The organism is Geoglobus acetivorans, assembly GCF_039641995.1.
GTDB classification, from domain to species: Archaea; Halobacteriota; Archaeoglobi; order Archaeoglobales; family Archaeoglobaceae; genus Geoglobus; species Geoglobus acetivorans.
The window spans coordinates 717,353-828,277 of record NZ_CP087714.1 but is presented as its reverse complement, the minus strand read 5'-3'; the positions used below and the strand labels follow the sequence as shown (position 1 = coordinate 828,277).

123 protein-coding genes, 2 tRNA genes and 1 CRISPR repeat array (1 of these 126 running past the window's edge) are annotated in these 110,925 nt (G+C 47.2%); of the genes, 58 read left to right on the top strand and 67 right to left on the bottom strand.

Features of this window, described 5'->3' with window-relative positions:
• Positions 1–382: 382 nt before the first annotated feature.
• Positions 383–1,217: direct repeats of the CRISPR family, unit length 30 nt; unit sequence GTTGAAATCAGACCTTTAAGGGATTGAAAG.
• 92 nt (positions 1,218–1,309) lie between these two features.
• From LPQ35_RS04885 to LPQ35_RS04850, 8 genes are all read left to right on the top strand, one after another.
• The gene (locus tag LPQ35_RS04885; RefSeq protein ID WP_346297699.1) at positions 1,310–1,444 is read left to right on the top strand and encodes a hypothetical protein; all 135 of its coding nucleotides are present in this window, start codon (positions 1,310–1,312) and stop codon (positions 1,442–1,444) included.
• A gap of 191 nt (positions 1,445–1,635) precedes the next feature.
• Entirely contained in the window at positions 1,636–1,935 is a 300-nt protein-coding gene (locus LPQ35_RS04880) for a DUF167 family protein (RefSeq protein WP_193807572.1), read from the top strand.
• The gene (locus LPQ35_RS04875) at positions 1,913–2,299 is read left to right on the top strand and encodes a toprim domain-containing protein (RefSeq protein ID WP_193807571.1); all 387 of its coding nucleotides are present in this window, start codon (positions 1,913–1,915) and stop codon (positions 2,297–2,299) included. The genes LPQ35_RS04880 and LPQ35_RS04875 overlap by 23 nt, the downstream gene beginning before the upstream one ends.
• Before the next feature lie 36 nt (positions 2,300–2,335).
• Positions 2,336–2,962: an RNA 2'-phosphotransferase gene (locus tag LPQ35_RS04870; protein ID WP_193807570.1), complete on the top strand. Its 627-nt coding sequence runs from the start codon at positions 2,336–2,338 to the stop codon at positions 2,960–2,962.
• Complete coding sequence (locus LPQ35_RS04865; RefSeq protein WP_193807569.1) at positions 2,947–3,882, top strand: thiamine-phosphate kinase; 936 nt, start codon at positions 2,947–2,949, stop codon at positions 3,880–3,882. Before LPQ35_RS04870 ends, LPQ35_RS04865 begins: the two co-directional genes overlap by 16 nt.
• A gap of 124 nt (positions 3,883–4,006) precedes the next feature.
• A complete protein-coding gene (locus LPQ35_RS04860; protein ID WP_346297698.1) occupies positions 4,007–4,534 on the top strand; it encodes a hypothetical protein in 528 nt (175 codons plus the stop codon).
• A gap of 188 nt (positions 4,535–4,722) precedes the next feature.
• Entirely contained in the window at positions 4,723–5,121 is a 399-nt protein-coding gene (locus LPQ35_RS04855; protein WP_193807897.1) for a rhodanese-like domain-containing protein, read from the top strand.
• Positions 5,091–5,585: a thioredoxin family protein gene (locus tag LPQ35_RS04850; RefSeq protein ID WP_193807898.1), complete on the top strand. Its 495-nt coding sequence runs from the start codon at positions 5,091–5,093 to the stop codon at positions 5,583–5,585. Before LPQ35_RS04855 ends, LPQ35_RS04850 begins: the two co-directional genes overlap by 31 nt.
• Positions 5,586–5,618: 33 nt before the next feature.
• Here the strand turns inward: LPQ35_RS04850 and LPQ35_RS04845 are convergent, their stop codons facing one another.
• Together LPQ35_RS04845 and LPQ35_RS04840 are read right to left on the bottom strand one after the other, a co-directional pair.
• Positions 5,619–6,152, bottom strand: a complete 534-nt coding sequence (locus LPQ35_RS04845) for a hypothetical protein (protein ID WP_193807899.1) — start codon at positions 6,150–6,152, stop codon at positions 5,619–5,621.
• Positions 6,149–6,595 (bottom strand): hypothetical protein, encoded by a 447-nt coding sequence (locus LPQ35_RS04840; RefSeq protein WP_193807900.1) that lies wholly within the window; start codon positions 6,593–6,595, stop codon positions 6,149–6,151. Before LPQ35_RS04840 ends, LPQ35_RS04845 begins: the two co-directional genes overlap by 4 nt.
• A 417-nt stretch (positions 6,596–7,012) precedes the next feature.
• Here LPQ35_RS04840 and proS point away from each other — a divergent pair, with 417 nt between their 5' ends.
• Both proS and LPQ35_RS04830 read left to right on the top strand, forming a co-directional pair.
• Positions 7,013–8,440: a proline--tRNA ligase gene (gene proS / locus LPQ35_RS04835; protein WP_193807901.1), complete on the top strand. Its 1,428-nt coding sequence runs from the start codon at positions 7,013–7,015 to the stop codon at positions 8,438–8,440.
• 458 nt (positions 8,441–8,898) lie between these two features.
• On the top strand, positions 8,899–9,702 hold the full coding sequence (locus LPQ35_RS04830) for an MBL fold metallo-hydrolase (protein ID WP_193807902.1): 804 nt from the start codon (positions 8,899–8,901) through the stop codon (positions 9,700–9,702).
• Here the strand turns inward: LPQ35_RS04830 and LPQ35_RS04825 are convergent.
• Positions 9,697–10,545 (bottom strand): flippase-like domain-containing protein, encoded by an 849-nt coding sequence (locus LPQ35_RS04825; protein WP_193807903.1) that lies wholly within the window; start codon positions 10,543–10,545, stop codon positions 9,697–9,699. The genes LPQ35_RS04830 and LPQ35_RS04825 overlap by 6 nt on opposite strands.
• A 54-nt stretch (positions 10,546–10,599) precedes the next feature.
• Here LPQ35_RS04825 and LPQ35_RS04820 point away from each other — a divergent pair, with 54 nt between their 5' ends.
• Both LPQ35_RS04820 and LPQ35_RS04815 read left to right on the top strand, forming a co-directional pair.
• Complete coding sequence (locus LPQ35_RS04820) at positions 10,600–11,283, top strand: glycosyltransferase (RefSeq protein WP_193807904.1); 684 nt, start codon at positions 10,600–10,602, stop codon at positions 11,281–11,283.
• Positions 11,280–11,990 carry a DUF2103 domain-containing protein gene (locus LPQ35_RS04815; RefSeq protein ID WP_193807905.1) on the top strand — a complete coding sequence of 237 codons (711 nt, stop codon included), beginning with the start codon at positions 11,280–11,282 and terminating at the stop codon, positions 11,988–11,990. Before LPQ35_RS04820 ends, LPQ35_RS04815 begins: the two co-directional genes overlap by 4 nt.
• On the opposite strand, the gene LPQ35_RS04810 is transcribed toward LPQ35_RS04815, so the two are convergent.
• Genes LPQ35_RS04810 through LPQ35_RS04785 form a run of 6 tightly spaced genes read right to left on the bottom strand, consistent with a single transcriptional unit; the run spans position 11,976 to position 18,273 of the window.
• Positions 11,976–12,683 (bottom strand): molybdenum cofactor biosynthesis protein MoaE, encoded by a 708-nt coding sequence (locus LPQ35_RS04810; protein WP_193807906.1) that lies wholly within the window; start codon positions 12,681–12,683, stop codon positions 11,976–11,978. The genes LPQ35_RS04815 and LPQ35_RS04810 overlap by 15 nt on opposite strands.
• Positions 12,684–12,687: 4 nt before the next feature.
• Positions 12,688–13,170, bottom strand: coding sequence for a YfcE family phosphodiesterase (locus LPQ35_RS04805; RefSeq protein WP_193807907.1), 483 nt, complete (start codon positions 13,168–13,170; stop codon positions 12,688–12,690).
• The gene (locus tag LPQ35_RS04800; protein ID WP_193807908.1) at positions 13,170–13,997 is read right to left on the bottom strand and encodes a mechanosensitive ion channel domain-containing protein; all 828 of its coding nucleotides are present in this window, start codon (positions 13,995–13,997) and stop codon (positions 13,170–13,172) included. Before LPQ35_RS04800 ends, LPQ35_RS04805 begins: the two co-directional genes overlap by 1 nt.
• Positions 13,994–14,713, bottom strand: coding sequence for a DUF432 domain-containing protein (locus LPQ35_RS04795; protein ID WP_193807909.1), 720 nt, complete (start codon positions 14,711–14,713; stop codon positions 13,994–13,996). The genes LPQ35_RS04800 and LPQ35_RS04795 overlap by 4 nt, the downstream gene beginning before the upstream one ends.
• A gap of 4 nt (positions 14,714–14,717) precedes the next feature.
• Positions 14,718–16,706: a type II secretion system F family protein gene (locus tag LPQ35_RS04790; protein WP_193807910.1), complete on the bottom strand. Its 1,989-nt coding sequence runs from the start codon at positions 16,704–16,706 to the stop codon at positions 14,718–14,720.
• Positions 16,672–18,273: an ATPase, T2SS/T4P/T4SS family gene (locus LPQ35_RS04785; protein WP_193807911.1), complete on the bottom strand. Its 1,602-nt coding sequence runs from the start codon at positions 18,271–18,273 to the stop codon at positions 16,672–16,674. Before LPQ35_RS04785 ends, LPQ35_RS04790 begins: the two co-directional genes overlap by 35 nt.
• Before the next feature lie 106 nt (positions 18,274–18,379).
• On the opposite strand from LPQ35_RS04785, the gene LPQ35_RS04780 reads away from it, so the two are divergent.
• Positions 18,380–19,852 carry a 2-isopropylmalate synthase gene (locus LPQ35_RS04780; RefSeq protein WP_193807912.1) on the top strand — a complete coding sequence of 491 codons (1,473 nt, stop codon included), beginning with the start codon at positions 18,380–18,382 and terminating at the stop codon, positions 19,850–19,852.
• Here LPQ35_RS04780 and LPQ35_RS04775 read toward each other — a convergent pair.
• Positions 19,849–20,334, bottom strand: a complete 486-nt coding sequence (locus LPQ35_RS04775; RefSeq protein ID WP_193807913.1) for a DUF2284 domain-containing protein — start codon at positions 20,332–20,334, stop codon at positions 19,849–19,851. The two genes, LPQ35_RS04780 and LPQ35_RS04775, sit on opposite strands and share 4 nt — an antisense overlap.
• A gap of 73 nt (positions 20,335–20,407) precedes the next feature.
• Here LPQ35_RS04775 and LPQ35_RS04770 point away from each other — a divergent pair, with 73 nt between their 5' ends.
• The 3 genes from LPQ35_RS04770 to LPQ35_RS04760 are packed head-to-tail and all read left to right on the top strand — an operon-like array spanning position 20,408 to position 21,569.
• Positions 20,408–20,854, top strand: coding sequence for a bifunctional nuclease domain-containing protein (locus LPQ35_RS04770; protein WP_193807914.1), 447 nt, complete (start codon positions 20,408–20,410; stop codon positions 20,852–20,854).
• 36 nt (positions 20,855–20,890) lie between these two features.
• Positions 20,891–21,124: a NifU family protein gene (locus tag LPQ35_RS04765; protein ID WP_048091977.1), complete on the top strand. Its 234-nt coding sequence runs from the start codon at positions 20,891–20,893 to the stop codon at positions 21,122–21,124.
• A 31-nt stretch (positions 21,125–21,155) separates the two neighbouring features.
• Positions 21,156–21,569, top strand: a complete 414-nt coding sequence (locus LPQ35_RS04760) for a hypothetical protein (RefSeq protein WP_203219014.1) — start codon at positions 21,156–21,158, stop codon at positions 21,567–21,569.
• Here the strand turns inward: LPQ35_RS04760 and LPQ35_RS04755 are convergent.
• From LPQ35_RS04755 to LPQ35_RS04730, 6 genes are all read right to left on the bottom strand, one after another.
• A complete protein-coding gene (locus LPQ35_RS04755) occupies positions 21,552–22,523 on the bottom strand; it encodes a flippase-like domain-containing protein (protein ID WP_193807915.1) in 972 nt (323 codons plus the stop codon). The genes LPQ35_RS04760 and LPQ35_RS04755 overlap by 18 nt on opposite strands.
• Positions 22,484–23,449 (bottom strand): glycosyltransferase family 2 protein, encoded by a 966-nt coding sequence (locus LPQ35_RS04750; protein ID WP_346297697.1) that lies wholly within the window; start codon positions 23,447–23,449, stop codon positions 22,484–22,486. Before LPQ35_RS04750 ends, LPQ35_RS04755 begins: the two co-directional genes overlap by 40 nt.
• 98 nt (positions 23,450–23,547) lie before the next feature.
• Positions 23,548–24,564: a glycosyltransferase gene (locus LPQ35_RS04745; protein ID WP_193807917.1), complete on the bottom strand. Its 1,017-nt coding sequence runs from the start codon at positions 24,562–24,564 to the stop codon at positions 23,548–23,550.
• Positions 24,561–25,163, bottom strand: a complete 603-nt coding sequence (locus tag LPQ35_RS04740; RefSeq protein WP_193807918.1) for a 6-hydroxymethylpterin diphosphokinase MptE-like protein — start codon at positions 25,161–25,163, stop codon at positions 24,561–24,563. The genes LPQ35_RS04745 and LPQ35_RS04740 overlap by 4 nt, the downstream gene beginning before the upstream one ends.
• Positions 25,153–28,239 (bottom strand): isoleucine--tRNA ligase, encoded by a 3,087-nt coding sequence (ileS, locus tag LPQ35_RS04735; RefSeq protein WP_193807919.1) that lies wholly within the window; start codon positions 28,237–28,239, stop codon positions 25,153–25,155. Before ileS ends, LPQ35_RS04740 begins: the two co-directional genes overlap by 11 nt.
• Positions 28,240–28,271: 32 nt before the next feature.
• Positions 28,272–29,309, bottom strand: a complete 1,038-nt coding sequence (locus LPQ35_RS04730) for a substrate-binding domain-containing protein (RefSeq protein WP_193807920.1) — start codon at positions 29,307–29,309, stop codon at positions 28,272–28,274.
• An 87-nt stretch (positions 29,310–29,396) separates the two neighbouring features.
• On the opposite strand from LPQ35_RS04730, the gene wtpA reads away from it, so the two are divergent.
• From wtpA to LPQ35_RS04705, 5 genes are read left to right on the top strand one after another with little or no spacing between them, the layout of a single operon-like run.
• Positions 29,397–30,434, top strand: a complete 1,038-nt coding sequence (gene wtpA / locus LPQ35_RS04725; protein ID WP_193807921.1) for a tungstate ABC transporter substrate-binding protein WtpA — start codon at positions 29,397–29,399, stop codon at positions 30,432–30,434.
• Between the two features lie 34 nt (positions 30,435–30,468).
• A complete protein-coding gene (wtpB, locus tag LPQ35_RS04720; RefSeq protein ID WP_193807922.1) occupies positions 30,469–31,212 on the top strand; it encodes a tungstate ABC transporter permease WtpB in 744 nt (247 codons plus the stop codon).
• Positions 31,205–32,239, top strand: a complete 1,035-nt coding sequence (wtpC, locus tag LPQ35_RS04715; RefSeq protein WP_193807923.1) for a tungstate ABC transporter ATP-binding protein WtpC — start codon at positions 31,205–31,207, stop codon at positions 32,237–32,239. Before wtpB ends, wtpC begins: the two co-directional genes overlap by 8 nt.
• Before the next feature lie 47 nt (positions 32,240–32,286).
• Positions 32,287–32,967: a 4Fe-4S double cluster binding domain-containing protein gene (locus LPQ35_RS04710; RefSeq protein ID WP_346297696.1), complete on the top strand. Its 681-nt coding sequence runs from the start codon at positions 32,287–32,289 to the stop codon at positions 32,965–32,967.
• A gap of 31 nt (positions 32,968–32,998) precedes the next feature.
• A complete protein-coding gene (locus LPQ35_RS04705) occupies positions 32,999–33,187 on the top strand; it encodes a DUF2116 family Zn-ribbon domain-containing protein (RefSeq protein WP_048091993.1) in 189 nt (62 codons plus the stop codon).
• Here LPQ35_RS04705 and pheA read toward each other — a convergent pair.
• The 4 genes from pheA to LPQ35_RS04685 are packed head-to-tail and all read right to left on the bottom strand — an operon-like array spanning position 33,132 to position 37,330.
• Positions 33,132–35,039 (bottom strand): prephenate dehydratase, encoded by a 1,908-nt coding sequence (gene pheA, locus LPQ35_RS04700; protein ID WP_193807925.1) that lies wholly within the window; start codon positions 35,037–35,039, stop codon positions 33,132–33,134. The two genes, LPQ35_RS04705 and pheA, sit on opposite strands and share 56 nt — an antisense overlap.
• A 6-nt stretch (positions 35,040–35,045) precedes the next feature.
• Positions 35,046–35,654 carry a type I 3-dehydroquinate dehydratase gene (gene aroD / locus LPQ35_RS04695; RefSeq protein ID WP_193807926.1) on the bottom strand — a complete coding sequence of 203 codons (609 nt, stop codon included), beginning with the start codon at positions 35,652–35,654 and terminating at the stop codon, positions 35,046–35,048.
• Positions 35,644–36,621, bottom strand: a complete 978-nt coding sequence (locus LPQ35_RS04690) for a 3-dehydroquinate synthase II (RefSeq protein WP_193807927.1) — start codon at positions 36,619–36,621, stop codon at positions 35,644–35,646. The genes aroD and LPQ35_RS04690 overlap by 11 nt, the downstream gene beginning before the upstream one ends.
• A complete protein-coding gene (locus LPQ35_RS04685; RefSeq protein WP_203219020.1) occupies positions 36,596–37,330 on the bottom strand; it encodes a 2-amino-3,7-dideoxy-D-threo-hept-6-ulosonate synthase in 735 nt (244 codons plus the stop codon). The genes LPQ35_RS04690 and LPQ35_RS04685 overlap by 26 nt, the downstream gene beginning before the upstream one ends.
• A gap of 399 nt (positions 37,331–37,729) precedes the next feature.
• Between LPQ35_RS04685 and LPQ35_RS04680 the strand changes: the two genes are divergently transcribed.
• Positions 37,730–38,206: a metal-dependent hydrolase gene (locus LPQ35_RS04680; protein WP_193807929.1), complete on the top strand. Its 477-nt coding sequence runs from the start codon at positions 37,730–37,732 to the stop codon at positions 38,204–38,206.
• Here the strand turns inward: LPQ35_RS04680 and hisS are convergent.
• The 8 genes from hisS to LPQ35_RS04640 are packed head-to-tail and all read right to left on the bottom strand — an operon-like array spanning position 38,135 to position 44,064.
• Positions 38,135–39,352, bottom strand: coding sequence for a histidine--tRNA ligase (hisS, locus tag LPQ35_RS04675; protein ID WP_193807930.1), 1,218 nt, complete (start codon positions 39,350–39,352; stop codon positions 38,135–38,137). The genes LPQ35_RS04680 and hisS overlap by 72 nt on opposite strands.
• Positions 39,282–39,956, bottom strand: coding sequence for an RNA ligase partner protein (locus LPQ35_RS04670; protein WP_346297720.1), 675 nt, complete (start codon positions 39,954–39,956; stop codon positions 39,282–39,284). Before LPQ35_RS04670 ends, hisS begins: the two co-directional genes overlap by 71 nt.
• A 44-nt stretch (positions 39,957–40,000) precedes the next feature.
• Positions 40,001–40,663, bottom strand: a complete 663-nt coding sequence (locus LPQ35_RS04665; RefSeq protein WP_193807932.1) for a fibrillarin-like rRNA/tRNA 2'-O-methyltransferase — start codon at positions 40,661–40,663, stop codon at positions 40,001–40,003.
• The gene (locus LPQ35_RS04660) at positions 40,641–41,417 is read right to left on the bottom strand and encodes an NOP5/NOP56 family protein (protein ID WP_193807933.1); all 777 of its coding nucleotides are present in this window, start codon (positions 41,415–41,417) and stop codon (positions 40,641–40,643) included. Before LPQ35_RS04660 ends, LPQ35_RS04665 begins: the two co-directional genes overlap by 23 nt.
• Positions 41,407–42,345 carry a beta-ribofuranosylaminobenzene 5'-phosphate synthase gene (locus LPQ35_RS04655; RefSeq protein ID WP_193807934.1) on the bottom strand — a complete coding sequence of 313 codons (939 nt, stop codon included), beginning with the start codon at positions 42,343–42,345 and terminating at the stop codon, positions 41,407–41,409. The genes LPQ35_RS04660 and LPQ35_RS04655 overlap by 11 nt, the downstream gene beginning before the upstream one ends.
• The gene (locus LPQ35_RS04650; RefSeq protein ID WP_346297695.1) at positions 42,342–42,920 is read right to left on the bottom strand and encodes a hypothetical protein; all 579 of its coding nucleotides are present in this window, start codon (positions 42,918–42,920) and stop codon (positions 42,342–42,344) included. The genes LPQ35_RS04655 and LPQ35_RS04650 overlap by 4 nt, the downstream gene beginning before the upstream one ends.
• A gap of 29 nt (positions 42,921–42,949) precedes the next feature.
• Entirely contained in the window at positions 42,950–43,507 is a 558-nt protein-coding gene (locus tag LPQ35_RS04645) for a CBS domain-containing protein (protein ID WP_193807936.1), read from the bottom strand.
• Between the two features lie 32 nt (positions 43,508–43,539).
• Positions 43,540–44,064, bottom strand: coding sequence for a winged helix-turn-helix transcriptional regulator (locus LPQ35_RS04640; RefSeq protein ID WP_193807937.1), 525 nt, complete (start codon positions 44,062–44,064; stop codon positions 43,540–43,542).
• Positions 44,065–44,180: 116 nt separating this feature from the next.
• Here LPQ35_RS04640 and LPQ35_RS04635 point away from each other — a divergent pair, with 116 nt between their 5' ends.
• Positions 44,181–44,375 (top strand): heavy-metal-associated domain-containing protein, encoded by a 195-nt coding sequence (locus LPQ35_RS04635; RefSeq protein ID WP_193807938.1) that lies wholly within the window; start codon positions 44,181–44,183, stop codon positions 44,373–44,375.
• A gap of 82 nt (positions 44,376–44,457) precedes the next feature.
• Here the strand turns inward: LPQ35_RS04635 and LPQ35_RS04630 are convergent, their stop codons facing one another.
• The 3 genes from LPQ35_RS04630 to LPQ35_RS04620 form a co-directional block, all read right to left on the bottom strand.
• A complete protein-coding gene (locus LPQ35_RS04630; protein ID WP_193807939.1) occupies positions 44,458–44,808 on the bottom strand; it encodes a response regulator in 351 nt (116 codons plus the stop codon).
• 79 nt (positions 44,809–44,887) lie between these two features.
• Positions 44,888–46,333 carry a PAS domain-containing protein gene (locus LPQ35_RS04625; protein WP_193807940.1) on the bottom strand — a complete coding sequence of 482 codons (1,446 nt, stop codon included), beginning with the start codon at positions 46,331–46,333 and terminating at the stop codon, positions 44,888–44,890.
• A 123-nt stretch (positions 46,334–46,456) separates the two neighbouring features.
• Positions 46,457–47,335, bottom strand: coding sequence for a diacylglycerol kinase family protein (locus LPQ35_RS04620; protein ID WP_193807941.1), 879 nt, complete (start codon positions 47,333–47,335; stop codon positions 46,457–46,459).
• Between the two features lie 38 nt (positions 47,336–47,373).
• On the opposite strand from LPQ35_RS04620, the gene LPQ35_RS04615 reads away from it, so the two are divergent.
• The gene (locus LPQ35_RS04615) at positions 47,374–48,162 is read left to right on the top strand and encodes an MEMO1 family protein (protein ID WP_193807942.1); all 789 of its coding nucleotides are present in this window, start codon (positions 47,374–47,376) and stop codon (positions 48,160–48,162) included.
• A 147-nt stretch (positions 48,163–48,309) separates the two neighbouring features.
• On the top strand, positions 48,310–49,857 hold the full coding sequence (locus LPQ35_RS04610) for an AMP-binding protein (protein WP_193807943.1): 1,548 nt from the start codon (positions 48,310–48,312) through the stop codon (positions 49,855–49,857).
• Here the strand turns inward: LPQ35_RS04610 and LPQ35_RS04605 are convergent.
• Entirely contained in the window at positions 49,835–50,299 is a 465-nt protein-coding gene (locus LPQ35_RS04605; protein ID WP_193807944.1) for a MaoC/PaaZ C-terminal domain-containing protein, read from the bottom strand. The two genes, LPQ35_RS04610 and LPQ35_RS04605, sit on opposite strands and share 23 nt — an antisense overlap.
• A gap of 150 nt (positions 50,300–50,449) precedes the next feature.
• On the opposite strand from LPQ35_RS04605, the gene LPQ35_RS04600 reads away from it, so the two are divergent.
• From LPQ35_RS04600 to LPQ35_RS04585, 4 genes are all read left to right on the top strand, one after another.
• Complete coding sequence (locus LPQ35_RS04600) at positions 50,450–51,598, top strand: hypothetical protein (RefSeq protein WP_193807945.1); 1,149 nt, start codon at positions 50,450–50,452, stop codon at positions 51,596–51,598.
• 214 nt (positions 51,599–51,812) lie between these two features.
• Positions 51,813–52,103 carry a nucleotidyltransferase domain-containing protein gene (locus LPQ35_RS04595; protein WP_193807946.1) on the top strand — a complete coding sequence of 97 codons (291 nt, stop codon included), beginning with the start codon at positions 51,813–51,815 and terminating at the stop codon, positions 52,101–52,103.
• Positions 52,096–52,551: a HepT-like ribonuclease domain-containing protein gene (locus LPQ35_RS04590; protein WP_193807947.1), complete on the top strand. Its 456-nt coding sequence runs from the start codon at positions 52,096–52,098 to the stop codon at positions 52,549–52,551. The genes LPQ35_RS04595 and LPQ35_RS04590 overlap by 8 nt, the downstream gene beginning before the upstream one ends.
• A gap of 168 nt (positions 52,552–52,719) precedes the next feature.
• Positions 52,720–52,911 (top strand): hypothetical protein, encoded by a 192-nt coding sequence (locus LPQ35_RS04585; RefSeq protein WP_193807948.1) that lies wholly within the window; start codon positions 52,720–52,722, stop codon positions 52,909–52,911.
• Between the two features lie 233 nt (positions 52,912–53,144).
• Here LPQ35_RS04585 and LPQ35_RS04580 read toward each other — a convergent pair whose 3' ends face one another.
• The 7 genes from LPQ35_RS04580 to LPQ35_RS04550 all read right to left on the bottom strand — a co-directional run bounded on the left by LPQ35_RS04580 (position 53,145) and on the right by LPQ35_RS04550 (position 55,690).
• Positions 53,145–53,747, bottom strand: a complete 603-nt coding sequence (locus tag LPQ35_RS04580; RefSeq protein ID WP_193807949.1) for a hypothetical protein — start codon at positions 53,745–53,747, stop codon at positions 53,145–53,147.
• Positions 53,748–53,884: 137 nt separating this feature from the next.
• Positions 53,885–54,028 carry a DUF2283 domain-containing protein gene (locus LPQ35_RS04575; RefSeq protein WP_193807950.1) on the bottom strand — a complete coding sequence of 48 codons (144 nt, stop codon included), beginning with the start codon at positions 54,026–54,028 and terminating at the stop codon, positions 53,885–53,887.
• Between the two features lie 15 nt (positions 54,029–54,043).
• On the bottom strand, positions 54,044–54,337 hold the full coding sequence (locus LPQ35_RS04570) for a hypothetical protein (RefSeq protein WP_193807951.1): 294 nt from the start codon (positions 54,335–54,337) through the stop codon (positions 54,044–54,046).
• Between the two features lie 230 nt (positions 54,338–54,567).
• Entirely contained in the window at positions 54,568–54,795 is a 228-nt protein-coding gene (locus tag LPQ35_RS04565; RefSeq protein ID WP_193807953.1) for a hypothetical protein, read from the bottom strand.
• Positions 54,792–54,968, bottom strand: coding sequence for a hypothetical protein (locus LPQ35_RS04560; protein ID WP_193807954.1), 177 nt, complete (start codon positions 54,966–54,968; stop codon positions 54,792–54,794). Before LPQ35_RS04560 ends, LPQ35_RS04565 begins: the two co-directional genes overlap by 4 nt.
• Before the next feature lie 295 nt (positions 54,969–55,263).
• Positions 55,264–55,455, bottom strand: a complete 192-nt coding sequence (locus LPQ35_RS04555; protein WP_193807955.1) for a hypothetical protein — start codon at positions 55,453–55,455, stop codon at positions 55,264–55,266.
• 162 nt (positions 55,456–55,617) lie between these two features.
• Positions 55,618–55,690 (bottom strand) — tRNA-Val (locus tag LPQ35_RS04550).
• 133 nt (positions 55,691–55,823) lie between these two features.
• Here LPQ35_RS04550 and LPQ35_RS04545 point away from each other — a divergent pair.
• Together LPQ35_RS04545 and LPQ35_RS04540 are read left to right on the top strand one after the other, a co-directional pair.
• A complete protein-coding gene (locus tag LPQ35_RS04545) occupies positions 55,824–56,144 on the top strand; it encodes a DUF134 domain-containing protein (RefSeq protein WP_193807956.1) in 321 nt (106 codons plus the stop codon).
• Entirely contained in the window at positions 56,134–56,433 is a 300-nt protein-coding gene (locus tag LPQ35_RS04540) for a ribonuclease P (RefSeq protein ID WP_193807957.1), read from the top strand. The genes LPQ35_RS04545 and LPQ35_RS04540 overlap by 11 nt, the downstream gene beginning before the upstream one ends.
• Here the strand turns inward: LPQ35_RS04540 and LPQ35_RS04535 are convergent, their stop codons facing one another.
• The 4 genes from LPQ35_RS04535 to gatE form a co-directional block, all read right to left on the bottom strand.
• Positions 56,434–57,381: an Lrp/AsnC family transcriptional regulator gene (locus LPQ35_RS04535; protein WP_346297694.1), complete on the bottom strand. Its 948-nt coding sequence runs from the start codon at positions 57,379–57,381 to the stop codon at positions 56,434–56,436.
• A gap of 1 nt (position 57,382) precedes the next feature.
• Positions 57,383–58,081: a precorrin-2 dehydrogenase/sirohydrochlorin ferrochelatase family protein gene (locus LPQ35_RS04530; RefSeq protein ID WP_346297719.1), complete on the bottom strand. Its 699-nt coding sequence runs from the start codon at positions 58,079–58,081 to the stop codon at positions 57,383–57,385.
• A gap of 36 nt (positions 58,082–58,117) precedes the next feature.
• On the bottom strand, positions 58,118–58,912 hold the full coding sequence (locus LPQ35_RS04525; protein ID WP_193807959.1) for a 2-amino-3,7-dideoxy-D-threo-hept-6-ulosonate synthase: 795 nt from the start codon (positions 58,910–58,912) through the stop codon (positions 58,118–58,120).
• A gap of 140 nt (positions 58,913–59,052) precedes the next feature.
• Positions 59,053–60,900 (bottom strand): Glu-tRNA(Gln) amidotransferase subunit GatE, encoded by a 1,848-nt coding sequence (gatE, locus tag LPQ35_RS04520; protein WP_193807960.1) that lies wholly within the window; start codon positions 60,898–60,900, stop codon positions 59,053–59,055.
• A 58-nt stretch (positions 60,901–60,958) separates the two neighbouring features.
• On the opposite strand from gatE, the gene LPQ35_RS04515 reads away from it, so the two are divergent.
• Positions 60,959–61,513 (top strand): dienelactone hydrolase family protein, encoded by a 555-nt coding sequence (locus LPQ35_RS04515; protein WP_193807961.1) that lies wholly within the window; start codon positions 60,959–60,961, stop codon positions 61,511–61,513.
• On the opposite strand, the gene LPQ35_RS04510 is transcribed toward LPQ35_RS04515, so the two are convergent.
• Genes LPQ35_RS04510 through LPQ35_RS04500 form a run of 3 tightly spaced genes read right to left on the bottom strand, consistent with a single transcriptional unit; the run spans position 61,497 to position 65,509 of the window.
• Entirely contained in the window at positions 61,497–62,150 is a 654-nt protein-coding gene (locus LPQ35_RS04510; protein WP_193807962.1) for an OB-fold nucleic acid binding domain-containing protein, read from the bottom strand. The genes LPQ35_RS04515 and LPQ35_RS04510 overlap by 17 nt on opposite strands.
• The gene (locus LPQ35_RS04505; RefSeq protein WP_193807963.1) at positions 62,150–64,837 is read right to left on the bottom strand and encodes a DEAD/DEAH box helicase; all 2,688 of its coding nucleotides are present in this window, start codon (positions 64,835–64,837) and stop codon (positions 62,150–62,152) included. The genes LPQ35_RS04510 and LPQ35_RS04505 overlap by 1 nt, the downstream gene beginning before the upstream one ends.
• A 36-nt stretch (positions 64,838–64,873) precedes the next feature.
• Positions 64,874–65,509, bottom strand: coding sequence for a helix-turn-helix domain-containing protein (locus LPQ35_RS04500; RefSeq protein ID WP_193807964.1), 636 nt, complete (start codon positions 65,507–65,509; stop codon positions 64,874–64,876).
• A 120-nt stretch (positions 65,510–65,629) separates the two neighbouring features.
• Between LPQ35_RS04500 and LPQ35_RS04495 the strand changes: the two genes are divergently transcribed.
• Genes LPQ35_RS04495 through LPQ35_RS04485 form a run of 3 tightly spaced genes read left to right on the top strand, consistent with a single transcriptional unit; the run spans position 65,630 to position 68,105 of the window.
• The gene (locus LPQ35_RS04495; protein WP_193807965.1) at positions 65,630–67,129 is read left to right on the top strand and encodes a DUF2193 family protein; all 1,500 of its coding nucleotides are present in this window, start codon (positions 65,630–65,632) and stop codon (positions 67,127–67,129) included.
• Between the two features lie 29 nt (positions 67,130–67,158).
• Positions 67,159–67,368 carry a DUF2180 family protein gene (locus LPQ35_RS04490; RefSeq protein ID WP_048092046.1) on the top strand — a complete coding sequence of 70 codons (210 nt, stop codon included), beginning with the start codon at positions 67,159–67,161 and terminating at the stop codon, positions 67,366–67,368.
• A 2-nt stretch (positions 67,369–67,370) separates the two neighbouring features.
• Positions 67,371–68,105: an MIP family channel protein gene (locus LPQ35_RS04485; RefSeq protein WP_193807966.1), complete on the top strand. Its 735-nt coding sequence runs from the start codon at positions 67,371–67,373 to the stop codon at positions 68,103–68,105.
• Between the two features lie 24 nt (positions 68,106–68,129).
• Here the strand turns inward: LPQ35_RS04485 and LPQ35_RS04480 are convergent, their stop codons facing one another.
• A complete protein-coding gene (locus tag LPQ35_RS04480) occupies positions 68,130–69,923 on the bottom strand; it encodes an ATP-binding protein (RefSeq protein ID WP_193807967.1) in 1,794 nt (597 codons plus the stop codon).
• A gap of 107 nt (positions 69,924–70,030) precedes the next feature.
• Here LPQ35_RS04480 and LPQ35_RS04475 point away from each other — a divergent pair, with 107 nt between their 5' ends.
• Genes LPQ35_RS04475 through LPQ35_RS04460 form a run of 4 tightly spaced genes read left to right on the top strand, consistent with a single transcriptional unit; the run spans position 70,031 to position 73,977 of the window.
• On the top strand, positions 70,031–71,038 hold the full coding sequence (locus LPQ35_RS04475) for an NAD(P)-dependent oxidoreductase (RefSeq protein ID WP_193807968.1): 1,008 nt from the start codon (positions 70,031–70,033) through the stop codon (positions 71,036–71,038).
• A gap of 5 nt (positions 71,039–71,043) precedes the next feature.
• Positions 71,044–72,711: a thiamine pyrophosphate-dependent enzyme gene (locus LPQ35_RS04470; RefSeq protein ID WP_193807969.1), complete on the top strand. Its 1,668-nt coding sequence runs from the start codon at positions 71,044–71,046 to the stop codon at positions 72,709–72,711.
• 20 nt (positions 72,712–72,731) lie between these two features.
• On the top strand, positions 72,732–73,742 hold the full coding sequence (locus tag LPQ35_RS04465) for a M20/M25/M40 family metallo-hydrolase (protein ID WP_193807970.1): 1,011 nt from the start codon (positions 72,732–72,734) through the stop codon (positions 73,740–73,742).
• Between the two features lie 43 nt (positions 73,743–73,785).
• Positions 73,786–73,977 carry a ferritin family protein gene (locus LPQ35_RS04460; RefSeq protein WP_193807971.1) on the top strand — a complete coding sequence of 64 codons (192 nt, stop codon included), beginning with the start codon at positions 73,786–73,788 and terminating at the stop codon, positions 73,975–73,977.
• On the opposite strand, the gene LPQ35_RS04455 is transcribed toward LPQ35_RS04460, so the two are convergent.
• Positions 73,964–74,995, bottom strand: a complete 1,032-nt coding sequence (locus LPQ35_RS04455) for a hypothetical protein (RefSeq protein WP_193807972.1) — start codon at positions 74,993–74,995, stop codon at positions 73,964–73,966. The two genes, LPQ35_RS04460 and LPQ35_RS04455, sit on opposite strands and share 14 nt — an antisense overlap.
• A 141-nt stretch (positions 74,996–75,136) precedes the next feature.
• On the opposite strand from LPQ35_RS04455, the gene LPQ35_RS04450 reads away from it, so the two are divergent.
• The 5 genes from LPQ35_RS04450 (at position 75,137) to LPQ35_RS04430 (ending at position 78,394) form a co-directional block, all read left to right on the top strand.
• Positions 75,137–76,180 (top strand): rod shape-determining protein, encoded by a 1,044-nt coding sequence (locus LPQ35_RS04450; RefSeq protein WP_193807973.1) that lies wholly within the window; start codon positions 75,137–75,139, stop codon positions 76,178–76,180.
• A 12-nt stretch (positions 76,181–76,192) separates the two neighbouring features.
• Positions 76,193–76,813, top strand: coding sequence for a hypothetical protein (locus LPQ35_RS04445; protein WP_193807974.1), 621 nt, complete (start codon positions 76,193–76,195; stop codon positions 76,811–76,813).
• Positions 76,810–77,613 (top strand): AAA family ATPase, encoded by an 804-nt coding sequence (locus tag LPQ35_RS04440; protein WP_193807975.1) that lies wholly within the window; start codon positions 76,810–76,812, stop codon positions 77,611–77,613. Before LPQ35_RS04445 ends, LPQ35_RS04440 begins: the two co-directional genes overlap by 4 nt.
• A gap of 49 nt (positions 77,614–77,662) precedes the next feature.
• A tRNA-Trp gene (locus tag LPQ35_RS04435) sits at positions 77,663–77,798 on the top strand.
• A gap of 98 nt (positions 77,799–77,896) precedes the next feature.
• Positions 77,897–78,394 carry a hypothetical protein gene (locus LPQ35_RS04430; protein WP_193807976.1) on the top strand — a complete coding sequence of 166 codons (498 nt, stop codon included), beginning with the start codon at positions 77,897–77,899 and terminating at the stop codon, positions 78,392–78,394.
• Between the two features lie 53 nt (positions 78,395–78,447).
• Here the strand turns inward: LPQ35_RS04430 and LPQ35_RS04425 are convergent, their stop codons facing one another.
• Complete coding sequence (locus LPQ35_RS04425) at positions 78,448–79,203, bottom strand: enoyl-CoA hydratase-related protein (protein ID WP_193807977.1); 756 nt, start codon at positions 79,201–79,203, stop codon at positions 78,448–78,450.
• A gap of 164 nt (positions 79,204–79,367) precedes the next feature.
• Between LPQ35_RS04425 and LPQ35_RS04420 the strand changes: the two genes are divergently transcribed.
• Positions 79,368–80,879 carry an FGGY family carbohydrate kinase gene (locus LPQ35_RS04420; protein WP_193807978.1) on the top strand — a complete coding sequence of 504 codons (1,512 nt, stop codon included), beginning with the start codon at positions 79,368–79,370 and terminating at the stop codon, positions 80,877–80,879.
• A 111-nt stretch (positions 80,880–80,990) separates the two neighbouring features.
• Here LPQ35_RS04420 and LPQ35_RS04415 read toward each other — a convergent pair whose 3' ends face one another.
• Positions 80,991–82,913 carry a KamA family radical SAM protein gene (locus tag LPQ35_RS04415; RefSeq protein WP_203219015.1) on the bottom strand — a complete coding sequence of 641 codons (1,923 nt, stop codon included), beginning with the start codon at positions 82,911–82,913 and terminating at the stop codon, positions 80,991–80,993.
• Positions 82,914–83,082: 169 nt separating this feature from the next.
• Between LPQ35_RS04415 and LPQ35_RS04410 the strand changes: the two genes are divergently transcribed.
• On the top strand, positions 83,083–85,029 hold the full coding sequence (locus LPQ35_RS04410) for an IGHMBP2 family helicase (protein ID WP_193807979.1): 1,947 nt from the start codon (positions 83,083–83,085) through the stop codon (positions 85,027–85,029).
• On the opposite strand, the gene LPQ35_RS04405 is transcribed toward LPQ35_RS04410, so the two are convergent.
• Positions 85,015–85,854, bottom strand: coding sequence for an EamA family transporter (locus LPQ35_RS04405; RefSeq protein WP_193807980.1), 840 nt, complete (start codon positions 85,852–85,854; stop codon positions 85,015–85,017). The genes LPQ35_RS04410 and LPQ35_RS04405 overlap by 15 nt on opposite strands.
• Before the next feature lie 62 nt (positions 85,855–85,916).
• On the bottom strand, positions 85,917–86,567 hold the full coding sequence (locus LPQ35_RS04400; protein WP_193807981.1) for a hypothetical protein: 651 nt from the start codon (positions 86,565–86,567) through the stop codon (positions 85,917–85,919).
• Positions 86,568–86,682: 115 nt separating this feature from the next.
• Here LPQ35_RS04400 and LPQ35_RS04395 point away from each other — a divergent pair, with 115 nt between their 5' ends.
• Positions 86,683–89,262 carry an ATP-dependent helicase gene (locus LPQ35_RS04395; protein WP_193807982.1) on the top strand — a complete coding sequence of 860 codons (2,580 nt, stop codon included), beginning with the start codon at positions 86,683–86,685 and terminating at the stop codon, positions 89,260–89,262.
• Here the strand turns inward: LPQ35_RS04395 and hypD are convergent.
• From hypD to hypA, 4 genes are read right to left on the bottom strand one after another with little or no spacing between them, the layout of a single operon-like run.
• Complete coding sequence (hypD, locus tag LPQ35_RS04390) at positions 89,257–90,315, bottom strand: hydrogenase formation protein HypD (RefSeq protein WP_193807983.1); 1,059 nt, start codon at positions 90,313–90,315, stop codon at positions 89,257–89,259. The two genes, LPQ35_RS04395 and hypD, sit on opposite strands and share 6 nt — an antisense overlap.
• On the bottom strand, positions 90,291–90,506 hold the full coding sequence (locus LPQ35_RS04385) for a HypC/HybG/HupF family hydrogenase formation chaperone (protein WP_193807984.1): 216 nt from the start codon (positions 90,504–90,506) through the stop codon (positions 90,291–90,293). The genes hypD and LPQ35_RS04385 overlap by 25 nt, the downstream gene beginning before the upstream one ends.
• Positions 90,484–91,146 carry a hydrogenase nickel incorporation protein HypB gene (gene hypB, locus LPQ35_RS04380; protein ID WP_193807985.1) on the bottom strand — a complete coding sequence of 221 codons (663 nt, stop codon included), beginning with the start codon at positions 91,144–91,146 and terminating at the stop codon, positions 90,484–90,486. The genes LPQ35_RS04385 and hypB overlap by 23 nt, the downstream gene beginning before the upstream one ends.
• Positions 91,146–91,481 (bottom strand): hydrogenase maturation nickel metallochaperone HypA, encoded by a 336-nt coding sequence (hypA, locus tag LPQ35_RS04375; RefSeq protein WP_346297693.1) that lies wholly within the window; start codon positions 91,479–91,481, stop codon positions 91,146–91,148. The genes hypB and hypA overlap by 1 nt, the downstream gene beginning before the upstream one ends.
• Before the next feature lie 49 nt (positions 91,482–91,530).
• Here hypA and hypF point away from each other — a divergent pair, with 49 nt between their 5' ends.
• Genes hypF through LPQ35_RS04350 form a run of 5 tightly spaced genes read left to right on the top strand, consistent with a single transcriptional unit; the run spans position 91,531 to position 97,165 of the window.
• Positions 91,531–93,765 carry a carbamoyltransferase HypF gene (gene hypF / locus LPQ35_RS04370; protein WP_193807986.1) on the top strand — a complete coding sequence of 745 codons (2,235 nt, stop codon included), beginning with the start codon at positions 91,531–91,533 and terminating at the stop codon, positions 93,763–93,765.
• A 2-nt stretch (positions 93,766–93,767) separates the two neighbouring features.
• Positions 93,768–94,799, top strand: coding sequence for a hydrogenase expression/formation protein HypE (gene hypE / locus LPQ35_RS04365; protein ID WP_193807987.1), 1,032 nt, complete (start codon positions 93,768–93,770; stop codon positions 94,797–94,799).
• Positions 94,800–94,836: 37 nt separating this feature from the next.
• A complete protein-coding gene (mvk, locus tag LPQ35_RS04360) occupies positions 94,837–95,727 on the top strand; it encodes a mevalonate kinase (protein WP_193807988.1) in 891 nt (296 codons plus the stop codon).
• Entirely contained in the window at positions 95,681–96,388 is a 708-nt protein-coding gene (locus tag LPQ35_RS04355) for an isopentenyl phosphate kinase (RefSeq protein WP_193807989.1), read from the top strand. Before mvk ends, LPQ35_RS04355 begins: the two co-directional genes overlap by 47 nt.
• A 21-nt stretch (positions 96,389–96,409) precedes the next feature.
• Positions 96,410–97,165, top strand: coding sequence for an SPFH domain-containing protein (locus LPQ35_RS04350; RefSeq protein ID WP_193807990.1), 756 nt, complete (start codon positions 96,410–96,412; stop codon positions 97,163–97,165).
• Between the two features lie 21 nt (positions 97,166–97,186).
• On the opposite strand, the gene LPQ35_RS04345 is transcribed toward LPQ35_RS04350, so the two are convergent.
• From LPQ35_RS04345 to LPQ35_RS04335, 3 genes are read right to left on the bottom strand one after another with little or no spacing between them, the layout of a single operon-like run.
• Entirely contained in the window at positions 97,187–97,570 is a 384-nt protein-coding gene (locus LPQ35_RS04345) for a thioesterase, FlK family (RefSeq protein WP_193807991.1), read from the bottom strand.
• Between the two features lie 8 nt (positions 97,571–97,578).
• Positions 97,579–99,789, bottom strand: a complete 2,211-nt coding sequence (locus LPQ35_RS04340) for a hydrophobe/amphiphile efflux-3 (HAE3) family transporter (protein ID WP_193807992.1) — start codon at positions 99,787–99,789, stop codon at positions 97,579–97,581.
• The gene (locus LPQ35_RS04335; RefSeq protein ID WP_193807993.1) at positions 99,786–101,597 is read right to left on the bottom strand and encodes a PGF-CTERM sorting domain-containing protein; all 1,812 of its coding nucleotides are present in this window, start codon (positions 101,595–101,597) and stop codon (positions 99,786–99,788) included. The genes LPQ35_RS04340 and LPQ35_RS04335 overlap by 4 nt, the downstream gene beginning before the upstream one ends.
• Before the next feature lie 67 nt (positions 101,598–101,664).
• Here LPQ35_RS04335 and LPQ35_RS04330 point away from each other — a divergent pair, with 67 nt between their 5' ends.
• Positions 101,665–102,297 carry a helix-turn-helix domain-containing protein gene (locus LPQ35_RS04330; RefSeq protein WP_193807994.1) on the top strand — a complete coding sequence of 211 codons (633 nt, stop codon included), beginning with the start codon at positions 101,665–101,667 and terminating at the stop codon, positions 102,295–102,297.
• Here LPQ35_RS04330 and LPQ35_RS04325 read toward each other — a convergent pair.
• The 3 genes from LPQ35_RS04325 to thsB all read right to left on the bottom strand — a co-directional run bounded on the left by LPQ35_RS04325 (position 102,294) and on the right by thsB (position 105,664).
• Positions 102,294–102,551, bottom strand: coding sequence for a hypothetical protein (locus LPQ35_RS04325; protein ID WP_193807995.1), 258 nt, complete (start codon positions 102,549–102,551; stop codon positions 102,294–102,296). The genes LPQ35_RS04330 and LPQ35_RS04325 overlap by 4 nt on opposite strands.
• 61 nt (positions 102,552–102,612) lie before the next feature.
• Positions 102,613–103,980, bottom strand: a complete 1,368-nt coding sequence (locus tag LPQ35_RS04320; protein WP_193807996.1) for a DHHA1 domain-containing protein — start codon at positions 103,978–103,980, stop codon at positions 102,613–102,615.
• A gap of 37 nt (positions 103,981–104,017) precedes the next feature.
• Positions 104,018–105,664, bottom strand: coding sequence for a thermosome subunit beta (thsB, locus tag LPQ35_RS04315; protein ID WP_193807997.1), 1,647 nt, complete (start codon positions 105,662–105,664; stop codon positions 104,018–104,020).
• 195 nt (positions 105,665–105,859) lie between these two features.
• On the opposite strand from thsB, the gene LPQ35_RS04310 reads away from it, so the two are divergent.
• Positions 105,860–106,933: an acyl-CoA dehydrogenase family protein gene (locus LPQ35_RS04310; protein ID WP_193807998.1), complete on the top strand. Its 1,074-nt coding sequence runs from the start codon at positions 105,860–105,862 to the stop codon at positions 106,931–106,933.
• 32 nt (positions 106,934–106,965) lie between these two features.
• Here the strand turns inward: LPQ35_RS04310 and LPQ35_RS04305 are convergent, their stop codons facing one another.
• Positions 106,966–107,739, bottom strand: a complete 774-nt coding sequence (locus LPQ35_RS04305; RefSeq protein WP_193807999.1) for a CoA-transferase — start codon at positions 107,737–107,739, stop codon at positions 106,966–106,968.
• Positions 107,740–107,749: 10 nt separating this feature from the next.
• Entirely contained in the window at positions 107,750–108,712 is a 963-nt protein-coding gene (locus LPQ35_RS04300; protein WP_193808000.1) for a CoA transferase subunit A, read from the bottom strand.
• 89 nt (positions 108,713–108,801) lie between these two features.
• Here LPQ35_RS04300 and LPQ35_RS04295 point away from each other — a divergent pair, with 89 nt between their 5' ends.
• From LPQ35_RS04295 to LPQ35_RS04280, 4 genes are all read left to right on the top strand, one after another.
• Entirely contained in the window at positions 108,802–109,026 is a 225-nt protein-coding gene (locus LPQ35_RS04295) for a hypothetical protein (protein WP_193808001.1), read from the top strand.
• Between the two features lie 56 nt (positions 109,027–109,082).
• Positions 109,083–109,262: a DUF7557 family protein gene (locus tag LPQ35_RS04290; RefSeq protein WP_193808002.1), complete on the top strand. Its 180-nt coding sequence runs from the start codon at positions 109,083–109,085 to the stop codon at positions 109,260–109,262.
• Between the two features lie 159 nt (positions 109,263–109,421).
• Positions 109,422–109,634, top strand: a complete 213-nt coding sequence (locus LPQ35_RS04285) for a type II toxin-antitoxin system HicB family antitoxin (protein ID WP_193808003.1) — start codon at positions 109,422–109,424, stop codon at positions 109,632–109,634.
• A gap of 10 nt (positions 109,635–109,644) precedes the next feature.
• Positions 109,645–109,869 (top strand): type II toxin-antitoxin system HicA family toxin, encoded by a 225-nt coding sequence (locus tag LPQ35_RS04280; RefSeq protein WP_193808004.1) that lies wholly within the window; start codon positions 109,645–109,647, stop codon positions 109,867–109,869.
• A gap of 16 nt (positions 109,870–109,885) precedes the next feature.
• Here the strand turns inward: LPQ35_RS04280 and LPQ35_RS04275 are convergent, their stop codons facing one another.
• The 3 genes in view from LPQ35_RS04275 to LPQ35_RS04265 are tightly spaced (at most 5 nt apart) and all read right to left on the bottom strand, a layout consistent with a single transcriptional unit that may run on beyond the window.
• Positions 109,886–110,170 (bottom strand): hypothetical protein, encoded by a 285-nt coding sequence (locus LPQ35_RS04275; protein ID WP_193808005.1) that lies wholly within the window; start codon positions 110,168–110,170, stop codon positions 109,886–109,888.
• 5 nt (positions 110,171–110,175) lie between these two features.
• Positions 110,176–110,313 carry a hypothetical protein gene (locus LPQ35_RS04270; RefSeq protein ID WP_193808006.1) on the bottom strand — a complete coding sequence of 46 codons (138 nt, stop codon included), beginning with the start codon at positions 110,311–110,313 and terminating at the stop codon, positions 110,176–110,178.
• On the bottom strand, positions 110,291–110,925 hold the 3' portion of the coding sequence (locus LPQ35_RS04265) for a metal-dependent hydrolase (protein WP_203219016.1). 127 nt of this gene lie beyond the right edge of the window; 635 of the gene's 762 nt are visible here — the last part of the coding sequence; the start codon falls outside the window, past its right edge — the gene reads right to left on this strand; its stop codon occupies positions 110,291–110,293. The genes LPQ35_RS04270 and LPQ35_RS04265 overlap by 23 nt, the downstream gene beginning before the upstream one ends.

The following is a 110,925-nucleotide window of genomic DNA, read 5'->3' as shown; positions in this document are numbered from 1 at the left end:
GGAGTGGATATGGTGTTTTTATTCCAGACCGTATCTTCCAGTTTCAGGTTACGATGGTTTCCAGATGTTTTTCTTGGAAACAGAGCTTTCTGATAGAGTCGCAAATCTTTTAATCCATCATTTTTATAGTAAAACCTTTTAATTTTCACTTCCTTCTTTCCAGAATTCGGGCCAGATTATTTTTATCTCCCTTCTCTCCCCAGACAGAATTAATCAGTTTCAGAATAGAACCTTCTAAATAACCCGAATTCAAAAACAAACCCCAGAATAAAAGTCGCATAACGTTATAAATAACCTGCATCACTGGGGGTTCGCTGCGGTATTTAAATGAAAGAAGCGAGAAGAAAGCTTTTTAAAGGATTTTAAGGGTATATTAGCGGAGGTTGAAATCAGACCTTTAAGGGATTGAAAGGTATTGCAGCGCCAAATAGCGCTCCAGCAGTGTAGAAGTTGAAATCAGACCTTTAAGGGATTGAAAGGTATTGCAGCGCCAAATAGCGCTCCAGCAGTGTAGAAGTTGAAATCAGACCTTTAAGGGATTGAAAGGTATTGCAGCGCCAAATAGCGCTCCAGCAGTGTAGAAGTTGAAATCAGACCTTTAAGGGATTGAAAGGAATTCAATCCCCTTTCCAGTCCTGTAAGCTATGTCTGCAATGGTTGAAATCAGACCTTTAAGGGATTGAAAGAACGAGGATGAACTCAAAGCTCTTATTGAGAAATGGTGTTGAAATCAGACCTTTAAGGGATTGAAAGAACGAGGATGAACTCAAAGCTCTTATTGAGAAATGGTGTTGAAATCAGACCTTTAAGGGATTGAAAGCATGAAGAAACATCACATGGGAAAGATGAGCAAGGAGAGTTGAAATCAGACCTTTAAGGGATTGAAAGATGTTCTTGTTGTTGTGTTACAGTATGTGGTAAGTTGAAATCAGACCTTTAAGGGATTGAAAGCTTGTAAGGGCTTACGCAAACCTCACTGAAGTAAAACGTTGAAATCAGACCTTTAAGGGATTGAAAGGCGTTGACGGGCAGCGTACAAAGCTCCACTGGGGAAGGTTGAAATCAGACCTTTAAGGGATTGAAAGTACGCATGTAAAGAGCTGAAAGAGGATTTGATTAAGTTGAAATCAGACCTTTAAGGGATTGAAAGTAGTAATCCTTGTGCTTCTTTATACCTATATTAATAGGTTGAAATCAGGCCTTTAAAGGATTGAAAGAAAGTTGTTGTTGCAGATTACCGGGCGCATCTGTTTTTTGCAAGAACTGCTGATGATAGTCGGGAATCCACAGGAAATAATAGGGTTGGAGGTTGTGTGCCCTTCCTGTAATTGGGACGTCTCCAGTGGAAATCATGGGGTGGGGGACACTGAAACGCTCTGTGGACATGAAGTGTGGTAATGCCGGGGACAGATACATTCTCCTCGCGGTTTCGGTAAACGACTGAAAAAGAATTCGGGTACCGTTCCGGGATCTCCATGAGAAATAAAGGGGTTGGGGGCCACCAGTTGCAACCATTGTTTAATCGGTGTTAAATTTTGTCATTCTGGACTCAGGGATGATGAAGGATGTTTTATGGGATTGACATCGAGGCTTTCAGATTCAATGGCAGGGTCGTTGTGGTACTGGCATGACCGGATGAAATTTAAACCTTTCAGGCAAATTCTGAATGTGGAGGGTGTGAGGATAAAGGTTCATGTATCTCCCAGATCAAAGAGGGCGGAAATTGCCGGGTATGATGAATGGAAGAAAGCCCTTCTCGTAAAAGTTCGCTCCCCACCTGAGGGGGGGAAGGCAAACAGGGAAGTAGAGGAACTTCTTTCAGAATTTTTCAATGCACGAGTTGAGATTGTTTCAGGCCACAGGTCGAGGGACAAGCACGCCGTTGTTTACGGTTTAACTGAAAATGAAGTCCATGATAGGATTAAAGGACTTTGAGAAGCTGCTCAGGCTCATTGAAGAGCTGAGAATTGAATCGGAAAGAGGGGCAGTCATCCTTGTGGAGGGCAGAAAAGACACGTTTGCTCTCCGAAAGCTCGGAGTAAAGGGAGAAATCATCGAAACCTCAACGGCATCCAACCATTCCATAGTCGATGCTGTTGGGGAGAGGAAGGTTGTGATTTTCACGGACTGGGATAGTAAGGGAAGGAAACTCAAAACAAGACTTTCAGAGCTGTTTCGAGATGCAAATACCGGGATATGGAAAGGAGTTTCGGCGATAACAGGCAGATACATACACTCTGTTGAGGAGCTTCCAGGCCTCATTGAGAGCCTTTACATATATCACAGAAAAAGGATGTAACGTCACGTATTTATCTTTCCGTGTCAATTTAATTCTGTGGATGCAGGGTACTGTGAGAAATGCGGGTTCTTTGAGTACAGATGTGGCTGTGGGAGGGGAAAGATTCTGATAAGTGGCAGAGACAGAGTAAGAGTTAGCAAATTCTTAAGCGGGCTGCTGAGACACTATCCTGACAGGTTTGGAATAGCGCTGGACAGAAGAGGTTACGCTAAGCTTGAGGACGTGCTGGGTGTTCTAAGAAAGAGGTACGGTATTGGGGAGATGGAACTCAGAGCCATAGTCGAGCTGGATAGGAAGAGGAGGTTTGAGCTTGTTGATGGAAGGATAAGGGCCAGATATGGCCACAGCGTGGATGTTGAAGTGAGGTGGACTGAGGATAAGAGCATCCCCGAAAAGCTGTATCACGCAACCTCACCGGAAAATCTCGGTTCAATTCTGAAATCCGGTCTGCTCCCGATGAGGAGGAGAGAGGTGCACATGACCGCAACTCCTGAGGAGGCTGTTGAGGTTGGAATGAGACACTCGAACGCACCCGTTCTCATAGAAATTGACGCTGGGGAGATGGTGAAGGATGGAATTGACGTGAGGAAAAAGGGCAGAGTTTTCACGGCTGATCGTGTCCCTCCCGATTATTTAAGGGTGGTTGAATGGAAGAAGACATAATAAGAGCAGGATTCAGGGAGATAAAACGAAAATCCGAAGTTTTCGGTGATGATGCCGGGGCATTCGGAATCGGGGATGGATGGCTGGTTGTAACAAATGACATGCTGGTGGAATCGACGGACGTTGTGGCTTCGATGTCTCAGGAGGACATTGGCCTCCGGGTTGTTACAATGAATGCAAGCGACCTTGCTGCGATGGGCGCAAGACCGCTTTACTTTGCTTTCTCTGTGGGGCTGAAGGAAAGCGATGAAAGATCTGCGAGAAAGCTGTTCAGGGGAATTCAGCTGGGTCTGGAGATGTACGGGATGAGCTTAATCTCGGCCGACACGAACCAGTCAGATGAACTGATCATAGACGGAATTGCAGTTGGTATGGCAAAATCACTGATGCTAAGGAAAAATGCCAGACCCGGGGAGCTTGTGTGCGTTACAGGAGACCTTGGAAAACCTCTATCAGCGCTGTTAATTGAGCTGAAGGGAATGGAGGCCGATGAGGGGCTTAGAAAAAAGCTGTATGAGAAATTCCTGAGACCGGTTGCGAGGATAGAGGAGGGCATAACACTGGCAGACTTCTCCAGATGTGCGATTGACATAAGCGATGGGATGGTGAAGGAGCTTAAAGCAATCAGTGAGGCAAGCAGTGCAGGAATTGTTATCCGGGAAGAGGAGCTTCCGATTTCAGATGAAGTTAGAGAGTTCTGCAGGATTAACGGGCTTGATGCATATCTCATAGCAATGAATTCCGGTGAGGAATACGAGCTGATATTCACGATTGATAGGGACAAAATTTCCAGCTTAGAAATCGAGTTTACGGTAATCGGCGAGGTTGTGGAGGAGAAAGGAGTCTGGATTAAAAAAGGCGGGAAAACGGAACGTGCTAAGGATTTTTCGTGGAGGCATTTCTCTAAGGAATTATTTTGACAACCTGAACCATCCCCTCCCCCAGTAAACCGTTCTGAAACATCTCCTCCCCATTCCACACCTCGTTTTCACCCCCAAGACCTATTGCCTCTGAGCACATACTAATGCTCAGAGGTGATGTGAGATGAAGAAGAGTGGTTTGATAGCGGGTGTGGTTGTAGGCCTGATGGCCCTTGCGGTGTATACAGCTTCAGCCCACATGGGTGGGTTTGGATATGGATTTGGCATGCCGGGCATGATGGGACCCATGATGGGTTACGGCTATGGATATCCCATGATGGGCGGGTATGACGGAGATGAGGGATACGTCCCTTACGCCTACGGAAACCAGGGACAGGCTGAGCTGGTCGATGTCAGTGGAAAGGTGTCGACCGTATACCCCATGGGAGTGGTGCTGGACAGTGGAAAGTACGTGACGATGCCATGGTGGTTTGCAGCCAATCTTGGAATAAAGCAGGGAGATGAGGTCAAGGTTAAGGGCCTGGAATACGGGAACTCGATAATTCCTGTGTACATCGAGGTTAATGGTCAGAGCCTTGGAGATGAGAACTCGAACATTCCAGTATGGATGCAGGGAGTTCAGGGCTTCTCACCTGGATACGGCTACGGCTATGGATACGGCTACGCCCACTGCCCCATGATGGGGTGGTAGCATTTCTCAAATTTTTAATGCCTCTTTTCAAAACTTCTGAGCTTTCGGTTTTTCAAAAAATTATTATACACTAAGTGTAAAATAAGATTGATGATTGCGAAAAGTTATGGAAAAACGCCTGACAAAGACTCCGGGCAGTATTGGCCGTGTGTTGTGTGTAGCAGAAAGCTTCTAAAGGAGGTGATGCTGTGAACTCGAAAATTATTACCGCTGCAGTCATACTCGCAGTTGTTGCATATCTGCTCTACACCAGCTACGTTCTGTTTCCGAAAAAAAGGGCATACCAGTCTGTTTCGCCGGAAGAGTTCTACCGCATGATACAGAGCGGAGACGTTTTTGTCATAGACGTGCATGTTCCCAAACAGAAACCCATCCCGGGCACGAACGCATGGATTCCCTACGACAGGATTGAGGAATATTCTAACCTGCTGCCGGAAGACAAGTCCACGAAGATACTGGTATACTGCAGAAGCGGGCACATGAGCAAGATGGCCGCTTCAAAGCTTGCCCAGATGGGCTACGAAAACATCTACGAGCTTGACGGTGGTGTCATCGCATGGCAGGAAGCAGGGTTACCATATTCATAGCATTATTTCTCATTTTATCAGGGCTGCTCGTCATTTTAAAAAATCCGACAGAGGATAGCTCAGATTTACCCGTCAAATTTTATTCCTACAGCGAAGGTCTCAAAATCGCTGAGAGAGAAAACAGGCCTGTTCTCGTCTACATACACTCCGACACCTGCCACGTGTGCAAAGCATTCCTTGAAGACCTGAAGAAGTATGAGGACCTCCAGAATGCCATAAACAAATTCGTGCCGGTGAAGGTTGACTTCAACAGCGAAAGGCTCCTCGCCCTTAAATTTGGAGCGACGGGCACACCAGAATTCTACGTTCTCTATCCCAACGGGAGCATCATGGAGATAAACGGAAGAAAAATGGCATTCATAGGTTATTCCGGCTCACCGGACAACGAAGCAATGAGAAAAACCCTGATATCGTTCCTCGAAGCAGCAATTCAGCAGTGGAACGCCATGAGGTCTGCCTCCTAACCTCCTGCAATTACCATTTTTTGTAAAAATGAATTAAAAGTATCTGTAGGGCTTTGAGACATACCACAGCAAAAGAACGGCTGCTGAAAGAACGAGCAGAGCGTTCCTCATTTTCAGATAATCCACCACCATCAGCTTTGAGAGCAAGGCATCTTCAGAGTAAAGGTTCCATCTCTGGACTATTGAGAGCATCCATGCAACCCCGACAACGCTCGATGCCGCACCTATCAGAAAGAAGAGTTCGGTGTACTGAGACAGGAACAAACCCAGACCCACTCCGGCGAACGGTATGAAGTCAGTTACGTGGTGCAGACAGCATGCAACCATGCTTCCCGCCGTTACAGGAGTGCTTGCAACGGCATTGCAGCTTTTGCCAAATGACCTTATGTGGGTGTAGAGTGCAATCTGGATGCCAAAGCCAGCATCAATCACGGCAATGTACGGCAGGTAATTTCTGAAATTCCAGTAAACCGCCTCAGTCCCACCAGCAAGGTAATTTATGGAAGCGTAGAAAACAAGCAGTAAAATTGAAGAGATAAACCCGTAAACGATCCTCCTGTCGATCATATTCTCCACTCCAGAACCCTTGTGCTGTCCAGCTCGATTACGAGCTTGAAGTTCCTCTCCTTTTTAATCAGTTCCAGCGCGCTTTCGGGGAAAGTGAATACCCCGTATCTGTGATGCCCCCACGAGCTGTCATCCTCCTTCCACTCAGTGGGTCTGTACCTCTCCCCGCCAACCTCGAGAAACGTCTTGTTCAGCATGTCGTAGGTGTAAAGGTCCCCGGAGTGGGTATCAAGTCTGACATATATCGCAGGCTTGCTCATGTCCGGATACATCGGATTGAGAAAGACTGCAGTAATCTGAATGTTTCCGGGACTTATCTTTGTCAGATCCTCCTCACTCAATCCCTCACCAAAGCCTGACGTTCCTGAAGTGTTTTTGAAGGACAGCAGAACCACTGCGACTCCCAGAACGACAATCAACAGAGCTACTTTCCTCAAGTCCATATTTTACATTAGACGTAAAACAGTATAAAAATATTTCTACACCACCATCCGCCACATCAACCGATCTGCCGGCATACTGGAGTGGTGCATCAGCATACAATTTTACGCTGAGTGTAAAATAATTTCGGTACCATGCTGCCCAACCAGATCACCAAGACCTGCCATCCATAATTGAACTCCATGCAATCGTAACTCTTTCTCGCCCAAGGGACAAATAGATTACCGTAAGAGCGTGTACAAACGGATGAATTGAGAATGTACATCATAAAAGGCGTTTTTTAGCAGGCAGGAGATTGTATGCCAACGCCAAAGGTACTGAGGTGGAATTCGGAGCGAGTGGGTTTTTCAGAATTGCCTGAATCGCATTAAACACTCAAATCAAAAAAGTTTTAATAACTCCCTTGGCTGCTGGTAATCATGCTTCCTCCGAAATCAAACTTCTCAGAGTGGTATCACGAGATAATCCAGCATGCCCAGATCATGGACATAAGGTACCCCGTGAAGGGTCTTTACGTGTGGTTTCCCTTCGGGTTCAAACTCAGAAAGCTCGTGTACGGAAAGCTCAGAGAGATAATGGACAGAGAGCATGACGAGGTTTACTTCCCTGCTCTGATCCCGGAAACAGAGCTTGGGAAGGAGGGGCAGCACATAAAGGGTTTCGAGGATGAGGTTTACTGGATTACCCACGGAGGGATGGATGAGCTTGATGTGAAGCTCGCCCTGAGGCCAACAAGCGAGACCGCCATGTATCCGATGTTCAGGCTCTGGATAAGGAGCCATGCGGATCTGCCGCTTAAGGTTTACCAGGTGGTGAACGTTTTCAGGTATGAGACCAAGCACACCAGACCTCTGATCAGGCTCAGGGAGATTACCTCGTTCAAGGAAGCCCACACAGCCCACAGAAATTATGAGGAAGCTGAAGAGAACGTTAAAAAAGCCATCAGCTCATACAAGGAGTTTTACGATTCCCTCGCCATTCCGTATTTCGTGATCAAACGGCCGGAATGGGACAAATTCCCGGGAGCCGATTACACCATTGCCTTCGACACGATTATGCCGGACGGCAGAACCCTGCAGATCGGCACCGTTCATCACCTCGCCGACAACTTTGCAAAAACGTTTGACATAAAGTATGAAACTCCAGAAGGGGACCACGCCTACATACACCAGACCTGCTATGGAATCTCTGAGAGGTGCATTGCCTCGCTCATAAGCATTCATGGCGATGACGTCGGACTCATCCTGCCGTTTGACTTTGCTCCCCACCAGATCGTGGTGATCCCCATCCTCTACAAGGGCAAGGAAGAGCTTGTCATGAATGTTGCGAATCGGGTATATGACAGGTTGAAGAGCATGGGCTTCAGAGTTGTCATGGATGACAGCGACGACAGACCCGGAGCGAAATACTACAGGTGGGAGCTTTTCGGAGTGCCTCTGAGGATAGAGATAGGCCCGAGAGAGGCCGAGAGCAATGAGGCGGTCATATCATTCAGGGACGAGAAGGTCAAGAGGAAGATTTCCATCGAAGAGCTTACAGAAGACAGCATAAAAACCTGGGCAGAGGAGATGCACGAGAGGCTGCGAAGGAAAGCCCTTGACAGCCTTGCAGAAAAAACAAAACTTTTTGAGAGCATCAGCGAAATTAAGGAGTGGATTGGCAAGGGAGTGGCGCTCACGTACCTCTGCTCCAGCACTGAATGCGGAGAAGAGCTTGAAAGCCTTGCAGGAGCGGGAGTTCTCGGAGAAGTGCTCGAATTGCCAGAGGGTGTTGAAGCTGAAAAGGATGGCAGTTGTGTAATCTGTGGAAGACCAGGAAAGCTGAACGCCATCGCTAAAAGTTACTGACCACCTTTTCCAATTTGTTTTTTAGCCCCGTTTTCAGTTCAGAATCTCGCATTCTCAAGCAGTGCATTTCAAAATTGCTGTCGAGCCTGTTTCATGTGTACCTCCCCACAAAGACAAATTCCGGATTATTGTCCCTCCACACCGTGACAGATTTCAATTAAACGTGTCCCCCGAAGCTAACACCATCCCTCACCGCAGGCCCACGCCATCTCAGGATGGCTGACCGTTCGGGGCTGTCCCATGTCGGGGTTGCCCTAAAATCATCGGAGGAGCATTTGCTCCCGCTCATCCAGGGACCATGCGACATGGTGTAACCCCAACGCTTGCAGGGAGCTTCATCGCAAGCCTTGCTTTCTCCACCCCCTCCCCGGTTGGGGCAATAAAAATATAGCACTTAAAGGATAATAAATGTTGCCTTGGCACAATTTTTTTCAATTTTCAATGAATAATCATACACCATGGACGCAGAAGTTATCGAGCTTTCAGATTCCTTAAAGCTCTACAGAATTGGACATTTCAACTACTACGTCTTCAGCGGAGAAAAGAACGTCCTCATAGAGGTTGGATGGAGCTGTGTTGCTGAAAAATTCCTCGAAGTTCTTGAGGAGGACATAGACGCTGTCATACTCACCCACGCCCACTCAGACCACATAACCGGCCTGCCCAGAATTCTCGAACAGTACCCTGACGCCGAGGTTTTTGCGCATGAGAACGTTTCGAGGCTCTTTCAAAGGGAGAAGGTCGTCAACCTCTGGCTCCAGGAAGATGCGTTTGTCTGCGGTCATGAAAGCAAAACTGAAAACGGTTTCAGGGTGGATCGGACAGTAAGCGAGGGAGATTACGTTTACGGGCTTGAGATATACGAGGCCACGGGCCACTCACCGGATTCTATCATAGTCTACCACAGAAAGAGCAACGCCCTCCTCATATCTGACTGCTTCGGATTCGTCACCTCCTCTGGAGTCCATGCTCCGCTGTTTTTCTACAGCTTTGAAGAATACCTGAAATCCATAGACAAGATTGCCTCGTTCAGACCCGAAATTCTGGGTCTGGGACACATACACGTTTTCAGAGGAAGAGAGTGCGATGCCGTAGCGAAAAAAGCCAGAGAAGAGACATTGAAAGCCAGGGAGCTTATAAGGTCAGGTGCAAGCGATGAAGAGCTTTACGAGAGGTTCATAGTCGGAGAACTGAGGCTGTATCCGGGAGAGACCATGCTGAACTCGGTAAAAATACTGAAGAAGAGAGTCCTCGAATCATGAACCTCTTTTTTCCATTACCACAGCCAGTCCCGGCAGATCCGCAGCAACCGTTGAAACCCGGACCAGGATGGAATGAGCAACTCCAGCATTCAGATTGCTGGAGATGGCAGAGACCAGCAGAGCAGAGCCTGATTCGAAAACTCCGAGCCCGGCAGGGGTTAGAGGGACGAACATCAGGAGAGTCGCAAGGGGCTGAATGAGCATGGCCTGAACGAATTTTGCATCAATTCCAGCGGAAAGGAACAGGTAATACCACTGGAGCCCGGTCAGCAACCACCCCGCAAGCGATATCAGAACAATGAATGGCGTATGTCTGGCGGTTTTCCTTGCATGAATTCTTATTTCTCTCAGCCTGCCAATGTCCGGAGGGATGTCAGACCACAGGTAAATTATCGCCGCCACCGTGAGCAGGGCGGGGAGTGCGAGAAGGTAAATCTCCTCAGGCTTCAGAAAATAAACCACTGCAAGTGATGCACCGAATATCTTGACAACCAGCTCCACCGCCTGGGATGACAGGATTACACCCATGAATGCGTCCGCATTCATCCCGTATTTCTGAGCGAAGAGCGGTGCGGAGAAGTACCCAACCCTGCCGGGTGTGAAATCTCCAAGAATCATACCTGCAAAATGTGCCTTCGCAACATCGATGAATTCAGAGTGCTGTCCTGATTTCACCAGAAGGTAGTGAATCCTGAATGAGAGGATGAGATTCAGCAGAATGTAGAAAACAACTCCGTAAAGGAAGTAAACAGGATTTGCACTGAGAAGATACTGGAGCGAATCCCTGAAAAGGAAAACCAGCATGACGACCAGTACCAGCCCCACAGCAAGTCTGAAACGCATTGATGTAGTAAACAGGTTATAAACTTTAAATATTTCGAGTCAGACTTTCGTCAAATGATATCGATAATATTTCCGGCATACAACGAAGCGGCAAGACTGGAAAAAGCGTTTGAAAGCGTAAGAGAATACATGACCGATAATTTTGACGAATTCGAAATAATTATAGCTGAAGACGGCTCCACAGACGGCACGGACAGAATAGCAAGGAGCCTGGAGGAAAAGTACTCTTTCGTCAGGCACCTGCACAGTGAGGAAAGGCTTGGAAGAGGAAAAGCTCTGAACAACGCCATAAAGAACTCCAGATACCAGTTTGTCCTATACATGGACGTTGACCTGTCCACAGATCTCCAACACATAAAAGACGTGTACAATGCCCTCGAAAGCGGTTACGACATTGCCATAGGGTCAAGACTCATGAGGGAAAGCTCCGCCAGCAGACCATTTTCAAGGGACTTTCCCTCGAAAACCTACAACTTCCTCGTGAGAACACTGCTGGGATCAAAAATTCACGACCACCAGTGCGGATTCAAGGGCTTCAGGAAGTCGAGCATCATCAAAATAATAGACAGAATAGAGGACAACCACTGGTTCTGGGATACTGAACTGCTGGTTCTTGCCCAGCGAGAGGGGCTGAAAATAAAGGAGATTCCGGTAAGATGGGAACACGGCGGTGATTCGAAGGTGAGTGTTGCCAGAGACAGCATATACATGCTCAGAAACATACTCAGAATGATATGAAATGCCGGTTCTGCTTTTCAGAGCTTGAAGAAGAGTTTGACTTCTGTCTTGTCTGTGGCAACCGCAACCTGAAGCTCGCAGGACTTTTTGCAGAATCTGGAAGGCTGAACCTGGCATTATTTGGAGACGTGCAGAGAACGCTGACCTTCAGGATTTACGGTGAATGGGAAAGCCTGAGAAACACCTTTGAGGTTATCTGGGAAAAACTGCACAGAAAAAGAGCAGACAAGCTGTATCTGTCAGGAGAAAGCAGAGACATTATCTCTGAAACCGAGAGAATACTCAAACTAAACGCCCTCTACCCCCTATATATTTCTGTTCTTGAACCGATGGAGATGAATGAATTCCTCAGAACTCTGAGCGAGTTTATGATGAGTTCAGGAGAGATGGAAAAAGTGCATTTAAAGCCAGAGAGCAAGATAGGCGGGGCACATTCGACAATCATAGGCGGGCGGGAAGGGAGGGGGCTTGTGATGAGGATAGCAGAATCAGAGTTCGTGAAAAAGATTGTGCCGGGAGTGATAGAGAACAAGGGAACCACCACGGGCAGTGTAAGGTTAAAGCTCACAAGAAGCGACGACAGAGGAAACATAAGGGCACTGCTCATCCACGGAGGGAGTGTCCAGCAGATTCACGTGATTACGACGGCAAGAAACAGAGAAGAGGGAGAAATGCTGATAAAAATGCTCCGCTCACTCCTTCATTAAATCCCTGTCGTGTGCCCAGATCTCTCCGTCGATATAAACCTCCTTCTTCCAGACTGGAAGCTTTGCCTTGAAAAGCTCTACAGCCCTTTTCAGAGGTTCCCACAGATGTTTCCTGTGTTCAGCCATGACTGCAACGTAAACTATATCCTCTCCAGGAACGAGGGTGCCAACCCTGTGGTGGATTCGAACCCCCCTCACACCATCATATTTCAGAATTTCCTGCTCTATCTCTTTCCTGACCCTTTCAAAGAGTTCATCGTACTTCTCGTACTCGAGCCTGACCACTTCCTTGCCCTCTGAAATTCTCCTCACGAAGCCGACGAAAATCCCGATAGCCCCGGAAAACTCCGCTCCAGCACTCTCCTTGAGTTTCCGCATTATGCTCTTTATGGTCTCGCAGTCATCAGCGTATTCAGCTTCATCAGCACTCTCAATCTCCGGAATTTTGATGCCCAGATTCTCGACCTCTTCCTTCAAAAACCCCTTCAGCAAGGCGTAATCATAACCGAGGTCTGCAAGAATCTCAAGCATATCCCTGAGATTTCTCGATTTTACGGTAAAACTCACGCAGTTTTCACCGAAAAGAACTTTTTCTCCCTGTGGATTGCCTTTCTCGATTATTATTACTTTCCCCTTTTTCTCGAGCTCCCCAATGATCTTTTCTGCACTGCCACTGACGATGCACACCTTCATGACATCACCCGATCAGCTCTCTTCTTATTTCTACCTTTCCTTCGTCAATATCGATGACCGCGCAGCTTGGAAGAGAGAGTCTGGGCCTTGTGGGACTCCCGGGACAGAGGACCCTGACCCTGCCAAACTGCTCGGAGTGAAACCGGTGGATGTGGCCGAAAATCACAAGCCCGGCACCAAACTCCATGGCTCTGTAGGCAAGGTCATGAAACTCGTGATCGAAATGCCCTGCATGCGTGAGAAACACCCTGACTCCATCAACCTCAAAGACCTCAAATTGATTCAGTCTCCTCCTAACCTCGGGGTCGTCGCTATTTCCGTGGACTCCGATGAACTCATATTCCGAAGACATTACATCGACGACCTCAATAGTCGTGTAGTCTCCCGCATGGACAATCATATCGGCAGCATCAAATAGACCGATCAGCGAGTCCGGAAGGTCCCGGAAATTCTCAGCATGTGTATCCGAGACTGCAACAACCCGCATCACTCACCTCTCCTGTGTTTCATCTCAGGCTCATTAGCAAACCAGATTACTCTCTGAGGGAACGGAATCTCGATGCCATTCTTCTCCAGCTCCTCCTTGATTCTGCTCAGCAGGGCCATTTTCACATCATACCACACCTGCACGGGGGACCATATTCTCACAACGATGTTCACCGAGCTGTCACCGAGATCGTTCACAAAAATGGCTGGTGCCGGATTTTTGAGTGCGAATGGCTCCTTTTCTATGACTCCCCTTATTATCTCCACAGCCCTGTCAACATCATCCGAATACCTTATCCCTATTACGTACTCGAACCTCCTCGCCACATTTCCAGTGAGGTTCGTTATTTCACTTGTGAAGAGAGTATTGTTGGGTATCCTGACATAAAGCCCGTCATACGTTCGGACGATTGTGGACATTATCCCTATGTCCTCCACATAACCCGATATGCCCGCAACGCTGATCTGATCTCCGATTTTCACCGGTTTCTCCCACAGGATGAAAATGCCGGAGATGAAGTTGGACACCACACTCTGGCTGGCAAAACCGAGAACTATACCGGTAATTCCACCTGCAACAAGAAGTCCTGATGGGTTCAGGCCCAGAAACGGCAGGGCCGTAAGGAACGCAACAAGAACTATGATGTAGTAAACCACCTTTAAAACAAGCTCCCTCTGATTTTTCTCAATCCTGTCGCCAAGTGTTCTCCTCAAATTGGTTGTAAGCACTTTTGCCAGAAAAACACCAAACGAGATTATGAATATGGCAATCAGGAAATTCCCTATGGTTACATCGCCGTATATCTTGACACCGAGCAGGTCTATCATACGCCCCACTCCATGAAAAATCTCTTGGTAACCACAGGCACTTTTCTCGGTGTGAACACCTCCACGCTCTTCCTCATACCATCCCTCATCGTATCCATCAGGAACTTCGTCTCGGCAGAGACTTTCGAGAGTATCTCCATCTCGGCATTTGAGAACACCATCTCGTCGCTGTAGTAAATCTTCATGAGGTAGACGTTGAATACTGCTCGGCTCACCTCCACCCATTCGCCAAAGTTGTTCCGTATGGATATCCTCATGATCCCCTCTTCAAGCGGATTCCTTTCAGGCAGGTTGGTGTACAGCTCACTTTCCCAGTACCTGCACACCACCCCGTTTCTCGGATCCCCGTAAAGACTGTACTTCAGATTGACATTTGAGAAAACATCAATCAGCTCGATATCACCCTTCCCAGTTGTAAAAACTCCAATTTCCACAGGAAAAGTCGTGAAGAAGGTTTTTCTGTGTCCCGGTTCGATTAACAGCGTATTTTTGAAGTTTATCTCAAGGTAATTGGTAACGTTTTTTGGAAGATTTACGGGCTCCACAGGATTCACTGCAATTTTACCCTCCCTCGATGCGAGAACCTTTTCCACCCTACCATCCTTAGATTCCCTGATGTACCTGAACACCTCAGACTCCTTCACAATCCTCAGTGTGTGCCTCCCAAACTTCAGTTCCATTTCCTGCAGGGGATATACCCCGTAACCCACCTTCATCTTCTCAGAACCCCACACCAACAAAGTAAACGAAAACCAGCAGCGCAGAGACCACCATGAAAATCGAGTGTTTTATTCCAGACCTCAGGCTTCCTGACCCCATGACTCCAGCAACAAGTCCGCTGAAAAGCCCGTTAAGGAGGCTTGCGTGGTAGAAGAGAGTTGTGGTTTCAGAGACGTTAAGAGAGGCAAAGTAAACTCCCGAAACCGACTGAGGGACTGTGATGTTCGAGAAGACCTTGATGAAATTCTGGTTGAGTATCACAATCGTGAACAGGAAGACGTAAAAGGTAACGTAGACTATGACCGTATAAACAAACATCTCGTTCGCAACCCTCTTTCTGAATTCAAGAAACATCTCAGCATCCGTTGCTGCGGTGAAAATGGCGGCCTTTACATTGTCCGTGGCTTCAAGAGCCTTCACGAGGATGGATATGACCTTCCCCACGACCGGGCTGCCCACCCTCTCCTCAAACCTCAGAAAGGCTTCAGTGGCGAGCCTTCCCCACTCTATGTCCTTCCGTATGTTGGATATCTCCCTCGTCAGGGCCCCGAGGTCAGACATTGAAAGAACCTTGAGGGCGTTCACGAGTGTTAGACCGCTTTCATTAAGACTGCCCAGCTGCTTCAAAAGGTCCGGCAGTTCATTTTCCATTTTTCTGAGTTTCACAATCCTGATTTCATACAGTATCGTGTATGGTATCGCCACAATCAGAAGCACAGTCACAAGAAGTGTTTCTATTCTCAATTTTCCGTAAACAATTGCTGAAAACAGCAGTGCCGCCGGAATGGTTGCTGCAAAAGTGTAATGGGGATTTCTCAGGATTAGATCGATATTGAAAATCTTTTTCAGATCAGATTTCAGCCTTTTCAGCAACCTTGCCAGTCTACCCTTTGACCGGTATCCTGAAACTCTGTCCACAGAGATTATCTTTGCTCCAATGAAAAGAGGAGTGGACACCCTCTCAACCCAGCCCCCTTCCTCACGCTTCATCATTGAGTTTATGAGCCAGATGAACATGACCGCACCGATGGGAATGTAGCCATACACGATCAGCTTCGAAAAAGACGATTCCGCACCACCCATCATACCCAGAAGTATGAACACGATCAGCGAGAACAGGGGAGCCACAACGAACATGGCCACATACACTTCTCCAAAGATTTCAAGCGTGTTGATGAATATCTCGTAGTACCTTTCCCTTTCCTCAATGAAGTGGGAGGACTTGAACTCGAGAAATTCGCTGACCTTTCCGCCGCCCTCAACAACACCGATCATGTCCTCGAGAAACTCGGAGAGTTTCGAGGATGGTGTGGTGTTGGAAACAAACCTCATTGCGGATATGAGGTCCCTGTGGAAAACACTCACCTCTCTGTATATAATCGAAAACTCCTTTCCCACCTCTCCCGTTATCGACCTTTCCTCGGCAATTGTCTTTATGATTTCGAGCAGCGAAGCCCCACCCTTTGACATCCCCAGCATTATGTTCACAACGTGGGGCAGGGTTGATTCTATCTTGGACCTTCTCTGTACCAGAACAAGTCTCGGATAATACAGAATTGCCAGCCGGGATAGTATGAAAAGAAGTGCTGTCATGGCCGTCAGCACGATAAGTTCGAACACAAAAACGTCCGGTTTCTGAAATGAAATCCTGATGGGTATTTCATGATAGCTGGCGATGTCGACGGGGAGAAAGGACAGGCCACCTGTGTAGCTGGCATAATAGTAACCGAGGACCTTGGCCACCGAGTAGGAAAACACTATGTACAGCGGGAGAAGGACAAGGGGATAAAATGTGGCTATCGCCAGATATCTCGGAACAGTTACGGGCAATCTCGAGGAGACCAGTGTCTTTTCAAGATTGTGGTATCTATCCCGGTCCCTCTCATACCTCTTCCTGAAATACCTGACAAATGGCCTGGGAGCGTAGACTGTAAATTTTTCCCTGAAAGTGTCCTCAGAGTTGGATCGTCTGTCCTGCATCAGTGTCATGGGCCTCTACCTCTCTATATATCATTTCGAACGGCTGGCCGGGGTTGAGATAGTATGCATGGAACATGTGGGTGAGCTTGATGTAGTCCCTGACGTTATTTTTATCGAGGAACTTCAAAAATTCCGCCCTTCTTTTCAGCTCCCCCTGCACCTCATCATAGCTTTCGCCCCTGATCATGGCGATTTTCTCCAGCTTCTTTGAGGGGTTGATGAGGTAATAAGCATCATCGTAAGATGACCAGCGAACAAATTCATTGATGAGGAGTTCCTTCTCATTCGGATCTATTCCAAGGAACTCGTAAATTGCTTTCGCCCTCCTTCTCCTCACGCTTTCCTTCGTCCACTGGGTCTGAACCACCACTATGTCGAGGAACTGTATCAGGCTCCTGGGAACGTTCAGAGGTTCGCTCTCAAGCCTGTAGATCACCTGATAGACATCGCCTGCGTGAAGTGTAGAGTAGGCAGCATGACCCGTTGACATTGCCTGAAACAGTGTCTGCGCCTCTATGCCTCTGATCTCTCCCACAACTATGTATTCAGGCCTCTGCCTCATCGCAGCCTTGAGCAGATCATACATGGAAATGATGTTCTCATCACCTGTCGTAACCTCTCGAGTGACTCCGGCGATCCAGTTTTCATGGTAGAGGACGATTTCTCTTGTGTCTTCTATGGATACCACCTTCACGTCCGGAGGGAGAAACATCAGTATTGCGTTGAGGGTTGTTGTTTTCCCCGCTGCGGTTTCACCAACCACCAGAATGTTCAGCTTGTTCTCTATTGCGAGCCAGAAATACGCCATCTGCTCGTAGGTGTAGGTGCCGAACCTTATGAGGTCTATGGGTGTGAGTGGTTCTTCCGTGAATTTTCTGATCGTGAATGAAGAACCTCTCGGTGTGATTTCTGTGCCATACGTGGCCTGCAGCCTGCTCCCGTCGGGCAGTGTCGCATCGATTATGGGGTTCCCGTAGCTTATGTGCTTGCCGGACATCTGAACGAGGGACTGAACGGTTCTGTCAAGCTCAACATCGCCGAAAATGATGTTCGTGGGTATGTTGCCATATCTCTTGTGATAAACGTAAACGGGTATGTTGTATCCGTCGCAGCTTATATCCTCGATATATGGATCATTTACAAGCGGATCGATCTGCCCGAAGCCAATAAAATCCCTGTAGAGATAGTAAAGGTACTTCAACCTCAGAACCGGGTCGAGTTCAACCGCAAATTCATCGACAACCTCATTGAATGCTGAGAGGAGAATCTTTTCCTTCTGAAACAGGTCAGTAACCACATCCTTCAAAACCAGAATGTTCGTAAGCTCAAAATAAATCCTTTCAAGGAGCTGAAACTCGTCAGGGTTCAGCGTAGGCTCCATCGTGTTGTACTTCAGTTTGTTCGTATCCCTGTCAAGTATAATCTCAGCCGCAACAAAAGGCCTGAAAATCCAGTAACCCTCTCTGATTACCCCCTGAGCCTCCGTTCCCAGGTCCTCGATGATCTCCTCTTCAGACACATACTCCAGAAGATGCTTTTTGAGAAGCGGATAATACCTGGTGCTGAGCGTAAACATACAATCTTTTATTTTCTGTTAACAATATATAAATGTTACATTAACCTCACAGCATAACGCATTTTAGAGATTAATTTTTTATAGCATTTTTAAATGGCTTAAAGAGATGACTGTGAGAATCCTTGACACAACCCTGAGGGATGGGGAACAGACACCGGGCGTTTCACTCAGCGTTGAGCAGAAACTGATGATTGCTGAAGCCCTTGACAAGATGGGCGTTGACATAATTGAAGCTGGCACGGCAATAGCGTCTGAAGGAGAGTTCCAGGCGATAAGGGTCATAAGTGAGGCTGGTTTGAAAGCTGAAATTTGCAGCTTTGGAAGGATTAAATTCGAGGATATTGACGCTGCCGCAGATGCGGGAGCGGATTCAATCTTCATGGTCGCACCCTCATCAGATATCCACATCTCAAGCAAGTTCCCCGGAAAAACGAGAGATGAAATTGTTGAAATGTCCGTGAAGGCCATAGAATACGCGAAGGAGAGAGGTTTGATCGTCGAGTTCGGTGGAGAGGATGCGTCAAGAGCAGATTTTGAGTTTCTGATAAAACTGTACGACAGTGCTGTGGAGGCAAACGCAGATCGTCTGACATTCACAGACACCGTTGGTGTATTCACCCCAGAAAAGGCATTCGAAACCATGCAAAGGCTTAGGGAAAGATACAGCATCCCGGTGGCATTTCACGGCCACGACGATTTTGGACTTGCTACAGCAAACACGGTTTTTGCTGTGAAGGGTGGAGCAGACGAAATACACGTTGCCGTGAACGGTCTTGGGGAGAGAGCCGGTAACGCAGCGCTGGAAGAGGTTGTCATGGCTCTTGAGTTCCTCTACGGTGTTAAAACGAAAATCAACAAGCAGATGATTTATCCCGCATCCCAGCTCATAGAGAAGCTCAGCAGAGTGAAGGTACCTCCAAACAAACCCATTGTTGGAGATAATGCCTTCACACACGAAAGCGGGATACACACTTCTGCACTTCTCAAAAACTCGCAGACATACGAGCCAATATCTCCCGAGATTATCGGAAGAAAGAGACTCATCGTCCTCGGAAAGCATGCCGGCAGAGCAAGTGTTGAGATGATAATGAAAGAACTTGGCTACAAGGCAACTCCGGAGCAGATGAAGGAGATACTTTCGAGAATAAAGGAGGTCGGAGACAGGGGCAAGAGGGTAACGGATGCGGACATCAGAACAATAATAGAAACCGTCCTCCAGATCAGAAAGGAAAGAAAGGTGGAGCTTCTCGATCTGTCCATCGTGAGCGGTGTGAACCTGATGCCCACCGCCAGCATAAAGCTCAAGATTAACGGCAAGGAAGTGATAGAGGCAGGAGTTGGAACGGGTCCGGTAGATGCAGCCATAAACGCAATAAAGAAGGCAATAAAGGACTTTGCAGACATAGAGCTTGTGGGTTATCACGTCGATGCGATTACTGGAGGCACAGATGCGCTTGTTGACGTAATAGTACAGCTGAAAAAAGAGGATAAAGTTGTAACTGCGAGAGGTGCGAGGACCGACATAGTGATGGCGAGCATTGAAGCTTTCATCGAGGGTCTGAACATGCTGATAGACTAATCGAGCAGTATCACCGCAACGCTCCTGCTGTCACCAATCCTGATGCCAAACTGGGAGACTATGATACCCATCGATGAAACGGACGGCCTGACCCTCTCTTTTTTCACACACTCTCCTGTTTTCTCATAGGAACATTCATCACACAGATCACATCCCCCGGGGAAAAGGGCAAAGGCGAGGGGATACCTTTCCAGCAGTCTGGATTCCAGTTCAGGTAAGAGCTCCTGCATTCTTCTTTTGTCCTCCATGTAATCCCTGAAGAAGTAAGTGATAGCCACTGCCTTCCTGTAAGAGCCGATAAATTCTGTGAAGTTTTCAGGCACCTCAGGCGGGCAGGAATATCTCTTGCCGTAATACATGCAACCGAACTTGCACTTCCATCTCGTTCTCGAGTCCGTTTTGATTTTTTCAACCTCTGAGATGCTATCAACCCTGATTCCCTTCCTCTCTGCCATTTCTGCAATAAGCTCAACCAGATCCATGGAGAAGGTTTTATGCGAATTAAAAAAAATAACGCAGGAAGTTTTTAATACTTCAAAAACCGAAATTCCTTAAATGAAAAAAGTTGAAATCGTGGGGGTGTATCTCGCCCCGAGCATATTCGGAGGAACTCCTGTGGTGCTGCTCAAGGAAGATACCGGAAGGATTCTCCAGATATTCATAGGGGCTCCTGAGGCCCTTGCAATCCATTCTGCCATACAGGGCATAACTCCCCCCAGACCCATGACCCATGATCTGACGGCCGAAATACTGGAGAGACTGAACGCCAGAATCGAGAAAGTCGTTATCGACGACCTCATCGAAAACACATTCTATGCAAGGATATTCATAAGGATGGATGAGATGGAGCATGAGATAGATGCAAGGCCGAGCGACAGCATAGCTCTCGCTTTGAGGTTCGACGCAGAGGTGTTTGTGGAGGAAAAGGTATTCGATGAGGCCGGATACATCCAGGATGTGCCTGAAGATTACGTCCCCTTCGAGCAGCTCACCATAGAGTGAGAAAACTTTTTAACATGCCTAAAAGACCATGTTTCTATGAGTCTGAAGGAGAAGGTTGAAGAGGTTATCGAAAAGGAAATTCGTCCGGCACTGATCAGGGATGGAGGCAATATTGCAGTCATCGATGTTGACGAGGAGAGTGGAGAGGTCAAGGTGAAGCTTCTCGGCTCATGCCACGGCTGTCCCATGTCCCAGCTCACACTGACAATGTTCGTCGAACAGCACCTCAGGAGCAGAATACCCGAAGTGAAAAAAGTAACCCCGGTGTAAACTTTTTAATCTCTGCCTTTAATTTTCCCCAATGATAGCATACATTGAACCTCTGAAGGTTCTTATTTACGGCGGAAAGGCTTTGAAAGGCGAAGAGGGCAGTGGGTTCGGTGGTTTCTGCTCCTGCGGTGGAGAAATGCAGCAGATAACCTGGCACAGTGATCAGGACATAAGAATACTGATCGCAGAATGTGAAACCTGCTGGAAAACTGAAGCCATTGTTTTCAGAGACAGACAGTTTGTCGAAAGGTGCGAGGTAAAGGTATTCAAGAGAAACGAGCTGAAAGACCTGCTTTCAGAGCTGCTATCCAGCTCAGAGTATGAAGCACTCATGGCGAAAAGGCTTGGGGAACAGTATAACTATTCTGCGTTCAGCAGAGCCAAAAAGAAGCTCGAAGAAATGGGATTTGATGCTGAGGAACTGCTGTCAGAGCTTATTTTTTAAATAATACACCGTCGATACCAGACCCGCCAGAATGTTGGACACGTAGGTTATTATCCTCCACAGCCCTGCAACCGCCCCTATCCTGCACGATGCAAAGCTCGAGTAGAGGTAGAAAAAGCCGAACTCAGCTATACCGCTGCTCCCGGGCGTCAGAGGGACGAGAGACACAATGACAAGAATCGCCTGGGAAGTCAGAGACAGAATCCAGTGAGGCTCGCACGAGAACGCCATTAAAAGAACAGAGGGAATCAGAAACTCAGACAGCCACACAAGGCCGGTCAGAAGGAAAAGAACAAACGCCATCCGTCTGTTTTTCAGCATCTCTGAAATTGCGTTCCTGAAGCTCCAGATTTCTCTTTCCAGCCTCTCGATTAAATCTCCCCTGAATCTTTTTTCGAGAAAGCCAAGAAGTCTACCTATGCGTTCAGGAGATTTGAAAAGCTCGTAAAGGAATATAAAGAAGAGGATGAGCAGAGCGGTGAATACTATGCCCACCTTCAGCCCAAGCCCCACAGCGAATCCCGAAATAGATATCATCGCAAGAAGAAACACAGAAAAGAAGAGAGCATCAAGGAACCTCTCGACCATTATGCAGGCAGTGGCGGAACCTGCACTCATTCCAGAGTCCACAAGAACCTTGATCCTCACCGGCTCCCCGCCTGCAGAAGAGGGAGTTATCGCTGCCACAAAGTTGCTTGAGAGAACACCTGCAAAGAGGCTGGAGATTTTGGCCTTATGCTCCAGAACCCTCACGATGACCCACAGTCGGATTGTCCAGAAGATCCAGAAAAATGCGTGAAGAATTAGCGCAATAACAATGAAGCTGAGCTTCGCCCCGGCAAAATCCTCCACGCTGACGTTTCCGATTTTCGTGATTGCTGCAATGGAGAGTACGGTTATGGTTACCGCAAGTATCAGCTTTTTAGCTGTTCCATTCTTTTCACTGCCTTCCACTCGACACCCTTGTTCCTCAGGAAGTTAAAAATTGCGGAAATTGATGCTGCCTGAAGCACAAGTGAATAAACAATGAACCCGGAAAAAGTCTCAAATCCATCTTTCCCGTAATACACGAGCAGGGAAGGGAGAGACAGCAGGATGAACGGGATGAACAGAGAGGGGAAGAATGTCAGGGTCAGCGCCGAAATCCAGGACGTGATAAACCCAACATTTCCGGATTTTAGCACGTCTGGAAGGTACTTCCAGAGTTCAAGTCCACCGTAATACCACCTCTTTCTCTGTTCAAAAAAGTCTCTCCAGGTCAGAGGAGATTGCTCGTAAAAAAACCCGTCCACAAGCTCCGCCTTAAGACCGAGACAGTGCATCCTCGTTGAGAAGTCAGCATCCTCCGTCAGTGCATCCTCATTTAACCTGTGTCTGAAAAGGATACTTCCATCAAGAACGCCTATCAGCCCGTTGAACTGCCTGAAACCCGAATGTTTGAGAAGATAGCCGATTAACCGGTATTCAAACTCAACAGCTCTTGTAGTGCTGTTTACGGGATTGGATATCCGCCGCCTGGCAGAGGCGATAAAGATGCCATCCCCAACAGCCTCAGCACACCTTGGAATGACTCCCCTTTCAGGCCGGGAATCCACGTCGAGTATGGCCACAAAATCAGGCTTAAATTTCACCAGATGGTCGAGAGCGTCGTTTATCGCCCCCGCCCTCTTACCCCTCCGGGTATTCCTGGCAAGAACCAGGAAACCGTATTTTCTGAGCATCCTTACCCTGTCATCGCTCTCATCGCCATCGAAAGAGAAAACAATCCTGCACTCCATTTCTCCAAAGTCGAGGTTATTAAGGTATTCGGCACAGTCCCGCAGAGTTTCAGCCGGCTCAAACACCGAAACAGGGATGATTACGGCTATTCTTTTCCTCACATCTGATGCTGAATTTTTCGGAATTTTAGTGTTTCGAATGTTCTCCTGTTTCATAAACAGGTAAAATCGCCTAAATCGCGGGCATGTTCCGCAGAAGACTACACGAGTGACATGTACAGTTTCTCCACCATTCTGGCTATTATGCTCCAGTCGTGCCTCTCCGCAAATTTTCTGCCCCGCTTACCAGCCTTAATGACAGTCCTCTCATCCAGATTTTCGATTATCTCTCTGAGTTCCCTCTCATTGCGAAAAACAAATCCACCATGACCGGCAACATATCTAACCCCAGGAGTGTTGTACGCTATTACTGGAGTGCCGGATGCCATTGCTTCGAGGAGGACTATTCCAAACGCCTCGAGCCTGGTTTTTGATGGCAAAACCAGAGCCTTTGCTCTTCTCATCAACTCTACCAGTTCCGAATAGGCAATCCTTCCAAGGAAGCTTGCATCGACGTTCTTCTTCCTTGCAAGCGATTCGAAATACTGCCTGTCCTCTCCATCTCCCGCAACAACCAGCTTTTCTCCCAAACCTTCAAGAGCATTCAGCAGTGTTCCGAGACCCTTGTACTCCACAAGTCTTCCGGTATAGAGTATGAAGTCCTCCTTCTCCTTCGAGTAAGCAAAGTCGTCCACCCAGATACCGTTCGGGATGACATGCAGCTTTCCAGCATATTCCTTCAGGACAGGCGAGGTCAGGGCATAATCAAGTGTTGTTGCAATTACCGCATCAGCTTTATCAAGAATTTCCCTCGTTATCTTCCAGTTTACACTCTCGCTCAGTGATGCAAAAAATCGGGGCATCGTGTAACCGGAAACCCTCTCCGGGACCTCAACATCGTTGTGGTAGGTCACAACAAAAGGACCCTCATCGACATACATGCGGGCAAAAAAGGGGCTTGGAACGTGGGCATGATACACGTCCGCCTCAACACTCACCTTCTGAATGGGAATGGGTGAATACGGCACAGGGATGCTCCTCAGAACGACCTCTCCCGAGTTTGATGAAATCGTTACTACATCATGCCTGAGCCTCAGCGCCTTTGAGAGGTTTTTCACATGGATTTCAACCCCCCCAATGTGAGGATATGCATAGGGAGTGATCTGAGCGATTTTCAAATCAGACCCTCTTTTTCAAGGATTTTTCTGGCCCAGGAGAGTTTCTTACCCTTGATCCCCCCGGCCCTGAAGTCGAAGCCGTGCAGGGTTATTTTTTTCGCCCCAAACCTTTTTGCGATTATTGCAGCCCTGTCTCCGTCTGTAAATCCCCCAAAGTTATAGATTCTGTCAAATGGAGTATTCTGGGTTGTGCCGACGAAACTCTTCACTCTCGGAACCACCTCTCTGACTCGATCCATGTTATCTCCGTGTGCATGAAGAACGAGCAGCGTACCGTTTTCCTCAAGAGAAACCAGCAGATCAGCAGATTCTTCCATGTCAGTTACGTGAACATCCGGAGTTCTGTCCGACAGCTTCATCCACTTCACAATGGCCTTTCCCGCCGTTATAATTACCTCGCCGTCTGCCTCGCTGTTCACCGCCCCTCCAACAACCACAACATCTCTGCCTTCAATTTTCTCTCTGAGAGCCTCTGCGTCAAGCAACTTGTCCTTCCCAAGCCCGTGCATTAGCCTTGCAGATTTCACATCATCCTCAGCAGAAAAATTAAAGTCAGACAGGATTTGCCTGTACAGTTCAAACCATTCCTCAAGCCTCATATCTCTCAATGCCCATCTTTATCGTTCTTCCATCAATGTCCCACTCTCTGACATAGCCCTCTGCCCTGCCAAAGACCATTTCCCTGGATCTCGTTTCCTCCTTAACGTAATCGATCCATCCCTCAAGCTCGTCCGGGTTCAATTCAATATACGTCCTGATGAACTCATCCACCTCGAGGTCCATCTCCTTCCTCATTTCCTGGATTCTTCTGACCACTTCCCTGGCGAAAGCCTCTCTCTTCAGCTCCTCGTCAATTACGGTGTAGAGATAAACTGTTCCCTTTCCAAACTCGGCCACCTCGTAACCTTCCTGGGATTTGTAGGATACCTCAAGGGCCTCACTCACCTTCAACCGGGTTCCATCAAACTGAATCTCGCCGTTTTCGACAATCTCCCTCAGCTCGTCCTGGGACAGAGTGCTTACATATTTTGCAAATTCACCCACCTTATCCTTAAGTACCGGTCCGAGTTTTCTGAAATTGGGCTTTGCGACGATAATCTTTTCGAATTCCTCCACATGCTCAACTTCCTTGACGTTGCACTGGTTGAGTATTATCTCCCTCAGTGCTTCAACGGCTTTTCTGACACTCTCATCACCCTCAACGACCAGCTTCCTCAGTGGCCACCTGAGTTTGATCCCGGCTTTCTGCCTTGCGTTGTAGCTCGCCTCACTTATGTCCCTTACGATGGCCATCATCTCATCCAGCTCATCGTTTATCCAGTCCTCCTCTGCCTGTGGATACTCTTCGAAGAAAACGGACTCCTCGCCTTTGCCGAACTTCCTGACAAAGTTCTGATAAACGTATTCGGAAATGAAGGGCGCAACAGGAGATACCGCAAGAGTGGTCCTTTTAACGACCCTGAACATCGTTGCATAGGCAGAAATCTTCGCGGGACTGTCCTTTTCTTCCCAGACCCTTCTTCTGACGAGCTGCACGTACCATCTGCTGAAGTCCTCGACAACGAATCTTGAGAACTCCTTGACGAGCTTGTGGAGCTGGTAATTTTCGAGCGCATCCCGAGCAGTTTTCACGAATCTTTCCAGCCTTGAAAGGATCCACCTGTCCTCCACCCTCAGCTCGGTGCTTTCCACATCAACCTCCCTGAAATCGTCAAGCTCCATGTATGTGTGGGCAAACCTCACAGCATTCCAGAAGATGTTCAGCACCCTGAGGTAATTCTCAGCTTCATTCCAGCTGAACTTCAGGTCCTCCCAGAGTGCAGACGACAGGACGTACAATCTGAAGCCGTCAACGCCTATTTTTTCGACAACCTTCTCCGGTTCAACCACGTTGCCCAGACTCTTGCTCATCTTCCTGCCCTTCTCATCGAGGGTGAAACCGTGCATCAGTACCGTCTTGTACGGAGCTTTTTCGAAGGCAATAACGCTTGTGCCAAGCTGTGAATAGAACCAGCCTCTCGTCTGATCGTGTCCTTCCGTTATGAAGTCAGCGGGCCAGAGCTTTTCAAATTCCTCTTTTCTGTATGGATAACTCAGGGTTCCCCAGCTCGCCACACCGCTGTCGAACCAGACGTCAAACACGTCCTCGACCCTTTTCATCGTCCCTCCACATTCGCACTCAAACGTAACTGCATCTATTCTGGGCCTGTGGAGGTCGAGGTCCTCCTTCCAGCCAATCTCGTTTATATCTCCAACAACCTTTTCCTTGCCGCACTCTTCACAGACCCATACAGGAATCGGAATTCCCCAGTATCTCTGCCTGCTTATACACCAGTCCCTTGCGTTGCTGACCCAGTCCCTGAACCTCGCCATTCCCGCCCAGTCCGGGATCCACCTCACACCATCTACTTCCTCAAGCATTCTGTCCCTGACCTCACTGACCTTCAAAAACCACTGTTCGGTGGCTCTGTAAATTATTGGGGTCTTGCACCTCCAGCAGTGTCCATAGCGGTGCGTGATCTTTTCCTCGGCGAGCAGGAGACCTTTATTCTTCAGATCATCGATTATAACTCTGTTGGCCTCTTTCACATTCAACCCGGCGTATTTGCCGGCTTCCTCCCGATAAGCACCCCGATCATCAACGGGATTGAACACCTCAAGCCCCTGCTTCGTGCCAAGCTCGTAATCCTCAAGACCGTGTCCGGGGGCGATGTGGACGCATCCCGTATTTTCAGCTGAGACGAAATCGGCCATGAAGACCTGATGTCTCTTCTCCTTCTGCACAGGCACCTCATCAGCCAGAGGATGTTCGTATTCCAGCCCAACGAGGTCCTCTCCGAGCTTGGTCTCAACAATCTCCCAGAGTTCGTAACCTCCCTTCTGGAGAATGTCCTCTGCAAGCTCCTTTGCCATGATGAGATACTCTATCTTCCCCTCCCTGTAGGCCTTGATGAGGGCGTATTCGAGGGAAGGATGGACGGCAACGGCCATGTTTGCCGGCAGAGTCCAGGGAGTTGTTGTCCAGATGACGATGAATGTGTTATCCTCACCCCTGATGGGGAATTTGACGTATATGGACGGGTCGGTCTCCTCCCAGTACTCCACCTCAGCATCAGCCAAGGCAGTTTCACACCTCGGACACCAGTTCACGACCATCTGCTTTCTCTCGAGGAGACCCTTTTCGTGGGCTTTTTTGACAGTCCACCAGGCAGAATTGATGTACTCGGCTTTGATTGTCATGTATGGATTTTCCCAGTCCATCCAGACACCCAGCCTTTTGAACTGCTCTGTCATGGCATTTTTGTTCTCTATGGCATATTTCATGCACTTCTCAACGAACTTCTCTATTCCATAGCTCTCAATCTCCTTTTTCTCCCTGATTCCAAGCTCCTGCTCAACCTTAACCTCGATAGGCAAACCGTGCATGTCCCATCCGGGCTTATCGGTAACCCTGTATCCCTGCATCCTCCTGAACCTCAGCACAGTATCCTTTATTACCTTATTCCAGGCAGTTCCAAGGTGAATCCTTCCAGTCGTGTATGGAGGACCATCAACAAAGAAAAACAGCTTTTCTCCTCTCTCCTTAGCCTTCTGATAAATCTTATGTTCATTCCAGAAATCATTCACCCAGTTCTCCACATCCCTGAAGGAGTAAACATTAGTGAAGAGCGTCATGTTGGAATGACTGGTTGCTTGATTAAAATAATTTATTGGTTCTCGCCCTCAGCCAGCTTGTAGCCAGGAAGGAACTCAAGCATACCCACAAACCATCTTGAGTTCAGCAGTTCCTGCAATTTTTTCACCCCGTTTTTGTACAGGCAATCTCTGAGAGCAAAGCATTCGTATCTCTCCCATTTCAGATGATATGCCTGCAATCCGTATTTTTCTGCCACATACCTGAGCAGTATGCCCGCATCCGCATCGCCATTCGCAATCCGGTAAGCCACATCCTCATGAGTTCTGCACTCGTATTCAAGACCCCTAATCGACGCTTCACGAATTCCAAAAGCTCTGGCATACCTTTCAAACAGAGACCGGGCAAGTTCTCTCGTTCCAGAGCCAAGGTTTCTCGCCGCAAACCTGAGTTTACCTTCAAGAATCTTTCTTATGCCATCTTCCAGTCCTTCAACACCTGAATCTCGCCGGAATGCAAAAACGAGTTCTCTCTCAAACCCGCCCAGTCTGACGACCCTGTCATGAAGCCAGAACTTCTTGAGGAAAGGTACGTTGTATTCTCCGCTCTCAGCATCATACAGATGGCAGCACGCCACATCTGCCTCATTCAGGGTCAGCATAGCAAGCGCCATCCCTGACCCCGGTGAAATGCTTTCCACGTTCTCCTCACCGGAAAGCCTGTCAACAACCATCGCAAACAGAGGGTCGTTGCTGTATGCGATGAAAACCGACTCAGAGTTTCTTTCAGCCATGGCGGTTCTTTTTTCAAGGTCCATTTTTGCCTTCATGTAGACTGCAAGCAGCCTGTCACCAAAAGCCGTAAGGTGCGCACCTCCGCCCCTTTTTCCTCCTCTTTTGGTCTCAACCACCTTTCTTCCAGAGATTCTTTCGATTCTTGAGAGTATTTCCCATGCCTTTGAATAGGGAATACCAAGCGAGTGTGAGGCTGACAGAATTGAACCTTTCTCCTTTATGGCCCTCAAAAGCTCAGCCGCACTGCTGTCAGCAACCTTTTTCCCATCATATTCAAGAAAAATCTCAATTCTCGGCGTAACTGTCCCAAAGTCCATGACCTGTTCTATCACCGGATTTTTTAAAACGTTATCGGTTTTTCAATAACGAAATATTTATGTTTAAACTCCATTTACAGATGGGACATGAAAAAACTGGCGATATTGATGCTCTTCATAGTGGCTGCAGGAATATTCGCAGGCTGTTCGGCATCGAATGAAAAACAGGGTGCAGAGAGTACTGAGAAAGCGATCCTCAAAATTTTCCACGCTGGTTCTCTCAGCAACCCCCTGAAGGACCTCGGTGAATCGTTCACGGAATATGCAAAAGCGAAAGGATACAACGTAGAAATCCAGAACGAAGCGAGCGGCAGTGTTATGGCTGTCAGAAAGGTGACAGACCTGGGCAAAAAAGCAGATATTGTTGCAGTAGCGGATTACACGCTGATTCCACAGATGCTTGTCCCGAATTACACGGACTTTTACGTCCTGTTTGCAAAAAATGAGATAGTTATTGCGTATACTGACAAAAGCAAGTACGCCGATGAGATAAATTCCGATAACTGGTATGACATACTGGCAAGAGATGACGTGAGCTTTGGATTCAGCGATCCAAATCAGGATCCGTGCGGATACAGATCAGTCATGGTTACAAAACTCGCAAGCCTGTATTACGGAAAGCCCATCTTCGAGACCCTCATAGAGAGCAACACCAACATCTACGCTGACGGAAACCACATATTCGCACCAAAAGACATTCAGGTCGGAACAGACAGAATAGTCGTGAGACCGAAGGAGAGCGACCTCACAGGAATCATAGAGAGCGGAAGCATAGACTACATCTTCACATACAAGAGTCTGGCAGAACAGCACGGGCTGAAGTACGTGGAACTTCCCGGAAAAATAAGCCTGGGCGATTTCAGTGAAGAAAAGTACTACAAACAGGTAAGCATAACCCTCGGCTCCACGGGCAAAACAATTGAGGCCAAACCGATCGTATATGGCATAACAGTTCTGAAAGATGCTCCGAACAGAGAACTCGCAATAGACTACCTCAAATTCCTTCTGGGCAAAGACGGAAAGGAAATATTCAAGAAGAACTATCAGGATTTTCTGAACCCACCGATTGCTTTTGGAAACGTGCCTGAGGAGATAAAAGGCTCTGTCAAAGTCGTGAGCGAATAATTTTTTATTTTTTAACCAGCTGAACAGTGGTAGCATGAGGGATTACGTAAATTCATTCTTCGCCCTCATAGGAAGCTTCATAGTAATCTACATTGCCCTACCGATCGGTACGCTCATTGGAAAACAGATGCTTAATTTCGGAGCGCTTTTAAAGGCTCTGCAGGATGAAACGGTTCTCGAAGCTCTGAGAAACTCGCTGATGACATCGACCATCACGGCAGTTATCGCACTCCTGCTGGGAGTTCCCCTCGGATACATTCTTGCCAGAAAAGATTTCAGGGGGAAAAGTATCATCCAGGGCGTTGTGGATGTTCCCATCGTCATACCCCACTCCGTCGTTGGAATCATGCTCCTCGTAACCTTTTCCAGCAAAATTCTCGACAGCTATCTCGGAATAGTGATGGTGATGCTGTTCGTCTCGGCCTCATTCACAATAAACTCTGCGAGAGATGGATTCAGGGCCGTTGACGAGAAGCTTGAACATGTGGCGAGAACGCTCGGGGCGAGCAAGCTGAAATCGTTTTTCACCGTCTCGCTCCCAATCGCCATGCCCGCAATACTGAGCGGAGCAATAATGACGTGGGCCAGAGCTATAAGTGAGGTCGGTGCGATACTGATAGTTGCATACTACCCGAAAACTGCCCAGATACTGGTCATGGAGTACTTCAACAATTACGGTCTGAAGGCCTCACAGCCGGTGTCCGTAATTCTGATCATCATCAGTCTCGGTGTCTTCATCTCTCTGAGATGGCTCATAGGGAGGTCAAACAATGCTTGAAGTGAAAAACCTGAGCAAGAGCTGGATGGAATTCGAGCTCAGAGATATATGTCTGAAGGTTGAAAGGCAAGAATATTTCGTGATTCTGGGTCCGAGTGGTGCAGGGAAAACGCTGCTGCTCGAGACCATAGCCGGTATATTCGTTCCAGATCAGGGAAGAATATTTCTCAGCGGAGAGGACATAACTGCACTTCCTCCGGAGAAGAGGGGAATTGCGTACATCCCCCAGAATTACGCCCTTTTCCCTCACCTCAATGTTCATGATAACATAGCCTTCGGACTGAAGCTGAGAAAAACGTCCAGAAATGAAATGGAGCGAAAAATCTCAGAGATATCGGAAGTGCTTGGAATATCTCACCTGCTGAAGAGGAATCCAAAAACTCTGAGCGGCGGAGAACAGCAGAGAGTTGCAATAGCGAGAGCGCTTGTGTTAAGGCCAGAGATACTTTTGCTCGATGAACCATTCTCAAATCTCGACGTGGAAACAAGAAACAGGCTGATTGCGGAAATGAAGGAGTGGAAGAGGGAACTCGAATTCACGGCACTGCACGTAACCCATTCGTTCGAGGAGGCGATCAGCCTCGGAGACAAAATCGGAGTGATGGTTGATGGACGGCTCGAACAGGTAGGTGATGTCAAGGAGGTCTTTTCCAGGCCCAAGAACGAAAGGATTGCCAGATTTCTCGGTTTTGAGAACATAATCGAGGGGCATGCCTCTGGAAAGGCCCTCAAGATAAATGGCACCGAGATTGAGCTGCCATTTGAGGCAGACGGTCGCATAAGGGTTGGGATAAGGCCTGAAGACATAATCATCTCACGCGATGCGATCAGAACGTCTGCCAGAAACGTGCTGAGAGCAAAGGTGAAGAGCATCGAGGAGACCGGTGCCCTGGTTAAGCTCACACTCGATGCGGAGGATGTCGAGCTGAGAGCATACATCACCAGATCGTCACTGCTCGAAATGGGGATAAAGAGAGATGAAGAGATTTATGTCAGTTTTAAGGCAACTGCAATACACATATTCTGAGATTTTTTCATGACAAGTTTTATATTTGTTCAATCAGGTAAACCTCTATGCTGAATCTCGAAGAGATCAAGGAGAAGCTCGCTATTGATGTTATCGGCGTTGCAGATCTCGATCCTCTCAGGAATTACCCCACCTACCCTGAAAACCTCCTTGAAAGGTTCACAAGAGGAATGGTTATAGGTGTGAGGCTGAACGATGCTGTTTTCGATGGGTTGCCTGAAAGCAGATCAATCTACGCAAGACAGTACCAGATTGCCAACGACAGGCTTGACCATGCTGCATTTGAAATCTCAAGAGAGATTGAAAAACACGGCTATAAGGCAATGCCCATTCCGGCCTCAAGGATAATAGAGGGGCTGCACTGGAGGAGCTACATATCCCACAAGGCCATAGCCAGAGCCGCAGGCGTGGGATGGATCGGGAAAAATCTACTGCTGGTTACAAAGGAGCATGGCCCGAGAATAAGAATGGCAAGCATCCTGACAGATATGCCACTTGAAGCCGGAGAACCCGTTAAGAGAAGATGCGGCAGATGCAGAGAGTGCATTGAAAACTGCATAGTCGGAGCGCTCAGAGATTCAGAGTTTGAGGACTATCCTGAAAGGGAGGAGGTCTTCGATGTTGACAGGTGTGCCGGAATACTGAAGGAGTTTGCCTCGGACAGAAACATAGGGGCAATGGTCTGCGGGATATGCATAAAGGTGTGCCCGTGGGGAAAAAGAAGGTAAAGTTTAATAATGACATGGCAGTGGAAAAGATATGCCCGGTATAATACCCCACAGACACTGTATTGTTTGCGGAAAGGCCATTGAGCCAGAAGATGTCTTCTGCGGCAAAGATTGTCAGCAGAAGTACGAAGAGGATAAGAAAAGACAGAGAAACTACATGATATTCATGTTTGCCATGCTGTTTGGAATTCTGTTCCTGATGATGTTCTCCGCTCGCTGAAGACTTCAAGCCTATCTATTTTTCTGAAGATGCCCGCAATCCTGCAAAATGAGGTTTTTTCTTTCAGTTCAGATAGAATGCTATCATCGAGCTTTCTTTCAGCTTCTGCGAAAAACACGTAATCTCCGAGTTTTGTACCTGCAGGCCGGCTCTCGAGTTTTCTCAGATTGATGCCATGCCTGTAAAACACCTCAAGAACTCTGAAGAGAGCTCCGGGTTCATCCTCTACTCCAAAGAAAAGGCTTGTTATGTCTCCATCTCCGTTTTCACCCGATTTTCGAATCAGGTAAAACCTCGTCCTGTTATTATTTGCGGTCTGAATGCCCCTCTTTATCACATGCAGTCTGTAGAGCCTTGCTGCAAGCTCGGAAACTATGGCTGCGGAGCTGTCATCGAGCATCTCCACAGCTTCACTGGTGCTTCTCGTGTACCTGATTTCAGCATGGGGGAGATAGTTGTTGATGAATTCCGAACACTGTGCTATTGCCTGGGGATGCGAGTATATGGTCTTTATCTCCTTGAGAGGCAGATCCCTCCTCGCAGCCAGATTGTGCCTGATATCATGCTCATACTCTCCGAAAACCTGAACGTCGTATTTCAAAAGCGCATCCAAGGTGTTCAGCACAGTGCCATAAGTTGAATTCTCTATAGGCACGATACCGCATTCCACCTCACCGCTCTCAACTGCCCTGAAAATATCATCCACGCTGTTCTTGTAGATTAACGGCAGCCTCGAACCCGTAAGCTTAAGTGCAGCCTCCTCCGAAAAGCTGCCCATTGGCCCGAGGACCGCAACCTTTCTGCCGATGCCGAGAACCCTGTATTCCTCCTCCTTGGTGAGTTCCATGATTTTCTCGAATATCTCGGATACCCGCACAGGATTCAGACCTGTCCTCTTCAGAATCTCCCTCATCTTGACGTCCTCAACGCGGGATATCTCTATCGGTTCGTTCAGCTTAATTTTTTCCATGGCGACCTTTTTACCGGCATTGACCCTTCTCTCAATCAGCTCCAGAATGAGCGAGTCCAGCGCCCTGATGTAACCCCTGAGTTCATCTATTCCCCGTGCATCCACCGTGGCCTTGTACGACTCGAGAATGAGTGTGGAGTCTCTGTAGTTCCTGAACGATTTCCTCAGGCTGTAAACCAGCTCTCTGAACCTGTCCCTGTCGCTGAGAGCTTCATCAAGAATTTTTGCATTCTCAGCTACCTCTCTTCTCAGCTCTTCAGCGTTTTTCTGGATGAGGTAATACATCTCCCAGTTCTGATTGATGATCCTGCTTGCAAGCTTGTGAAGAACGAGAAACACGGGACTGGCAATTTCAAAATCATCATGGAATCTGTTCTTCAGAGAGAGGGCGAAAAGGAACAGAACGAAATGAGCAACACCCTGTATTTCAGCCATCTTTCTGTCATGCTCCTCAACCGACATTTCCGTCAGCACTGCTCCTGACTTCCTGAATTCTTCGAGGATAATTTTTTCCTCGGGAGCTCCGCTTTTCCTCACAACTATTATGTTCGACAGCCCCAGATCACTGCCAGGACCGAACATCGGATGGATGCTCAGATACCTCAGCCCGTATTTTTCCAGAATGTCTATAGCATTTTTCTTAACGCTCGATATATCAACCACAAGCTTTGGAGCGGAAACACTGATAACTATCCTCACCGCCTCTTCAATCCTGTCCATGGGGACGCATAGAAACACGATATCGAAATTTCCAGTCTCCTCAAGACGCACGTCAGCCTTAGATTCATCGACATCATAGCTTCTGACGTAATATCCTCTCGCCTCAAAGAAATCTCTGAAAATCTTACCCATCCCGCCATGGCCAAATACAAGGATCCTCATAGCCCTTCAGATCATTTTCAGTATTTTTCTCGCCGTATAAATGTCGTACTGTCCGGGAGCTACTGCATTGTATAACGAGCAGTAAATTAGCGGAGAACCCATAAGCAGGGATATAATTCTGGTGAATGAATACTTCCTGCCCATGAGAAACGCAACAACGTTGTCGTATTCTGTGAGAAGTTTCATTATTTTAATCACGTCCTCCTTACTCCTGCCCATTGTCGCTATCTTGATTATGTCCCCTCTCCTGCCCTCGACTATGTCCTTAAGGACGTCATAATCTGGCGTCTCTGCAAAGTTGTGATACGACTCCACAATGTTGTTTTTCTCGAACTTCAGGAAAACCTCATCATCAAGCTCGTGTTCAAGGTCCACGTAGCTGGCGTATTTAGAGTACTTTCTGAGAAGCTCGAGTCTGTCCTCTTCCTCACCATCAAACTGACCGCCGTCTTCTTTCCTTCTGATGGTAACTATGTTGTCCTTCTCGGTCTGAATTCTATCGTACTCTGGATAGGACGGAAACAGATCAAGTCTGAACTCAATGATGTCGGCAACCCTCAATGCCTGCGAAGCTTCCGCAAAGTTTCTGACGGTCACAACAAACCTACCCTTCAATTATGCTCTCCTCCACCGCCATGCCAAAATGTCTGGCCTTCTCGCCTATGTACGCAAGCACCCTGTCTCCCACCTTCAGCTCTGCGACACTGACGTGTTTCCCTTCAGGAGTTACCAGCTTTATCGTTTCGGCGTTTTGCAGGATTACCGAGCCTGAAACACCGTCAAATCTCGCCCTGAGAAGAATCATTGGCCTCTTCTCTATTTTGACCCTCCCAACAAAGCTTTTCCTCGTTTTTCCATCAAACCTCACTATTTCGACTTCGTCCCCAGCCCTAAGCTCTGCCAGATACCTCGTCCTTGCCCCAACCCTGATGTAGGCATTCACACTTCCGGCGTTGACCCGAAACGGTCTGGAAGCAACGTATTCGCTTTCCTCACTTTCACTTGCAACAAGAAACATGAACTCCGCCGAGTTTCCAACGAGCATACCTTCTCCGGGTGACATTAGTGTGATGGTGTCCACACAGACCCTGTCCCCCACTCCAAGCTTTCTTATTTCAAAAATCTCCGCCTCAACAAGATTGAGATCTTCAGTCCTTTCCACTATTCCGGCGAACTCCTTCATTAGTTCCCTGATTTTCGGCCTTATGGCGAAACCATCCGCACCCCTCTCAAGAGTTGTGAGAACCACCTCAGCCTCATCAGGTGTCTCCACAATTGGAATTATCTTTCCCTTCCTCCTCATGGCTATCAGGTTTTCAAGGGGGATTATTTTCCAGTTTTCGAATTCAATGAAGATTCTCCTACCTGCTTCAAGCATCTCGGCAATCCGGTTTTGATCATCTGCATCTGAAATCGTTTCAATCGCATATTCTTCGACCTCGATATTTCCGAGCTTTCTGGCAAGCTCAATGAAATCCCTTCTCACAGCCACGCCCGTAAATCCTGTTTCTATGGCATCTATCACGTGATCCCTTACATCCTCCCAGCTAACGCCATCATCGATTAACCATACCTCTTTCATATATCACACCATGAACTATTTCAGAGATTTTCAGCACAAGATTTCTTGGATTTCTGCTTTGAAAAACATTTCTGCCTATTGCAACCCCTCCAGCACCTGCAGATATCGCTTCCTCAATCGTCTTCAGCAGAGAGGTCTCATCGGTCTTGCTTCCACCGGCAATGACTACGGGGGCCTTTGAAAACTTCAGCACATCCTTGAAGGATTCAGCATCACCTGTATAGTTGGTTTTAACGATGTCCGCGCCGATTTCATTTGCAACCCTCACAGCAAGCTTGATTTCATCAGCACCGAACTCGTTTATCCCCACGCCTCTCGGGTAAGCCATCACAAGCAGCGGTATCCCATAATCGTCGCATTTTTCGGAGATGAGTGAGGCTTCCCGTATCTGCTCTATATCTCTCTCACACCCGATGTTTACGTGAACGCTCACCGCATCTGCCCCAAGCTGTATGGCCTTTTCAACGCTCGTGATCACCCTCTTGTCTAAGGGGTCGGGGCTGAGATATGTGGATGCGGAGAGGTGGATAATGAGGGCTGATTCAAGCTCCTCCACCATGCTGGAGTTTTTTGCCATACCCTTGTGAAGAATGAACGCATCTGCTATGCCGTCGAGCATCGCCATAATTCTATCCACATCTTCAAGCCCGTTCTCAGGTTTAGTCATTCCGTGATCCATAGGTATTATTATGGCTCTACCGTTTTTCATTATCCTCTTCAACCTTCGTTTTTTTCCCTGCAATTTTATTCACCTCTTATATTCAAATTGCTTATATATACTGACGCACAGACCATGGCAGCAACCACACCAGAACACCTCCCAGAACCGATCAGTAGCTAAAGCTATACGAGAAAAAGCCAAAGAATCCAGATTCCCAGCCTCTGCAAAAGGACAGCGACATTTCAGAATAAGGTTGGCATATCAGTATTTAAAGATTGCGAACATTGTGAAAGCACCGATCACAACAACCCCAACACGGACGAAAATACCGGATGCCCTCAATCCGGAAGGACTCAGGAGAGCTACAATTGAGGTGGAAATTGAAATCTGAATTCATAGAGGATTTTCTGGCGATAAAATTAAAATCAGCACAAAATTATATCTGTCATGCTCAAAAAAACACACCTGATTGCATCGTTTACACCAGTGTTCATATTCACCGGGAACTTAGAATACGCACTCGTGGCATCGACATTTGGAGTTATCAGCGATCTGGACCTGGCTCTTGGAATGAAACACAGAACAGTCACGCACTCACTACTCTTTGCAATACTGGTTCCACTGCTTTCAGGAATCATTAACCCGGCATACGGAGTTCTTGCCCTTTACGGAATCCTGAGCCACATAATTCTTGACATGCTCACAAAATCCGGAGTCGAGCTTTACTGGCCCCTTAAAAGAAGGGTCAGGATATCCAGATTTTCATACAACAGTGTCGTCCCAAATTACCTGATAATTCTCGCCTGCATACTGGCACTGTATTACTACTCGGCAGAAAAAATAGGAGTGATTTCAGGTCTTCCCATTTTCAAAGAAGCTCTCAAGTTCCCCGACATCAACATCAATCTGTTCTTCCGTCCTTAAATCCTTGATTCTCACAATTCCCTTTTCAAACTCCTCTCCGGCAAAGATTGCGTAATCCGCATTGATTGAATTTGCAAAGCTCAGCTGCTTTCTGACGTTTCGACCCATGACATCAACAACCGCATCAATCCCAGCAGCTCTCAAAAGCTCGGCAACCTTCTGACCCCTGACGAAGTCCCCGAAACTCACAACCACAGCCACTGGCCTTTTCTGCATTTCAGCACTGCATACCTCTACCACCCTGTCAAATCCTATGGCAAACCCAGTTGAAGGCACATCCTCTCCACCAAAAAGTCTTGCGAGTCTGTAAGACCCTCCACCGCATATCTGCTTCTGTGCCCCGAGACCTTCAGCATAAACTTCAAAGACTATCCCCGTGTAGTAGTCCAGACCCCTCGCTATACCGAAATCCAGACTGAATTCAACTCCCAGTTCTGTGAGAATTTCAGAAACTTTTTCAACATGGGAATAGTCAAATTCTGGATAGACTTCTTTAGCCTCCTCTACAGTGCCGCATTCTGAAAGCCGAACCACAGTTTCGAACAGATCTGATTTCCCACACTCATTCAGCAAAACCTTCAGCCCATCGAAATCCTTTTTATCGATCAGCCTCATTGCGGCGTCAGCGCTGTCAAGGTCCTGAAGCACCTTTCTCAGCAACCCCACGTGTCCAACGTGCAGCCTGAAATCTACGCCAAGTTCTTTTAAAATCCTGTATGCCAGATAAATGACCTCAGCATCGCTTTCAGGTTTATCGCTCCCTATCAGCTCAACTCCGAACTGCCAGAATTCCCTGTATCTTCCTCTCTGTGGCCTTTCATACCTGAAGCAGTTTCCGAAATAGTAAAACCTGAGGGGTCTCGGCATAACCGAGCATTCGTTAACGAACATTCTCATAACCGGGGCGGTAAGCTCAGGCCTCAGAGCGAGATCCCTGCCTCCCTTGTCCTTGAATGCGTAAATTTCCTCCACAATACCTTCTCCAGACTTCAGGGTGAAAAGCTCCAGATGTTCAAAGGTCGGAGTCTGAATTTCCCTGTATCCGAAACTCTCGGCCACTTTTCGCATCAGGTTTTCAATATGTCTCCTCTTCTCCATCTCCTGAGGTAAAAAATCCCTTGTCCCCCTCGGTTTTTCGATTTTCATCAAATTCACCCTCCACAAGCCTCAGATATTCCCTCAGCATTCTCGGAAACATTTTCGCCTCAACAAACCTGAGGCCCATTTTTTCAGCCCACTTCTTTATGCCCTCGTCGCTCGAAACGACAGCGGCATCAAGTTCCTTCGCAAGAAGGAGTACATCAAGATCAGGAGAGGAATCCAGAACCCCGTGTCTCGTAACCTCCCTGAACTTGTCCCTGAATCGGGAGATGATGTCGCCAACCTCATCCCTCACCTCGTCTTTCCGCTCATACTTCAATCCAACTGCAGAACTCTCCCAGATATGCTCCTCGGCCACCCTCATGGCCTTGTTTATTTTCTGCCGTACGGTGGTGATGTACTCATGAAAGATTTCGGCAGGTATCTTGACCTCGAACCTGTTGGGAGTCTTTTTGATGAGCCAGGTGTCAAGCTTCACGAACACCTCTTTTTCACAGCCGTATCTCTTCATGAAGCTCACAAGCTCAGAATAAACGGATGGGTACGGGACGTAGCAGCTAATTTCAAGTTTCAGCCTCGCCTTTGCTATTAAATCGAGAATCGTATTTGCGGATACGCATATATTTTCAAAACCTTCTTTCGACCTCATCCCGGTATCCGTGATGGCAGTCGTATCCAGAACAAAGCGCTGCTTCAACCCCTCCACCTCACGTGAATGAATATGTGATCCCTGTGGTACGGCTCAAGGCTCGCATGCTTTATTATCTCAAAATCACCCTCAAGTTTGCGGATAACTTCCCCGTAAATTTCTTTTGGCTCTTTTGTCGAGTCAATGCTCCTTGCCTTCACAAAAATCAAACCCTCAGCATTTTCCGCAGCAAAAAACTCGAAATTCTTTCTGAAAATTTCAACTTGATTCCTTTGAGCTATGTCCTGGTAGATGAAATCAACCTTCTCGACAATTCCGCTGTACCTCTCTGGCCGGGAAGCATCTCCGAGAATTGGGATTATGTTTTTCCTCTCCATCGCAAGCTTCAGAAACTTCTGAAACGGCTTTGCAGAATACTCCACTGCATAGATAATTCCGGAATCGAGTATATCCGAAAGGTGGCTAACAGTCGTTCCGCTTGCAGCTCCGAGGTACAGGAGCCTGGTATTTTCCCCAAGATCAATCACATACCCTTTCATGAAAAGTGCGCCAAGCTTGCTCCGCTGGGGTATCCACTCCCGGTATTCGCCCACTTTCCTTTCCCCGTAGTGCGGAGGATATGCTGACTTCGTGAAAATCCTCTTTCTTCCTTCAATTTCTGCCATGAACACATTATGTGCAATCTCACTTCCTTGAAAGCTGCTCATACTTCTTCCTTACCTCCTCAGAAAGTTTTTCATCAAGCTCACCCTTAAAGTAGTCTATCCTCGCGGCTATGGCAATTTTATTTGCAATGAACCTTGCCATCTTCCCTCTTTTCTTTTTCGGAAGGTTCCTTATGAATGGATGCTGGAATATCACGCCGTGCTTTGGCACTTTGGCTTTCTTCCCCCTCCTTATCCTTGAAAGAGCTTTGAAAAGAGATTTTTCAGCCCCTATAACCTGTATCGTGCTTGCTGGAAATTCTGCCAGCCTTTCAAGGCTTCCTGCCTTCTCAAGAAGTCTTGCCCCAATTTTCTCTCCAACAATTTCGCTCACGTTTGGCGCAATCTTCCTCATAACCTCCTCGATTTCCTTTTCTATCTCTGCTTTAAATTTTTCAAGCTCCCCGATTCTCTGCTCGAAAACCTCCACAACCTCACTTTCCCTTATCTCTTTCAGATCCCTGAGCTTCTCCATGAGGAGATTTATCGAGCTGTTCAGCTCGTCCAGAGTTCTTACGAGAGCGATGACGTATCTATCCTCCCGTCTCAGCTCTTTCTCAACAAGCTCTCTGCACACCTCAATGGCAGTTTTTCTCAGAATCCCGTAATAATCATCTCCGAAAACTTCCCTGCCAGCATCGGCAGGAGAAAACGGCAGAGGCTCAGGATTGTGTGCCGTGATAAATGATTTTTTCAGATTTTCAGACTTTCTGACCTTTCCGTCCTTGTAAATCCCAAACCATAGATTATATTTCAACTTCAGCCCCCCTGTTTCTCGCTTTTGTTTTTACAATTTCAACTCCTATTTCCCTTTCCTTGAAATAACTTTTTGCAGCGTCAATGCCACCTCTGTCTCCCACGAAATAAACCGTCGGTCCAGTTGACGACATTCCTGCCGCTCCATAGTCCCTCAAAACCTCTATGAGGTCAAAAATAAGCGTGCCATACTGGCTGACCTCTGCTCTTTTGAATCCCAGGTACTGAATTGCATGAATTGCGTTGGCGAATTCATCGAGGTCATGTTCAGCCACAGCCGGAAGAAGCTTCATGAGAATTATATGGGCAAGCTCCCTCACGTCATGCAGGGAGACGGGTGTGTTCTTTTCAAACAGATGTCTTTCCCGCATACCTGCAAAGCCCTTTTCGTCAGGGATAATCAGATACACGTCCCAATCGGGAAAATCGTGCCTCGCAATAACGGGAGCCGGCTTTGCCCTGCTGAACGATGACGGAAGAAAACTCTTCTTCTCCTTCATCGTGTGTCCGCCATCGACAATGAAGCCTCCATACTCAAATGCTGCAACACCTATACCGGATGTCCCGCCTCTGCCAGCAAGCTCAGCAATCTCCCTTACGCTAAGCCCGATTCCGTTAATCAGGCAGTATGCCTTCCCAACCGAAAGGGCAAGCTGGGTTCCACTCCCCAGACCGATGTGAGATGGATAGGCTCTCTCAATTACCACCTCAAGCCCGTAGCCGAATTTTTTCTGAAATTTCTCAAGAACGGCCTTGCCCCTTTCAGCAAATTCTGCTTCACCCTCTACCCGAATCTCATCGTTTTTTCGGGCTCTGATAACAAATCCGGGACTTTCCAAGGTCAGACCGACGCCACCATCGACCCTTCCAACAGCTCCGTTGAGGTCTACAAGCGTTATGTGAATCCTTGACGGGGCTTTAATCCTCATTCTTTCACCCTCAGCCGGATTTTCTTGAGGTAATACTGGGAGCGGGTATCTACGATGTACGCATCCGGAGCTATTGTCGGCATGTGGTAGCCCGTAAATATTCTGAGTATCTCTCCAGCCTGGAGAGAACATGTGAGAGCATACGAAATCGGATCAAACTTAACCCTCGGCATCTCCACTTCCCAGAATTTCACCCCATCGGGCAGGAAGGTTGTAATCAGGTTAGGTATGAAGGGCGATCCAAGCTCTTCAGCTATTCTTGCGGCAACATCAATGTGTTTGTGGGCTACAATAACGTCTATTCCCTTCAGCTGTCTTTTAAGCTCGTCGTAGTCGTCAGGATACGGGTAGCTTATCACGCAGGAGTCGCTGCTCATCGGGTGGACTGCGTCATAATCATTCGCCTCAAGAGGATGCACGGTGCAGTCAATCCTCGAATCGTTTGGAGTCACGAAATCGCCGATGTACCTCACACAGCCTACTCCACCCCTCCAGAGAAGCTCCATGAGCATTCTGCTTCCGATTACCGCTACGCTGAACTTCCTGAGGTAGTCAATCTTCTCCTCCTCCGCCATCCCGTGCCAAAAAATTTGCGGAAAGTTCATCATTTCTCCCTCATGGCCTTCATGACATCGTGTTTGGTAACTATCCCCACTATCCTGCCCTCTTCAACCACAAGGAGAGCGGGGTTATTTAAAAGCATTTTTGAGATGCTGTCTAAGGATTCATTTGGTGATATTTCCGGCAGGGGTTCTTCCATCACATCCCTGACACGCATATCTTCACAGCCATCAAGCCCCTTCATCATGATAACTCTGAGAATCGAGCTTTCGGTGATGCATCCGAGATTCGCCCCATCCTTCACTACAGGTAGCTGGGAGATTCCCTTCTCCCGCATAACGTCAATTGTGTCGACAATCAGTTCATCGGGACTTGCGAAAACTATGTCGGTCGTCATAATCTTTCTCGCTGTTATTCCTCTGCCCTCAAGCTCCCCGAGAACCTCAAAAATTTTTTTCACGAGAGACAGTTTTGGATCGAGATCGCCGCTTTCAATCCTGGCTATGAGCGGCTGACTGACGCCCACAAGTTCGGCGAGTTTTTTCTGAGTGATGCCAAGCTTTTTTCGTCTTCGCTTGATCTCCTCAATTTCATAAAACATGATACAACTATGTACCGGGTCCATTTAAATTATTAACTATCGTAATTTGATTCCCTGAACATATCAAGACATGTTGGACAGCAGAACACGTAAACCCGGTTATGTCTCTTGTACATGAGAGGTCTCTCGAAAGCCTCCTTTCCACAGTAATCGCACCTGAAGCTCAGAGGTATTTTCGACAGCTCATTACCTCTGCGCCTCTCAATCACTGGAAAAATCTGCTCGAACTCGTATTTCTCACAGAGCTTTGCAAGTTCATCTGCCTTCTCCACCAGCGCCCTCACAAGGTATTTCCTCTTGCCTATCCTGAAAATCTCTGCAAAGTCCTTCTCATCAGGCACATCGCTTAAAATTGCAAGAAATTCATTGCCCTTGCCAGCACTTATCTCTATTTCGATCGTGTACTTTCTGATTATCCCCTCCTGCTCAAGTTTCTCAATCCTCGATTTTACGGTCTGTCTTGTCATACCCAGAGCCTTTCCAATATCGCTGTAGGATAGCCTTGAGTTCTCCCTGAGCAGTTCAAGTATTTTCAGGTCATATTCGTCAAGCCGCACACATAACACCATGTTTACAAATACTTAAATCTTACCTTACATGCTGTTAGAAGTGAACTATATTACCAGTTAAATCAATTAAGGCAATAGCAAAATCGGAGGTGGTTGAAATTAAGGTGAAACTTGAGCTTTCTGGACTGACCTGCCACGGATGTGTTATGACAGTCAGGAACGTTCTCACAAAGGAGGGCGCCAAAGTACTGTCCATAGACCTGAAGTCTGCTGAGATAGAAGTCGATGGTGATGTCGAGAAATACCTGAAGGCCATTGAAAAATTCGGGTATTCGGCAAAGGTCGTCGCAACAGAGTGAAGCAAAGCGACCCAGACATGTCTTTAAAACTTCAATTCAATATTTTAATTTAGAATTGAAATCAAAATGAAAACGGTAAGAATTATTCAAGATACTCTTCAATTTTTGCTATGAGTTCCGTTTTTCTTATGGGCTTCCCGACCACATCGATGGCACCCACTTTCAGCATATCCTCGCCTTTGGTTGATGCATAAGCTGTGATTGCTATGATCTTTGCATCAGGATCGAAAGCTTTGATCTCCTTGGTTGCGGTTATGCCGTCCATTTCCGGCATGAGTATATCCATAAGAACAATATCAGGCTTCGACTTCTTGTAGGCAGCTACTGCCTCTTTCCCATTTGATGCGGAGATAACCCTACAGTAACCTGACAGCATAATCCCAAGAACCTCTCGAACCATGGGATCGTCGTCGACAATCAGAACTTTTCTCATGATAATGGAAATTGTAATCATTAAATATAAGATTTTCGAAAAGTCAGGAAACAGAAAAAGAAATCAAAGAAAAACTAAACTACACATATTTTTTCAGGAATTTTCTGAGCTTCTCTGACTCAATCCACTCCCTATCAATCTCTTTCAGGATCTTTTTAATCCTATCAACCTGATCAAGTATTTTTGTAGACTCTTCTCCAGTGATTCTCAACTCGGCTATCCCGGATATGACCGTGAGGGCGTTCTTGATTTCATCAGTGAGGACGGCGAAATGACGGATGTTGTCCTCTATCTTCTTATGTGCCATTACTCTGATCTCCTCAAGTTCAAACGCCCGCAGAGCGAAGGATATGTCCGCAGACAGTGTCTCGAGTATTGCCAGTTCCTCCTGACTCAGGCTGCCTGAATGAAATACGGTGAGGGCTCCAGAGACCCCCTCTGCTCTGAGAGGCAGAGAGGTTATCCAGATCTCATCACTCCCAGACAGATTCCTCAGAGTGCAGTTTTCGTCACAAACATCAACCTTCATGCTGACAGATACTCCGTGCCTGATTGCCCTTTCCATCACCCTGCAGTGCATGTCGCCAGCAGCATCCGCAAGGTTTCCAGAAACGACACTCAGTCGATCCTTCCCTACAAGGTCAATGCGAACAAGGAGGTAATTCGGAAAAGAAGACAGTTCACTGCATATTTCCTCAACCAGTTTTTTCCTATCTTTTTCACTATCAACCAGCTTCTCTATTCTGATAAGAGTTCTGAGAAGCATTTCTCTGTGTTTCATCTCTGTAACATCTCTGCCAATTAAAAGGCAGTGTCTTTCACCTGCGAGATCGACGGGGACCATGCTCATAAGATAGTGCCTGTTGCTGCAGCTGAATTCAAATGCGAGTCTCCTTCCCCCCTCGATCACATTTGCGATATAGCCCATCCATTTCTCCGAAACTTCCCCGGGAAGCACATCCTTTACGTTCCTGCCGGCCAGATCAGAGCCGAAGCACTCAGCCATTACAGCGTTGGCATCGACAATTACGCCCTCGCCCGTGAATATACCGACCATGTTGGGGGTGTTATCGAATATCGCACTGTAGATTTCCTCATTTCTTTTCAGCTCGTCTTTAAGAAGTTCATTCAGCTTTGCCTCATGGGGATCCCAGAAAATGCAGAGAAACAGCCTCTTTTCATTCTGATTTTTTGTATGCAGCGGACACACAGCTGTTGCCAGCCAGAGATTTCTGGAAAAATCGCGCAATTCAAATTTAACTGGAACATATCCTTTTCTGATGGATTCGCACAACGGACAGTCCCGGGGGTGAGGTGCACCATCTGAAGTACCGGAACAGTACCTGGAAAGCACGCCCTTCAGCTTTCCACCGAGGTCATTTCTGAGAATCCGGTTCATGTAAATCAGAGAATGGTCCTCATCAACAAGCATCGTGTACAGGGGAAAGTCCTCAAACACCTGACTCAGTGGCTCCATCATGTGTTCAGAACGAAATTCATCTCCTTCGACAGATTCTTCAGCCATCCAGTTCAGCGTGCGCTCCCACAATAAAAAGTTTTCCATGAGAAATAATGGTTGTGAGAATGAGGTCCGGTCGAAAGCAAAAAAGACGGGCTATCAAAAATACAGACAGATGGAGACCAGATTTCAGCCCTGCTTCAGAACCCGTACAAGATTTTTCCTGAATTCAACCGTCACGTTTTCTTTGAAGGCAAAGGGATTGCCATCTGCAGAGATAACTGTCTCCGCATAAAGACTGATCGAGCTGTCAAAGCTCATGGTTTCGGTCCTGACCGGCTCCATGTTCTTCAGAATCTCCTTTGTTATCGAGCCGAGAACGATCGTGTGGCTCAAACAGGCAACGAGACAGTTAAAGCCAGCAAACGCTGAAATTGATGCACCTCCGGAGATTCCCTTTGCCAGATACCTCTGATCAAGCATCGAAACGAAGACATTGCCATACACACCCTCGATAATCCTCTCGCCTTCCGAAACTCTCGCATAGAACTTGTCCGGATTGCCCTTTTTTATCTCCCCCCTCATGTAGCCCAGAGCATCGAGCTCAACAATTTCGCCATCTACAGTTCCAAGAATCGTGGGACCGGCAACAACATCGTTGAAAGCAACCCTCCCATATTCAGGGATGTAAAGCCCGTCCACATCAACAGCAGTGAGAGTTCTGAAGTCCGGATTGCACATTAATGGCCCTGCATTCGTTGTTCCCATGGGTATGCAGAGCAGCGGTTTTTCGGGAAATGCTGATGCTGCATCGCTCGCCGTGCCATCTCCCCCAAAAACAGCTATGACATCCACAACACTGTCAAGCTCCTTGACAAGCCTGATTGTATCATTCCTGTCGAAACTGCGAGGTATCTCGACGACGTCTGCGCTACCAAGGTAATCCTGCCCAAGATCATCCTGTCCGGTAACCACACCTTCAGGCTCAAGCCTCAATACCACGTTCCGGATAAGTTCCGGATCAGGCCCATCACCCGCCTTTGGGTTCACGACCACGCCGAGTTTCATGACAATATTTATTAGGTTGCATACACATATTTAAAACCATGAGATACCCCAGATTTGCAGGCTCCTTTTACCCATCCAACCCGGAGTCCCTGCTTGCCATGCTCAGCGATTTTACCGACAGGGGTAGAAAGGACGATGACGTTGTTGCGATTGTTTCTCCTCACGCAGGATACATGTATTCAGGAAGAACCGCGGGAAGGGTTCACTCCCTGCTGAGGGATGCCGAAACATACATCATCATAGGCCCAAACCATACCGGGCTGGGGATGCCCGTAGCCGTGTCATCGGACGAATGGGGAACGCCGATTGGGGTTTCAAAACCGGATTCGGAGTTTGTAGATGCTATGCCAAAGGCTACTGTTGTACCTGACGAGATGGCTTTTGCCGAAGAGCATAGTCTTGAAGTCCAGCTTCCTTTTTTGCAGTTCCTCCATTCAGATTTTGAGATAGTCCCAATATGCATGGGTTTGCAGGATGAGGAGAGTGCAAGGGAGGTGGCCAGAGAAATAATCCAGGCTTATGAGGAGACGGGTAAAAAGATTGCCGTTGTTGCTTCCAGCGACATGCACCACTACATACCCGATGAGGAGTGCAGGAGAAGGGACGAGATTATCATCGAGGCCGTGGAGAGCATGGACGTGAGGTCGTTTTACAGAACGATATACGACACGCAGGCAAGTGTGTGCGGGTATGGCCCAATAGCCGTGGCGATGCTTGTTGCGGATTATTTTGATGCAAGTGCCGAGCTCGTGCATTACTCCACAAGTGGAGACGTGGCAGACAAGAGCTTCGTTGTTGGATATGCAGGAATCGTTTTCAGGATCTGAACGTCATAGCTGCTGCATAGCCCGAAAAAAGTGCCATTTTTGTTTGGAAAGAATTGTTCACGAGCACAGTCAATAATTCGCAAAAACAAATCACCCGGCAGATTTCAATACCAAATGATTATATATGACCTTCAGACAAAGTGGGGTATGGTTAAGGAGTTTGATTTTCTCTGGGAATACCTAGAATACTGGGCCGGAGTCGACAGAGATTACACGGCCATAAAATTTGGGGACAAGACAATCAGCTATGGAGAGCTGAAAGATTCCGTTGACGCTCTGGCATCAGCTTTTCTATCTCTCGGGGTTGAAAAGGGGGATCGGATTGCGACAGTCCTTCCCATGAGTCCGGAGTACGTTTACACATTCCTCGCATGCACAAAAATAGGAGCTATATGCGTTCCCATGGATGTGAGATACAGAATAGCTGAACTGAGGCGATTTCTCGGCCATGCAATGCCAAAAGTGGTGGTATCGATCGACATTTTCCAGGACAATAACGTAAGGGCGATTCTTGAAGAGATCAAAAACGAAATTGGAAGTCCAGAGATGTTTTTCCTCAATTCCGAACCATCCTTCTACGAGCTGCTGGAAGAAAAACCTCTGAAAAAGTCGGTGGAACAATCTCCCGATGATGATATTCTGATAATCTTCACGGGAGGCACGACAGGTGTCCCAAAAGCCACGCTGCTGTCCCACAGAAACGTCATTTCGATGGCGGTTGGCGAGCTGAGGAGCATACTTGGATATCTGGGGAGGGAGGAAAGGCTGAATTCACTGATTCACCTCCCACCGAGCCACGTTGGGGGAACTACTGAGCTTCTTGCCGTTGGAATCATCAACGGGTCAAAAATGATTCTGATTGACCACTGGAGACCCGACGTGGTCATTAAGGAGCTTTCAGATGAGAGGATACCGTTTTTCGGTGCAGTTCCAACAATGTTCGCACTGGTGTTTTCCTTCGCAGCCCAGAACAAAATACCTCTGCCTCCGGTTGAGATGCTCGTAACCGCCGGTGAGAAGCTGAATCCCGAAATGCTCAGGCGCATGATGGACTGGTGCGATAAAATAGGCATAGGGTATGGCTCGACAGAGACGTCAGGGTTTGCGACATTTTCCCGACCTGAAGATGACCCGGACAAATTCACGGAGGGATACGTTGGCGTGCCTTTTGAGGGCGTCGAAGTGAAAATCGTGAATGACAGCGGAGAAGAACTGGAAGACGGCGAGATTGGGGAGATCCTTGTTAAGGGGCCAATGGTGAGCAAGGGCTATTTCAACCAGCCGGAAGAAACTGAAAAGGGGTTCGAAGACGGATACTGGGTAAGTGGAGATCTCGGATATATGAAGGGTGGCGAGCTGTACATAGTCGGCAGAAAAAAGGAAGTCATAAGGGTTGGAAGCTACACGGTGCTGCCATCAGAGGTTGAAGAGGTTGCAATGAAAAACCCAAAGGTGGCTATTGCTGCAGCATTTGGAGCTCCGCACGAAGTTTATGGCGAGGTTGTATGGCTTGCAGTTGTTCCAAAGCCGGGTGCTGAGATTGATGCCGAGGAGATTCTCGGAGCGTGTAAAAGAGAGCTTGCCGACTTTAAAGTTCCGAAAAAAATACTGGTAAGAGATTCGATTCCCCTCACACGTCTCGGCAAGGCAGACAGGATAAAATTGAAGGAGATCATTTTACAGGAGATTTCCTGATGAGTGCAGAATATCTGGCGATTAGCACCACCTCATTTTTTTGATTTATCACCTCAAGCCTGTAGGTTACAACCCCTGATTTCTCTCCCGCATCTCTCTTCTCCACAACCTCTGCTCTCGCTCTTATCGTATCTCCGATGAAAACAGGTTCGAGAAATCTCACATCTTCTATTCCGTAAAAAGCCACAACGGAGCTGACATCATACCTGGACAGTAGCACCTGATCAATCATCCCGAGCGCAACTGAGAGAACAAGCATCCCCTGAGCAATCCTCTCTCCAAAAACTGTGTTCCTGGAGAATTCCACATCCGTGTGAAGTGGAAAGAAATCGCCCGTCAGGTATGCAAACATCCAGATGTCAGACTCGACAATCGTTCTCGGAATCGATTCCACAGCATCTCCAACATTGATTGCTTCAAAATAAAGAGGCTCCCGATTCATCGATTTTACTGTTTATTTCCAAAATATTTAAACATTGGTGACTGTGTAAACCGGGTGGGCTGAGGGTCTTGGTGAGCGGGTTTGTGCACTGACTCTTTTTCAGCCATGTTGGCAGTAATGGCTATAAAGAACTCTGGAATATTTCAGTTGATGGGATTCGGATTTTTCAAAAGAAAAAAGATTGAGGAGCTAACACTGGAGGAGGCTGAAATCAGAGTCCTGAACATGATAGGCTCTGCCAAAAAAAGTATTGAAACTTTCATCTCGGAAAAGGAAGCAGAAATGCGTGCAGAAATTGTCAACCTGGTCTCGGCTCTCGAGATGTTTGACGTGGATCCGGTGCACCCGAGGCTGAGGAATCAGGCCCGTAACTTTGTTTCAGCCATGCTGACACTGTGGAAAAACGAGCCAGGGGACAGCTCGGGTGACGTGTTCCTCGAAGCATCGAAAAAGCTTGAAAAAGTGGCATCTATGAAGGTGAAGTATTTCAGAATGCTTTTTGCGGTAAATGCCCCGGAGATCGAACAGATTGACAGCCACCTCAGAAGCATTGCGGGCATCATCTCGGATGTTGAAGAGAAGAGGAAAGAGGCTGGACTCGGAGATCTTGAGGACGCGCTCCGGCTGATCGAAAAGACAAGAATCCTAATTGAAGAAAGAAACAGGGCGAGTCGTGAGCTCTCTGAACTACTGTTGGAAATTGAGTGTGTCAGGGCGGAAGTGGAATCAGAGGATGATAAAGGAGCCGGTGAAATTCTCACAAACCTGAGGGCAGAAATGGAGGCGATAGGACATGAGATGAGGACAATGGAAGACGAGGTGCACAGAAAAATTGCCCGCGTAAAAAAGCCCCTCAGGCTTTACGCCCATGCAATAGGTGTGAAGGTCAACACTGACACCCGCCACCTTCTGCTCAACATGGATGATCTGAAGAACCTCGCCTCGGGTGCACTTTCCGAGGTCAGGAAGGGGAACATAAAGCTGAAGGAGAAAAAGCTGGATACAACCCTCAGATTCCTTGAAGAAATCCTGAATGGGAGTCTCGAGCTTGAAGTTGAAAAAATCCAGGAGCTCAAAAGAAGGCTTAAGGCTCTAGAATCTGAGGTCAGAAAGCTCGAGTCGCAGTGTGAGAGACGCAATCCTGCTGAAAGGCAGAGGGTGCTTGAGAGAAGGATAGCATCGCTTGAAGAAACGATAAGCCTGTTGGATGATGAGGTGGCGAAGTCTGAGGAGAGTCTTGAGAATACATTATCGATGCTGTGGAGCTGTGAAGTCAGATTGCAGATCGGGGACCTGTAAAGCATTCCGTGAGCAGAGGCCGATTCAGAAGTGTAAATTCTGATCTCGGATTTTCATCAGCCCACATCCCACAACCTCTCGAAAAGTCATCCACTCCAGAATTCCGGTTTTGTTGGATGTCTGTGGGAGGAACAGTCTTTTCGATGGGATGGGAAGGGCTGACGGGAAAAATTAAAGAAGTTCTGGATTCATTAGGTTATAGGCTGGGGTGATTATGAAGCTCGAAGAAGTTATTCAAAAAATAAGAGAAAACGAGAGCATTCTGAAAGAGAGGTTCAAAATCAAGAGTATTGGCCTTTTTGGCTCTCTCGCAAGAGAGGAGGAAGTAGTCCACGATGTGGACATAATAGTGGAGTTCAGCGAACCGGTTGGGTGGGAGATTGTGGATCTGAAAGAGTTTCTTGAGGATCTGCTCGGAGTGAGGGTTGACATCCTCACCAAAAAGGCAGCCATGAGCAAACCTCTACTCTGGAAGTCAATTGAAAGGGAGATCGTGTATGTCTAAGAGGAGCCCGGAGCTTTTCATTCAGGATATGCTCGAAGCAATTGAGAAGATAGAAAGGTACACGGAATCCATCGAAGATTCTGAAGATTTCAAGGGAAAGGATATTGTTGCTGATGCTGTTCTCAGGAACCTTGAGAGCACAGGCGAGGCCGCCGGAAATATTCCCGGAGAGATAAGATCGAAATACTCTGAAATACCATGGAATCGTGTTGCCGAACTGAGAACCGGGAAGGTGACGAGGCTCTCGCCCGGAATCGCAAGCAGGCTCATGGAGGAGTTTCTTGGGCTGTTAAAGGACATAAAGGAGATTAGAGGAGAGGAGATCATACCAAATCCCAGCTGCAGGTACTGCATTGCTGAGTGCGAGCACAGCAGCGGGAAGAGTCTGAAGGGCGGGAGTCCGGAAAGGAACCTGATGAAGATGCTTGACAACATAGACGTTGTCTGAAGAAGATCTAATGTACTGGGAGGGAATCGAGAGGATGATAGAAGAGGCTTATGAAGAATATGTTCGACCTGAACTTTCGACAGAGTGACCCTGATAAATATGTGTTATGCAAAAGCTGGGTACAAATACCAGACAATCTCTATATACAACTTTATAGATACTCATACATTGGTGAGAGATATGTGTTACCAAAAAATTGAGGAAATCCTCATAGAACTTGGATTAACTCCGGAGAAGGAATTGATAGAAGAAATCAGCTCATTCCTGAAATTTACCCATGTACCAAAGGACAAGATAAAATATGCAGTAAATGAATATATCAAATGGAGAACGGAAATGCAAGTTAAATGGAGACCTTGAAAACAATCAGTTGAAAAGAGTAATTTAATATATTATTGACAAACCCAATTATTATGAAATTGCTCTGTAAATCGTGTGGCGCAGTATTTTCTGAAAGTGCAGCCGTGGAAAGAGAAACTGAATTTTCATGTCCGTGTGGTTGCGGAAGTAAACTGGTATTAATGTTGTGTCCATTTTGCTTTTCAGATGATCTTGCAGCAGATCACCCAGGGAAGTACTCATGAACTAAGCCCCTATCGATCTACAACTTTTTCAATTTTCCATAATTCCGACGTCTCGGGATTGTCATACCATGTTCCCACTGCAATTCTGAATTTTTCTCTGTGATCAACTATTTTATCCTTTACTAAACTTAAAAAATCCGTATAGTCCCTTTCATTTTCAATATCAGTAACGAGGCATAGGTATACCAGCTCAGTCCCCCAATCTTCAATCATTTTGTAGAGTTTCTTTATGTCGTGTTTGATATGGTTTACAATCTCATTCTTCCACGTGAATTTAATTTCCATCGCGATGACCGGTCTTGGCTCAAAACACCAGAAACTGCAGTTATTGTACTTTTTCGGATTTTTGAACAGATTAAGTACATCTTCGCCAAATTCTACAATACACAGATCAATTTTCCCATTCCATTCTTTTCCTGCGTATTTTTGCATAACATCCTGATGCAATGTACATTTAGCGTTTTCGGGAACTTTGGGACTATATTCTGGTATCACCAGACTGGTATCAACGCATCCCCTCATAGAATTTCTCAGATGATAGAACAAAAGTGTCTGAATTCCAACTTCATCCCACAACAGCGAGTATGGAGTTTTGGTAAATTCATTTTTCATTTTAACAGTTCAGGTAAACTCTATTAGTGTTTCAAACATATTGTATTTCATATTCTCTTTAAGCTCAGAATATATTTATTAACTTTTTGAAAAATTTTGGAGATTATTGTAGAATCCATAGAAGCTTGATCTGCAGGTTAGCAGAAATCGATGTTCACTATCTCACCATCCTTATCAAAAGATACGACAACGTCCTCATTTACCATGTCAGAGTCGACTAGCTTTGAATCTGAAAACTTCAGATACAGGATGTTCGCTTTTCTGTCATATATGACATTCATAACTCCAACCACTTTTCACTCTGACAGCTTTTTTGCCAGCTCTAAAGCCTTTATCTGCTCTTCAGCAGAAACATTCCCACCACCAGCTCTCTCCTCTATGAGTTCGATTGCTTCTCTCAAACTGATGTCAAGAATATCAGCAACCTCTCTGACTGTGAGTTCGCCCTTCTGATAGAGTTCGAGAACGTAATCTGTTATGCCAAGACGGAGTATCTTTTTTATCGCCCCCTCTTCATCAAGCCCTTCCTTCTTCATCAGGTCAAGGACGTTTTTGAGAGACGAGTCACGGATGATAATTACCTCCCCCATTTTTCCACCTCTACAATATTGACTAAATACTCCTCATTCGATATATACTTTCTCAGCCTTTCTATGCATGACAGTGCTTCTTCCTTGGAGAGCTTTCCTCTGTAGAGGAGTAGAACTATCAATGAAGATGGTGTGAGAATGGAATTCCCATTCTGCCAAGCTGTTTGAGGAATTTCCTGTCATCGCTGACAATAGCATCAAAATCTCCCGATTTGAAAAGATTTACTGCTTCAAATTCCTCCTTTTTTCTCTCTTTGAGTTTCATTGACCTGTATTTTTCCGGAGTTCACGTTTCCCTCTATCTCCTCTGCATCTGGAAACCTTCTACCCCTGGGAATTTTCACAGTCTCTTCGTAGACCCTTTTGGGGATGGCAATATCCAGATTGGTTACAATCAGCTCCTTCAATCCTGCCTTTGTTAGCTTGATCAGCGCATCAGAGTCGAAAACGAGTCTCATAATCCACCCCATCCCATAACCTTCTCCACAGCCCTCCTCAAAACCACCCTGTCCATTTCAGGTGGATTTGGCGGGATGCTTCCGACAATTGCTAGAAGATCATCGTCAAAGTCAATATCAGGATACTCTTCTTTCAACTCAGTTCTGATTTCCTCAACCGGTTTCTGAGACATGGCACTGTGGGTAAGGGAATTGCTTTTTAAATGTTTTTGTGCACTTTATCCCTCCATCAGAGCCTTCAGCATCAGCCCTCTATCGCATCTCCTGAGAATGTACCTGATCATCCCCCTGCGCTTCTTTCCTGCCTTTCTCAAGTATCCTCCCGCAGATTAATTCATGATTCTCGCTCTGGATATTCCCGTCTTTGGAGGCAGTTCAGACCGTATTCCATTGCGAAAATAAAGCCGATCCTTAATTTGATTTATTTATCTCACAAAACAGACAATTTTCCAGTTAAACGGACTTAATTCATTTTTCATTCTCAATTCTCTTCAAATCCCTTTCTATCAACCTGATCCAGAGGTCTATTTTGCTCATGCACTCCTTAAAAGACAATTTATCCCTCTCACCAAGGATTATCTCTCTCGATACTGCATCTTCAGGTAATGTCTTGACGAACTCTTTCAGCTCGTGCAGTTTTACATAACTGTCCTCTCGCATATCTTAATCTTATCTCTCGGCTTATAAATATTTTCGGTGATATATATTTTGCACGAAATTAAATAATCTCATGATTTATCATAACAGATCTCCATTGGCCCTTTGGAGGATGGAGAAGCTGCGAAACCAGAATCAAAAGCAGGACTCACCCGAAAATTAGGATGGGTCCGCCCGGATTCGAACCGGGGACCTCCTGCGTGTGAGGCAGGCGTCATAACCACTAGACCACGGACCCTCAAAAATTGGGAAACGGTAGGGTTTATGATTTTTATGGTGGCGAGGCATTCTGGAGGGGACGAGATTTAAAGTCTGTGAGAACCACACAGGTGAAAAAACAGTTAAATACCAATTAATGAATAAATATTCAAATGCCTAGGAGGAAAAGAAAGAGATTCGTTGAGTTCAGCTTTCACGAAAAAGGAGGAGAAGTGGCAATTTATCCGGACGAGGCAGAAGCTGTCAGACTTGTTGATATTATGGGATTCAGCCAGAAGGAGGCGGCTGAGCTTATGGGCATTTCGCAGCCAACGATAAGCAGGTTGCTTGAATCCGCCAGAAAAAAACTGGGCATTGCGATGCTCGAATCCAGAAAGATAAGAATTGTGTTTGATGACAGCTTTATCGAGGTCAGAAGGTGTGGGAAGTGCTTTAAACCGGTTGAGAAATGCAGGTGTGAAAATGGCTGTTAAAAGAAAGAAGGGTCTCGAAAGGAAGATAGCCCGAGAGAGGATAAACTACCTGCTCGATCTTGCAGACAGGGTAAAGCTCGAGGACTACGATCTCTCCAGACGGTATGTTGAGCTTGCAACAAGAATTGCAAGAAAGTACAGAATAAGGCTGAGAAAGAAAAAGCTCAGGTTCTGCAAAAAGTGCCTGTATCCGTACAGAAGCGACAGGGTCAGGGTGAGGGTGAGCAAGGGTGTCGTCAGGGTAACATGCCTGAACTGCGGAAATGTCAGAAGGTTCAAGGTAAAATGATTAATCCTTGAAGCTCTTCAGGCTGTACAGAATCTCAAGCTCCTCAACACCTTCAGCTCTTCTTGCCCGGTCTGCTACCTGCTCTATAATTTCTCTGTTTACAGCATGAATCATAAAGTACACCGGATAGTTCCAGTTCTCTGGTACCTCCCTCTGGACGAGGTGAGTTATTTCGGGAATGTCCCTCAGGAGCTTCTTCGCAACTTTTTCCGGCTCGTCCGTCTTTATCAGATTCATGCCGTTCTCCCTGAAACCCGCATTGTGCCCGTTCAGCACCGCATAGAAATCTCTAACAACCCTCTTCTCGATAAGCTCCGAAACCAGATCGGCAAGCTCAGCCTCTGAATAGCCATACTTCTCTGCAAACTTCCTGAATGGTCTTTCCTCTACGCTGAAGTTTCGCTCCATGTCTCTGAGCATTTTTCCATCAACGCCAAGCTCCTCGACCCTCGGTACATTTGCCCTTTCCTCCACCCTCGTGCTGAATGAAACCCCTCTGAACAGATCGTACTTGACATCCATCTTGTAAACCCGGACACTCGGCAGAACCACGTAATTTTCGACCCCACACCTCTCCATTAATTCTTTAGTCCTCTCAAAAAGCTCCTCTTTTGTGGGAGCCTTGATCGTGAACCAGATGTTGTATACTCCATGCTCTCTCAGAAAGTTATGCTTCACCTTCTTTTCAGCATTTATTATTCTGACAGCTCTATCAACATCCCTGACCTCTGCACCCACAAGAGCGGCGTGGCTTATACCCCGGAAGGCTTTATAGTTGAGCTGGGGACCGATTTTTTTCACGATGCCATTTTTCAGATATTCTTTCAGAGCCTCGACCACATAATCTGCAGGTTTACCAAGGCTGTCGGCCAGATCAACAAACGGAGTTTCGCTGACGGGCATTTCGTACTGTGCCTTCATCAGAAGCTCTCTGTCCAAGAAAACCACCTCAGAATCTTATCTTAACGACACTCTCGTCGATTTCCCTTCTGCCTTCCATATACTCCTTAATGAACCTCACCGCAAAATCCTTTGCCTCCTCGACCTTTCCATCCCTGACAAGTTTTCTGAAATGTTCATCACTGCTCACGGCAAAATACATCTTCATTCTCACGCTAACAGGGACATCGTTCTCCTTCATGTATTTCTTGAGGAAATCCATCGCCTTCAGCAGGTTCAGAATCTCCTCATCCTCCTGAAGCAGTTTCAAAAACTTGTCTCTCACAGCCCTGGCAACCACTCCGCTCTTACCCTCGGTCGTAACCGCAAACCTGATTCCATCCACCTCTCCGTCAAAAGGAACAACCACCTCTGTTTTATCAGCATCATTTGCGAGATTGACAAGAGCTTTGTGCTTTCTCGCAAGCTCAATGACCGTATCATTTATGCCAATGTCTGGAATTGCGACAGTCACCAGATCACACCACATAATGTTCTCCTCAAGAACATCTGCATCCCTTGCATCCCCTGCAACAAGCTCAACCCCCTCAATCCCTCTAAGCTCATCACTGAAGTCGAGGCTCAAAACCCTCACGTTTGCTCCGGCGTTCAGAAACTTCCTGACCCTGCTTGTCCCAACTCCACCTCCACCGATTACCAGGACGTTTTTACCCTCAAACTCAATGTAAAGAGGTATTCTCAAACTCACCACCTGAAAAACAGAGAGAAAGAGGGATTGATAAAATTAACCTTGCAGATGTTTTATTGCCTCTCTCCAGCCCCTATTTTCATGAACGATTATTGAGATGGCTTCAGTCATCCTTCTGGGGTTTTCCGCCTGAAACACGTTTCTGCCTATGGCCACACCTCTTGCCCCAGCATCCATCGCCATATCTATCATCTTCAGTATCTCCTCGGTTGAATTCATTTTTGGACCTCCGGCAACCACTACAGGCGCTGGACAGCCTTCAACCACCCTCCTGAAAGATTCCACACTGCCAGTGAAGTTTGTCTTGATTATATCAGCTCCAAGCTCAGCCCCAACTCTGACCGCAAGGGACACGGTTTTTTCGTCAAACTGGTTTATTCCGTTGCCCCTCGGATACATCATTGCAAGCAGAGGCACACCCCACTCCCTGCAATCCCGGCTTATCCTGCCCAGCTTCATGAGCTGTTCCGCTTCAGTGTTACTCCCGATGTTTATGTGAACGCTCACCGCATCCGCTCCAAGCTTTATCGCCTCCTCTACAGTCGCCACAAGCACCTTTTCGTCGGGGTCAGGGGAGAGCATGGTAGAGGCTGAAAGGTGAAGTATCAGTCCAACGTCCTTGCCGTACCCTCTATGACCTTCAGCCACAATGCCCTTATGCACAACAACTGCATTTGCTCCTCCCTCCGCCACTTCATTTATTGTCTTTCGGAGATCAACAATGCCCTCAATTGGCCCCATGCTCACGCCATGATCCAGAGGGACTATCACCGTATTTCCGCTGTCCCTGCTCATTATTCTCTCAATCCTGATCCTCTTCCCAATCTCCATGTCACCACCTTGTTAGTATGAGACACAGTAGCAATAATTTATAAAAATTTCGGTTTGAGTTCCGGAGAGATGACGAAACCGGAGATAAAAGCCACAATCTGACAGAGAAATCCAGATCAGAAAAAGAAAGATAGCACAATTTATGAGCTATCCAGTGCCTGTTTTATTGCATTTCTGAGCCTCTCCGCGATGATCTTTCCATCGACCTTACCCCTGAATTCCTTCATCACGAGCCCCATAAGAGGTTTGAATGCATGTTCGCCCCTCTCTGCTATAAAATCTCTTTTCTCTTCCACAAGCTTTGCGATGAACCCATCCAGGTCTTCAGCAGGAGAGAGCCTTGCAATAATCTCGTCTTCCCCAAGCTTTTCCTGTGTCAGAATCTTGAGCACCTCCTCAGCTCCCTCCTTCGCAATCTTCCCGTCCCTGATCATGGAAAGTGTGAGTCTGAAGTCGTCCTCACTCAGCCTTTCAACATCATAGCCCTCTCTCCTGAGCTGAGACGGCAGGATGTGCAGAACCCTCGCAACAACCTTTGGCTCAACCTGCCCCGCAAATTCCTCGAAGATTTTCGCATTTGATGGTTCTGCCATAATAACCGCAAGGTCTTCCGGAAGAGCGTAATCCCGGACAAACCTCTTGGCCCTTTCCTCTATAAGCTCTGGAATCTCCACTGACCTCAGTTTTTCATCGATTGAAACTGGTGGCACATCCGTCTCCGGATACATTCTCGCTGATCCAGGAAGAGGACGCATGTATGAAGTTGTTCCATCCTCGTTTGCCCTTCTTGTTTCCTCAGGGACTCCCACAAGACAGTACCTTGCCCGTTCGATGATTCTTTCGAGGGCGCTCCTGACCTTCCCCCTTTCGCCCGAAGCGATGATTACTGCATCGCCATCTCCGGCTCCAACCGCCTCTCTCAGCCTCGCAACCTCCACCTCACTTATGCCATAGGCGGGAAGCTCATCCGTATGAAATATGCCTCCAAGGCCAAAGGTTTTTGCAATGTCTGCAAATTCAGTACCGAGCCTCCTACCAGGCTGTATCTCCATGCCAACAAGTCCAGCAAATCCTGATAGCCTGACTGCCATTATGGACTCTGCTCTCCTCAAAATCTTGGATTTTGTTTCTGCAAAGACCTCTTTAACATCATATATTTCATTAAAGACCTCGGCCCCCCTTTCTCTGAGTTCGTCCCTTATTTTCAGGAGGTTCAGCTGTCTCTGCACCTCATACTCAACGATTTTGTCAAGAATGTCCAGATTCTGAACACCCTTGATCTCAACCCTCGCACCATCCCTGATTGAAATGTTCACATCCTGCCTTATTGTCCCGAGACCTCTTTTAACCTTCCCTGTACTCCGGAGAATCATTCCCAGCCTCCATGCAGCTTTCCTGGCAAGTTCAGGACTGTCAATGTCCGGCTCAGTCCCTATCTCGACGAGAGGTATGCCGAGTCTGTCCAGAGAGTACACGGTTTCACTGCCCCTCTCCTCCACCTTTCTGGCAGCCTCCTCCTCAATGCAGAGTGTTGCTATGCCTATTCTCTTACCGTCAACATCGACATGACCACCGAAGGCGAGAAGGGCCGTTCGCTGGAACCCTGTCGTGTTGCTGCCATCGATCACTATTTTCCTCATGACATGAAGCTCATCAACAAGCTCCATGTTCAGCATCCTTGCAATCTGAATCCCTATCTTTATTGCTTCTCTGTTTATTTCCCTCGGCGGCTCCTCGTCCGCCTCAACAAGACACGTTGTATCGTAAAATTTGTAGACGAACCTCTTTTTCCTCATCACTTCTTCTCTTGCCGCTCGGTCCACATCTCCAAGCTCGCTCCGTTTCGACCTCAAAAACCTGATGAACTCGAAATTCGATTCTTCCACCTCTCTCAGCTCGGTTGGACAGTTGCAGAAGAGCTTGTGTCTCGTGTCAAGCTGCTGGTGAATCTCAATCCCAACCCTGAGACCAATGTCAGCGTAATTCATTGCTGGCAATTTTGTCAGGAGGGTATTAATTTTTAACTGATGGTGTGAATAATGCAACATGGAAATCATTCACGGTGGCATACGGGCAAGTTACAGAGAAGCAGGAAATGACGCTGTCCTTCTCTGTCCTCCGCATCCTCTGATGGGGGGCAACAGATTCGACATCCGTCTGGAAAGAATCTCAGAGGCTCTGAATGAGATGAACATCTCCACGCTGTCGTTTGACTACAAACAGCCGTTCAGAATGGGAGTGGGGGAAATAGAAGATGCAAAAATCATGCTTGACTACCTCAGAGAAAGGCATGACGGTGTTGCAGTCCTGGGCTACTCGTTTGGATCTGTGGTTGCAAGCAATGTTGCCGGGGAAGCAAAAGCCCTTATACTGATCTCGCCCCTGAAAAAAATCAACAGCATATCACTCAAAGACAGCACAGTCCCAAAGCTCATTGTTTATGCTATAAAAGATGAATTTGTACCCTACAGCGAAAGCAGAGAGATAATCGAGATGATGAGCGAACCAAAAAAGATTACCGAGCTTGACACAGATCACTTCTATACGGGAACGATGGATCAGCTCGTGGACTCTGTTGTGGAATTCATGAAAAGCGTCTGACGTCAATGTACGAATTCCTGCCGGCATGAATGTTCTTCTTCCCCCTGAATTCATTCACATAGGCATTGAAGATTATCACCTCATCACCCGGCGACAGAATCTCCGCAAACTCCACCTTGTCGTCCCACAGAACGAGTGGTGTGAACACCTTACCATCAGTTATCACGAAAGAGGCAAGCTTCTTCCCATCCCTTGTCTCCCGGATTCCTTCAATTCCTGCAATACGCCCTTTTACATTCACAGTGCCATTCTCTATTTCGGACACGGTCTTTATCCGGCTCTCGTCAACCTCCACCCTGACAACCTCACCATTTCTGACGTGGTATCCGCTCTCACCCCTTGACGCCTCAACCTCCACATTCATTCCAGGAAAGATGTCATTCAGCGCAACCTCATAGGCCTCATCCCAGAAGTACAGGTTAACATCACCATCCTCGGTCTCCACCACGAGTCTGCAGTATCCTCTATCCCTGTAAATTCTCTTGTCCTTAACAAGACCCCTTATCCTGCCGGTACGGGCATCCGGTACGAACTTCCCGAGACTGTATTCTGCAAGCAACCTCGCAGTATCGTCATCGATAAGCTCTCCGAAATGCTCCTTAATTTCTCTCAGCCTTTCCTCAACATCCATACCCATCAGTCCCAGAATGCTCTTGATTTTATGTAATTCTTTTCCGCCTCAAGCAGAGCTTTAAGAAAGCTTTCCTCATCGGGGTAAAAATTGAGCAAAATTCTGGTTGCAGTCTCAACCCCAATGCCATACGTGTTCAGGGCGTAAACGGCCTTCATGCCGTGTACCATGACAAGATTTGCAATTCTGTAAAGCTCTCCCCTGTCAATTTTGCTCAGGTCTCTCCTCCCGCTCACAACCGCAACCATTCTCGATTTGCATCTGGGACACTGCAGGGAGTCGATCATCCTGACCTTCAGTGTTATCGTATAGCCACAGTTAAGGCAGTGAAAGTGGCAGTTCTCATTCTCTATCCTTTTTCTGAAGGTTTCAATGACAGCACGTATTGGTTTAGACGTGAAGAGAACGTCGAAACTCTGTTTTGATGATGCACTGCCCACGGGGGTTATTGTGTGATATGTTACAACCTCAAAATCATCGAAGTTCGCAAGAATATCATAAATTTTTTCGAAGTCGATTTTCTCAACGAGAATTTCCCTCATCGCCTCCCTGAATATGGGCGTCTCATAGAGCCTCTGAACCAGCTTTTTAACGTTTACCCTGTTCATCTCCACATCCTTGCTGAGATAGCCCGTTTTTCTCGCCACATTTATGATCTTCCAGTGAAACAGCCTGGTGTCTGCAAGGGAAAGCTCGAGAAGCTTCACCAGCTCATCCCTGTTCAGATTGCGCAGATACTCGAGAGCATTCAGAACGTCCTCACAGGTGGCGGGAATGAGCCTTATCCTGTAAGGGTCAATCTCCACCCCAATGTTTCTGCCCTTCCTGTTTGAAATCAGCAAGGCAAGGACTCTTCCAAGCCCTTCGTTCACCTTGTGACCAAAACAGGCGTTGAGGATTGTGGCATCATCACTGCACTCAATCACGAGCCGGCTGTCTGTCGGCAGTTTGAAACCCTTCTCGACGTGTTCCTTTATAATTCCCACAACATATCTCGCACCATCCTCGTTTATCCTGTAGTTCTCCATAAGGTATTTCACAGCGCTTTCCTCGCCCTCTCCCATCAGCAGGTCTCCAATGATTCTTCTGACCCTTCCGACATCCTGGGCTACCTCATACGGAACGGGAATTTCCTCTCCCGTCCACGAAGGCACCTCTGCATCGACGCCCGCTGGCAAAACCCGGACAAACTCGTCAACAGATATTACTCTCCACACCTCACCCTTCATTGCAAAAAGCTCACCTGAAAACGTCTGAAGGAAGGACTCATCAAGAACTCCTATGATCCTCCCGGTGGTGATCTCCTTTACGGGATAGTGTCGCTCGTCAGGGATCATGGATATGTTGTCGTAAAAATACCTCCTCGTTCTCCTCCTCGCCCTCACCACTCCGTCACCATAAAACACAAGTCCCATTCCAGCCAGAAAATTCAGGAACTGGATGAAAAACTCATAATCCAGATTCCTGAATGGATACGCTCTTGTAATGATCCGATACAGCTTCACCTCCTCTATCGTTCCATATTCCAGAGCAATGGCAGAAATCTGATTCGCAAGGGTGTCGAGACTGCTCTCATGCACATCTGTTTTTTCTACCTTCCTTTCCTCCGCCCTTCTCACGATCACGATGGACTCGAGGAGGTCGTCAAACGTATTTGCAATAATGTATCCCTTCGAAACTTTTTCAAGCCTGTGTCCTGCTCTTCCCACTCTCTGAATGAGTCTCTTGACCTCCCTCGGGCTGTTGTACTGAATAACGCAGTCCACATGACCAATATCGATCCCAAGCTCAAGGGAAGAGGTGCATATCAGTGCCCTGACCTCGCCTTCCATGAACTTCCTCTCGTTCTCGATCCTCACGTCCTTTGAAAGCGAACCGTGATGCACCTCAACATCCATCACCTTCTTCAGGTGGAGGGCGAGAGCTTCAGCAGTTTGCCTGGTGTTGACGAAAATAAGTGTGGAGCGATGATTTTCCGAGATCTCTTTTATTTTCATCAGTTCTGCAGAAAAACTGGCATCTGCTTCCGGCAGCTCACCAGCACCACATGCTTCAGCCTTCACAACGCTGAACTCGTAGCGCTTCTGCCCGTAGAATTCAATTACCTCCTCACAGCCGAAGTATTCCGCAATCGTTTCCCTGTCCCCAACCGTGGCCGAAAGAGCAACAGTCTGAAAATCAGAATATTCCCGCAGCCTTTCAAGAGCGACAGATAGCTGAACTCCCCTCTCGCTGTCAGCAAACTCGTGAACCTCATCAAGAACTACAAATTTTACGTTCTTCAGGGCTTTCCTCAAATTTTTTCCGAGAAACAGTAGCTGAAACGTCTCCGGTGTGGTTATGAGAATCTGAGGCGGCTTGAGGGACTGCCTCCGCCTCTCTCCCTCCCCAGTATCACCATGTCTTACGGCTATGCTTATTCCAAGCTCTCTTGCAATCTGTTCAATCCTCCTGAGCATGTCCCTGTTCAGAGCTCTGAGGGGAGTGATGTAAAGTAGGGCCATACCCGGAAGATTTTCCTCATAGATCTTTTCAATGAGGGGTATCACAGCAGCTTCAGTCTTCCCGCTCCCGGTTGGTGCAATAATCAGGCAGTTTTTACCACCAGTTATCTCAGAATAGGACATTCTCTGCAGTTCGTTCAGTTCCCTGATACCGAGCTTTTCAAGTACTTCTTTTAACCTGCTGTTCATCCAGATTAACCGCTTAATGCTCGGAATTTTTAACGTTTACTCAGTCTCCGCAAAATATCTTGAAATTATCTTACAAAGCCCCTCCTGGATGTGCTTGTGCACTGCACTCTTGGATACGTTTAAGGCGGTGGCAATATCCTCAAGTGTTACCTTTCGCTTTCTGTCGAAATATCCCATTTCATACGCTGCCTTCAGCACCGCATACTGTCTTTCAGTAAGAGTCTCACCCTTTTCACCGATTATGCTCCTGACCTCGAGGACTTCCCAGTTGCCGACTTTCCTCAGCTTTTCATAGGCATTCCTGAGAAACTTGAGTTCAGGAGCGTAAACCGTGTACAGTTTTGAACCCCCTTCAACGATGATGGGTGGCTTTATGAAGCAGTATGATTCTTCAAATGCTTTGATGCCGGTTGTATCCCGTATAACTGCAAGGAAGTCCAGGTTCGTCTTGGTCTTTTCAAGAATCTGAAAAAATCTTGTGCTGGGGTGATTTTCTATCGCATTGAAGCACTTGCTCGGATCTCCGTCCATTCTCGTTATCCTTCCGAGAAACAGAGCCTCATCGTCATTCAAAAGAATATATTCAAGAAGTTCAATTGTTGCGTTGCCCATTGACGTGGCAACTGCGAGAGAACAGGTGTGCTGATTCACCCTGATTTTTGCGAGATACATGGTGTATATGTCAACTTAATCATATTTAACAATGAGCGTTGACATTTCCACGCACAAAGGGTAGATTTGTCAACCAGAGTATATATTTATCATTAATGATTATATTATTTCGGTGATTAGATGAAGGAAGTCATTGAAAAGATGGTCGAAGAGGCCATCGCCGCCCAGTGGGCGGATGTGAACGTGATTAAGGAGAAGAGAGGAGGAGAGTTTGTTATAGACGATGTAAAGCCGTATGTAGATGCGGTAAACAACATGAAGGCTGTCGGAAACCAGAGCAAGGCAGTAATAAGACTGCACGTGGACAGCGTGAATGCCCACTTCGAAATTTTGAGAAGTCTGACAAAGACCGTAAGGCCGGAAGACGATCCGTTCGTGGAGCATTATCAGACGCCGGCAATTCTCGAAATCCTGTACGAGGAAGATGAGAGCTTCAGAAAGAGTGTCGATAAGTTTATTGAGGCCATAGGGAAAGCCGAAGCCCTGATAGGGCTGGAGGTCGTCAGGAGATATGGCGGGTTCTACGGCCCAACCTGTGTTGTGGACTTCGCCCTCATACCGGGAAGCACAAGCAACATCGTGAACAGAATTTTAAAAACGGTGGACATACCGAAGGAGCATGCCCAGGCAATCCTTGCCTCGAAGTCGTGGGGCATGAACACCTCCTACGGCTTTGGAGGGGTTTTCACAAACGAGATCGAAAAGGGCGCAACACTGAGCGATGCGATAAAGAAGGAAATTGAGATGATCAAGCTTGTTTACGATCAGCCAATTGAAGCTCAGGCAAGGCTGATGGACGAGCACGGTCATGAGAGCTTCGATGTGAGAAAATACATGAGCGAATACAAGAACAGAATGAGAGGGGCAGTTAAAGAGGCGATGGATGACGGTGTGCATTACGGCAACATTGTAACCGTGCCGGCTTACTGTGTTGGAGATGCCGCCCACCACATTGCCCAGTCAACATTCAACATGTGCAAGGATGATGTCGTCATGGCAGTAATCGAAGCTGTTAGCAACGTCATGGAATCGACTCTCAGGGCAAATCTCGACAGATTCACGAGCGAGTACCAGCCACTGACTCTGGCGACAGGCTCAACAGCAGTCGCAACGGAGTACATCCTGGAGCTTGATGGGTTCAACGCCCCCATGATCGTCGATCTGTTGACGAAGAGGTACCACAACTACGTCCAGCTGTATCCGACGAGAAGCGGTGCTGCTGAGCTGCACAACCACGACTTCATGGACATGATATACAGGGGATGGAAGTACCTCGACAAGGCGAGGAGAGACAGGAACGGTCTTTCAGACAAACTCGTGCCAAAGGTCTCAGGCTTTGAGGTGAATCTCGATCCAATCCACGAGAACGAGGTCCTGATGAATCCGCAGCGCTATGCGTATCCCGGATGTGCCATCAGCGTGAGGTTCTCTGCCCTGATGAGACTGGCTGACTATCCATGCCTGCTCACGAGCGAGCCTGTTACGGCAACAATGATGACCAACATCATTGCGCTGCACAAGGATACCCCGGCATCACCGGCAAGAGTCTGTAAGGACTGTGCCACGGCAGCGCTCGTGGACTCCAGACACGCATATTGCCAGTGGAGAGAAGCAGTTTAACTTTTTCCCCTTTTTTTAGGTGAGCGCTTATGAAATGTTATATTTGTAAAGAGCAGGGGAAAGATACCGAGGCTGTTGCTATCTGCATTGTTTGCGGAATGGGAGTCTGCATGGAGCATCTTGTCAGGAAGGACGTTGAACTCTGGAAAGGAGACTACCCCTTCCCATCAAGAAAGCTGAAAAAGACCGTGCCAAGAATTCTGTGCTCCATCTGCAATGAAGCGTACGAGGAGGGCTGAGGATGACGCTTGTAAAGAAGTGTGTCTCCGAGCTTGTGGGAACCGCTTTGCTCGTTTATTTCGGTGCAGGTTCAGCAGTAATCACACTCATGATCTCCAACAAAGCCCAGACGCCAAACGAATTCAACATAGGGATTGGTGCCCTGGGTGGACTTGGGGACTGGCTCGCCATAGGGATGGCCTTCGCGCTGATAATATCTGCCGTCATATACTCGCTGGGGAGGGTTAGTGGTGCCCACATCAACCCTGCCGTAACCATTGCGCTCTGGGCAACGAAAAGATTTCCGAGCTCTGAAGTTGCACCGTACATCGTTGCGCAGCTGATTGGTGCGAGCCTTGGCAGCATTCTCTTCCTGGCAAGTGTCGGGAGCAACGCAGCCCTTATCGGGGGTATGGGTGCCACCGCACCGTTTCCGGGGATAAGTTATGGCCAGGCCATCATTACAGAGGCCATTGGAACATTCGTGCTGATGATGGTCATAATGGGTGTCGCCGTGGATGAACGTGCCCCACCAGGATTTGCAGGGCTTATAATAGGACTGACAGTCGGAGGAATAATCGTAACAATCGGAAACATAACAGGCTCATCACTGAACCCTGCGAGAACCTTCGGGCCTTACCTCGTGGATTCAATGTATGGCATAAACCTCTGGCAGTACTTCCCGATATACATCATCGGTCCGATACTGGGGGCAGTTGCTGCAGCATTCCTTTACGACTACCTGGCAGGCAAGTGAAAGACCTTTCTTAATTTTTCAGCATTATTTTTTAATTCTGATGACAAATCTTGCCCCCTGCTCTGATCTCTCAATGGTAATTTCACCATCATACCTCGTGAGCATGAGCTTCACAATGTACAGTCCAAACCCGCCTCCAGACGTGCTGAAACCAGGTTCAAAGATTTTATCTGCGATTTCATCAGGTATACCTCTTCCATTGTCGTGATACTCGATTATGCAGTAATCTGGCGTTTCCTCAATCCGTATGTCCACTCTGGAAGCATTTCCATGTTTTATGGAGTTCTGTATGAGGTTGTCAAACACGACCTCTATTCCGCTATCAACATTAACCCTGCAATCGCCCTCCACATTGATTTCAATTTCAGGATAAAGGCGGCCCACCTTCGTCAGCACATCTCTGAGATTAACCTCTCTTTTCTCGCCCTCCCTGAGAACCGCTTCCAGAACCCTCGATACGTCCAGCACCCTTTTCAGCCTTTCAAGTGACGCCTCAAGCTTTGTGAGATAGTCTTTCTCTCCAGTCTCCTCGTACATCTCAAGATATATCAGTGCCGAGGTGAGGTGGTTTGCTATGTCGTGCCTGATTATGGAATTAACAAGCCTGACTCCGTCCCCATACTCCTCAAGCCTTTTGGAATACTTGTACAGGTTTTCTTTCATTTCACCAATGGCCTCCGAAAGCAGCCTCGCTTCCTTGTAATCTCTTCTCGGACCGATTTTCATTTCATACAGTCCCTTGGATATTAGCCTGGATTTCTGAATGAGGTCTTCGATAGGCCTTAAAATGAAGTTCGAGAGAACAAGTCCCAGTATACCAAATATTCCCGCTATACCAATTGCGCTTATCATCGCACCTCTGTAGGACTCGTAGAGAAGCCCGGTAAGAACATCCGACTTCACGGCGCTGATAATGAGATAGTCCCTTCCGTTCTTGAGTCTGGCCCACTTGTAATACCCGTAAAACTCGGTCTCATTGCCGTAAGAGAATTTAACGAAACCCTCTTTATCCTGAAAATCAGCGAGGTTCAGCAGAGGACACACCGGACAGGATTCGTTGAATTCTCTGGACGGATCGACAGTATTCACAATGAACCTCGGCCCGAGAATTTCACCCTCGGCATTTTCATAATGCGGATCGACAATGAAAATATGTTCAGACCCGTTCTTGTAAAGCTCCTTAATAATCGAAAAAGACTTTTCAAAGTTGTAATTTGCAATCAACAGACCACTTACCTGACCATCATAGTAGAGGGGCATTGTGTACCTTATAGCCGGTGTTTTCGTGTGTCTCGCAATGTTTATCGGAGATATGTAGATGTCAGACACGTTGCCGGAAATAGTTTCCTCAAACCACTTTTTATCGCCCTTGTAATCAAAAAAATCCTCCCGCTCGTAAACAGTCCCTGCAACCACATAGCCATCCTTCCAGAAAATCCTCAGCATTTCAATGTCATCACTCGAATTGCCCACCGACAGGAAAAGTTCGATTAATCGACGGTATTTGGAATCGTTACCGAATTCGGAAGGATACGGAGGGTTCAAACTTCCGGACATTTTGGCTCTGGCGAACCTGTCGAAAAAAGAAGAAACCTCCCGGTGTGATGCGACAAACATGAACTCCTTCTTCTGAGCATCTATTTTGCTGTTGAGAAGTTTCTCAATAGAGTTCACCTTGGTCTTCATCTTTTCTTCAATCTGATTGCTGAAATGTGTGGTATATGTATCCAGATTGATGTAAGCAACCGTAATTGCAGCCGAAATTACGGAGGATATGAGAATGGCGGTGATCAAAAATGCGAGAGTAACTTTGTCCATTGAACTCAGATTTTTCAGTGAGCAAATAAATCTTTTTATTTCATGCTTCATGAGGTGACGTTCAATAGAAGAAGGATATTTATACATGCAAATCATCAGCATTAATCATGACACAGGAAGAGTATGTTGTCGTTTCCATGAGTCCGCTGCCGGAGTCTTTTGTGGAGAGCCTATTTGCACCATTTAAAAGCCAGCTGGAAGGAGGCCTGAAAATCATAGGGGTGTTCGGGAAGCCGAGAGACGAGGTGCTCGAAATTCTCGAAAGCGCAGATGTTGTGCTTGGGGACTACAGTTTTCAGATGAAAATTGACGGGGAGATGGTCGAACACATGAAAAAAGTCAGGCTGATTCAGCAGCCGAGCACGGGTTTTGACCACATAGATCTCGAGGCATGCAGAAAGCGTGGGATTCCCGTCGCAAATGCAGGTGGCGCAAACACAGCAAGTGTTGCCGAGTGGTCAGTCATGGCAGCCCTAATGCTTATGAAGAGAATTCTCTACGCTCACGAAACAACGAAAAATGGAGAATGGGCGCAGTGGAAGCTCATGGACATGGGCACGTTTGACCTCTTGGGCAAAACATGGGGGATCATTGGTTTCGGACGGATTGGGAGAGAGACTGCCAGAAGGGCAAGGGCTTTCGGTGCAAGAATCGTATACCACGACAAATTCAGAAACGAGCAGGCCGAGAGCGAGCTTGAGGCCGAGTTCTCAGACCTCGGAAAGCTTTTGAGAATGAGCGACGTCATTTCCATCCACGTTCCCCTGACTCCCGAAACCAGGGAAATGATCGGCCAGAAGGAGCTCAGAATGATGAAACCAACGGCCATTTTCATAAACCCATCGAGAGGCGAGCTTGTGGATGAAGGAGCTCTTGCCAGAGCATTGAAGGAGAAGTGGATCATGGGTGCTGCAATTGACGTGTATTCTAAGGAGCCTCCAGACGAGGACCACCCGCTGCTGAAACTTGCGAGGGAGGCAAAGGCTAACCTGCTCCTGACACCCCACATAGCCGGAGCAAATGCGGATGCGAGGGCGAGAATCATTCAGCACAGCGTTCAGAACATACTGAGGGTGCTTGCCGGTGGTCAGGCTGAATCGGTCGTGAACATGTGATGGTTATGAAAACGGTAGCAGAATATCTCGCAGAGGCGCTGATTGCCGCGGGGGTTGAGAGGGCTTATGGCATCGTTGGGACCTCAGTCCTCGATTTTTATGACGCTCTATCTGCCCATTCCGGTAAACTCGAGGTTATAACGGTAAGGCATGAACAGACAGCAGTCTCTGCAGCTGATGCTGAGTTCAGAAGTTCGGGGAAGCTTTCATGTGCGATAGTACATGCCGGTCCGGGATTTCTCAATTCTGCAATTTCTCTGGGCATAGCAATGAAGGACAGGGTCCCTCTCCTCCTGATTTCCGGAGGTGTAAAGAGGAGGCTCAGAGGAACAGATGCGTGGCTTGAGGTCGAGCAGAAGAGCGTTGCAGATGGTCTGGTTAAGGTTTATGAAGTTGTAAACGACGAAAATGACCTTCCTGAGGTACTCTCAAAGGTTTATGAAAGCATGCTTACCTGGCCGTACGGGCCGGGAGTGATAGAGATTCCAGAAGACCTGTGGGGTGCCGAGCTATCGCTCGTCAAACAGGTTGAACCGCCGCAGCCGCAGGCTCTTGGAGATGTTCAGGAAACAGACAACCTTATTGAAAAAATGAAGAATGCCGAGCAGCCTGCAATTCTTGCATGTGGGGAGCTCGTCAGAAGACCAGACTTCAACCCCGAGAACCTGAAGGTTCTGAGTGAAAGATTCTCAGCATACGTGATAACATCGGGAAACGGCAGGGGAGCAATTCCTGAAGATGATGCGATGTGCGCCGGAAGGGTGGGATTCGGAGGAGGGTCGCTGACAGCTGACAGGATACTGGAAGACTGTGATTTTCTGCTTGTGCTGGGCAACGAGCTTGATGATGTAACGACATACGGCTACACCCTCATACCCAGAGGTGACGTTGTTGTCATCTCGGAGGACCCCTCTGCAGATGTGCGACCCCTGTATTACACCCAAATAAGGGCCGACCCGGCACACGTTCTCAACGAGCTTGCCAAGAAAGCCCGGCATGCTGAAACGGGAGACAGAGAGGAGTGGGTAAAAAGGGTCAGATCCTACACAGATATCTGGAGTTCAACGCTTTCGAGCTTCAGTTCCAAGGAAACGAAGCTTGTAAACCCGGCAAGATTCTTCGATGTTCTCAACGAAAAGCTCGACAGAGACAGGATCGTTGTGGGTGGCCAGGGGACACACGTTATATTCGCCAACAACAATCTGAAGGTTTTCAGCCCCGGCTCATACCTCGCAGCCACGAACCTCGGAGCCATGAGCTATGCCCTGCCCGCAGGAATAGGCGCCAAAAAGGCAAATCCAGAAAGAGATGTCGTGGTTGTTGCTGGTGATGGAGAGATAATGATGACCATTCAGGAGCTTGAGACAGTAAAAAGAGAGAATCTGAACCTGAAAATTGTGATAGTCAACGATAATTCGTACAGGGTGCTTTACATAAAGCAGCTGCTTCAAAAGCAGGGAAGAGTCTTCCAGACCATCCTGGAAAATCCTGACTTTGTCACGCTCTCGGAATCGTTCGGAATTCCGGCGATGAGGATTGACGGCAACGATCAGATCGAAGAGGGAGTAGAGTTTATAATACAGGATGGGGCAAGACTTGTTGAACTGGTCATAGACAGAGATGAGATACCTCCCCTCAACCTGAATGCAACGCTGAAGATGGGTTCAGTCTGACACGCACGAGGTGAGAAAAAATGGAGCTTGTAAAAAAGCTGAAAGAACTGACATCAATACCTGGAATATCCGGATATGAGGGTCAGGTCAAAGAGAAGCTCAGGGATTGGCTCAGACCGTACACAGACGTTAAAGAAGACAGAATAGGAAATCTCATAGTTGAAGCAGGTAGTGGTGATGAAAGAATCGTTTTTATGGCGCATGTTGATGAGATCGGTCTTCTGATAACAGGAATAACACCTGATGGAAAGCTCACGTTCAGAAAGATTGGAGGAATTGACGATCGACTGCTGTACGGACGACACGTTGATGTCATAACCGAAAATGGAAAAATCGATGGTGTAATTGGAGCAGTACCACCCCACCTCAACATAGAGGGCAGAACAGATACTGTCCCCTGGCATCAGCTCACCATCGACATAGGTGCGGAAAACAGGGACGAAGCTGTGGACCTCGGAGTCAAACCACTCGATTTTGCAGTATTCAAAAAGCACTTCTCAATCCTGAATGGCAGATACGTTTCCTGCAGATCCCTTGACGATAGGTTCGGTGCGGTTGTGCTTTTCGAGGTTATCCGGAGAATTTTCACTGAAAACCTCGAACCCGAGCTGGACGGCAAAATTGTCTTCGCATTCACGGTTCAGGAAGAGAACGGACTGAAAGGAGCCAGATTTCTCGCAAACAGCTATTCTCCAGACTATGCCATTGCGATAGACTCTTTCGGCTGCTGCAACCTTCTCACCGGAGATGTCAGACTTGGACAGGGGCCAGTGATACGAGCGGTGGACAACTCAGCAATATACTCACGGAAACTCGCATTGAAGGTCAGGGACATTGCCCTAAAGGCAGACATCCCCGTACAGATAGGTACCACAGGAGGGGGTACGGATTCCTCCGCGTTCGAACATAAAAGCGAGATTCTGACCCTGAGCGCACCGATAAGGTACCTGCACAGCGAGGTTGAGATGATGAACCTTAAAGACATAGAAGCTCTGGTCGATCTCCTGACCCATGTGGCACTGAAACTCTGATATTACCCAAATTTTATATCTTTAAACATTCCAATTCAGGATGATGGATCCGGAGGAGATACTGGAGAAAGCAAGAGAAATGGAGAGGGATGCAATCAAAATATACACCGAAATGAAAAAGAGTGCAGACCACGAAACCATCGAACTTCTGGATTACCTAATCAATCAGGAAAAGGAACACCTTCGAATGATTTCTGAGAGATTGAAGGCCATCAAGATTATCAAAAGAAAATAGTGTAAAGGATTATCGCAATGCACAAACCCATAAGCATAGAATACACTACCAGCTTCTTTCCAACCCTTCTTTCAAGGAGATACTCTCCAAACGCCTCAGTTAAGAGCGGGACTGTCGCCGAAAGCACCGTAAGTGTCAGGAGTGACAGCCATTTCGGCAGCATGCTCAGATCGGCGTATTTGCTCCAGATGCCCATTGTATAGTAAAACACCACAATGAACTCAATTACTGCTGCTGCAACTTGAAGCGCAGAGGTTCTCTTCTGCAATTCCAGAGTCTCCCTCCTCTGTATTGACTCAAGCTTAAGATGTATCGTTTCCAGTGAATCCCTCACCGATCTGAGCGTCTGATCAAAGCTCGTTTCATAGTACCTGAGATTGGAGAGCACGTCCTCATATTCGGCCGCCAGTTCATACAGAAAATGCCCATACTTCCTTGAGAGACTCTTGAACCTTATCAGAGACTGACCGATCTCCTCTATTTCGTCCTTGAATTTCATGTATCTTGAAATGAACTTCCCCTTCAGAGATGACAGCTCAAACGCCAGGTCTTCCAGCACCGAAATGTCCATTGTTCCCGCATTTTCCAGAATTTTCACGGTTCTGTCTATGATCTTCGTCTCTTCCTTTGAAAGAAATTCACCCCTGTTGCCCGCATCCAGTGAAAGTGTCTTCAGGGCTGCAAGCTCCGAGAATATTGGAGACAGCTCGAAAAAATCCACTTCCCTTCCAGGCTGAATCTCCACAGTATTTTCTTCAAAACGGTAGGTTCCGAACTGAAATTCCCTGCCGTTCTCAAGCTCTGTCAGAACGATCCTGAAAGTCTCGATCGGAGCATTCTCAAAATCCAGCTTTTCGGATGAAAGCACAATAACATAGTTCCTGTACTTCCCAACTCTGACGTATTCACTTTCTGCAATAACCTCCACGTCACCCAGTTTTTTGAAACTCGGTTTTAAACCGGGTATGCTATTCAGAACGTCTTCCAGCTCTTCTGCATGGAAAATGCTGAGCTCCACAAGATTAACCTCTCTTCATATTTAAAAACTTGATGAATCGATTTTCTCTATAATGCTCCGCTGTAATTCAAAAAACCCATGCTGGTTGATTGGTAAATTTTAAAAACGCATAACCATAGCAATTATACGGAGGTAATTATTATGGCAGAAGGTAATGGTGGCAACGAAACAAACAAAAAGCCAGGCGTTATTCCCGTGGGTATAAAGGTCGGTTCTCAGAAAACCGTTATTGCGATGGGAGACGAAATACATGTTGAGGAGACCTGCATTAGAGAAAAGGAGAATCCCGTTACCGGAACAAAGGACTACATCATCGGTAACGATGCTTCCGAGCTTTATGGAGATGATGTTACATACATGCTCAGAGGGGGCCTGCCGGCAACAGAAGAGGAGGCCGAACTGCTGAGAATCTTTCTCGGAGAGGTGGCCAAGAAGTATGGCATTCCTGAAAACTCCTACGTCACGTATGCCATCCCATCTACAGAGCTGGAAGAGGGCATCGGACTTTTCAAAAAGGTTGTGAGTCAGGTTCCAATCGGATGGTCAGGGAAAGAAGTCTGGAATGACTCATTTCTGGCTTCACTCGCTCTTCCAGAGGGTCTGGGAATTCTCGACAGGACATACGCCGTTATAAACCTCGGATCCACAACCACGGAATTTGTTGCCGTGAGAAAAGGCGAAATCGTATTCAGCATGGTTACCGGAGAGGTTTCGGGAGACGTGGTTGACAGGTGGATAAAGAACGAAATCATGAACCTCACGAGAGGTGCAGTTAACGTTGACCTGTCAACTGCAAGAGAATACAAGGAGAAGTATGCAAATCTGCTCGAGTGGAAAAACATAAAGGAGACCGTTCAGCTCTTCGAAAAGGGCCAGTTCACATTCAGACTTGACGAGGCTGTGAACAGACCTGTGGAGAGATACCTTGATGGACTGATAGACTTCGTAACCCTTGAAGTCCTTCCATCCCTCGCAGAGTTCAATTTCAAGATTTACAGGCTGGTAACAGGTTCGGAATTCGTGCTAACCGGTGGTATGGCGAGAATCCCAGGACTCAAGGAGAAGTTCGAAACGAAACTGTCGGATGCTCTGGGAAGCGCCATAAAAATCAGAGTTCCGGATGACCCGCTCACAGCATCGGCAAAAGGCGCACTCACGATAAGCACTCTGAGAATTAAAAAGTGAGCGTGAAAGGTGATGTCTGCTGAAATCCTGAAAAAGTGGGATCATCTGTTTGAACAGCTGAAAAAATTCGTTGAAGAGGATTTACCTGCCCTTGAAGAAGCAATAGTACAGTCTACAGAACAGATAAAACATATAGATTCCAAAACCGAAGAACTGAGGTCAGAACTCCTTGAAGAGCTTGAAAAAAGAGATGAGCAGATAAAAGAGATCGCAGAGAGAGTCGAAAACCTTGAAAAACTGGTAGACAGTTCAAAAATCAGTGAACTAATCAAACAGGTGCTTTCATCAATTTCTTTCCAGAAAAAATACAGAGAAGATCTGGAGAACCTCAAGGAGCTGATTTCAGACCTCGAGAATAAAATAGAAGAGATCAATGCGAGTAGTGTTTTCAACGAAATAAGCCAGATGAAAGCAGAGATATCACGACTATCGGAATCCCTTGATCTGGCCGATACCTCTTCTGATGAGGTCTCTGCAAAAGAACTTGAAAAATTATCAACCGAAATAGCCGAACTCAAAAACACCATCGCCCAGATAAACATGGAAATCGGTCAGCTGAAAAACAGCGTCAGTGAGAGGTACTGGGTGAGTAAGGAAAAGAAGACAGAGAGTAAATCCCCGAGGATCCTATGAATACTGCAGACACGCTGATCGAGCTCACAAAATTCGAGCGGAAGCTCAGAAGGATTGTGAGAGACTACTTCAGATTGAAGACAGCCGGTGCAAGGGTTTTGGCTTTTCCCTCTGGCAAGGGGGGAGTTGGTAAAACCACGGTAACAATGAATCTGGCATCTGCTCTCGCTCTGAGAAAAAAGAACGTGATTGTGGTGGATGCAAACCTCGCACTTCCAAATGTTCACACATTCATCGAAGAGGTGCCAGAAAAAACTCTGACGGAATACCTTACGGGAAACGCTGGCGTTGACGAGATAAAATCCAGGATGAGGGTGAGAAATACTGGCTTTGACGTTATTCCGGCAAGGTCTCTCGTTGACGTGGAAAGGGGAATCGAAATTGAAAAAATGAGAGATCTGATACTGGCTCTGAAACCGGATTATGAGTACATCCTGATAGATTCTTCACCGGGATTATCAAAATACGCACTGTACCCCGCCATGATCTCTGATACCACATTTATAGTCTCCGCCGAGCTGAAGCCGGCATACATTGACGCAATCAAGGTTGAATCGGTCCTCAGCAGGCTCGGTGTGAGCCTGGAAGGATACATCATAAACATGGTTACAAAATCCGGGATCAAATACTTCTACAACAAAAACATATTCGGAATAATACCCTATGACGGTAAGCTCAAAAGTATGTTCTCCTCAGGAAAGACAATATTCCACTCATGGCTCAGCTTCCTTTACCCGAGCAGAAACGCATTCCTGCATCTTGCCGACAGAATTATTGCAGAATATCCCCCCATGGTCTGATTCACTCAAACGCAACAGTTATATTCAAATCGCGATAATGCTGAAAACAGGGGTCGTGGCGTAGCCAGGAAGCGCGGCGGGCTCCAGCGGTGTGATGACTGATGGGTCTGCTGAGCGGTGATGATCCGCTGGAGTGCTGACCCGGGGAGACCCGCCAGTCGTGGGTTCAAATCCCACCGGCCCCATTTAATCTCAATTCCGTAAAAAGTTGCAAATAGCTTGTAACTCTGAAATTCCAAACCTGCCAGAAAATCTTTTAAAATCCTGTACAACAATATAATCCGTGGAAGTTGAGTTGCCCGAAAAAGTTCTTTTTGAGACTGAAATCTATGAAATTGACGATGATCTGAGGATTAAACGCGGAAAGATAAGGATTACAGAGAGCAGGCTCATTGTGGATGGCAATGAAGACCTCAAAATCCTGTATCTGTCCGGAGTTAAGATGATACAGCTAAAGAAAGAAAATAGGTGGGGCCACCTGATATCAGGCCTTGTATTTCTGGTGTCGTCGATAATACTCTACAGTTTAGGATATATCTACGGGATAGGATCCTTTGGATCAGCCATAGCATTTATTGTTTCTCCGGCTGCATTTCTCTTTACGAGTTTTTTGATGTTATACTGGTGGAAAGTAACCAGGTCATACAGGCTTTCAATATTCACGGATTTTGGCAAGGAAGTTAAAATAAGAAGCAGAGAACATGATGGGCTCGTTAAAATTGCAAATGCCATAGAACTCGTGAGACTGGGTGCAGTCAGGAGACTCCAGAGGAAGGGATAATAACTCTTCCAAAATATCTGCATTAAACGAGTTATACAAAATAAAACAAAGGATTAAAAATTCTTTGCTGCCTCTTTTAACCTCTGCTGGGCGTCATCACTGAACCACAGCTCGACAAATACGTCAACATCTTTTTCCAGGCGTTTTAAGATGTCTTCCTTTATCCTTTCAGTCCTGTTTGCCTTAACAGCTGCAAATGCTCTACCAGGTAGCTCTCCAATCCTCTTTACACTCTCAACGGACTTCTGAAGCAGCTCTTCCGGAGCAAACACGCCGTCCACCACTCCCATCTCAAGGACCTTTTCCGGAGGATAGAAATCTCCCCCATACACCATTTCAGTTGCAACCCGGTCTCCCGCAATTTGCTGGAGGATCCTCTGTGGAAGGTAAGGCACAGGCACACCAAGCCTGACCTCGTTCAGGCCAAACAGCTTTTTTCCTTCGCCAATATATCTGAAATCGCAGCACAGAGCAAGGATGCACCCTCCCGCTATCGCATGTCCGTTTATTGCGGCAGCAGTGGGCTTTGGCAGAGTGTAGATATCCAGGCAGAGGAGGTTGAAATCCATTATGAATTCCCTGAATTCTGCTTTGTCATAATCGATCAGCTCCGGCACATCAAGCCCTATTGAGAAAAATCTGTCGTTTGAGCTTGTTAGAACTGCAGAGGTTATCTGTTCATCCTCTTTAACCTGCTCAACAACCCCAGAAAGGTCATCAACAAACTCCGGATTTATTGGATTCTTTTTTCCTCTGTTAAGTCTGACAACTGCAACACCATCCATATCCTGAAGATCAACAGTATTCATGATTCAGAGTGAAATCCTGCATATATCAAATTTTTGAAAATTACACCGGATTCGCGCACACTCGGCACGTCAAATACCCTTAATGAATTACCACATCCTGTCCGCAATACCGTGGATGGTTTCATAAAGTCAATTATAAATAATTTCAAATACAACACATCTGCATGCCCGATTACTTCGCTCTTGTGGATGTTGGCACAACATCAATCAAGGCGGGAATCGTTGAGAACCAGAGATTCAGAGTGGTCAGGGAGAAATCTGATAAAACAAAGGTCGTTCATCCAAAGGAGGGCTACGCCGAAAAGGACCCTGAATTTCTGTGGGAACAGGTGAAATCTCTCTTAGCCGAAATTGTAGAGGGTTATGAGATCAGAGCAATCTCATTCACGGCCCACATGGCTGGTTTCGTCCCTGTGGACAGGAACGGCGACCCGCTGTCCAACATGATTATATGGCTGGACGAGAGAGGTAGGGGATATCCCGAAGACCTTTTCAGAAACTTTCCATCCGTATCGGGATACAGTCCGTTGAGGTTGCTCAGATTCCTGAGGATTACGGGCGGCGCTCCGAGCAAAACGGGCAAGGATGTTCTGCCAAAGATCCTCTGGATGAAGAACAACGAACCGGAAGTATTCTCCAGAACCCGGAAATTCCTCGACATCAAGGGATACCTGATCTACAGATGCACGGGAAAGGCAGTAACAAGCCATGACGAGGCACACCTCACATGGCTTGCCGACACGAGAAGAAACAGAGCAGAATGGCATGAGGGCCTCATGAGAGACTATGGTCTGAAATCTGACCTTTTTCCGAAGATAATGAACAGCACAGATGTGGCCGGATTTCTCAATGAAGACGTTTCAAATGAACTTGGTATAGAAAGCGTTCCGGTGGTTGTTGGTGCTGGAGACATGTGCACAACGGCAATCGGTTCGGGAGCGGTTGAGAACAACAGGATCCATATCTACATAGGGACAAGCGACTGGGTTGGAGCACATGTGGAGAAAAGAAAGGCTGACGTGAAGCATTACATAGGCACAATACTGAGCGGGATTCCGGAAAAGTACCTGCTTGTTGCTGAGCAGGAAATTGCAGGCGGGGCAATTGACTGGGTGATGAATGTTCTGAATTTGGAGGATTACGTAAAGGTCGATGAAATCGTTGAAATGACTGAGACCGACCTCATATTCACACCATGGTTTTTCGGAGAGCGGGCCCCAATTGACGACCACTACATCAGGGCGAGCATCTTCAACCTGAGCCTGAAAACCGGAAAAGAAGAGATGCTCAGGGCATTGTTTGAGGGTGTTGCAATGAACATAGCATGGGCTTACCACTTCGTGGAAAAGATGACTGGAACCAATGAGTCTGTAAGAATTACGGGAGGGGGTGCAAGATTTAACTCCCTGTGCTCAATCATCGCCTCGGCAATAAACAGAAAAGTTGTGAGAACGGCAAAACCGGAGCATGCAGGGTTGAGGGGTCTGGCCACAATAGTAAACACCGCAGTGAACGGAGAAAGTTGTCAGGAAGCAGTTAAAAGGTTTGAGTATGAAAGAGAATTCCATCCAGACGCATGGCAGCACAGAAATCTCCAGAACAGGCTTGAAATCTTAAAAGAATACTATAGGAGGATAACCGGGATTTTCAAAAGGCTCAACAGAGATATCCTTTAAACCCGACCCTCGATTGCAGAAAAGCTTATTACACATCCCGCCAAAAAAAATCTGGGATGATGAATTTGGCAGGACCTGAGCGAAAGCGATGATGAAGGCTGTACTTTCTGATCAGTAGTAGTACCAGATGGTCCTGTAATCCTCCAGACTCTCACCCATACTTTCCAGAAAATCAAGATACTCTTTTATTGGAACGTCAGAATACGTGTAAGGCTTGGTTTCACTTATGCCCTTCTCCCAAGGGTGCATGAGGTACACCCTGCTTCCATCCGGCTTTACAGCTATGAGTTCCCTGTCCTGCCATGCCCGGAGGTGATTTTTGCCCATTCTCGGGACGTTGAAAACTGGCTCATCTCCTCTGAACACCCCTGGCAAAAGCCTTGCCTCCTCTTTCCTTTCCTGCACGATCCTCGCAATTGGAATCAGGTAATCTTTCTGCTCAATCTTGCCTTTGGGAAAGAACGTGTAGTACGGTTCAATGCCCGCCTTTTTCAGCGCAATTCTGAGAACAACATTCTCGAACCTTCTGCTCACCATTCTGTGGTACACGTGCTGGTTGTAAATGATGATGCCGTATTTTCTGAGCTTGTAGGCTGCCTCACTTACTTCGGGCGTTACCTCGTATGCGGTTTCAAAGTGGGTCGAGACTGACAGGTTCCTCTTTCCGGGTTCTATGTAACTCCCGAGCATCTCTGCAAGGTTTTCAGTTATCCTCATCGGGACGGTGACGATCACTCTCGAGCCTATCCTGATGTTTGCCACATGATCGAATTCCGCAACCCGCCTGATGACCCTCTCAAGGGTTTTATCGCTGAGAGCCAGCGGGTCTCCTCCAGTGATCAGGACATCTATCATGGAGTCATGCTCTCTAAACCACTCTATCGCCCTCTCGATTTTCTCCCATCCGGGAAAAGCGTTCGCCATGAACGGCTCGGTAACCTCCCAGTTCCTCTGGCAGTACACACATATCTGGGGGCAGGTTTCATAGGGCTTGACAATCGCAATCATCGCATATCTTCTCGTTACAAGGTCGACCGGCGAGGTATCGTGCTCCCCCATGAAGTCGAAGTAAATTTCTCTGTCTTCCTTGTGACCGAGCATGTTCATGACGTACCATTCAGGAGGCATCACCTGTCTTCTGACGTGCATGTCATGCCTGTAAGGCTCCTCAAAATCCCAGAGGTGCAGATAGTACGGCGTTATGCCCCACGGAATGTGATTCTCAATTGCAAGCTCCACGAGCTTCAGATTGTCCTCGGGTACCTTCACGATCCCGAGTTCGTTCAGTTCTTTCAGAATCTGAAGACCCTTTTCCCTTTTGAGAACATGCGAAAACTGCCATTTGTAACTGTTCCACCTGTCCTCATCTATCCCCCAGAATTCAATCAGCTTTTCTTTCTGTTCCTTTCTCTTTTCAATAATCGCATCATCGAGACCGGTTGGATACCTGTCCACGTAACCTTTTATAATTCTCCATGCCTCATCAAGATGTTTTGACCGTATCTCTGCTGCTTTTCTGCCCTTTATCCGGTCAAAATCGACAAATTCAACACCCCTTTCAGAGAGCATCTGACCGAGCCAGCCCTTCGAATACTCTGCCTTTCCGGCCATTGCCCTGAAAAGGTGTCTGAACTCCTCCACGAAGCCCTCCGTAATGACCGATAAAACGTTTTCGTCTCCCTTTGTTGCTCTCCAGAGGTATTCCAGAGTCGAGAATCCCGCAACATTCTCCATGTATTCAGAGGTCAGGTTCATAAAAACGCCTATCGCTTCCTCGCACAGCCACCTTTCCACCGGTTTTGAGACAATTTCACCATTCTTGCATTTAATCAACAGCTCTCCAGAAAATTTCTGTGCAAGGTTTCTGGCCTCATCAATATTCTCCGCCTTCAGCAGTAACTCTTTCAGCTCCGGAAGAGGTTCAAATATTTCGAGGAAGTTAGAGTGAGATACACCCTGCTCCAATCCCCAGGGGGATTTTTCAAGATTTATAAGCTCATTATCGGGCATTTTTACATTGTCTGCATACTCCATATTCTTATTTTTTCTTAGGGATACAAGTTTTTTACGCCCACTTGCTAATACAAGACAAGGACAATATGTATTTCTGCCAGAATATTAGTATGACAGTTAGTATCCGGAAGCACGAGTTAGAACCCACAACTGATTTAACCCGCCATGCAATGGTATCCAAGGTGGCTGAATGGAGGAATATAAAGATTATCTCGAGCACCTGAAAAACCTGATTGAGTCCGAGAGAGAAGAGGAAAGAAGAAAGGCAATTGAGGAAATAAAGTCTCTCTCCGCAGCACAGAGGGAAAAATCGGGCAAGACGATTACAGGGCTGAAGGGCAAGGTTGTCTCACAGAATCCTAAAAAGACAGTCATACGATTCGGAAGACGGGTTGAAATCAAAACGGACATAGGCCCGGGAGATGTGGTTCTTGTAAGCAATGGAGATCCGCTTAAAAAAGCCTCCGAAGGTGTTGTTATCGAGAGGGGCAGCAGGTATATTGACGTGGAATTCCTAAAATTCCCGGACATCGGGCTTGAGGGTGTCAGGGTTGATCTGTTTTACGATGACACAACCTTCAACAGGATGGAGGAAAATCTCGACAGGCTGTCTTACGGCGGACTGATGGCCATAAAGCTGATTTTTGAAGATGAAGTTGTTAGCGAAGCAGAAACGGTTGATTTCAGACCATTTGACGATAAACTGAATCCCTCACAGAGAGCAGCAATTTCAAAGGCTCTGGGCAGCGAGGACTTCTTCATCATCCATGGTCCTTTCGGGACGGGGAAAACACGAACACTTGCAGAGTACATCCTCCAGGAAGTTGAGAGAGGAAACAGGGTTCTCGCCACCGCTGAAAGCAACACTGCAGTGGACAACCTGGTTGAGAGACTTGCCGGCAATGCAAAAATCGTCAGGGTGGGGCATCCGTCAAGGATCAGTGAAAAGCTGAGAAGGGTCTCCTTAGAGGAAATGAAGAAAGAACATGAAGGGTACAGAGAACTGGAGGAGGTCTGGAAAGAGATTGAAGAACTGGTGAAAAAACGGGAGATGGAGATACAGCCAACACCGAGATTCAGGAGGGGTATGAGCGACATAGAAATCATGGAACTCGCCCAGAAGAGAGTGAAGGCCTACAGGGGTGTTTCAGGAGCCGCAATAAGGTCCATGGCAAGGTGGCTTGAGATTAACGAGAGGCTGAAGGAGCTTTTCAGTGAAGCAGAGGAAATCGAAAAGCGAATCGAAAAAGACATTCTTGAGAAAATGCAGGTTGTGCTCACCACAAACTCGACCGCATTTACAGTTGATGCCAGATTCGACGTTGCAGTTATCGACGAGGCGACGCAGTCAGTGATACCCAGCACTCTAATCCCGATCAATAAAGCCAGAAAGTTCATTCTTGCGGGCGATCACAAACAGCTTCCCCCCACAATCCTCAATCTGGAGGCAAAAGAACTTGAAAGAACGCTTTTTGAGATTCTGATCGAAAGGTATCCCTTCAAATCAGAAATGCTCGATACACAGTACAGGGCCAGAAGGGAGATTGCAGATTTTCCATCAATGACGTTCTACGGTGGAAGGGTGAAAACCCATGAAAGTGCAGAAAAAATATCGATTTCAGACCTCAACCCATCAGCCAGAAGTACAGCCGAAAGATTTCTCACCAGTCATCCGCTCATCTTTATCGACACTGAAAAATCAGGAAGGGAAAGATCCAAAAGGGGAAGCAAGTCCTACCACAATCCTGTTGAAGCGAAGATTGTGGAAAAGGTTGTCAGAATACTTGAAAAAATGGGAATAGACAGGGATTGCATAGGGGTAATCTCGCCCTACGACGATCAGGTCAGGCTGATAAGAGGTCTGGTGGACTGTGAGGTTAAGAGCGTTGACGGCTATCAGGGAAGAGAAAAGGAGGTCATCATAATCTCTTTCGTTAGGAGCAATGAAAAAGGGGACCTTGGATTTCTGAGAGATTACAGAAGGCTGAACGTTGCACTTACAAGAGCAAAAAGACTTCTTATCGCCGTGGGTAATGCTGAGACCCTGAGCAGAGACGTCGTTTACAGGAGATTTATCGGATACGTAAAGGAGAGGGGTGCAGTGATTGGTGGCTCCACATTCTTAAGCCTTGATTAGCCCGGAAACTTCATCCTTCAGCGAAACGAGCAGTATTGCTATGAACAGGAGGGCAACGCCCGCATACTGAAGCATGTCGAGACGCTCGCCGAGAAATACGGCCGCAAACATGTAGGAAAACACGCCCTCCATTGACAGAATTATTCCGGCATCCACCGACTTTGTGTGTGCCTGCATGTAATTCTGAAGAATTTTTGCAACGAACGTTCCCAGTAAACCCGTAACCAGCAGGGCAAAAAGAACGTAGCTGTTCAGCACAAATCGGTCAGTAATGAAAGCCGCCGGCATGGCTGAAAACATCCCCACAGCCACAACCTGCCAGCCCGCAAGACTCAGAGGGTTCAGATTTTTTGCGTAGTGCGAAATCATGGCAATTTCGAGGGCAAAAGCTACTGCACAGAGAAGAATGAGCAGATCGCCGTAGTTGAAACCAGCGTATCCAGAAAGAAGATAAATGCCCACAAAAGCAAGAAGAACTGCCGCAACCTCAGTTAGTGAAACTCGCTCCCTATACAGCAGAAAAGCCAGAATTGGAGTTATCACGATATACACTGAGGTTATGAATCCTGCGTTCGTTGCCGTTGTGTACTGAAGTCCAGCGGTCTGAAGCGCATAACCGAGGAAGGTTGCAGAGCCTATGGCAATTCCAGCCCGGAGTTCATCCATCCTCAAAAATGGGAAGAAAAGCAATCCTGTGAAAATGAACCTTACCGCATTGAATGCAAACGGAGACATGAATTCAAGCGCAATCTTGACAACGGGAAAAGTTGCACCCCATATCAACGCCACAGCCAGAAGACCGAGGTCCGCGTGAAGTCTTTTCATCGGACATGGGAAAAAAGCAGGGTAAAAAAATTTTGTTACCTTTTTATCAAAATGGCAGTATCTCATCCCTGTGACGGAGTCATCACCATCGTTACCGAACACACCTCTCCATCGGGCTGGAAAAGCGTTAGATCAGCGTCAACAAATTTCCCCTCATAGTTCTCCATAACCTGCCCCTGATAACTCACAGTCGCCGTAAATGCATCACCCACAGGTTCATCCTTAACCTCCTCAGCCTCTCCAGGACTCACAGTTTGAGTGGTCTTTACCATAACCCAGTCGCAGTTGGGAGACATGGGCATACCCTGCATCCCCTTCATGTACATCGTCATTGTAAGCGTGTTATCCTCATACTTGTTCCGCATTATGACAACTCCGCCATCAGAATGCTCCATTCGCATTAGCTGCTCGTTATTGTTCGCATCATAGTAATACCAGAACTCCACCGTCCTCGTTTCCCCGTTTTCCACCACCGTTGCTTTCCCGTAATACATCTTTTTAGCCACAAACAGGTCGTAAAGCGTATTGATTCCGCCGGCAGATGTACCACTTTCACCTGAACTTTCTCCCTGTGCGGGTTCAGGGGTTTTCTCAGCTTCCGGCGTTGAGACGGGTGTCGGTGTTGCAGCCGGTTTGGACTCTTCTTTCTGGCCTGAGCAACCTGCCATTACAAGAGCCAGAACTGCAAGCACAACCACCAGTATTTTCCTCATGCACGGTACCTCCATTAATTATCATGATTTTAGCTTAAGAATTATATATTGTTTTTCACCAACCAGGAGATTGCATTGAGGTACCACAACATTTTAAGCAGCCTCACAGAACCGGATGCTGGTGATAGTTCAGGGAAATGCATACGATGATGAGGAGATAAAATCAAGGCTCAACCCCATTCTGAGGGAATGGTTTGAAGCAAAATATGGTGAATTTACTCCACCCCAGAAGTATTCAATAATGGAGGCTTTTAACGGCAATAACGTGCTGATCTCCTCTCCCACCGGGAGCGGCAAGACTCTCGCAGCTTTCATGACCGCTCTGAGCAGGCTTCTCGACAGAGCAGTGGAGGGGACGCTCGAGGACAGAGTGTACGTCGTGTATGTGTCCCCACTGAAAGCCCTTAACAACGACATAAGGAAAAATCTCGAAGAACCGCTGAACGAAATCTACGAGCTGGCAGGGAGAAAAAAGATCAGAATTCAGAAGATAAGGGTAGCTGTGAGAACAGGAGACACGGATTCAAGCGAGAAGCAGAGACAGCTCAGAAAGCCCCCACATATACTCATAACCACCCCCGAGAGTCTTGCAATTGCTCTGTGCTCACCCAAGTTCTCAAAAGCCCTGAAGAAGGTGGAGTTTCTCATAATAGATGAACTTCATGCCCTTGCAGAGAACAAACGTGGCACCCACCTCTCACTCTCGGTAGAGAGACTTCAGGAAATCCAGGAAGGGAAGATGGTGAGGATAGGTCTCTCTGCAACAATACATCCGCTTGAAGAGGTGGCAAAGTTCCTTGCCGGATATGAAAACGGCAGAGAGAGGGACTGTATGATTGCAGATGTGACCTTCGAAAAGAAAATTGACATCTCAGTGCTTTCACTCGTAGAAAATCTCTTCAACGCCACCGCTGAGGAGATAAGCGAGAGACTCTATCAAACACTGGCAGAAATGATAAGAGAGTCAAAGACCACGCTGATATTCACAAATACGAGAAGTGCAACGGAGAGAGTCGTGTTCCATCTCAAAAAAATAATGGGGGAAGAGTTTCCGGTTGCTGCACACCATTCATCTCTCTCAAAGGATGTGAGGCTCGAAGTTGAGGAGAAGCTGAAGAGGGGCGAACTTAAGGTTGTGGTGAGCTCAACAAGCCTGGAACTTGGCATAGATATTGGATATGTTGACCTGGTAATTCTCATAGGTTCTCCGAAAAGCATAAACAGAGCATTGCAGAGAATTGGCAGAGCAGGGCATAAGCTCCACGAGACGAGTGTGGGCAGAATCGTGGTTCTTGACCATGACGACCTCATTGAGTGTTCTGTTCTGGCCAGGGAAGCCCTTGAGAGACGGCTTGACAGGATCCATATTCCGGAAAAACCTCTCGATGTGCTGTGTCAGCACGTTGTTGGAATGGCGATCGAAAGAAAATGGAGTGTCGATGATGCTCTCAGAGTCGTGAAAAGAGCATACCCCTACAGAAACCTCACAAAAGAAGAATTCGTGGCCGTGCTGAGATACCTGGCAGGAAAATATTCAGAGCTTGAGGAGAAGAACGTTTACGGAAAAATATGGTTCGACGAGGATACCATGGAATTCGGGAAAAGGGGCAAAATGGTGCGGCCCATATACTATCTCAACACCGGTACAATCCCGGACGAGGTTGCAGTGTCGGTCGTGACAAAGGATGGGCACCACGTGGGAAAGGTCGAGGAGGAGTTTGCAGAGAGGCTCGTTAAGGGAGATATTTTCGTTCTTGCGGGAAGGACATTCAGATTTCTGAGATCGAGGGGTATGCGCATAATAGTCGAAGAGGTTAAGGGCGAGAAACCTACAGTCCCAAGCTGGTTTTCCGAGCAGTTGCCCCTGAGCTACGATCTCGCACTGAGAATACAGGAGTTCAGAAAAGAAATGGACGAAAACCTTGAAAATGCACATGAAATACTGAAGAGCTTTCCAGCAGACAGGAATGCTGTAGAGTCCATCATAGAGTACTTCGACGAGCAGAAGAGGTTCAGCATCATCCCACACAGCAGGAGGCTTGTGGTGGAGAAGCTTGAAGAAGAGAGAAACTACTATTTCTTCCACACCCTTGTGGGCAGAAGAGCCAACAGTGCCATCGCAAGAACATTCGCTTACAGGGTTGGAAAAGCAAAGAGGTGCAATGTCCAGTTTACTCTGAACGACAATGGCTTTGTTCTCATCCTCCCTCAGAATAAAAGATTGAAGGACAGTGAAATAATCGACCTCTTCGAGCTGAAGGATTTTGAAGAGGACCTTAAAGAGGCGCTCATGAAAACCGAAATTCTCAGAAGGAGGTTCAGACATGTTGCTGTGAGAAGCCTGATGATTTTGAGAAATTATCTCGGGAGAGAGAAAAGCGTATGGAGGCAGCAGGTAAACGCAGACACTCTGCTCAGGCTGCTTCTGAAACACTTCGGAAAGGAGTTCCCGGTAATAAAGGAGACATTCCGGGAGATTATGGAAGATGCGATGGACATCAAAAATGCGAGGGATTATCTTTCAAAAATCGGGAAAGAGATCGATGTGGTTATTACACGCATCCCCTATCCAAGCCCGTTTGGCCTGAACCTCTACGTGATGGGGGAGGAAGATGTCGTTCTTATGGAGGATAGAAGAAAGGTGTTGAGGGAACTGCACGAAAAAATTCTTGCATACCTTTCTGCGAACTCATGAGATACTGTACTTGGCCCATATATTGCACGTACCCTCGAAGCTCACCATGCACGGGCCTATGGGGTTTCGGGGTGTGCATGCAGTCATGAACAGCCTGCAATCCTTCGGAGTTATCAGCCCCTTTAGGACCTCGCCACACCTGCAGTGCTTCTTCCGCTTATCCTCCTTTGGAGCAAAGTTCTCAAACACATCCTCAAATACCTTTTCGGCATCTTTTTCTTCAAAGTCATTCCTTATTCCGACGCCGGTTTCAGGAATTGTACCCAGACCCCTCCACTCGCCATCTCTGGAATAAAACACCTCATTCATGACCTCCTGGGCTTTCACATTACCCTCGTATTTGACTGCCCTCGTGTATTCGTTGAAGATTCCACCGTCATTTTCTTTAACTGCCCTAACGAGCATGTAAACCGCAAGAAGCACATCCTGTGGTTCAAATCCTGCTATGGCCATTGGAATGCCATATTTTCTGTACCTCTCATAGGCTTTCACGCCAACGATCGTGGAAACGTGTCCCGGATTGATGAAGCCATCAATCTTCATATCCTCGGATACCAGAGCCTCTATCGCAGGGATGAAGAACCTGTGAGCAGAGTACACGTAAAAGTTCTCAGGAGAATCCTTAATCGCCACAGCTATTGACGGCATGGTCGTCTCAAATCCAATGCCGAAAAATACCACGTCCTTATCTTCCCGCTTTGCAATCTCAACAGCATCGAAAACGCTGTAAACTATTCTGACGTCCTTTCCCTTACTCCTGTAATAGAAGAGGCTCCTGTCCTCGAACGGAACCCTTGCCATATCACCAAACGTCGTGAGGATAACATCCCGGTTTTCGAGAAGATGAAATACCTCCTGCAGATCCGTGTCGGGGATTATGCACACTGGACATCCGGGTCCGCTCAGAAGCTTTACGTTTGGAGGGAGAATACTCCTGAGGTTGTACTTCGAAATTGTGTCTTCATGTGTCCCGCACAGATGCATCAGGTTGATTTCCTGTCCTTCACTAAGCTCCTCTATCTTCCGGACTATTCTTCCAGTATCTTCTGCCATAGCCTATCAATCTCCTCAACTTCCTCTTTCGAAACCTTCTGTATCGCAAGCCCAACATGAATTAAAACGTAATCCCCAACCTTAACATCATCAAGCAGATCAACCCTCACCTTCCTCTTAGCCCCCTTCATGTCCACCGTGGCGTAAGGCCACTCAACCTCCACGACTTCAGCTGGAATTGCCAGACACATTCAGGACACCCCTCAGAAATTCAATCCACTCATCAAACCCGATGTCTTTTTTCAGATCCATCCTGATTATTCTCGCCTCAGGGTTAAGATTTTTTGCATCCCTTTCCATCTTATCCACATCCGCCTCAACAAACTCCGCAAGTGCCACCTTGTTGATTATTATGACGTCAGCAAGCCTGAAAATTTCAGGATGCTTCTCGACCACATCATCTCCTTCTGTAACGCTTACCATCACAACCCTGAAGTCCTCTCCGAGGTCAAAATCCACCGGGCAGATCAGGTTGCCAACATTTTCAATCAGAAGGAGGTCAACATCCTCAAATTTTTGAATTCTGTGATTTATCAGGTGAGCATCAAGATGACACTCTTTTCCGGTATTAACAGGCTCAGCCTTTACTTCATGTGCCGCCACCCTCTCATAATCCGCCCTGCATATCACATCTCCAAGAATCACTCCAATTCTGATGCCCTTGAGAGCTTCAACGGTCTTCTCGATAAGCAGCGTTTTCCCCGAGCCTATCGCACCCATTATGTTCACCGCAACAATACCATGTTCCCTCAGAAACTTTCTGTTCTCCGCTGCAAGTCTCCTGTTTTCGCTCAGCAGATCAATTTCAGCGTCGATCTCTATTTTGTGCATCAATCCACCTCCATAATTACGCTTTTTAAAATCATTTCCTTCCCGCCGTTAACACTTACAAAACCACCGCACTCACAGACTCCCGCAGGAGCCTCGAACTCTTTCCCGCACTTCACACACCTGATTTCGGGCTTCACAAACTCGATTTCAAGGGTGCAGTTTTCGGCTATCGTTTCCCTGCTTATAGCCCTGAAACAGAACTCAAGCTGTTCGGGATTTATCAAAAGCAGTTCACCAATTACGAGATGAGCTTTTTTAATTTCCCTGGCATTGTTCCTTTCGGCCAGATTGATCAGATTTTCGAGTATAGCCTCCGCATAACTCATTTCGTGCATCACATCAAGGCATGGAAAACGTAATATAACCATTTTCCCTCCCAGATTCGTGTTTAAAATCCTCGTAACCGGAAGAGTTCAGGGAGTGGGATTCAGACCGTTCGTTTTTAGACTTGCAAGGAACATGGGTCTTAAGGGTTATGTGAAAAACGTTGGAGATGGTACTGTAGAGATTGTGGTTGACAGAGACCCGGATGTTTTTATAGGGAGACTCAAAAAAGAGAAGCCCCCGATGGCGGTCATAGACCAGGTGATTATTCGAAAAGCAGATGGAGATTATGATGACTTTACAATCCTGAAAAGTGGTGGCGTCTCCGGGCTTTTTTCACTTCCTCCTCCGGATTTTGCAGTATGCGATGAATGTTCCAGGGAGATTTTTGATGAAAGCAACAGGCGGTACCTTTACCCTTTCACCACATGCACGGACTGTGGGCAGAGGTTCAGCATCTCATTCTCACTTCCCTTCGACAGAGAGAACACCACACTTGCGGAATTCCCCCTTTGTGAAAAATGTCAGGAAGAATATGAAAATCCAGAGGACAGAAGATATTTCGCCCAGTCGATAACCTGCCCCGAATGCGGGCCTCACTACCAGCTTGCTCCCTGTGAAATCAGAGGGGTTGAGGCGATCAGGAAGGCTGCTGAGCTGCTCGATTCCGGAAAAATCCTGGCAATAAAGGGAATTGGGGGCTTTCACATCGCATGCCTTACTGACGACGATACCGTGAAAGGGCTGAGGGTTGTTCTCAGAAGGCCCCAGCAACCGTTTGCAGTAATGGTGAGGGATATTGAAACGGCAGAGAAGTACGCATACGTGAACGAAAAGGAAAAGTCAGAGCTTCTCAGCTACACAAGGCCCATTGTCGTGCTAAAAAAGAAGATGGAGCTTTACCAGGTGGCACCACACCTCGATACTGTAGGCATAATGCTACCGTACACTGCACTTCACAGAATCCTGTTCAGCTTTTTGAGGGCTGATGCTCTCGTCATGACCTCTGCCAACATGCCTGGAGAACCGATGGCGATTGAAATGCCGGATATAAAGTGTGATGCTGTGCTGACCCACAACATGAGGATATACAACAGGGTGGACGATTCGGTCCTGAAAATTGTCGGTGGAAGGAGGATGATTATACGACGCTCGAGGGGTTTCGTCCCCACTCCAATCAGTATTGAGGTTGATGCCGAGGCAATTTCACTTGGAGCTGAGCTTTACAATTCCATAGCAGTCCTGAAGGATCGCAAGGCCATACCATCACAGTACATTGGCAACACCGCCAACTTCAAAACGTTCAACGGATTTTTCAAAAAGGCAGTCGAATTCTGGCTGGAATACCTCAGCATCAGCCCGGACTTTGTTGTCCGGGACATGCATCCGCTCTACAACACCTCACAATACGCCACCGAACTTGCCGAGAGAACGGGAGCTGAAGTGCTGAGTGTTCAGCACCATCTTGCCCACGCCCTCTCAGTCATGGCTGAAAGAGGGCTTGACAAGGCCATGGCTATAACCGTGGATGGGGCTGGTTACGGCATGGATGGCACGATATGGGGTGGCGAGGTTCTCTACGTTGACCTGAAAGAGAGAATTTTCAGGAGGGTGGCAAGACTGGAAAGAATAAAGCTACTCGGAGGAGATCTCGCTGTACATTATCCTCTCAGAACGCTTTTTTCGATAATATACAAGCATGAGAAAGACTTCGAGCTGTTAAGGGGCTATGAGATGTATTTAAGGGAGGGAGAGAGTTTCGAGCTGTTCGAGAAAATGTACGTAAAGAACATCAACACCATCTCAGCATCCTCAGCCGGGAGATACATGGACGCCATAGCAGCCATGACGGAAGTCTGCTTTAAGAGAACATACGAGGGAGAGCCCGCAATGAAAGCTGAAGGGCTTGCAAGAAGGGATGATCAGATGTATGAGCCGGTAATCGAGGAGAGCTACGAACCATCCGAGTTCAGCATTGATGGTTCAGGCAGGAAGGATTACGTCAGAATTATCAGATTCGCCCATATATTTTCTGACTCCCTCAAAAGGCTTGAGCAGGGAGAGGATAGAAGAGCGGTTGCATGGAGACTCATAGACTACCTCGCAAAGGCGTTCTGTGAGGTTGTGAAAGAGCATGATATTCCGGTAGTTGTGAGCGGAGGTGTTGCCTACAACTCCCATTTCATGGCTTCGCTTTCAGAAAGCCTGAAATTTTACACGAATGAGTTTGTTCCGGCGGGAGATAATGGGATATCCCTCGGACAGCTGTATGCTCTAAAATTCCTGGAGGTTTGAAGATGATAAGAAGAGAAGATGGTGCCGGCGGAAAATACATGTCAGAATTCCTCAAAAAAAGGATTTTTTCAAGAATTGACTCCAGTGCTGGAGAAATCGCTCTTTCCGACATGGAGGACTCGGCGGATTTTGATAATGCATACGTGCTGACGACAGACAGCTACACCGCCTACCCTCCGGTATTCAGAGGGGGGAGCATAGGAAGCCTGGCGATTTGCGGTACGGCGAATGACCTTGCCGTTGTCGGTGCTGAGCCCGCATTCATGTCCCTTGCGTTCATAATCCAGGAGGGGTTTGAGGACAGTGTATTCGAGAGAATTATGGACGATATCGCCTACTGGGTAGAGAAGATTGGTGTTAGAATAATAACGGGAGACACAAAGGTCGTCGAAATGAACGCAGGTATCTTCGTGAACACATCGGGGATTGGAATGAGAAACGAGCACCTTGAAAGGAATCTCGAGGCAATAAAGGAGCACAGAGATTACCCGTTCAGGTGGGTCAGAGATTCCGGATTGAGAGCAGGAGATGAGATAATTGTCAGTGGAACCATCGGTGAGCATGGTCTGACAATGCTCCTTGAAAGGGAAGACCTTGGATTTGAGATCGACATTAAGAGTGATGTCCAGCCAGTCTGGTTTGCCGTGAGAGACGCGCTTGACGTGGGGGGAATTGTGGCAATGAAGGACCCAACAAGAGGGGGACTGGCAGAGACTCTAAACGAAATGGCCGAAAAAAGCGGTGTTGGGATAAAAATAGACGAAGAGAGAGTTCCGGTCAGAGATGACGTTGCCGGGGTGTGTGAGGCTCTCGGACTTGACCCACTAACCCTCGCCAACGAGGGCAAGGTCGTTCTCGGAGTTGTCAACGAGCTTGCGGAGGATGTTCTGAAAGCTCTGAGAATGCATGACAAAAATGCGGAGATAATCGGCTATGCCACCGACGAATTCAAAGAGGTCGTGGTTGAAACAAGGATAGGTACGACGAAGATCCTCCCCCCACCGGTAATGGATCCGATTCCGAGAGTTTGCTGAGGTAAGTTTTTATTTTTCAAATGCGTGGGATTCACCAATGATCGCCTCATCCCCCGGTAAGGCAATAATATTCGGAGAACATGCTGTGGTTTACGGGAGACACGCTGTCGTATCTGCGATAAACCTGAGATGCTATGTCAAAGCAGAAAAGTCAAACGATTTCCGGATAATCTCACACTTTGGCAAAACCGGTCTGGATTTTAGAGGAGAGCATGCATACATTTCCTATGCAATAAAAAGGTTCTCCGAGTCTTTTAGCATCAGAGGAGTTAGAATTGAGGTGAGAAGCCAGATACCCCCGGCATCAGGACTTGGTAGCTCTGCTGCAGTTACAGTCGCAACACTTGGAGCACTGAATGCCGAATTTGAGGCCGGAATGGACAGAGAGGAAATTTTCGAACTCGCAAGAAAGGTTGAACTCGACGTCCAGGGAATAGGAAGCGGCACAGATCCGTTTGTTTCCACGTACGGGGGAGGCTGGATAATCCCTGAAAAGAGGAAATTTTCGTCGAACGTCGAATTCGGGGTGATAAACACAGGAATAGAGTCCATAACCTCCGAAATGGTCAGAAAGGTAAGGGAACTGAAAGAAAAGTACCCGGAACTGGTTGAGAGGATAATGGATTCAATAGATCAGGTTGCATTGGAGGGCGCCAGAGCGCTCGAAAATGGGGATGTGACAAAGCTGAGTCTACTTTTCAAAATAAACCAGAGTCTCCTCAGGGCCATTGGAGTTAGCACGCCTGAGATAGACAGAATCGTTGCCGATGTTGAATTGAGTGGACATTCAGCAAAAATCACCGGGGCAGGAGGCGGGGGATGTCTGCTGACAACAGGCGAGGGAGACTTCAGGATAAAACTTTCTGCGGAGGGGGTCAGAGTTGAAGATTTTGAAGATTGGCGGGAGCCTTATAACCGACAAGTCTGAAGGAGCGTTTGAGATTGCAAAAACAGACATAATGGACATGGTTTCCAGGCAAATACGTGGTGAGGTAATTCTCGTTCATGGGGCCGGCAGTTTCGGTCATCCTCACGTTAAAAAATTCGGTCTTTCTCCGGAAGGTGTTTCAAGGACGCACAGCGCATGCCTCAGACTCAATTCAATATTCTGCAACTCGCTGATAGAACACGGGCTGAACCCGATTCCTCTGCACCCAATGGAGTTCTTCAACAATCCGGATTTCGAGTTCATAAAGGAACTCGTCTCGATGGGATTCATTCCAGTGCTTCACGGAGATGTTGTTCTGGAAGGCGGTAAGTTCAGGGTGATGAGTGGAGACGAGATTGTCAGAGTACTTGCCGAGGAGCTTGGGCCCGAAGCAGTTGGATTCGCAAGCGACCTGCCTGTGATTGTGGACGGCAAACCCGTCGAGGAAATAAATTCCAATAACTTTACCGAAATTCTAAAGAGGATTGGCGATGCAGGAAACAAGGAAGACGTTACAGGCGGAATGAAGGGTAAACTGGAGGAAGCAATCAGAATAGCCAGAATCTGTGACGTTTTTATATTCAACGGCCTTGAGAATGGGGCCGTTGAGAAATTCCTTGAAGGACGTCATGTCGGAACGCGGCTGGCAAAAATTATTTAACTTTAAAATACCATTTTATTCATGGCAAGCGAACTTTTGATAGGACTGCTGGTAGTGGTATTGCTGTTCCTGCTGTCCTCGATTAAAATAGTGAAGGAATACGAAAGAGGCGTGATTTTCAGGCTCGGAAGGCTCGTTGGAGCAAGAGGGCCGGGAATATTCATTGTCATACCGCTCCTCGAACAGATGCAGGTAGTTGATTTGAGAACTGTAACTTACGATGTTCCATCACAGGAGGTCGTAACGAGAGATAATGTTACGGTCAGGGTTAATGCAGTCGTTTACTACAGGGTTCTGGATCCTGAAAAAGCCGTGACCGAGGTTTTCGATTACAGATACGCCACAGCCCAGATCGCACAGACAACTCTGAGGAGTGTAATAGGCCAGGCTGAGCTTGATGAACTTCTTTCAGAGAGGGAGAAACTCAACGTTAGACTTCAGCACATTATTGATGAGGCCACAAATCCGTGGGGAATAAAGGTATCTGCAGTTGAAATTAAGGACGTTGAACTCCCCAAAGAAATGCAGAGGGCAATGGCAATGCAGGCTGAAGCGGAGAGAGAAAGAAGAGCCAAGATAATCAGAGCAGATGGTGAATTCCAGTCAGCCATGAAGCTGAAAGACGCCGCTGAGATTCTCGCTGAGAGCAGAGGGGCAATGATGCTGAGAATACTCCAGACCATGAACGAGATTGGCAACGCCGAGAATGCGACAATCATATTCCCGATACCCATAGAGATTCTGGAGTACTTCAAAAAGAGCAAGGGTGAAGAATAAGGCACCCAGAGTTTTCATTTTTTATTTTTCAAGCACATGTCTGTCCGGGATGTAGCAGTACATCACGCCTTCAAGCACCGTTTTATCCGTAAACGCCCTTACGCCAACCGTGATCTTTTTGTTCTCTACTGTGGTAACTGTAGCTTCAGCTGTAACCTCTTCTCCAACCCTGACAGGTGCCGTGAACCTCACCTCAGCTTTGTAAAGCACCACGTTGGGGTGATTTACCGCAACCATCGCAGCAAGGTCTGCGGCACCAAACGTGAAGCCACCATGCACAAGACCATGTTCGTCAACAGCCATACTGTCAGTTGTTTTCAGCACAACCCTTGCATAGCCATCTCCCGCCTCAACAACCCTGCCAACAAGTTCCCCGTCCGCAAGCTTATGTGTTCGCACATCCATATTTCAGATTAGACATCATCCAATTTCTCTTTTTTGTTTTTGCTGTTCAGGTTGTCGGTAAAGACCAGAAATGCAGGAACGACCGTGAGAGCTGCGAAGAGGCTGAGAATTATCGCCATCAGGCTGACCACACCGAAATCAGACATGATGGGGAATGGTGACGCAAGCATCGCAGCAAAACCTCCTGCCATGGTAAGGCCGGACGTTAAGATCGGCTTACCTATGTTGGTTATCGTAATCTCAACTGCCTTTTCAGGTTCAAATCCTCTTCTCCTCTCCTCGAAATACCTTTCCATCACGTGAATGGAAAAATCGATTCCAAGACCTATTGTCAGAGAGTTCAGAGAGGCGGTAACAAGGGTCCTGGAATAGCCAAGAAGGTACATGAGACCTCCATTAGCAAGTATAACCACGGTAATCGGTATTATTGGAACAATCGCTTTCCTTGGACTTCTGTAAACGAACAGGAGCAGAATGAATACAAAAGCAAAACTCGCAATGGTCATCCTGTTCTGACCGTTGACTATCAGATCAGCGACAAACATTTTCAGGACGACATCACCTGTGAGATAAAACGGATACTCTATACCGAAGAACTTCATTTCCTCAGTAACCCTTTCATAAAGCTTCCTGAATTCAAGCCAGTCCATTGGTGCGACAGTGAAGTATATTGCGTAGCTCGAACCCTGCATGTACCTGGAAACCCTGTCTTCAGGGATTTTTTCGAGTGCCTGCTGAAGTTCAGTGTCGCTGGAAGGCAGTTTGTCGAAGTTCATCTTGATTATCTCACCGAGAGACGAGTATCCGACAATATTCTGTTCGGAGTTTGTAACGTATCTGGCAAGTTCCTCAAATCTCGCAATGACACTCGAATCAATTCCATCTGTCTGGAAAACGGCTATTATTCTGTCATTACTCCCCACGAGGTCCTGAAGCTCGCTAAGCTTTCTCATGGCCGGAAGATCCTGAGGAATGTACTTCATGAAATCTGTCTCCAAGGGTACCTTTGAGTAACCAAAATAGCTTGCAGAGGTTATGACGAGGACAGTAAGCAGTAAAACCCTGTAATGCCTCGCTGAGATTAATGAAGCAAGATCGAGAACTTTCTCCGTGAAAGAGATCTTTTCCTCATCCTTTCGCTTCCTCTCTTTCCTGTCAGTTATGAGTAGGACTGACGGAAGAAACGTCAGGCTCAGAAGATATGCCACAATCAGACCAATTGCCGAAACAAGTCCGAACCAGCCCAGAGCGGGAACTCCAGAGAATATCATGGAAAGAAAACCGATAACGGTGGTGATCATCGCAAGAGACAGTGCGAGACCCACACTCTTGATGGACTTCACAGCAGAAATTGCCGGGCTGTTTCCCTTTCTCCTCTCCTCCTCGTACCTGCCCATAAACTGAGCAGCATATTCAATACTGAGACCTATCAGAATTGGTGCGATGGCGTTCGTGATCTCTGTGAGGGGGATCCCGAGTACGGGCATCAATCCGAACGCAAACAGGAAAGTGAGAATTGATATCACGAGAGGTAGGAGGAGATATCTCTTGAGTTCAACAACGCCCCTGAAAACTATGACAAGCGTCACCACCATTAAAACTACGGCTACGGCCCCCATAGTCCCCATGCTTTCTCCAATACTTTTATCCACCTGATACATTATCATAGGATTCCCAGTGGCTTCGACCACGATTCCGGGGGGCTTTTCGATTTCGGAAATTCGTTTCTCAACCTCCTTGGCTATGAAATTATACTGGCTTTCATCTGCAGTAACCTCGAATTCCATCAGCATCAGGGTTTTTTTGGGCAGATAAAAAGAGGAATACTGGTAAGACAGCTGTTTCAGGACTTCTTCATCAGCAGGAAGATATCCGAGGATGTCCACAACCGTGTGGGCAGGCGACTTCACCCGCCCGATACCATCGATCCTCGAAATCTCCTCTCCAAGCTTGAGAGCGAAATCATATGTCTCGTAATTTACAACATCGTCGCCCTTTATGAAGATGTAAATGCTTGCAACTCCCCCACCGAAATTCTTGGAAAACAGAACGTACTGCTGATACTCCTTGTAGTCCTTGCTGAAGTACGTTTCATAGCCCTGATCCATCGTTATGTTCTGGCTCGAATGAATCGCGAGTATGACCGCTACCGCTACCAGAGCCAGAATCAGATACCTTCCCCTCACCACAGAAGAAGAAAGAAGGTCGAAGACCTTCATTTTCTCATCCAGACAGCTACTGCAATCAGGGCTATAACTGCCACCAATGCCTCAAATCCAGGGATTGTATTCCTGCTTTCCGTTACGACTATCGGAAGCTTCACCGGATCGCTTATGACCCACTCATCATTCAGATCCCTGTACTTTATCTCGAGATTTAGAGCGTAGGTCTTTGGTGTGGCATCCTTATCTGCCTTCAGTCTGAACGAGACTTCCTTCGCTTCACCTGGCTTTAAGCTGCCTATGTAAGAGGAGTCGTCAGTGGTCGAGAATGGATCAACCACGGTGATTCTCGCAGTGGCGTCCTTCACCTCAAACGAACCGGTGTTTTTGATTCTCACAGTAATGATTTTTTCTTCTCCAGCTGGAATCTCTCCCTGACCTTCAAGCGCAAATTTAATCTTATCTCCCACTTTTATTCCGATATCGAACGCTTCTTCAACCTCCTTTCCGTTCAGATCATACGTAAGAGTGAGCTTTGCTGGATACACTGTGCTTTCAGCATCTCCGCTTGCCTTAACCCTGAACTTGAGTGTGGCCTTCGCAGAGTCCCCGACAAAATACTCCTCGGTTATTGCCGAAAGCGGAGGCTTCGTCTCGAGCTTTGCCTTCAGATCTTTCAGAGTTTCGGTTGACTCGACATCAATGATCACATCTCCCTTGCTGCCCGCAAATACGGTTGAATTAACAGAAACTATTCGTATCTCCGGCTTGTCCTTTACGCTCACACCAAAAGCCACGGGGGGTGTTTGTTTAACGTCCCCGTCAAGGGTGTAGGTTCCCCTTACTTGGAAGGGGTAATAGCCTCCGTCCTCGGTATTGGCGGTAACCCTGAAGGTTACGTTTATGCTCTCTCCTGCCTTCAGAGATCCGACGTAAACAGCACTCTGTGTCAGCATGCTCTGAAGCTCAGGTGGAAGCTGAACCTCGACGCCCTGCAGTCCAAACTGGGAGAACATTGGGTTCTGAGAGAGCATGCTTTCAAGAGCCTTGGTGTAGCTTTCAAGGTCCACCTGCTGGACACCCTGGGCAGTAAAGCCAGATGGTGTCAGAAGGCTCACAAAAAGGTTCTCGGCATCTCTCTTTCCATCATTCTTTATAACAAGGGTGATGGTTCCCTTTCCACCCGCAACGATGTCCGACCGGACATCAGTCACATTCAGAATAACATCAGGCTTTTCTACGACAACTTTCAGCCTGATTTCCTGGTTCTTCTCAGCGTAGTAAATCTTCAGGTAATCAAGAGAATACGTGGTCTGGTAATCCTGTATCTGCTGATACGGGACAGGCTTATAGATCCCCAGGGTTGCGTTGTACGAGTAGTTGTAGATGTCCTGAGAAGGCACAGGCGTAATTGAAAGTGATGAGGAGAATGACACATCATCGACAACCTCATAGCCAATAGTCAAGGTGAGATCATATTCGCCCTCCTCAACCCCCGAGGCGTCAACAACAACGGGAATCTGGAGGGGCTGGAAGGCTGGAATGGCCGGGAAAAACATTTCAGGTGTTTTTACGTTCAGGCCATCGCTTTCAAACCTCACAGAGACATTGTAGGCTGTTGAAAGCATTTGCAGGTAATCAGGATTGTTGCTGAAAAGCTGGAATTCCTGCTGATCAGCATAATCAATCTTCCAGAGTCTGGCGCTGTTCTGCAGAACCACATACAGTGTTTTTTCTTCTCCTGCCGTTATGTAGTTACTCTGAGCAATATACGCACTAAAATACGGCTTGTCTGCATAGCTTATGGCTGCCACCGGATGCAGAATTAGTATGAGTGCAATTATTGCCAGTAATGCCCTCCTCATGTGTACCACCTGTCGTAGCGGTAGCTACAAAAGATATATAAATATTGCTGGAGTTTTCCATCAGGATATGGACAGACTGGTGGAAGTGCTGAAAGACTTCAGACTCTCAGATTACGAAATAAAAGTACTTTTAACACTCATAACCGAAGGAGAGATGTCAGCCTCGGAGCTGGCAGAGAGGAGCAGGATTCCAAGAACTTCGGTGTATGAGGTCATAAGAAGTTTGGAAAACAGGGGGCTCGTTGAATCCTTCGGAAAACCGATGAAGTTCAGAGCGATACCTGCTGAAAGGCTGATAGACTTCTTTTCATCCAGGCTGAAAGAAAAAATGCAGGTTATTAGCGAGGGATTGAAGGAACTTGAGAGGAAAAGCAAAAAGGAGACTGTATCGTTTCACAAGGGTGACCTTGCATACAACGTTATCGAAGGCCTTGTGAAGAACTCGGAGCTGGTGGAAATATACGGTATCAGCATTGACGATAGAATGAGGACTATCTTCGAAAGATACAGGGAAAAGGTGAGACTGAACCTCATGGGAAAGAGCGATGTCGTTCACGGACTGATTTTCGGGGAGAATACGGTGCTGATATTCACAGTGGTAAATGGCGTTCCGAACATAATGGTGGGTTCGGGCGAGTTTTACGAGTTCTACAGAGATATGGTTGAAATGTTTAAAAATAGGAAACCTCCGGAAATTTAACCGGCTTCAAGCAGCTCTATACCGTCGTCGGTGAGCTTCAGCTTTCCATCATCTTCAACAACGAACCCTTCTCTTATCAACCAGTCGAGATTGAATTTAAGCTGAAAATCAGACAGATTCAGCTCCTGTTTCAGCTCATCTCTGCTCTTACCGTGAATACCAATTGCAGCCACTATCTGCCTTCTAACAGGACTCATTGACGCCTTGAAGAGTTTTTCATGGTGTTCTCTATTCCTCTCCTTTTTCTCTGCCATACAATCACCCCCGATTCAATTTAGCTTTCAAAAAGTAATAATGTTTTCGAAATTTTTCAGTTCATTTCAAAACCTGTTCACCTATTAATTTATCAAGAATCTTCAGGAACTCATCCTCGCTCCCTTTCGGTATGGTTGCTCCGGCAGCTATGCTGTGACCCCCTCCCTTGCCACCAACCTTTTCAGCAGCTATTTTTAGAGCCTGGGCAAGATGTACTCCCTTTTCAACGAGAGCCTTCGTTGCTCTGGCTGAAACTTTAATTCCATCATCGTTCTCAGCAAAGGCAATTATTGGCTTGCCCCGGTTCGCAAACGAGTAACTCATCCCCGCGACGATTCCGATAATGGTATCGAGAATCCTATTCCCCGCATGGAAGTACTGTACGTTCTCAAGCTCAACAATGCCAATTTCGTCAACAAGTTTTATTCCGTCGCTGAGGTTTCTCCTGTGGTTTTGAAGCAACGCCTTTGCTCTTCTGAATGCCTCATCCCTGTCCCCAAGGCACACTTTCAGACCGATCATCTCTTCACCATAACGTGCAGTCGCATTCAGAAGAGTTGAGAATTCCATCGCATCCTTTACTTCGGTTCCGGGTTCCTCTTCCTTCAGAAGGTAGCTTTCCCCAACAATCCTCCAGATGAGCTTGAAGGGGTACCTCCTCGAAATCAGCATCCTCACGATTTCGCTTGTGATTTTCCTTTTCTCTTCTGCAGTGAGATCAATCCACCTGAGCCATTGCTCATTATCCTTAACTCTCACCCCAAGTGAAACCAGAAAGTCAATTGCGCCCCTCTCGCTACCGCTAATCCCAGGCAGGTATGGATCGAAGGTGTATTCAAGCATTTTGAAAACCGGTCGGGTCTGCTTTCCGAAAAACCTTATATCTCTTATGGTCTCGATATAGCCAGAGTTTTCTGCTTCCTTCAGCACAAATCTGTTCAGCCCAACGAGCCTGCCGTAATTGCTGTCCTGTAGATCTCCAACAGCACCGACTATTGCTATCCCGGACAGATCAAAATTCAGCCCCAAAAACCTTGCCACAAGATATGTTGTTGTTGAACCGCTCAGCTCGTAAGAGCCATCATGCCCGAAAATGTGAGGATTGATCTGATTATCAGTAATTCTTTCAGGATTGTGATGGTCAGATATGACACACCTTATCCCCGAACGCTCTATAGAGCTTATCTGCCCGCTACCGAGATCGGTAAACCAGACAAATCTGTTTTCATCGGCTATATCTTCTATGGCCTCATCGTCCAGAGACTTCACAAACCGGATGTCCGCTTCCTTTCCCGCCCTTTCAAGCGCCCTGTAGGCTATCGCTCCAGAAGTTATGCCATCCGCATCTATGTGAGTCACAATCAGAATGTCGTCTTCTCGCCTGAGAATTTCTGCGATAGAATTTGCTTTTTTAAGGAGTTCTTCCACAGAAGTGGTTAAAAGAAAAAAGAATTAAATTTTTTGCTTAGAAGCCCATGCCTCCCATGTCACCCATTCCGCCTTCGTCGCCCTCGTCGCCCTTGCCCTTGCTGAGCTCCTTGGCGGCGATGACGTCGTCAATTCTGAGAAGCATCACCGCAACCTCTGTTGCGGACTCGATGGCCTGTGTTTTGATTCTGAGAGGCTCGAGAACGCCTGTGTCCTTCATGTCAACAACCTTACCGGTGTCGACATCAACACCCGAATAGACTTTGCCGTCCTCGTGAGCTTTCTTCAGCTCGACAAGAACGTCAATCGGATCAAGTCCTGCGTTCTCTGCCAGTGTCTTGGGAATAACCTCGAGGGCTGATGCGAATGCCTCTGCAGCAAGCTGCTCTCTCCCACCAAGGCTCGGTGCCCAGTCCCTGAGTCTCAGGCTGAGTTCGATTTCCGGACCGCCTGCTCCTGCCACAACCTTACCGTCCTCGAGGGCAACTGCAACAACCTTTATCGCATCTTCAAGTCCTCTTGCAATCTCATCGACAATGTGCTCCGTGCCTCCTCTCACAAGCACTGTAACGGCCTTCGGGTTCTTGCATCCTGTGACGAAGACCATCTTCTCGTCGCCGACCTTCTTCTCCTCGACGAGGTCTGCCTCACCGAGGTCTGCGCTGCTTATGTCTCTCAGGTCTGTCAGAATCCTTGCACCGCATGCCTTTGCAATCTTTTCAATGTCGCTCTTCTTGACCCTCCTGACGGCGAGAACTCCTGCCTTGGCGAGGTAGTACTGGGCCAGGTCGTCAATACCCTTCTGGCAGAATACAACGTTGGCTCCAGCCTCGGTAATCTTGTCAACCATGTCCTTGATCATCTTCTCCTCCTGCTCGATGAACTTCTGAAGCATCTCGGGGTCGGTTATGTTGATCTTTGCATCTGTCTCGGTCTCCTTAACCTCAAGTGCACCGTTGTAGACGAGAATCTTCGCGTCCTTTATTCTCTTGGGCATTCCCGGATGAACGACTTCCTTGTCGAGGACGATGCCTTCGATAAGCTCAGTCTCCTCAACACTCGCTCCGGTTCTCTTTTCAATCTTGATGTTGTCAGTATCTACCTCAATCTTACCATTCTCTTCTTCAGCCACCTGCTTTACAGCCTTAACAACAATTTCAGAGAGTTTGTTTATTGCCACCTCGGCACCCTTGCCTGTCATTGCGGTTGCGGCGATCTTCTTGAGTGTTTCCTCATCATCCTTGCTCACATCTATTGCAATCTCGTTGAGGATCTCCATCGCCTTCTCTGCTGCAAGCCTGTAACCGTTTGCGATTATTGTCGGGTGGATCTCGTTGTCAAGCAGATCCTCAGCCTTCTTGAGCAACTCTCCAGCAATAACCACAGCCGTGGTTGTGCCATCTCCTACCTCATTCTCCTGAGTCTTTGCAATCTCAACAACCATCTTGGCTGCCGGGTGCTCAACATCAATCTCCTTCAGAATTGTGACTCCATCGTTTGTTATCACAACATCTCCAAGGCTGTCAACAAGCATCTTGTCCATTCCTCTCGGACCAAGGGTGCTTCTCACAGCCTCAGCAATAACTCTCGCGGCAAGAATGTTCATTCTCTGTGCATCCCTGCCAACAGTTCTCTGGGTTCCTTCCTTCAAAATCAGCACAGGCTGACCCTGTAGTGTTGCCATTTACATCACCTCAAACTTTGGTGGGTGGGTATTTCTATATAAACATTTTGGTTAAGCCCTCACAGAATGTGCAGCAATCGAGATGATAGAAACCCCATGACAAAGTATGCCACCAGACACACCTTGAAGGTGCTACCTTCGAGCGGCAAAAATTTACGAAAACGTTATTATAGCATGATTAATGCATACAGAGTTATGCAGAAGATTGTTGATGAACTGAAGAGCATTGTCAGAGAAAAGGCAGCAGAAATTGACAGAAACAATGATATGGGTGACGTGCTCGATGCTGTGAAAGAATCCGGCATCCTCGGCTTGATCATACCTGAAGAATATGGAGGGCTGGGCGGGGGTTACTATGACGCGTGCGTTGTTGCAGAAGAGCTTGCGAAAGTTTCTGCAGGTGTTGCCCACAGCATTATTGTCCACTCAATGGCTGCTGACGCGGTAAGGCTGTATGGCAGCGAGGAGCAGAAGGAAATATTCTTTCCAAAATTGCTGAAATCCATAGGCACAATAGCAATCACCGAAGGTAAGGGAGGAAGTGATGTTGCAGGTTCTGTAAGCCTGAAGGCCGAAAAGCAGGGTGATGCATACACACTCAGCGGAAGCAAGACTCTGATCACCAACGGCATGTATGCTGATGTTTTCATAGTCGTCGGAAGAACTGGTGAGGGTCCAAAAGGACTTACGGCATTCATAGCCGAAAAGAGTGAGGGGATAAAAGCCACCAGAATCGACTTGGCAGGAATGAGGGGAAGCGGGCTTGCGAGCCTGCAGTTTGACAATGTTGAGGTGCATGAAAGCAACGTTCTCGTAAAGGAGGGGGCAGGTTTGAAAGTTGCCTTAGGAACCCTCGCCCCAAATCGACTGCCTTTCTCAGCAATAGGGCTTGGCATAGCTGAAAGGTGTCTTGAGATTGCTGTTGAAAGAGCCAAAAAGAGGAAAGCATTCGGTGGAACGCTGTCAGACTTGCAGGCCGTTCAGTTCATGCTTGCAGACGTTGCGGTTGAAATAGAGGCCCTGAGGAGAACATTATATGACGCAGCGAGAAACATGAGTGATCCGGGTTATGAGGGGGCGGTTGCAAAGATACTTTCGGCGAGGGTTGCCAAGAAGGCTGCCGATGTCGCGGTTGAAGTGTTCGGTGGGCATGGGCTTCTGCGTGGCAGTAAAGCTGAGAGAGCATACAGGGATGCAAAAACCATAGAATTTGCCGAAGGGGCCACAGAAGTCATGAAACTCCTGGTTGCAAGAAAGCTGCTTGCATGAAAATTAATGAAATTAAATGAAACTAACCCAATTCATTTTTTCAGGAATATTCCTTCCGGATCCACCTTCTCCCTCAGTATCCATATCTCCTCTTCCGTGGGCGGTTCAGTCTCAATGGCTTTTGAAACGTCAATCTCAAACCCCGTGTTTTCCAGCACCTCTTCAGGGGTTAGTCCCGGATGATATGACTCGAGGTAGGGTTTTTTCGTCTTCTCCTCAAATCTTATGACGCCCATGGTGGTTATTACCGCCGAAGGACCTCCCCACTGAAGGCCCGCTCTGTTCCTTCCATCGGGGCCATCAATCCACCCGGGGCTTGTCAGATAGTCCACTTTCTCGACGAATCTCCTTTTTTCATGAGGCATGAGTATCACTGTCCTCTTACAGAGGCACGCAATATCCCCAGCACCACCACTGCCCGGAAAACGAACTGCTGGGTTGCCATAATCTCCGATACAGGTGGAGTTCACGTTTCCGAATTTATCGACCTGCGCTCCACCAATGACTCCAACATCGACCCTGCCTCTCTGGGTGAGGGAAAATATATCAAACAGTCCGGCAGCAATTCCTGCCATTCTGAAGGTTCTCGGTTCACCCACAGACATTGGAAGGTGTTCCAGTTCCGGATCCGCCGCTCCAGCCTCGAATATTATTGTGAGATCAGGAGCATGGGTGAGCTTCGCCAGCATCCCTGCGACCATTGGTATTCCAGTTCCTATGAAGGCCACCTCCCCATTTCTGAACTCCCTCGCGGTTGTAACGACCATAAGCTCGGTCAGGGTATAATCCTCCGCATACTTCTTCATGGTACTCACCTCACACCCTCTTTAACCCAGGATTGTATCCGACTTCGAAGCTTGCTCTCAGACTCTCAAGTCTATCGATACCGACCTTTCTGAGATATTCATCATGGTCCTCCACCCCCAGAACATATTTTTCGAGAAAGTCTGTGAAGCTCCCGTCATCTTTCGCCAGAGAGTGATATATTCTCAGAAATTCTGGATCATAGTCGTAGAACCTGGCACAGCTTGTGGGATGTGCACCAAACTCGACAGGGACGACTGCATCAACGAGGAATCCCGGAAGAACATTCTGTTCCGGGAATTTCCTCAGCTCTTCTGAATCGACAAGTTTCTCACAGGTTACAATCACCCTGTCCGCAGATTTTGCGATTATGTCATCTGCAAATGCCTGTCCGTAAATCCTGACGTTTCCATCTGCATCGGCAACCTGAGCATGAATCACAGCAACATCCGGGTTTACCGCTGGAAGTGCGACAACCTTCTCTCCCGTGAACGGGCATTCAATTACATCCAGCTTTTTCGATGCAATTTTTGGATCGCTCTCGCGGAATTCTCTGCTGAAGCCCTCCTTTGACAGCATGTCCGAACCGAGCATGGTTTTTGTCGGAAGGAAAGAAATGCCCATCGCACCGGCAAGAAACCTGAGCGTCATTCCAAAGTTGGAATAATCCTCCCACATGGTCTCCCTTCTCTCGACAGCTTTTCTGAATCTTGGACCGACTCTGCCAAAACCCTCATCTGCCTCGTAAGCCAGCTCTATCGCCTTTACACTGCCGGAACCTATCAAAACGTCAACACCGAAACCGGGGGAATGTCCGTAAACGTGCAGATCCTTAACTCCCTGGCGTATTATCTCATAGATGAGGGCTACTGGCATTCTGTTGAGGGTAAAACCGCCAAAAGCAATGTGATTTCCATTTCTCACAAATTTTCTGACCGCCTCTTCAAGCCCCATTACCTTATCACTCTTGCTCATCCCAACACCTCTGGAGTTCTTTATCAGAGACTCCGCAAATGGCTCATTTTTAAAAGGTTCTGCTTTTTTCAGGGATACCTTTTTGCAGATTGTGGAAAGTCTTTATTGTAGAAGCTCATAAGGAGAACTCGAGCTCCAGACCTCCAGCCTCTCAACGCCCTCTTCTCATCTTCTATGCCTCGACAGTCTCTCAACCTGCGCTGGGGGCAAAAATCAAGTCCTTCTGGGCTGTTACAGAGGTTATTGGTGACCGACCTGATTCTGGATGGGTTAAGGCTGAGCTTGGGCCGGTTGATGCTGTGCTGTGGTGGTGACATCATGGACGATGACACAAAAGCCTTAAATAAGTGCATACACTTACACAAATACTGTGACAAAGGTCATCTCCATCTCAGACGATGTTTATGACATGCTCAAATCGCTGAAAAGAGATGATGAAAGCTTCAGCGAGGTCATCAGAAGGCTGATTAGGAGATCATCAATCAAAGAGTTCTCCGGAACTCTCAGCAGGGAGACAGCCGAGGCAATACTCTCAGCGAGAAAAAGGTGAGCGTGATAAGTTGGGATGAAGAGGAACTGGAAAAGGAGATTAGGAATGCAGATAGTTTCTGACACATCTCCTCTGATTGTTCTTAAGAATAGACAATTGAAGTTAGAACAACAAATCTCTCAGGTAACTTTTATCAACCTGTGAATCAAATACAGAATCATGAAGTTCAAGGTCGTCCTTGAAGAAGCTGAAGAAGGCGGATACGTCGTTTATGTTCCTTCTCTTCCTGGATGTGTATCCCAGGGTGAAACAAGAGAAGAAGCACTTGAGAATATCAGGGAAGCTATAGAGGTTTATCTGGATATTGACGATGCAGAAATAGAGGCAGAGACCAGAGGAAAGAAGGCGGAGGTCGTTGAGGTCACTCTCTAAGGTGTTATTATTGAAACTGCCTGCTGTTTCTGGAGAAGAGACAATCAAAGCCCTGCATAAAGCAGGTTTCAGAGTTGTGAGACAGAAAGGAAGTCATGTTCGTATGGAAAAAAGGACAGATGAGGGTGTTATAAAGGTCATAGTCCCTCTCCATCACACTTTGAAAAAAGGAACTTTGCGAGTAATACTTAAGCAGGCCGGATTGAGTGTTGAGGAGTTTATCAGGCTGCTCTGATTTCCACATCTTGTTTTTATTTTATCCGTGCTGATATCCCGCTCTTGCTGTTGTAACTCCTGATCACCTCAATCTCCATTCCGGTCACAAGTCTCACCGCTTTAAACATCGCCTCGATGTGCTTGCAGACGTAGTCAATTTCCTCTGAATGCCTTGCAAAATCGGGGCATGAGCATATCCACCTGTAACCATTCCACCTGACTGCATACTGTTTTGGTTTTCCAGATGTTGAATTCAGGCTGAGAACGCTGAATTCTGACTCGCTGATTCTGGTTACAATCATCCTGAACTTTCTTTCCATGCCAATCACCACATTTCCAGAATTGTTATGCTACCACACCTGCAGCACTGCATTTTCTCGACTGCTCCTGAATCAGAATACCTTGCTTCAACAATTTCAAAGCATCCACAATTTCCGCATTTATTGCATCTGACAAACCCCATCCTGCATCACCTCATGCAGATTTCTGAAAGCCCGCTCGTTACGATGGCGGGCTGTTCTCTCAACAACAAAGCTGACAACCCTCTCGACTCTGGAAAATGCCCTGAAAAGCTCGGTGAAACTGTAGTGTTCAAGATACTCCTTCACGTTGCCCAAGGGAACTCTGTATCCGAGCAGGGTTGCTATTACTGCTGCCGAGAATTCAGCAACAACCTCCTTTGTGGATTCTGCAAGGCTGAATGAAGCGGTGAGGAGAAGAACTGCTATGAGAAAGATCATCTCGGCATTTGTGCCTGTTCCTATTCTCCATGCTGGAGGGAGAAAGCTGAATGTTGTCTCTCTGTAAGGGTAAAGGAGCATCACACCACTCGGAGTGAGCATGTCTGCAAAGATGTGGGAGAGATAGGAGATGGTCGCAACCGCATAAAGTTCAGGAAATGGAATGGGAGGCAGGGAAAGGATGAATGGGGCGTAGATGGCATGCGAGTATGTCCGGTGCTTTATTCCGGCAATGCTGTCAAAGTCTGCGAGAACTGAATACAGTGGCATCACAATCCAGAATGATTGAGAGGATGAGAGGTCAACGAGGAAGGAGATCTCGATAACCTTGATGA

What these genes read in the sequence shown, in the direction of transcription:
- LPQ35_RS04880 (WP_193807572.1), top strand. Translation starts at nt 1,636, where the DNA reads ATGAAATTTAAACCTTTCAGGCAAATTCTGAATGTGGAGGGTGTGAGG.
- LPQ35_RS04875 (WP_193807571.1), top strand. Translation starts at nt 1,913, where the DNA reads ATGATAGGATTAAAGGACTTTGAGAAGCTGCTCAGGCTCATTGAAGAG.
- LPQ35_RS04865 (WP_193807569.1), top strand. Translation starts at nt 2,947, where the DNA reads ATGGAAGAAGACATAATAAGAGCAGGATTCAGGGAGATAAAACGAAAA.
- LPQ35_RS04860 (WP_346297698.1), top strand. Translation starts at nt 4,007, where the DNA reads ATGAAGAAGAGTGGTTTGATAGCGGGTGTGGTTGTAGGCCTGATGGCC.
- LPQ35_RS04850 (WP_193807898.1), top strand. Translation starts at nt 5,091, where the DNA reads ATGGCAGGAAGCAGGGTTACCATATTCATAGCATTATTTCTCATTTTA.
- LPQ35_RS04845 (WP_193807899.1), bottom strand. Translation starts at nt 6,152, where the DNA reads ATGATCGACAGGAGGATCGTTTACGGGTTTATCTCTTCAATTTTACTG.
- LPQ35_RS04840 (WP_193807900.1), bottom strand. Translation starts at nt 6,595, where the DNA reads ATGGACTTGAGGAAAGTAGCTCTGTTGATTGTCGTTCTGGGAGTCGCA.
- proS (WP_193807901.1), top strand. Translation starts at nt 7,013, where the DNA reads ATGCTTCCTCCGAAATCAAACTTCTCAGAGTGGTATCACGAGATAATC.
- LPQ35_RS04830 (WP_193807902.1), top strand. Translation starts at nt 8,899, where the DNA reads ATGGACGCAGAAGTTATCGAGCTTTCAGATTCCTTAAAGCTCTACAGA.
- LPQ35_RS04825 (WP_193807903.1), bottom strand. Translation starts at nt 10,545, where the DNA reads ATGCGTTTCAGACTTGCTGTGGGGCTGGTACTGGTCGTCATGCTGGTT.
- LPQ35_RS04820 (WP_193807904.1), top strand. Translation starts at nt 10,600, where the DNA reads ATGATATCGATAATATTTCCGGCATACAACGAAGCGGCAAGACTGGAA.
- LPQ35_RS04815 (WP_193807905.1), top strand. Translation starts at nt 11,280, where the DNA reads ATGAAATGCCGGTTCTGCTTTTCAGAGCTTGAAGAAGAGTTTGACTTC.
- LPQ35_RS04810 (WP_193807906.1), bottom strand. Translation starts at nt 12,683, where the DNA reads ATGAAGGTGTGCATCGTCAGTGGCAGTGCAGAAAAGATCATTGGGGAG.
- LPQ35_RS04805 (WP_193807907.1), bottom strand. Translation starts at nt 13,170, where the DNA reads ATGCGGGTTGTTGCAGTCTCGGATACACATGCTGAGAATTTCCGGGAC.
- LPQ35_RS04800 (WP_193807908.1), bottom strand. Translation starts at nt 13,997, where the DNA reads ATGATAGACCTGCTCGGTGTCAAGATATACGGCGATGTAACCATAGGG.
- LPQ35_RS04795 (WP_193807909.1), bottom strand. Translation starts at nt 14,713, where the DNA reads ATGAAGGTGGGTTACGGGGTATATCCCCTGCAGGAAATGGAACTGAAG.
- LPQ35_RS04790 (WP_193807910.1), bottom strand. Translation starts at nt 16,706, where the DNA reads ATGACACTGATGCAGGACAGACGATCCAACTCTGAGGACACTTTCAGG.
- LPQ35_RS04785 (WP_193807911.1), bottom strand. Translation starts at nt 18,273, where the DNA reads ATGTTTACGCTCAGCACCAGGTATTATCCGCTTCTCAAAAAGCATCTT.
- LPQ35_RS04780 (WP_193807912.1), top strand. Translation starts at nt 18,380, where the DNA reads ATGACTGTGAGAATCCTTGACACAACCCTGAGGGATGGGGAACAGACA.
- LPQ35_RS04775 (WP_193807913.1), bottom strand. Translation starts at nt 20,334, where the DNA reads ATGGATCTGGTTGAGCTTATTGCAGAAATGGCAGAGAGGAAGGGAATC.
- LPQ35_RS04770 (WP_193807914.1), top strand. Translation starts at nt 20,408, where the DNA reads ATGAAAAAAGTTGAAATCGTGGGGGTGTATCTCGCCCCGAGCATATTC.
- LPQ35_RS04765 (WP_048091977.1), top strand. Translation starts at nt 20,891, where the DNA reads ATGAGTCTGAAGGAGAAGGTTGAAGAGGTTATCGAAAAGGAAATTCGT.
- LPQ35_RS04760 (WP_203219014.1), top strand. Translation starts at nt 21,156, where the DNA reads ATGATAGCATACATTGAACCTCTGAAGGTTCTTATTTACGGCGGAAAG.
- LPQ35_RS04740 (WP_193807918.1), bottom strand. Translation starts at nt 25,163, where the DNA reads ATGAGGCTTGAGGAATGGTTTGAACTGTACAGGCAAATCCTGTCTGAC.
- ileS (WP_193807919.1), bottom strand. Translation starts at nt 28,239, where the DNA reads ATGACGCTCTTCACTAATGTTTACTCCTTCAGGGATGTGGAGAACTGG.
- LPQ35_RS04730 (WP_193807920.1), bottom strand. Translation starts at nt 29,309, where the DNA reads ATGGACTTTGGGACAGTTACGCCGAGAATTGAGATTTTTCTTGAATAT.
- wtpA (WP_193807921.1), top strand. Translation starts at nt 29,397, where the DNA reads ATGAAAAAACTGGCGATATTGATGCTCTTCATAGTGGCTGCAGGAATA.
- wtpB (WP_193807922.1), top strand. Translation starts at nt 30,469, where the DNA reads ATGAGGGATTACGTAAATTCATTCTTCGCCCTCATAGGAAGCTTCATA.
- wtpC (WP_193807923.1), top strand. Translation starts at nt 31,205, where the DNA reads ATGCTTGAAGTGAAAAACCTGAGCAAGAGCTGGATGGAATTCGAGCTC.
- LPQ35_RS04710 (WP_346297696.1), top strand. Translation starts at nt 32,287, where the DNA reads ATGCTGAATCTCGAAGAGATCAAGGAGAAGCTCGCTATTGATGTTATC.
- LPQ35_RS04705 (WP_048091993.1), top strand. Translation starts at nt 32,999, where the DNA reads ATGCCCGGTATAATACCCCACAGACACTGTATTGTTTGCGGAAAGGCC.
- pheA (WP_193807925.1), bottom strand. Translation starts at nt 35,039, where the DNA reads ATGAGGATCCTTGTATTTGGCCATGGCGGGATGGGTAAGATTTTCAGA.
- LPQ35_RS04690 (WP_193807927.1), bottom strand. Translation starts at nt 36,621, where the DNA reads ATGAAAGAGGTATGGTTAATCGATGATGGCGTTAGCTGGGAGGATGTA.
- LPQ35_RS04685 (WP_203219020.1), bottom strand. Translation starts at nt 37,330, where the DNA reads ATGAAAAACGGTAGAGCCATAATAATACCTATGGATCACGGAATGACT.
- LPQ35_RS04680 (WP_193807929.1), top strand. Translation starts at nt 37,730, where the DNA reads ATGCTCAAAAAAACACACCTGATTGCATCGTTTACACCAGTGTTCATA.
- hisS (WP_193807930.1), bottom strand. Translation starts at nt 39,352, where the DNA reads ATGAAAATCGAAAAACCGAGGGGGACAAGGGATTTTTTACCTCAGGAG.
- LPQ35_RS04670 (WP_346297720.1), bottom strand. Translation starts at nt 39,956, where the DNA reads ATGAGGTCGAAAGAAGGTTTTGAAAATATATGCGTATCCGCAAATACG.
- LPQ35_RS04665 (WP_193807932.1), bottom strand. Translation starts at nt 40,663, where the DNA reads ATGAGCAGCTTTCAAGGAAGTGAGATTGCACATAATGTGTTCATGGCA.
- LPQ35_RS04655 (WP_193807934.1), bottom strand. Translation starts at nt 42,345, where the DNA reads ATGAGGATTAAAGCCCCGTCAAGGATTCACATAACGCTTGTAGACCTC.
- LPQ35_RS04650 (WP_346297695.1), bottom strand. Translation starts at nt 42,920, where the DNA reads ATGGCGGAGGAGGAGAAGATTGACTACCTCAGGAAGTTCAGCGTAGCG.
- LPQ35_RS04645 (WP_193807936.1), bottom strand. Translation starts at nt 43,507, where the DNA reads ATGTTTTATGAAATTGAGGAGATCAAGCGAAGACGAAAAAAGCTTGGC.
- LPQ35_RS04630 (WP_193807939.1), bottom strand. Translation starts at nt 44,808, where the DNA reads ATGAGAAAAGTTCTGATTGTCGACGACGATCCCATGGTTCGAGAGGTT.
- LPQ35_RS04625 (WP_193807940.1), bottom strand. Translation starts at nt 46,333, where the DNA reads ATGGCTGAAGAATCTGTCGAAGGAGATGAATTTCGTTCTGAACACATG.
- LPQ35_RS04620 (WP_193807941.1), bottom strand. Translation starts at nt 47,335, where the DNA reads ATGAAACTCGGCGTGGTCGTGAACCCAAAGGCGGGTGATGGGCCTGAT.
- LPQ35_RS04615 (WP_193807942.1), top strand. Translation starts at nt 47,374, where the DNA reads ATGAGATACCCCAGATTTGCAGGCTCCTTTTACCCATCCAACCCGGAG.
- LPQ35_RS04610 (WP_193807943.1), top strand. Translation starts at nt 48,310, where the DNA reads ATGGTTAAGGAGTTTGATTTTCTCTGGGAATACCTAGAATACTGGGCC.
- LPQ35_RS04605 (WP_193807944.1), bottom strand. Translation starts at nt 50,299, where the DNA reads ATGAATCGGGAGCCTCTTTATTTTGAAGCAATCAATGTTGGAGATGCT.
- LPQ35_RS04600 (WP_193807945.1), top strand. Translation starts at nt 50,450, where the DNA reads ATGGGATTCGGATTTTTCAAAAGAAAAAAGATTGAGGAGCTAACACTG.
- LPQ35_RS04595 (WP_193807946.1), top strand. Translation starts at nt 51,813, where the DNA reads ATGAAGCTCGAAGAAGTTATTCAAAAAATAAGAGAAAACGAGAGCATT.
- LPQ35_RS04590 (WP_193807947.1), top strand. Translation starts at nt 52,096, where the DNA reads ATGTCTAAGAGGAGCCCGGAGCTTTTCATTCAGGATATGCTCGAAGCA.
- LPQ35_RS04580 (WP_193807949.1), bottom strand. Translation starts at nt 53,747, where the DNA reads ATGAAAAATGAATTTACCAAAACTCCATACTCGCTGTTGTGGGATGAA.
- LPQ35_RS04575 (WP_193807950.1), bottom strand. Translation starts at nt 54,028, where the DNA reads ATGAATGTCATATATGACAGAAAAGCGAACATCCTGTATCTGAAGTTT.
- LPQ35_RS04570 (WP_193807951.1), bottom strand. Translation starts at nt 54,337, where the DNA reads ATGGGGGAGGTAATTATCATCCGTGACTCGTCTCTCAAAAACGTCCTT.
- LPQ35_RS04565 (WP_193807953.1), bottom strand. Translation starts at nt 54,795, where the DNA reads ATGAGACTCGTTTTCGACTCTGATGCGCTGATCAAGCTAACAAAGGCA.
- LPQ35_RS04560 (WP_193807954.1), bottom strand. Translation starts at nt 54,968, where the DNA reads ATGTCTCAGAAACCGGTTGAGGAAATCAGAACTGAGTTGAAAGAAGAG.
- LPQ35_RS04555 (WP_193807955.1), bottom strand. Translation starts at nt 55,455, where the DNA reads ATGCGAGAGGACAGTTATGTAAAACTGCACGAGCTGAAAGAGTTCGTC.
- LPQ35_RS04545 (WP_193807956.1), top strand. Translation starts at nt 55,824, where the DNA reads ATGCCTAGGAGGAAAAGAAAGAGATTCGTTGAGTTCAGCTTTCACGAA.
- LPQ35_RS04540 (WP_193807957.1), top strand. Translation starts at nt 56,134, where the DNA reads ATGGCTGTTAAAAGAAAGAAGGGTCTCGAAAGGAAGATAGCCCGAGAG.
- LPQ35_RS04525 (WP_193807959.1), bottom strand. Translation starts at nt 58,912, where the DNA reads ATGGAGATTGGGAAGAGGATCAGGATTGAGAGAATAATGAGCAGGGAC.
- gatE (WP_193807960.1), bottom strand. Translation starts at nt 60,900, where the DNA reads ATGAATTACGCTGACATTGGTCTCAGGGTTGGGATTGAGATTCACCAG.
- LPQ35_RS04515 (WP_193807961.1), top strand. Translation starts at nt 60,959, where the DNA reads ATGGAAATCATTCACGGTGGCATACGGGCAAGTTACAGAGAAGCAGGA.
- LPQ35_RS04510 (WP_193807962.1), bottom strand. Translation starts at nt 62,150, where the DNA reads ATGGGTATGGATGTTGAGGAAAGGCTGAGAGAAATTAAGGAGCATTTC.
- LPQ35_RS04505 (WP_193807963.1), bottom strand. Translation starts at nt 64,837, where the DNA reads ATGAACAGCAGGTTAAAAGAAGTACTTGAAAAGCTCGGTATCAGGGAA.
- LPQ35_RS04500 (WP_193807964.1), bottom strand. Translation starts at nt 65,509, where the DNA reads ATGTATCTCGCAAAAATCAGGGTGAATCAGCACACCTGTTCTCTCGCA.
- LPQ35_RS04495 (WP_193807965.1), top strand. Translation starts at nt 65,630, where the DNA reads ATGAAGGAAGTCATTGAAAAGATGGTCGAAGAGGCCATCGCCGCCCAG.
- LPQ35_RS04490 (WP_048092046.1), top strand. Translation starts at nt 67,159, where the DNA reads ATGAAATGTTATATTTGTAAAGAGCAGGGGAAAGATACCGAGGCTGTT.
- LPQ35_RS04485 (WP_193807966.1), top strand. Translation starts at nt 67,371, where the DNA reads ATGACGCTTGTAAAGAAGTGTGTCTCCGAGCTTGTGGGAACCGCTTTG.
- LPQ35_RS04480 (WP_193807967.1), bottom strand. Translation starts at nt 69,923, where the DNA reads ATGGACAAAGTTACTCTCGCATTTTTGATCACCGCCATTCTCATATCC.
- LPQ35_RS04475 (WP_193807968.1), top strand. Translation starts at nt 70,031, where the DNA reads ATGACACAGGAAGAGTATGTTGTCGTTTCCATGAGTCCGCTGCCGGAG.
- LPQ35_RS04470 (WP_193807969.1), top strand. Translation starts at nt 71,044, where the DNA reads ATGAAAACGGTAGCAGAATATCTCGCAGAGGCGCTGATTGCCGCGGGG.
- LPQ35_RS04465 (WP_193807970.1), top strand. Translation starts at nt 72,732, where the DNA reads ATGGAGCTTGTAAAAAAGCTGAAAGAACTGACATCAATACCTGGAATA.
- LPQ35_RS04460 (WP_193807971.1), top strand. Translation starts at nt 73,786, where the DNA reads ATGGATCCGGAGGAGATACTGGAGAAAGCAAGAGAAATGGAGAGGGAT.
- LPQ35_RS04450 (WP_193807973.1), top strand. Translation starts at nt 75,137, where the DNA reads ATGGCAGAAGGTAATGGTGGCAACGAAACAAACAAAAAGCCAGGCGTT.
- LPQ35_RS04445 (WP_193807974.1), top strand. Translation starts at nt 76,193, where the DNA reads ATGTCTGCTGAAATCCTGAAAAAGTGGGATCATCTGTTTGAACAGCTG.
- LPQ35_RS04440 (WP_193807975.1), top strand. Translation starts at nt 76,810, where the DNA reads ATGAATACTGCAGACACGCTGATCGAGCTCACAAAATTCGAGCGGAAG.
- LPQ35_RS04425 (WP_193807977.1), bottom strand. Translation starts at nt 79,203, where the DNA reads ATGAATACTGTTGATCTTCAGGATATGGATGGTGTTGCAGTTGTCAGA.
- LPQ35_RS04420 (WP_193807978.1), top strand. Translation starts at nt 79,368, where the DNA reads ATGCCCGATTACTTCGCTCTTGTGGATGTTGGCACAACATCAATCAAG.
- LPQ35_RS04415 (WP_203219015.1), bottom strand. Translation starts at nt 82,913, where the DNA reads ATGGAGTATGCAGACAATGTAAAAATGCCCGATAATGAGCTTATAAAT.
- LPQ35_RS04410 (WP_193807979.1), top strand. Translation starts at nt 83,083, where the DNA reads ATGGAGGAATATAAAGATTATCTCGAGCACCTGAAAAACCTGATTGAG.
- LPQ35_RS04405 (WP_193807980.1), bottom strand. Translation starts at nt 85,854, where the DNA reads ATGAAAAGACTTCACGCGGACCTCGGTCTTCTGGCTGTGGCGTTGATA.
- LPQ35_RS04400 (WP_193807981.1), bottom strand. Translation starts at nt 86,567, where the DNA reads ATGAGGAAAATACTGGTGGTTGTGCTTGCAGTTCTGGCTCTTGTAATG.
- LPQ35_RS04395 (WP_193807982.1), top strand. Translation starts at nt 86,683, where the DNA reads ATGCTGGTGATAGTTCAGGGAAATGCATACGATGATGAGGAGATAAAA.
- hypD (WP_193807983.1), bottom strand. Translation starts at nt 90,315, where the DNA reads ATGGCAGAAGATACTGGAAGAATAGTCCGGAAGATAGAGGAGCTTAGT.
- LPQ35_RS04385 (WP_193807984.1), bottom strand. Translation starts at nt 90,506, where the DNA reads ATGTGTCTGGCAATTCCAGCTGAAGTCGTGGAGGTTGAGTGGCCTTAC.
- hypB (WP_193807985.1), bottom strand. Translation starts at nt 91,146, where the DNA reads ATGCACAAAATAGAGATCGACGCTGAAATTGATCTGCTGAGCGAAAAC.
- hypA (WP_346297693.1), bottom strand. Translation starts at nt 91,481, where the DNA reads ATGCACGAAATGAGTTATGCGGAGGCTATACTCGAAAATCTGATCAAT.
- hypE (WP_193807987.1), top strand. Translation starts at nt 93,768, where the DNA reads ATGATAAGAAGAGAAGATGGTGCCGGCGGAAAATACATGTCAGAATTC.
- mvk (WP_193807988.1), top strand. Translation starts at nt 94,837, where the DNA reads ATGATCGCCTCATCCCCCGGTAAGGCAATAATATTCGGAGAACATGCT.
- LPQ35_RS04350 (WP_193807990.1), top strand. Translation starts at nt 96,410, where the DNA reads ATGGCAAGCGAACTTTTGATAGGACTGCTGGTAGTGGTATTGCTGTTC.
- LPQ35_RS04345 (WP_193807991.1), bottom strand. Translation starts at nt 97,570, where the DNA reads ATGGATGTGCGAACACATAAGCTTGCGGACGGGGAACTTGTTGGCAGG.
- LPQ35_RS04340 (WP_193807992.1), bottom strand. Translation starts at nt 99,789, where the DNA reads ATGAAGGTCTTCGACCTTCTTTCTTCTTCTGTGGTGAGGGGAAGGTAT.
- LPQ35_RS04335 (WP_193807993.1), bottom strand. Translation starts at nt 101,597, where the DNA reads ATGAGGAGGGCATTACTGGCAATAATTGCACTCATACTAATTCTGCAT.
- LPQ35_RS04330 (WP_193807994.1), top strand. Translation starts at nt 101,665, where the DNA reads ATGGACAGACTGGTGGAAGTGCTGAAAGACTTCAGACTCTCAGATTAC.
- LPQ35_RS04325 (WP_193807995.1), bottom strand. Translation starts at nt 102,551, where the DNA reads ATGGCAGAGAAAAAGGAGAGGAATAGAGAACACCATGAAAAACTCTTC.
- thsB (WP_193807997.1), bottom strand. Translation starts at nt 105,664, where the DNA reads ATGGCAACACTACAGGGTCAGCCTGTGCTGATTTTGAAGGAAGGAACC.
- LPQ35_RS04310 (WP_193807998.1), top strand. Translation starts at nt 105,860, where the DNA reads ATGCAGAAGATTGTTGATGAACTGAAGAGCATTGTCAGAGAAAAGGCA.
- LPQ35_RS04305 (WP_193807999.1), bottom strand. Translation starts at nt 107,739, where the DNA reads ATGAAGAAGTATGCGGAGGATTATACCCTGACCGAGCTTATGGTCGTT.
- LPQ35_RS04300 (WP_193808000.1), bottom strand. Translation starts at nt 108,712, where the DNA reads ATGAGCAAGAGTGATAAGGTAATGGGGCTTGAAGAGGCGGTCAGAAAA.
- LPQ35_RS04285 (WP_193808003.1), top strand. Translation starts at nt 109,422, where the DNA reads ATGAAGTTCAAGGTCGTCCTTGAAGAAGCTGAAGAAGGCGGATACGTC.
- LPQ35_RS04275 (WP_193808005.1), bottom strand. Translation starts at nt 110,170, where the DNA reads ATGGAAAGAAAGTTCAGGATGATTGTAACCAGAATCAGCGAGTCAGAA.
- LPQ35_RS04270 (WP_193808006.1), bottom strand. Translation starts at nt 110,313, where the DNA reads ATGGGGTTTGTCAGATGCAATAAATGCGGAAATTGTGGATGCTTTGAA.